Source organism: Streptomyces vulcanius (genome assembly GCF_042653945.1).
Lineage (GTDB): Bacteria > Actinomycetota > Actinomycetes > Streptomycetales > Streptomycetaceae > Streptomyces > Streptomyces mangrovi.
The window spans coordinates 111,959-219,089 of the sequence record NZ_JBHSFK010000002.1; the positions used below are offsets into that span (position 1 = coordinate 111,959).

Annotated in this window: 145 protein-coding genes (1 of these 145 only partly in view); 99 read left to right on the forward strand and 46 right to left on the reverse strand. The window is 66.4% G+C overall.

The genetic code is table 11. The annotated features are described in order from the left end of the window. Positions 1-5 precede the first annotated feature (5 nt). Positions 6-224, forward strand: coding sequence for a hypothetical protein (locus ACFPIH_RS02745; RefSeq protein WP_381168511.1), 219 nt, complete (start codon positions 6-8; stop codon positions 222-224). A gap of 76 nt (positions 225-300) precedes the next feature. Here ACFPIH_RS02745 and ACFPIH_RS02750 read toward each other — a convergent pair whose 3' ends face one another. The 33 genes from ACFPIH_RS02750 to ACFPIH_RS02910 form a co-directional block, all read right to left on the reverse strand. Next, on the reverse strand, positions 301-993 hold the full coding sequence (locus ACFPIH_RS02750; RefSeq protein ID WP_381167748.1) for a hypothetical protein: 693 nt from the start codon (positions 991-993) through the stop codon (positions 301-303). Beyond that, positions 993-1,418 (reverse strand): hypothetical protein, encoded by a 426-nt coding sequence (locus tag ACFPIH_RS02755; RefSeq protein WP_381167751.1) that lies wholly within the window; start codon positions 1,416-1,418, stop codon positions 993-995. Before ACFPIH_RS02755 ends, ACFPIH_RS02750 begins: the two co-directional genes overlap by 1 nt. A gap of 409 nt (positions 1,419-1,827) precedes the next feature. Beyond that, complete coding sequence (locus ACFPIH_RS02760; protein ID WP_381167753.1) at positions 1,828-2,733, reverse strand: histone-like nucleoid-structuring protein Lsr2; 906 nt, start codon at positions 2,731-2,733, stop codon at positions 1,828-1,830. Positions 2,734-2,841: 108 nt separating this feature from the next. Beyond that, positions 2,842-3,540, reverse strand: a complete 699-nt coding sequence (locus ACFPIH_RS02765; RefSeq protein ID WP_381167756.1) for a histone-like nucleoid-structuring protein Lsr2 — start codon at positions 3,538-3,540, stop codon at positions 2,842-2,844. 292 nt (positions 3,541-3,832) lie between these two features. Then, positions 3,833-4,141 carry a hypothetical protein gene (locus ACFPIH_RS02770; protein WP_381167759.1) on the reverse strand — a complete coding sequence of 103 codons (309 nt, stop codon included), beginning with the start codon at positions 4,139-4,141 and terminating at the stop codon, positions 3,833-3,835. Next, positions 4,141-4,470 (reverse strand): hypothetical protein, encoded by a 330-nt coding sequence (locus ACFPIH_RS02775; protein WP_381167762.1) that lies wholly within the window; start codon positions 4,468-4,470, stop codon positions 4,141-4,143. Before ACFPIH_RS02775 ends, ACFPIH_RS02770 begins: the two co-directional genes overlap by 1 nt. A 162-nt stretch (positions 4,471-4,632) precedes the next feature. Further along, entirely contained in the window at positions 4,633-5,427 is a 795-nt protein-coding gene (locus ACFPIH_RS02780) for a DUF6881 domain-containing protein (RefSeq protein ID WP_381167765.1), read from the reverse strand. A gap of 100 nt (positions 5,428-5,527) precedes the next feature. Next, positions 5,528-6,175 (reverse strand): hypothetical protein, encoded by a 648-nt coding sequence (locus ACFPIH_RS02785; RefSeq protein ID WP_381167768.1) that lies wholly within the window; start codon positions 6,173-6,175, stop codon positions 5,528-5,530. Continuing rightward, on the reverse strand, positions 6,172-6,642 hold the full coding sequence (locus ACFPIH_RS02790) for a hypothetical protein (RefSeq protein WP_381167771.1): 471 nt from the start codon (positions 6,640-6,642) through the stop codon (positions 6,172-6,174). The genes ACFPIH_RS02785 and ACFPIH_RS02790 overlap by 4 nt, the downstream gene beginning before the upstream one ends. Positions 6,643-6,720: 78 nt before the next feature. Further along, positions 6,721-7,170, reverse strand: coding sequence for a hypothetical protein (locus ACFPIH_RS02795; protein WP_381167774.1), 450 nt, complete (start codon positions 7,168-7,170; stop codon positions 6,721-6,723). A 113-nt stretch (positions 7,171-7,283) separates the two neighbouring features. Beyond that, positions 7,284-8,588, reverse strand: a complete 1,305-nt coding sequence (locus ACFPIH_RS02800; protein ID WP_381167777.1) for a DNA cytosine methyltransferase — start codon at positions 8,586-8,588, stop codon at positions 7,284-7,286. A gap of 75 nt (positions 8,589-8,663) precedes the next feature. Next, complete coding sequence (locus tag ACFPIH_RS02805; RefSeq protein WP_381167780.1) at positions 8,664-9,032, reverse strand: hypothetical protein; 369 nt, start codon at positions 9,030-9,032, stop codon at positions 8,664-8,666. Next, positions 9,029-9,376, reverse strand: a complete 348-nt coding sequence (locus ACFPIH_RS02810) for a hypothetical protein (protein ID WP_381167783.1) — start codon at positions 9,374-9,376, stop codon at positions 9,029-9,031. Before ACFPIH_RS02810 ends, ACFPIH_RS02805 begins: the two co-directional genes overlap by 4 nt. A 1-nt stretch (position 9,377) precedes the next feature. Next, on the reverse strand, positions 9,378-9,830 hold the full coding sequence (locus ACFPIH_RS02815; RefSeq protein WP_381167786.1) for a hypothetical protein: 453 nt from the start codon (positions 9,828-9,830) through the stop codon (positions 9,378-9,380). Next, on the reverse strand, positions 9,823-10,110 hold the full coding sequence (locus tag ACFPIH_RS02820; protein ID WP_381167789.1) for a hypothetical protein: 288 nt from the start codon (positions 10,108-10,110) through the stop codon (positions 9,823-9,825). The genes ACFPIH_RS02815 and ACFPIH_RS02820 overlap by 8 nt, the downstream gene beginning before the upstream one ends. Beyond that, complete coding sequence (locus tag ACFPIH_RS02825; RefSeq protein WP_381167792.1) at positions 10,107-10,931, reverse strand: hypothetical protein; 825 nt, start codon at positions 10,929-10,931, stop codon at positions 10,107-10,109. The genes ACFPIH_RS02820 and ACFPIH_RS02825 overlap by 4 nt, the downstream gene beginning before the upstream one ends. Before the next feature lie 8 nt (positions 10,932-10,939). Beyond that, positions 10,940-11,818, reverse strand: coding sequence for a hypothetical protein (locus ACFPIH_RS02830; protein ID WP_381167795.1), 879 nt, complete (start codon positions 11,816-11,818; stop codon positions 10,940-10,942). Positions 11,819-11,825: 7 nt separating this feature from the next. After that, positions 11,826-12,080 (reverse strand): hypothetical protein, encoded by a 255-nt coding sequence (locus ACFPIH_RS02835; RefSeq protein ID WP_381167798.1) that lies wholly within the window; start codon positions 12,078-12,080, stop codon positions 11,826-11,828. After that, positions 12,077-12,697, reverse strand: a complete 621-nt coding sequence (locus ACFPIH_RS02840; RefSeq protein ID WP_381167800.1) for a hypothetical protein — start codon at positions 12,695-12,697, stop codon at positions 12,077-12,079. The genes ACFPIH_RS02835 and ACFPIH_RS02840 overlap by 4 nt, the downstream gene beginning before the upstream one ends. Next, positions 12,694-13,122 carry a hypothetical protein gene (locus tag ACFPIH_RS02845; RefSeq protein WP_381167803.1) on the reverse strand — a complete coding sequence of 143 codons (429 nt, stop codon included), beginning with the start codon at positions 13,120-13,122 and terminating at the stop codon, positions 12,694-12,696. Before ACFPIH_RS02845 ends, ACFPIH_RS02840 begins: the two co-directional genes overlap by 4 nt. Further along, the gene (locus ACFPIH_RS02850) at positions 13,119-13,607 is read right to left on the reverse strand and encodes a hypothetical protein (protein WP_381167806.1); all 489 of its coding nucleotides are present in this window, start codon (positions 13,605-13,607) and stop codon (positions 13,119-13,121) included. The genes ACFPIH_RS02845 and ACFPIH_RS02850 overlap by 4 nt, the downstream gene beginning before the upstream one ends. After that, entirely contained in the window at positions 13,588-14,376 is a 789-nt protein-coding gene (locus ACFPIH_RS02855) for a hypothetical protein (protein WP_381167809.1), read from the reverse strand. Before ACFPIH_RS02855 ends, ACFPIH_RS02850 begins: the two co-directional genes overlap by 20 nt. 115 nt (positions 14,377-14,491) lie before the next feature. After that, the gene (locus ACFPIH_RS02860) at positions 14,492-15,094 is read right to left on the reverse strand and encodes a hypothetical protein (RefSeq protein WP_381167812.1); all 603 of its coding nucleotides are present in this window, start codon (positions 15,092-15,094) and stop codon (positions 14,492-14,494) included. Further along, the gene (locus tag ACFPIH_RS02865; protein WP_381167815.1) at positions 15,094-15,675 is read right to left on the reverse strand and encodes a hypothetical protein; all 582 of its coding nucleotides are present in this window, start codon (positions 15,673-15,675) and stop codon (positions 15,094-15,096) included. The genes ACFPIH_RS02860 and ACFPIH_RS02865 overlap by 1 nt, the downstream gene beginning before the upstream one ends. Further along, entirely contained in the window at positions 15,676-15,924 is a 249-nt protein-coding gene (locus ACFPIH_RS02870; protein ID WP_381167818.1) for a hypothetical protein, read from the reverse strand. It lies immediately after the preceding gene. Positions 15,925-16,019: 95 nt separating this feature from the next. Continuing rightward, complete coding sequence (locus tag ACFPIH_RS02875; RefSeq protein WP_381167820.1) at positions 16,020-16,469, reverse strand: hypothetical protein; 450 nt, start codon at positions 16,467-16,469, stop codon at positions 16,020-16,022. Between the two features lie 138 nt (positions 16,470-16,607). Beyond that, positions 16,608-17,111, reverse strand: a complete 504-nt coding sequence (locus tag ACFPIH_RS02880) for a hypothetical protein (protein ID WP_381167823.1) — start codon at positions 17,109-17,111, stop codon at positions 16,608-16,610. Between the two features lie 94 nt (positions 17,112-17,205). Further along, positions 17,206-17,652 (reverse strand): hypothetical protein, encoded by a 447-nt coding sequence (locus tag ACFPIH_RS02885; RefSeq protein WP_381167826.1) that lies wholly within the window; start codon positions 17,650-17,652, stop codon positions 17,206-17,208. Between the two features lie 131 nt (positions 17,653-17,783). After that, positions 17,784-18,149 carry a hypothetical protein gene (locus ACFPIH_RS02890; RefSeq protein ID WP_381167829.1) on the reverse strand — a complete coding sequence of 122 codons (366 nt, stop codon included), beginning with the start codon at positions 18,147-18,149 and terminating at the stop codon, positions 17,784-17,786. Continuing rightward, positions 18,146-18,352: a hypothetical protein gene (locus ACFPIH_RS02895; RefSeq protein WP_381167832.1), complete on the reverse strand. Its 207-nt coding sequence runs from the start codon at positions 18,350-18,352 to the stop codon at positions 18,146-18,148. Before ACFPIH_RS02895 ends, ACFPIH_RS02890 begins: the two co-directional genes overlap by 4 nt. Before the next feature lie 15 nt (positions 18,353-18,367). After that, positions 18,368-18,670 (reverse strand): hypothetical protein, encoded by a 303-nt coding sequence (locus ACFPIH_RS02900; RefSeq protein ID WP_381167835.1) that lies wholly within the window; start codon positions 18,668-18,670, stop codon positions 18,368-18,370. Between the two features lie 175 nt (positions 18,671-18,845). Continuing rightward, on the reverse strand, positions 18,846-19,316 hold the full coding sequence (locus ACFPIH_RS02905) for a hypothetical protein (RefSeq protein WP_381167838.1): 471 nt from the start codon (positions 19,314-19,316) through the stop codon (positions 18,846-18,848). Between the two features lie 2 nt (positions 19,317-19,318). Further along, positions 19,319-19,963 (reverse strand): hypothetical protein, encoded by a 645-nt coding sequence (locus tag ACFPIH_RS02910; protein WP_381167841.1) that lies wholly within the window; start codon positions 19,961-19,963, stop codon positions 19,319-19,321. A gap of 2,047 nt (positions 19,964-22,010) precedes the next feature. Between ACFPIH_RS02910 and ACFPIH_RS02915 the strand changes: the two genes are divergently transcribed. Continuing rightward, positions 22,011-22,268 carry a hypothetical protein gene (locus ACFPIH_RS02915; protein WP_381167844.1) on the forward strand — a complete coding sequence of 86 codons (258 nt, stop codon included), beginning with the start codon at positions 22,011-22,013 and terminating at the stop codon, positions 22,266-22,268. A 56-nt stretch (positions 22,269-22,324) separates the two neighbouring features. Continuing rightward, complete coding sequence (locus ACFPIH_RS02920; protein WP_381167846.1) at positions 22,325-22,489, forward strand: hypothetical protein; 165 nt, start codon at positions 22,325-22,327, stop codon at positions 22,487-22,489. Here the strand turns inward: ACFPIH_RS02920 and ACFPIH_RS02925 are convergent. The 3 genes from ACFPIH_RS02925 to ACFPIH_RS02935 all read right to left on the reverse strand — a co-directional run bounded on the left by ACFPIH_RS02925 (position 22,486) and on the right by ACFPIH_RS02935 (position 24,509). Further along, positions 22,486-22,830 carry a hypothetical protein gene (locus ACFPIH_RS02925; RefSeq protein ID WP_381167849.1) on the reverse strand — a complete coding sequence of 115 codons (345 nt, stop codon included), beginning with the start codon at positions 22,828-22,830 and terminating at the stop codon, positions 22,486-22,488. The genes ACFPIH_RS02920 and ACFPIH_RS02925 overlap by 4 nt on opposite strands. A gap of 29 nt (positions 22,831-22,859) precedes the next feature. Further along, on the reverse strand, positions 22,860-23,225 hold the full coding sequence (locus tag ACFPIH_RS02930; protein WP_381167852.1) for a hypothetical protein: 366 nt from the start codon (positions 23,223-23,225) through the stop codon (positions 22,860-22,862). Positions 23,226-23,771: 546 nt separating this feature from the next. Next, on the reverse strand, positions 23,772-24,509 hold the full coding sequence (locus ACFPIH_RS02935) for a DUF7873 family protein (RefSeq protein WP_381167855.1): 738 nt from the start codon (positions 24,507-24,509) through the stop codon (positions 23,772-23,774). A 523-nt stretch (positions 24,510-25,032) separates the two neighbouring features. Between ACFPIH_RS02935 and ACFPIH_RS02940 the strand changes: the two genes are divergently transcribed. The 5 genes from ACFPIH_RS02940 to ACFPIH_RS02960 all read left to right on the forward strand — a co-directional run bounded on the left by ACFPIH_RS02940 (position 25,033) and on the right by ACFPIH_RS02960 (position 27,935). Continuing rightward, positions 25,033-25,347 carry a hypothetical protein gene (locus tag ACFPIH_RS02940; protein WP_381167858.1) on the forward strand — a complete coding sequence of 105 codons (315 nt, stop codon included), beginning with the start codon at positions 25,033-25,035 and terminating at the stop codon, positions 25,345-25,347. A 130-nt stretch (positions 25,348-25,477) separates the two neighbouring features. Beyond that, a complete protein-coding gene (locus ACFPIH_RS02945) occupies positions 25,478-26,404 on the forward strand; it encodes a fibronectin type III domain-containing protein (protein ID WP_381167861.1) in 927 nt (308 codons plus the stop codon). A 520-nt stretch (positions 26,405-26,924) separates the two neighbouring features. Then, positions 26,925-27,320: a peptide ligase PGM1-related protein gene (locus ACFPIH_RS02950; protein WP_361942203.1), complete on the forward strand. Its 396-nt coding sequence runs from the start codon at positions 26,925-26,927 to the stop codon at positions 27,318-27,320. Beyond that, positions 27,317-27,583, forward strand: a complete 267-nt coding sequence (locus tag ACFPIH_RS02955; protein ID WP_361942200.1) for a hypothetical protein — start codon at positions 27,317-27,319, stop codon at positions 27,581-27,583. The genes ACFPIH_RS02950 and ACFPIH_RS02955 overlap by 4 nt, the downstream gene beginning before the upstream one ends. Positions 27,584-27,602: 19 nt before the next feature. Continuing rightward, complete coding sequence (locus ACFPIH_RS02960) at positions 27,603-27,935, forward strand: hypothetical protein (RefSeq protein ID WP_381167867.1); 333 nt, start codon at positions 27,603-27,605, stop codon at positions 27,933-27,935. A gap of 283 nt (positions 27,936-28,218) precedes the next feature. On the opposite strand, the gene ACFPIH_RS02965 is transcribed toward ACFPIH_RS02960, so the two are convergent. Next, positions 28,219-28,506, reverse strand: coding sequence for a hypothetical protein (locus ACFPIH_RS02965; RefSeq protein ID WP_381167869.1), 288 nt, complete (start codon positions 28,504-28,506; stop codon positions 28,219-28,221). 96 nt (positions 28,507-28,602) lie between these two features. Here ACFPIH_RS02965 and ACFPIH_RS02970 point away from each other — a divergent pair, with 96 nt between their 5' ends. The 7 genes from ACFPIH_RS02970 to ACFPIH_RS03000 all read left to right on the forward strand — a co-directional run bounded on the left by ACFPIH_RS02970 (position 28,603) and on the right by ACFPIH_RS03000 (position 31,253). Further along, positions 28,603-29,085, forward strand: coding sequence for a hypothetical protein (locus tag ACFPIH_RS02970; protein WP_381167871.1), 483 nt, complete (start codon positions 28,603-28,605; stop codon positions 29,083-29,085). Between the two features lie 174 nt (positions 29,086-29,259). Further along, positions 29,260-29,508, forward strand: coding sequence for a hypothetical protein (locus ACFPIH_RS02975; RefSeq protein WP_381167873.1), 249 nt, complete (start codon positions 29,260-29,262; stop codon positions 29,506-29,508). Then, positions 29,501-29,923, forward strand: a complete 423-nt coding sequence (locus ACFPIH_RS02980; protein ID WP_381167875.1) for a hypothetical protein — start codon at positions 29,501-29,503, stop codon at positions 29,921-29,923. Before ACFPIH_RS02975 ends, ACFPIH_RS02980 begins: the two co-directional genes overlap by 8 nt. Continuing rightward, the gene (locus ACFPIH_RS02985) at positions 29,923-30,285 is read left to right on the forward strand and encodes a hypothetical protein (RefSeq protein WP_381167877.1); all 363 of its coding nucleotides are present in this window, start codon (positions 29,923-29,925) and stop codon (positions 30,283-30,285) included. Before ACFPIH_RS02980 ends, ACFPIH_RS02985 begins: the two co-directional genes overlap by 1 nt. A gap of 41 nt (positions 30,286-30,326) precedes the next feature. Continuing rightward, the gene (locus tag ACFPIH_RS02990; protein ID WP_381167879.1) at positions 30,327-30,497 is read left to right on the forward strand and encodes a hypothetical protein; all 171 of its coding nucleotides are present in this window, start codon (positions 30,327-30,329) and stop codon (positions 30,495-30,497) included. Further along, positions 30,487-30,816 carry a hypothetical protein gene (locus ACFPIH_RS02995; RefSeq protein WP_381167881.1) on the forward strand — a complete coding sequence of 110 codons (330 nt, stop codon included), beginning with the start codon at positions 30,487-30,489 and terminating at the stop codon, positions 30,814-30,816. Before ACFPIH_RS02990 ends, ACFPIH_RS02995 begins: the two co-directional genes overlap by 11 nt. Positions 30,817-30,950: 134 nt before the next feature. Beyond that, the gene (locus ACFPIH_RS03000) at positions 30,951-31,253 is read left to right on the forward strand and encodes a hypothetical protein (protein ID WP_381167883.1); all 303 of its coding nucleotides are present in this window, start codon (positions 30,951-30,953) and stop codon (positions 31,251-31,253) included. A 162-nt stretch (positions 31,254-31,415) separates the two neighbouring features. On the opposite strand, the gene ACFPIH_RS03005 is transcribed toward ACFPIH_RS03000, so the two are convergent. Beyond that, a complete protein-coding gene (locus ACFPIH_RS03005; RefSeq protein WP_381167885.1) occupies positions 31,416-31,655 on the reverse strand; it encodes a DUF397 domain-containing protein in 240 nt (79 codons plus the stop codon). Beyond that, positions 31,652-32,689: a helix-turn-helix domain-containing protein gene (locus ACFPIH_RS03010; RefSeq protein WP_381167887.1), complete on the reverse strand. Its 1,038-nt coding sequence runs from the start codon at positions 32,687-32,689 to the stop codon at positions 31,652-31,654. The genes ACFPIH_RS03005 and ACFPIH_RS03010 overlap by 4 nt, the downstream gene beginning before the upstream one ends. Here ACFPIH_RS03010 and ACFPIH_RS03015 point away from each other — a divergent pair. The 7 genes from ACFPIH_RS03015 (at position 32,682) to ACFPIH_RS03045 (ending at position 40,437) form a co-directional block, all read left to right on the forward strand. Next, on the forward strand, positions 32,682-33,122 hold the full coding sequence (locus tag ACFPIH_RS03015; protein ID WP_381167889.1) for an ATP-binding protein: 441 nt from the start codon (positions 32,682-32,684) through the stop codon (positions 33,120-33,122). The two genes, ACFPIH_RS03010 and ACFPIH_RS03015, sit on opposite strands and share 8 nt — an antisense overlap. A gap of 158 nt (positions 33,123-33,280) precedes the next feature. Then, the gene (locus tag ACFPIH_RS03020) at positions 33,281-33,529 is read left to right on the forward strand and encodes a hypothetical protein (protein ID WP_381167891.1); all 249 of its coding nucleotides are present in this window, start codon (positions 33,281-33,283) and stop codon (positions 33,527-33,529) included. 343 nt (positions 33,530-33,872) lie between these two features. Beyond that, a complete protein-coding gene (locus ACFPIH_RS03025) occupies positions 33,873-34,058 on the forward strand; it encodes an FxLD family lanthipeptide (RefSeq protein WP_381167893.1) in 186 nt (61 codons plus the stop codon). Positions 34,059-34,133: 75 nt separating this feature from the next. Continuing rightward, positions 34,134-36,170 carry a lantibiotic dehydratase family protein gene (locus tag ACFPIH_RS03030; RefSeq protein WP_381167895.1) on the forward strand — a complete coding sequence of 679 codons (2,037 nt, stop codon included), beginning with the start codon at positions 34,134-34,136 and terminating at the stop codon, positions 36,168-36,170. Continuing rightward, entirely contained in the window at positions 36,167-37,237 is a 1,071-nt protein-coding gene (locus tag ACFPIH_RS03035; protein ID WP_381167897.1) for a lanthionine synthetase C family protein, read from the forward strand. Before ACFPIH_RS03030 ends, ACFPIH_RS03035 begins: the two co-directional genes overlap by 4 nt. A gap of 49 nt (positions 37,238-37,286) precedes the next feature. After that, complete coding sequence (gene fxlM / locus ACFPIH_RS03040) at positions 37,287-39,335, forward strand: methyltransferase, FxLD system (RefSeq protein ID WP_381167898.1); 2,049 nt, start codon at positions 37,287-37,289, stop codon at positions 39,333-39,335. A gap of 4 nt (positions 39,336-39,339) precedes the next feature. Next, on the forward strand, positions 39,340-40,437 hold the full coding sequence (locus ACFPIH_RS03045) for a hypothetical protein (RefSeq protein ID WP_381167900.1): 1,098 nt from the start codon (positions 39,340-39,342) through the stop codon (positions 40,435-40,437). A gap of 19 nt (positions 40,438-40,456) precedes the next feature. Here ACFPIH_RS03045 and ACFPIH_RS03050 read toward each other — a convergent pair whose 3' ends face one another. From ACFPIH_RS03050 to ACFPIH_RS03065, 4 genes are all read right to left on the reverse strand, one after another. After that, positions 40,457-40,678 (reverse strand): hypothetical protein, encoded by a 222-nt coding sequence (locus ACFPIH_RS03050; protein ID WP_381167902.1) that lies wholly within the window; start codon positions 40,676-40,678, stop codon positions 40,457-40,459. Next, on the reverse strand, positions 40,645-40,947 hold the full coding sequence (locus ACFPIH_RS03055) for a hypothetical protein (protein WP_381167904.1): 303 nt from the start codon (positions 40,945-40,947) through the stop codon (positions 40,645-40,647). The genes ACFPIH_RS03050 and ACFPIH_RS03055 overlap by 34 nt, the downstream gene beginning before the upstream one ends. Further along, positions 40,947-41,474 carry a KTSC domain-containing protein gene (locus ACFPIH_RS03060; protein WP_381167906.1) on the reverse strand — a complete coding sequence of 176 codons (528 nt, stop codon included), beginning with the start codon at positions 41,472-41,474 and terminating at the stop codon, positions 40,947-40,949. The genes ACFPIH_RS03055 and ACFPIH_RS03060 overlap by 1 nt, the downstream gene beginning before the upstream one ends. 73 nt (positions 41,475-41,547) lie before the next feature. Next, the gene (locus tag ACFPIH_RS03065; RefSeq protein ID WP_381167907.1) at positions 41,548-42,576 is read right to left on the reverse strand and encodes a tyrosine-type recombinase/integrase; all 1,029 of its coding nucleotides are present in this window, start codon (positions 42,574-42,576) and stop codon (positions 41,548-41,550) included. A gap of 116 nt (positions 42,577-42,692) precedes the next feature. Between ACFPIH_RS03065 and ACFPIH_RS03070 the strand changes: the two genes are divergently transcribed. The 76 genes from ACFPIH_RS03070 (at position 42,693) to ACFPIH_RS03445 (ending at position 104,048) form a co-directional block, all read left to right on the forward strand. Next, the gene (locus tag ACFPIH_RS03070; RefSeq protein ID WP_381167909.1) at positions 42,693-44,246 is read left to right on the forward strand and encodes a phage terminase large subunit family protein; all 1,554 of its coding nucleotides are present in this window, start codon (positions 42,693-42,695) and stop codon (positions 44,244-44,246) included. A gap of 69 nt (positions 44,247-44,315) precedes the next feature. After that, positions 44,316-44,711, forward strand: coding sequence for a hypothetical protein (locus tag ACFPIH_RS03075; protein ID WP_366501315.1), 396 nt, complete (start codon positions 44,316-44,318; stop codon positions 44,709-44,711). Between the two features lie 3 nt (positions 44,712-44,714). Then, positions 44,715-45,422: a hypothetical protein gene (locus tag ACFPIH_RS03080; protein WP_381167912.1), complete on the forward strand. Its 708-nt coding sequence runs from the start codon at positions 44,715-44,717 to the stop codon at positions 45,420-45,422. 286 nt (positions 45,423-45,708) lie between these two features. Then, positions 45,709-47,211 carry a phage portal protein gene (locus ACFPIH_RS03085; RefSeq protein WP_465270362.1) on the forward strand — a complete coding sequence of 501 codons (1,503 nt, stop codon included), beginning with the start codon at positions 45,709-45,711 and terminating at the stop codon, positions 47,209-47,211. A gap of 59 nt (positions 47,212-47,270) precedes the next feature. Next, positions 47,271-48,098, forward strand: a complete 828-nt coding sequence (locus ACFPIH_RS03090; RefSeq protein ID WP_381167914.1) for a hypothetical protein — start codon at positions 47,271-47,273, stop codon at positions 48,096-48,098. Positions 48,099-48,179: 81 nt separating this feature from the next. After that, complete coding sequence (locus ACFPIH_RS03095; protein ID WP_381167916.1) at positions 48,180-49,322, forward strand: N4-gp56 family major capsid protein; 1,143 nt, start codon at positions 48,180-48,182, stop codon at positions 49,320-49,322. A 78-nt stretch (positions 49,323-49,400) separates the two neighbouring features. After that, positions 49,401-49,787, forward strand: coding sequence for a hypothetical protein (locus tag ACFPIH_RS03100; protein WP_381167918.1), 387 nt, complete (start codon positions 49,401-49,403; stop codon positions 49,785-49,787). 112 nt (positions 49,788-49,899) lie between these two features. After that, the gene (locus ACFPIH_RS03105) at positions 49,900-50,190 is read left to right on the forward strand and encodes a hypothetical protein (RefSeq protein ID WP_361942115.1); all 291 of its coding nucleotides are present in this window, start codon (positions 49,900-49,902) and stop codon (positions 50,188-50,190) included. Beyond that, positions 50,190-50,681 (forward strand): phage tail fiber protein, encoded by a 492-nt coding sequence (locus ACFPIH_RS03110; protein ID WP_361942112.1) that lies wholly within the window; start codon positions 50,190-50,192, stop codon positions 50,679-50,681. The genes ACFPIH_RS03105 and ACFPIH_RS03110 overlap by 1 nt, the downstream gene beginning before the upstream one ends. Before the next feature lie 2 nt (positions 50,682-50,683). Then, positions 50,684-51,526 (forward strand): hypothetical protein, encoded by an 843-nt coding sequence (locus tag ACFPIH_RS03115; protein ID WP_366501310.1) that lies wholly within the window; start codon positions 50,684-50,686, stop codon positions 51,524-51,526. Between the two features lie 6 nt (positions 51,527-51,532). Continuing rightward, a complete protein-coding gene (locus ACFPIH_RS03120; protein WP_381167921.1) occupies positions 51,533-52,132 on the forward strand; it encodes a hypothetical protein in 600 nt (199 codons plus the stop codon). Further along, positions 52,116-52,799: a hypothetical protein gene (locus ACFPIH_RS03125; RefSeq protein ID WP_381167923.1), complete on the forward strand. Its 684-nt coding sequence runs from the start codon at positions 52,116-52,118 to the stop codon at positions 52,797-52,799. Before ACFPIH_RS03120 ends, ACFPIH_RS03125 begins: the two co-directional genes overlap by 17 nt. Before the next feature lie 10 nt (positions 52,800-52,809). Beyond that, on the forward strand, positions 52,810-53,922 hold the full coding sequence (locus ACFPIH_RS03130) for a hypothetical protein (protein WP_381167925.1): 1,113 nt from the start codon (positions 52,810-52,812) through the stop codon (positions 53,920-53,922). After that, positions 53,922-54,131, forward strand: coding sequence for a hypothetical protein (locus ACFPIH_RS03135; protein ID WP_361942096.1), 210 nt, complete (start codon positions 53,922-53,924; stop codon positions 54,129-54,131). The genes ACFPIH_RS03130 and ACFPIH_RS03135 overlap by 1 nt, the downstream gene beginning before the upstream one ends. A gap of 9 nt (positions 54,132-54,140) precedes the next feature. Beyond that, positions 54,141-55,427 (forward strand): hypothetical protein, encoded by a 1,287-nt coding sequence (locus tag ACFPIH_RS03140; RefSeq protein WP_381167927.1) that lies wholly within the window; start codon positions 54,141-54,143, stop codon positions 55,425-55,427. Between the two features lie 86 nt (positions 55,428-55,513). Beyond that, positions 55,514-55,759, forward strand: a complete 246-nt coding sequence (locus ACFPIH_RS03145) for a hypothetical protein (protein ID WP_381167929.1) — start codon at positions 55,514-55,516, stop codon at positions 55,757-55,759. A 482-nt stretch (positions 55,760-56,241) separates the two neighbouring features. Next, positions 56,242-56,943 (forward strand): Ig domain-containing protein, encoded by a 702-nt coding sequence (locus ACFPIH_RS03150; protein ID WP_381167931.1) that lies wholly within the window; start codon positions 56,242-56,244, stop codon positions 56,941-56,943. A 5-nt stretch (positions 56,944-56,948) separates the two neighbouring features. Further along, complete coding sequence (locus ACFPIH_RS03155) at positions 56,949-58,943, forward strand: phage tail sheath subtilisin-like domain-containing protein (RefSeq protein ID WP_381167933.1); 1,995 nt, start codon at positions 56,949-56,951, stop codon at positions 58,941-58,943. 78 nt (positions 58,944-59,021) lie between these two features. Continuing rightward, positions 59,022-59,606 (forward strand): phage tail protein, encoded by a 585-nt coding sequence (locus ACFPIH_RS03160; protein WP_361942078.1) that lies wholly within the window; start codon positions 59,022-59,024, stop codon positions 59,604-59,606. Between the two features lie 30 nt (positions 59,607-59,636). Then, positions 59,637-60,494: a T4 family baseplate hub assembly chaperone gene (locus ACFPIH_RS03165; RefSeq protein WP_381167936.1), complete on the forward strand. Its 858-nt coding sequence runs from the start codon at positions 59,637-59,639 to the stop codon at positions 60,492-60,494. Between the two features lie 142 nt (positions 60,495-60,636). Then, complete coding sequence (locus ACFPIH_RS03170) at positions 60,637-63,603, forward strand: C40 family peptidase (RefSeq protein WP_381167938.1); 2,967 nt, start codon at positions 60,637-60,639, stop codon at positions 63,601-63,603. After that, on the forward strand, positions 63,603-64,310 hold the full coding sequence (locus ACFPIH_RS03175) for a hypothetical protein (protein WP_366501301.1): 708 nt from the start codon (positions 63,603-63,605) through the stop codon (positions 64,308-64,310). Before ACFPIH_RS03170 ends, ACFPIH_RS03175 begins: the two co-directional genes overlap by 1 nt. A 10-nt stretch (positions 64,311-64,320) precedes the next feature. Next, on the forward strand, positions 64,321-64,605 hold the full coding sequence (locus ACFPIH_RS03180) for a hypothetical protein (RefSeq protein WP_381167940.1): 285 nt from the start codon (positions 64,321-64,323) through the stop codon (positions 64,603-64,605). Continuing rightward, positions 64,592-65,788, forward strand: coding sequence for a contractile injection system protein, VgrG/Pvc8 family (locus tag ACFPIH_RS03185; protein ID WP_381167942.1), 1,197 nt, complete (start codon positions 64,592-64,594; stop codon positions 65,786-65,788). The genes ACFPIH_RS03180 and ACFPIH_RS03185 overlap by 14 nt, the downstream gene beginning before the upstream one ends. Beyond that, positions 65,788-66,762, forward strand: coding sequence for a phage baseplate assembly protein V (locus tag ACFPIH_RS03190; protein WP_381167944.1), 975 nt, complete (start codon positions 65,788-65,790; stop codon positions 66,760-66,762). Before ACFPIH_RS03185 ends, ACFPIH_RS03190 begins: the two co-directional genes overlap by 1 nt. A 10-nt stretch (positions 66,763-66,772) precedes the next feature. Continuing rightward, entirely contained in the window at positions 66,773-67,867 is a 1,095-nt protein-coding gene (locus ACFPIH_RS03195; RefSeq protein ID WP_381167946.1) for a poly-gamma-glutamate hydrolase family protein, read from the forward strand. Positions 67,868-67,966: 99 nt separating this feature from the next. Continuing rightward, a complete protein-coding gene (locus ACFPIH_RS03200) occupies positions 67,967-69,490 on the forward strand; it encodes a baseplate J/gp47 family protein (protein ID WP_361942054.1) in 1,524 nt (507 codons plus the stop codon). A 29-nt stretch (positions 69,491-69,519) separates the two neighbouring features. Beyond that, a complete protein-coding gene (locus ACFPIH_RS03205) occupies positions 69,520-70,278 on the forward strand; it encodes a hypothetical protein (protein ID WP_366501295.1) in 759 nt (252 codons plus the stop codon). Between the two features lie 9 nt (positions 70,279-70,287). Further along, complete coding sequence (locus ACFPIH_RS03210) at positions 70,288-73,209, forward strand: hypothetical protein (RefSeq protein WP_381167948.1); 2,922 nt, start codon at positions 70,288-70,290, stop codon at positions 73,207-73,209. Continuing rightward, positions 73,206-75,284, forward strand: a complete 2,079-nt coding sequence (locus ACFPIH_RS03215; RefSeq protein WP_381167950.1) for a hypothetical protein — start codon at positions 73,206-73,208, stop codon at positions 75,282-75,284. Before ACFPIH_RS03210 ends, ACFPIH_RS03215 begins: the two co-directional genes overlap by 4 nt. 13 nt (positions 75,285-75,297) lie before the next feature. Further along, positions 75,298-75,606: a hypothetical protein gene (locus ACFPIH_RS03220; protein WP_361942042.1), complete on the forward strand. Its 309-nt coding sequence runs from the start codon at positions 75,298-75,300 to the stop codon at positions 75,604-75,606. 145 nt (positions 75,607-75,751) lie between these two features. Next, entirely contained in the window at positions 75,752-76,630 is an 879-nt protein-coding gene (locus ACFPIH_RS03225) for a hypothetical protein (protein ID WP_381167952.1), read from the forward strand. 98 nt (positions 76,631-76,728) lie between these two features. After that, positions 76,729-77,172: a hypothetical protein gene (locus ACFPIH_RS03230; protein ID WP_361942036.1), complete on the forward strand. Its 444-nt coding sequence runs from the start codon at positions 76,729-76,731 to the stop codon at positions 77,170-77,172. Between the two features lie 172 nt (positions 77,173-77,344). Further along, entirely contained in the window at positions 77,345-77,878 is a 534-nt protein-coding gene (locus ACFPIH_RS03235) for a hypothetical protein (RefSeq protein WP_361942033.1), read from the forward strand. Further along, complete coding sequence (locus ACFPIH_RS03240; protein ID WP_361942031.1) at positions 77,878-78,540, forward strand: ATP-binding protein; 663 nt, start codon at positions 77,878-77,880, stop codon at positions 78,538-78,540. The genes ACFPIH_RS03235 and ACFPIH_RS03240 overlap by 1 nt, the downstream gene beginning before the upstream one ends. After that, a complete protein-coding gene (locus ACFPIH_RS03245; protein WP_381167954.1) occupies positions 78,537-78,989 on the forward strand; it encodes a hypothetical protein in 453 nt (150 codons plus the stop codon). The genes ACFPIH_RS03240 and ACFPIH_RS03245 overlap by 4 nt, the downstream gene beginning before the upstream one ends. Further along, positions 78,990-79,823, forward strand: coding sequence for a phage antirepressor (locus tag ACFPIH_RS03250; RefSeq protein ID WP_361942025.1), 834 nt, complete (start codon positions 78,990-78,992; stop codon positions 79,821-79,823). Then, complete coding sequence (locus ACFPIH_RS03255) at positions 79,823-80,098, forward strand: hypothetical protein (RefSeq protein WP_381167956.1); 276 nt, start codon at positions 79,823-79,825, stop codon at positions 80,096-80,098. The genes ACFPIH_RS03250 and ACFPIH_RS03255 overlap by 1 nt, the downstream gene beginning before the upstream one ends. Further along, positions 80,095-81,333 (forward strand): DnaB-like helicase C-terminal domain-containing protein, encoded by a 1,239-nt coding sequence (locus tag ACFPIH_RS03260; RefSeq protein WP_366501290.1) that lies wholly within the window; start codon positions 80,095-80,097, stop codon positions 81,331-81,333. The genes ACFPIH_RS03255 and ACFPIH_RS03260 overlap by 4 nt, the downstream gene beginning before the upstream one ends. Then, positions 81,311-82,285, forward strand: a complete 975-nt coding sequence (locus ACFPIH_RS03265; RefSeq protein ID WP_381167958.1) for a CHC2 zinc finger domain-containing protein — start codon at positions 81,311-81,313, stop codon at positions 82,283-82,285. The genes ACFPIH_RS03260 and ACFPIH_RS03265 overlap by 23 nt, the downstream gene beginning before the upstream one ends. Further along, entirely contained in the window at positions 82,285-83,871 is a 1,587-nt protein-coding gene (locus ACFPIH_RS03270; protein ID WP_381167960.1) for a DEAD/DEAH box helicase, read from the forward strand. The genes ACFPIH_RS03265 and ACFPIH_RS03270 overlap by 1 nt, the downstream gene beginning before the upstream one ends. Positions 83,872-83,975: 104 nt before the next feature. Then, the gene (locus ACFPIH_RS03275) at positions 83,976-84,455 is read left to right on the forward strand and encodes a hypothetical protein (protein WP_361942010.1); all 480 of its coding nucleotides are present in this window, start codon (positions 83,976-83,978) and stop codon (positions 84,453-84,455) included. Further along, positions 84,452-84,907 carry a MerR family transcriptional regulator gene (locus ACFPIH_RS03280; protein ID WP_361942007.1) on the forward strand — a complete coding sequence of 152 codons (456 nt, stop codon included), beginning with the start codon at positions 84,452-84,454 and terminating at the stop codon, positions 84,905-84,907. Before ACFPIH_RS03275 ends, ACFPIH_RS03280 begins: the two co-directional genes overlap by 4 nt. A 3-nt stretch (positions 84,908-84,910) precedes the next feature. Further along, positions 84,911-85,639 carry a hypothetical protein gene (locus ACFPIH_RS03285; protein ID WP_381167963.1) on the forward strand — a complete coding sequence of 243 codons (729 nt, stop codon included), beginning with the start codon at positions 84,911-84,913 and terminating at the stop codon, positions 85,637-85,639. 81 nt (positions 85,640-85,720) lie between these two features. Continuing rightward, a complete protein-coding gene (locus ACFPIH_RS03290; protein WP_381167965.1) occupies positions 85,721-87,604 on the forward strand; it encodes a DNA polymerase in 1,884 nt (627 codons plus the stop codon). 22 nt (positions 87,605-87,626) lie between these two features. Beyond that, a complete protein-coding gene (locus ACFPIH_RS03295; RefSeq protein ID WP_361941998.1) occupies positions 87,627-87,995 on the forward strand; it encodes a hypothetical protein in 369 nt (122 codons plus the stop codon). After that, complete coding sequence (locus ACFPIH_RS03300; RefSeq protein ID WP_381167967.1) at positions 87,992-88,408, forward strand: hypothetical protein; 417 nt, start codon at positions 87,992-87,994, stop codon at positions 88,406-88,408. The genes ACFPIH_RS03295 and ACFPIH_RS03300 overlap by 4 nt, the downstream gene beginning before the upstream one ends. A 36-nt stretch (positions 88,409-88,444) precedes the next feature. Further along, positions 88,445-88,648 (forward strand): hypothetical protein, encoded by a 204-nt coding sequence (locus tag ACFPIH_RS03305; RefSeq protein ID WP_361941991.1) that lies wholly within the window; start codon positions 88,445-88,447, stop codon positions 88,646-88,648. Positions 88,649-88,705: 57 nt separating this feature from the next. Further along, the gene (locus ACFPIH_RS03310; RefSeq protein ID WP_381167969.1) at positions 88,706-89,749 is read left to right on the forward strand and encodes a P-loop NTPase family protein; all 1,044 of its coding nucleotides are present in this window, start codon (positions 88,706-88,708) and stop codon (positions 89,747-89,749) included. Beyond that, positions 89,749-90,063 (forward strand): hypothetical protein, encoded by a 315-nt coding sequence (locus tag ACFPIH_RS03315; RefSeq protein WP_381167971.1) that lies wholly within the window; start codon positions 89,749-89,751, stop codon positions 90,061-90,063. The genes ACFPIH_RS03310 and ACFPIH_RS03315 overlap by 1 nt, the downstream gene beginning before the upstream one ends. Beyond that, entirely contained in the window at positions 90,063-90,428 is a 366-nt protein-coding gene (locus ACFPIH_RS03320; RefSeq protein WP_381167973.1) for a WhiB family transcriptional regulator, read from the forward strand. The genes ACFPIH_RS03315 and ACFPIH_RS03320 overlap by 1 nt, the downstream gene beginning before the upstream one ends. After that, the gene (locus ACFPIH_RS03325) at positions 90,410-91,318 is read left to right on the forward strand and encodes a hypothetical protein (RefSeq protein WP_381167975.1); all 909 of its coding nucleotides are present in this window, start codon (positions 90,410-90,412) and stop codon (positions 91,316-91,318) included. Before ACFPIH_RS03320 ends, ACFPIH_RS03325 begins: the two co-directional genes overlap by 19 nt. Next, the gene (locus ACFPIH_RS03330) at positions 91,315-91,788 is read left to right on the forward strand and encodes a hypothetical protein (RefSeq protein ID WP_381167977.1); all 474 of its coding nucleotides are present in this window, start codon (positions 91,315-91,317) and stop codon (positions 91,786-91,788) included. Before ACFPIH_RS03325 ends, ACFPIH_RS03330 begins: the two co-directional genes overlap by 4 nt. Then, entirely contained in the window at positions 91,788-92,354 is a 567-nt protein-coding gene (locus tag ACFPIH_RS03335) for a crossover junction endodeoxyribonuclease RuvC (RefSeq protein WP_381167979.1), read from the forward strand. The genes ACFPIH_RS03330 and ACFPIH_RS03335 overlap by 1 nt, the downstream gene beginning before the upstream one ends. A gap of 62 nt (positions 92,355-92,416) precedes the next feature. Further along, positions 92,417-92,704 carry a stage V sporulation protein S gene (locus ACFPIH_RS03340; protein WP_381167981.1) on the forward strand — a complete coding sequence of 96 codons (288 nt, stop codon included), beginning with the start codon at positions 92,417-92,419 and terminating at the stop codon, positions 92,702-92,704. Between the two features lie 115 nt (positions 92,705-92,819). Next, positions 92,820-93,194 carry a hypothetical protein gene (locus tag ACFPIH_RS03345; protein WP_381167983.1) on the forward strand — a complete coding sequence of 125 codons (375 nt, stop codon included), beginning with the start codon at positions 92,820-92,822 and terminating at the stop codon, positions 93,192-93,194. A gap of 3 nt (positions 93,195-93,197) precedes the next feature. Then, a complete protein-coding gene (locus ACFPIH_RS03350) occupies positions 93,198-93,470 on the forward strand; it encodes a hypothetical protein (protein WP_381167985.1) in 273 nt (90 codons plus the stop codon). After that, complete coding sequence (locus tag ACFPIH_RS03355) at positions 93,467-93,673, forward strand: hypothetical protein (RefSeq protein ID WP_381167987.1); 207 nt, start codon at positions 93,467-93,469, stop codon at positions 93,671-93,673. The genes ACFPIH_RS03350 and ACFPIH_RS03355 overlap by 4 nt, the downstream gene beginning before the upstream one ends. A 297-nt stretch (positions 93,674-93,970) precedes the next feature. After that, positions 93,971-94,294, forward strand: a complete 324-nt coding sequence (locus ACFPIH_RS03360; RefSeq protein ID WP_381167989.1) for a hypothetical protein — start codon at positions 93,971-93,973, stop codon at positions 94,292-94,294. Next, positions 94,291-94,860, forward strand: a complete 570-nt coding sequence (locus tag ACFPIH_RS03365; protein ID WP_381167991.1) for a hypothetical protein — start codon at positions 94,291-94,293, stop codon at positions 94,858-94,860. The genes ACFPIH_RS03360 and ACFPIH_RS03365 overlap by 4 nt, the downstream gene beginning before the upstream one ends. A gap of 5 nt (positions 94,861-94,865) precedes the next feature. Further along, positions 94,866-95,159 (forward strand): hypothetical protein, encoded by a 294-nt coding sequence (locus ACFPIH_RS03370; RefSeq protein WP_381167993.1) that lies wholly within the window; start codon positions 94,866-94,868, stop codon positions 95,157-95,159. A gap of 1 nt (position 95,160) precedes the next feature. Further along, on the forward strand, positions 95,161-95,409 hold the full coding sequence (locus ACFPIH_RS03375) for a hypothetical protein (RefSeq protein ID WP_361941949.1): 249 nt from the start codon (positions 95,161-95,163) through the stop codon (positions 95,407-95,409). 112 nt (positions 95,410-95,521) lie between these two features. Continuing rightward, positions 95,522-95,770, forward strand: a complete 249-nt coding sequence (locus tag ACFPIH_RS03380) for a hypothetical protein (protein WP_381167995.1) — start codon at positions 95,522-95,524, stop codon at positions 95,768-95,770. 31 nt (positions 95,771-95,801) lie between these two features. Next, a complete protein-coding gene (locus ACFPIH_RS03385; RefSeq protein ID WP_381167997.1) occupies positions 95,802-96,173 on the forward strand; it encodes a hypothetical protein in 372 nt (123 codons plus the stop codon). A 165-nt stretch (positions 96,174-96,338) separates the two neighbouring features. Further along, positions 96,339-98,144, forward strand: a complete 1,806-nt coding sequence (locus ACFPIH_RS03390) for a fibronectin type III domain-containing protein (protein ID WP_381167999.1) — start codon at positions 96,339-96,341, stop codon at positions 98,142-98,144. Between the two features lie 14 nt (positions 98,145-98,158). Then, positions 98,159-98,464: a hypothetical protein gene (locus tag ACFPIH_RS03395; RefSeq protein ID WP_361941936.1), complete on the forward strand. Its 306-nt coding sequence runs from the start codon at positions 98,159-98,161 to the stop codon at positions 98,462-98,464. Continuing rightward, positions 98,464-99,210 (forward strand): peptidoglycan recognition protein family protein, encoded by a 747-nt coding sequence (locus ACFPIH_RS03400; RefSeq protein ID WP_381168001.1) that lies wholly within the window; start codon positions 98,464-98,466, stop codon positions 99,208-99,210. The genes ACFPIH_RS03395 and ACFPIH_RS03400 overlap by 1 nt, the downstream gene beginning before the upstream one ends. Before the next feature lie 2 nt (positions 99,211-99,212). Then, entirely contained in the window at positions 99,213-99,497 is a 285-nt protein-coding gene (locus ACFPIH_RS03405; protein ID WP_381168003.1) for a hypothetical protein, read from the forward strand. Between the two features lie 94 nt (positions 99,498-99,591). Further along, a complete protein-coding gene (locus ACFPIH_RS03410; RefSeq protein ID WP_381168005.1) occupies positions 99,592-100,317 on the forward strand; it encodes an aggregation-promoting factor C-terminal-like domain-containing protein in 726 nt (241 codons plus the stop codon). A gap of 9 nt (positions 100,318-100,326) precedes the next feature. Further along, complete coding sequence (locus ACFPIH_RS03415) at positions 100,327-100,842, forward strand: hypothetical protein (protein ID WP_361941924.1); 516 nt, start codon at positions 100,327-100,329, stop codon at positions 100,840-100,842. Next, positions 100,839-101,324, forward strand: a complete 486-nt coding sequence (locus ACFPIH_RS03420) for an HNH endonuclease signature motif containing protein (RefSeq protein WP_381168007.1) — start codon at positions 100,839-100,841, stop codon at positions 101,322-101,324. Before ACFPIH_RS03415 ends, ACFPIH_RS03420 begins: the two co-directional genes overlap by 4 nt. 8 nt (positions 101,325-101,332) lie before the next feature. After that, positions 101,333-101,629: a hypothetical protein gene (locus ACFPIH_RS03425; RefSeq protein WP_381168009.1), complete on the forward strand. Its 297-nt coding sequence runs from the start codon at positions 101,333-101,335 to the stop codon at positions 101,627-101,629. A gap of 7 nt (positions 101,630-101,636) precedes the next feature. Further along, positions 101,637-102,098 (forward strand): hypothetical protein, encoded by a 462-nt coding sequence (locus tag ACFPIH_RS03430; protein ID WP_381168010.1) that lies wholly within the window; start codon positions 101,637-101,639, stop codon positions 102,096-102,098. Next, the gene (locus ACFPIH_RS03435) at positions 102,095-102,367 is read left to right on the forward strand and encodes a hypothetical protein (protein ID WP_381168012.1); all 273 of its coding nucleotides are present in this window, start codon (positions 102,095-102,097) and stop codon (positions 102,365-102,367) included. Before ACFPIH_RS03430 ends, ACFPIH_RS03435 begins: the two co-directional genes overlap by 4 nt. Further along, complete coding sequence (locus ACFPIH_RS03440; protein WP_381168014.1) at positions 102,364-102,552, forward strand: hypothetical protein; 189 nt, start codon at positions 102,364-102,366, stop codon at positions 102,550-102,552. Before ACFPIH_RS03435 ends, ACFPIH_RS03440 begins: the two co-directional genes overlap by 4 nt. After that, complete coding sequence (locus ACFPIH_RS03445; protein WP_381168016.1) at positions 102,549-104,048, forward strand: hypothetical protein; 1,500 nt, start codon at positions 102,549-102,551, stop codon at positions 104,046-104,048. The genes ACFPIH_RS03440 and ACFPIH_RS03445 overlap by 4 nt, the downstream gene beginning before the upstream one ends. Before the next feature lie 26 nt (positions 104,049-104,074). Here ACFPIH_RS03445 and ACFPIH_RS03450 read toward each other — a convergent pair whose 3' ends face one another. The 3 genes from ACFPIH_RS03450 to ACFPIH_RS03460 all read right to left on the reverse strand — a co-directional run bounded on the left by ACFPIH_RS03450 (position 104,075) and on the right by ACFPIH_RS03460 (position 106,105). Beyond that, complete coding sequence (locus ACFPIH_RS03450) at positions 104,075-104,803, reverse strand: hypothetical protein (RefSeq protein WP_381168018.1); 729 nt, start codon at positions 104,801-104,803, stop codon at positions 104,075-104,077. A gap of 244 nt (positions 104,804-105,047) precedes the next feature. Continuing rightward, on the reverse strand, positions 105,048-105,440 hold the full coding sequence (locus tag ACFPIH_RS03455; protein ID WP_381168020.1) for a hypothetical protein: 393 nt from the start codon (positions 105,438-105,440) through the stop codon (positions 105,048-105,050). A 488-nt stretch (positions 105,441-105,928) separates the two neighbouring features. Continuing rightward, a complete protein-coding gene (locus ACFPIH_RS03460; protein WP_381168022.1) occupies positions 105,929-106,105 on the reverse strand; it encodes a hypothetical protein in 177 nt (58 codons plus the stop codon). Between the two features lie 41 nt (positions 106,106-106,146). Here ACFPIH_RS03460 and ACFPIH_RS03465 point away from each other — a divergent pair, with 41 nt between their 5' ends. Then, positions 106,147-107,131 carry the 5' portion of a cytochrome P450 family protein gene (locus ACFPIH_RS03465; protein ID WP_381168024.1) on the forward strand. Its footprint extends 269 nt past the window's final position, so only the first 985 of its 1,254 coding nucleotides appear in the window; the start codon lies at positions 106,147-106,149; the stop codon falls past the right edge of the window.

A 107,131-nucleotide genomic window follows, 5' to 3' on the forward strand; every position in this document is an offset into this window, starting at 1 on the left:
GTCTGATGGACACCGTGGACGCGATCCGCGTCCTGTCGCTGGCGGCGTGGTACGGCGGGGCACCCGGTGCCCTGCCTCCCGCCCTGATCGACGAGATGCTCTCCCGGCCGGAGCGCGTCGCCGTGATGCGGCTGCACCTGGCGGCCGGCAAGCCGGTACGGGAGGAGCCGCACATCGAGAGGAGGCTGGGCGCCCCCGTGATCCTCAGTCGGCCGACCCACTGACGCACACGGAAGCCCCCGGCGGCAGGGACGGAGACTGGGCCTGGCCGGGGGCTTTCACAGTAAGAGGGGGGACGGATTATGCGGCGGACTGGCGGCGTGTTGCTGCTGCGTCCTTGGCTTCCTGGCTGGCCGGGGGCCACGACTTCGACTTGTTGATGTGCGCGGACAGGGCATCCTGGCCGATGAAGCCGTACCCGCCGGCCTCGGCGCACACCGCGTGCTCGGTGCAGAAGTGCGTGTACGTCTGGCCGTCCTGGAGGACGAAGGCGATGTCCGGCCCTTCATAGGTGCTGCCGTCGCCCTTCTTGTGGCTCTTGGCGTGGCCGGTCCGGTTGCGCAGGTCGACCCAGTACTTGCGAGGGCTGCCAGCGCGGTGGGGAAGGGGGCAGCGGACCTGAATGACGTCCTCTTTCCAGACGCCCCTCTTCCCCTGCTTGCGTTTGCCGCTGGCCGCTTTCGGCGGAGTCTCGGGGACAGCTTCCGCGGGCGGGTCCGTCTCCTCCGCCGCCAACGCGAGCTGGGCGGGCACGCGACGTGCCGGGGCGTCACGTCGTGCCGAGCGGTTGAACGCGTCCAGAACCTCGGCCTGGAGCATGGGGAGGATCTCCGAGCGCCGGGCGTAGAACACGTCGAAGAACCAGGTGCACGGGTCGCACAGGTCGACTTTGCCGCCTTCGAGGAATCGTTCGTGCTGCCCTGCGACGGTGGGTTTCTCGGGGAGTGCGGCGTGCCAGTCGCAAGTGGTTACGTTAACAAGCGCGTTAGCCATCAGGCGGCCCCTCGGGCGGCCTTGGCTCGCTTTCCGGCGTGCAGGGGAATGGGTGCCTCGGTGATCTCCTCCCACAGCTTGCCGATGCCCAGTTCGCGGCGCACGCTGATGCCGGTCTTGGAGACGCCTCGGGGGCTGACGAGTGAAGGGTTGCGGTTGGAGTAGGTCCACTCCGTGCGGTCGATGGGCCCGCGCCGGCCGATCGTCAAGGTGGTGTGGCGCAGCATGTCGCAACGGTCGCAGCGCTGGGTCTGGTTGATAGAGACGGCGTTGTTGGGGTTGCGGACAGGACGGCCGTTGGCGTTGAAGCCGTGCCAGTCGTAGGCAACCCAGGTGTGCCGGTCGGCGAGGCAGTCTACGAGGTCTGGCGGGATGGACTCGACGTGGGCGTAGACCTCCGCGTCGCTGACGAGCTTGTCTTCCACCGGTCACTCCTTGTGGCTGTCCAATTTCGTTCTGGACAAGTTAGCCGGGAAAGTCTGCTGTCTGGAACGCACTTGAAAGAAATGTTTTGGTGCCACTCGAACGGGTGAATCTATCTGGGATGCGGAGATGGCCCGCAGCCGTCCGACTACGGGCTTCACCACTCGTACACATTTCATCCGTGATGCATGCACAGTCACGCGCTCTGCGAGCTACGCACCACGAATGCGTAGCGGCCGAACTCAGTGCCGGTCCAGCCGAGTTCGCGCGACCTGACCTCCTCAATGAACTCGAAGTTCTCCAACTGGGCTGCCGCCGTGGACAGATGGCAGAGCGCCTTGCCACGATTCGCCTCTCCAATGTCCGCACGCTGTCGCAGGATGGTGCCGTTCTTGTCACGCGTTCCGCGAGCTACTCGCCCATGCTGTGCAGCTCGTGGGCGTACCGGCCGAAGTCGGTGATGGCCCAGCCGAACTCGGACTCGGGGTCCTGGACGATGACTTCGAGGTTCTCCAGCCGCTCCACGGAGGACTTCAGGTAGCTGATCTTGCCGGGCCCGTCGGCGGCGATGAGGCCGGCGAGCTTGGCCAACAGGGTGACGTTCCTCGGGTTGAGGATCTGGATACGTTCGACCAGCGTCATCTTCTCGACCTTGTCGGTGCGGTCCAGGCCGCCTGCGGTACGCCGCTCCCAGTACCCCTTGGCAGAGGCGCGGTCGCTGAGCAGGCCGGCCTCCTTCAGGTCCGTGTAGTGCTCGCGGGCGCTGGCCTCATCCGAGTCCTCGGTGGGCGGGCTGACGGCGTCGCTCTCCTCCACCGCGGCGGGCCCCGGAAGGCTCAGCCGGCGGCGCGGACGCGGCTCTGTCGGCGCCGTGTCGAGGAAGGCGGTGGACGCAACGATGGCGGCGTAGCGCGGGTCGTTCTTCAGTTCATTCAGTTTGGCGGGGTTACCGAACTTGTAGCTCGTGTACGCCTCTTTGACTTCCTTGGGCACTCGCCCGCGCTCGGGCATTTTCAGGCCCTGCTGTTTTGCCCAGGCACGGACGGCGGCCGGGTCCACGCCGCCCTGGTGCCGGCTGTAGGTGGCGCCGTCGCCAGCGGGTGTAGCCGTCGACTGCGAAGCGCGCTTACCGGAGGTCTTGACGACACGGCCGGCCTGCTTGAACTCCTTGAGCCTGGAGCGCAGGACGTGCGCGTTCTCGCTGGTGAGGTCGATTTCGTAGGTGACGCCGTCGAGGCCGAAGGTCACGGTCTCGTCGGCCTCGGTCTCACCGCTGGGGTCGAGGTCGTCGACGAGGGTGATGATGGTCTTCTGCATGGCGGGCTCCTGTTTCTGGGCATGACGAAGACCCCACCGGATGGCAGGGTCAGAGCGGCTTCCGTTGTGGGGTTGTGGAGCCCGCAGAGGGGGTGCGGGCTCCCGAAGTCAGGCGGTCAGTGCAGGTTCATGGAGTCGCACCCAGGTGCGTCCTACCTCCGTGATGCTGTAGGTGTCCTCGGCCTCTCGTTGCATGCAGCCACGCCTTACGAGTGCTTCGTAGCTGCTGCGGTCGGCGGCGTCCTTCGCTGTGGCTGTGCCGCTTCCCTCGCTGGCTGCACGCAGGCGCGTCTCCTGCGGGTCCGACAGCTTGCCGACGGTACGCGCCAGGCGTTCCAGGTGGTCTTCAACCGACACTCGGCCCTTTATTGGGACGACCTTGTCGGGCTCAGGCTTGTCCCCTGGCAGGCTGGGGTCGATGCCGGCCTTGGTCAGGAGCTGGTCGAGCAGGCTGCGGTCACCGTGGCGGGTCTCCTGCTCCCAGGCTTTGCGCGTCATTGCCGGGATGCGGCCGAGTTTGTTGACCGGTAGGTGGTGCTTCTCGCACCAGGCGCGGATGGCGCCGCCCTCTTCGCGTTGCTGGGCTTGCGTCAGCACCGGCGCCGGGGCGCCCTTCGTTGCGATGTTGTCGGCCTTGGCTGGGCGGCTTGCCTCCATATAGGGCTGCATGAGCTGCCGGAATTTCGCGGCGTTCTCGTGAGACAGTTCGATTTCCCGGGGTTTGCCGTCGAAGGTGAAGCTCACCTTCTCCTGCGCTTCGCTGCCATCGAGATCATCCACGAGGCGTACCCGGACTGTCTGCGCCATGTCTCTTCCTCCAAGGCGAAACGACAATTAGTGCCTGGGGCCGCACTGTAGCGGGCAGCCCCCAGGAGGCTGTTGGCTTGTTGCAATTTTAAGGAGTAGTTACTACCTGGCGGGTAAACGGGGGCACGGGGGCACTGAACCGCATATGCCACGCCCCCCGCGTACGCCATCCCCCGCAGTCTGGCCTATTCCTTGCGTCACCCTTCAACAGGCGCGATGCCATTGGATGCTCCTGTCACCCATTCGGATGACGACCCCACCATTCCTCAACTGCTCAGAGTCATGTAAGGGGTTACGGTACTGCGCCCTCCTTTGGAGGAATGTAAAGGGGGAGACCGGACTGCTTGTAGGAATCATGGAAGGCCAGTATGGGGTCGGCGGGCTGCCCGTCGGGCCCCGTGGGGTTGTTGACCTCGTCGACCGCGTCCTCCGCAGCCATGTACGACTCGAACACCAGACCGCCGAGGTTTAGAACTCGCCCCAGATCAGCCTCAGTTGTGATGCTGACCTGCTCGACTTGGTGCTGGAACGTGGCGTCCTGCTTGACCACGTACGCCGAGTGCTGCACCAGCGTCCAGCGCTGCTGCGTGAGCCTACCCATCAATCCCCCTCACTCTGGCCGGCGGCCTGGTGCCGCTCGCGCCACTTCCTCAGTACGTTCTTGCCGATGTCATTCAGGTGGAGAATGCGCCAGCCCCCCTCGTGCGCTGTGTCTCCGGCTTCCAGCCACTCGACATCCCACAGGCCACGCTCTTCCAGCGTCCGGACCTCATGGCTGTCCCACAGCTCTCCGGTTGCCGCTTTGATCTCGAATCGGCCGCAGGGCGCGTGCTCGGCGATATACGCAAGCCGGTCGACGGAGCGCTGCCTGATCGCCTGCTCCCTCATGTCACGATCGACATACTTCATGCGGTAGCCCGAAGCGGCCACGTGTCCTCCCAGGGGTTCAGTGCTGCCGATGACCAGGCCCTATGTTCGGGGATACTTTCGGCTGCGATCCACTCCAGCCCACCCCTTCGTGCGTACAAGGGATGGGCTGGCGAAGAAGGCAGCAGAACCGCGCTGGCTGGCGCGTTGCTGCTGTGTCCGGGCTCAGGTGGCCGGGAAGAGGCGCGGGAACATCCTGCGTGCCATCTCGTAGTGCTCGACGCAGAAGGCCGACCCGGCGTCGTTCCGGGGCTGGGTGCAGTAGACCGACTCAGTCTCGTCGATCGTGGACCACTCCTTCGTCCCCTTGAGTTCCTCGACCCAGCCGCAGAGGTCTGCCCTGGCCCGCTCCCACAGCCGCTGGAACATCTCCTCCTCGACGAACTCCGCCTCCCACCCGGGCCGCGCGTTGTGGGCCTCCAGGCCGCGGAAGGTGGCGTAGTCCCAGTCGATCTCGCCAGTGCCGTCGTAGTTGCCCTCCACCCACAGCAGCCGGCCGTCGGGGTAGACCTCGACGCGCTGCTGCTCTTCGCCGTCCTTCCTGTGGACGTACTGGTAGATGTCGCACGGCTGGTCCAGGCGGTGCAGGCTGGTCCGGCGGAGGTGCACGAACAGCGGGCGCGGCCGGTTGTGCTCCCTGTAGTACCGCAGCTCGGCGATCTTCTCGTCGAACTCCGCGCGGTCCATCTCACCGGCGTTGATCTTCAGCCCGATGTGGCCCTCCAGCTCCTCGCGGGACACCTTACGCTCGGTGCCGTCGATGGTGAGCAGGCCGTAGAGGCTGTAGAAGACGTCGAGCCGGTAGAGCCACTCGTCGATGTTCTCCTCGGTGATCTGGCGCAGTTCGACGGTCATCGTCGAGAAGCCGAGGAACTTCGTCAGCTCGTGCATCTCACCGTTGCCCTGCTTCGGCCAGCGCTCGAAGTAGTCGGGGATTGCGGAGGGGTCGATGTGCAGCACGTGAAGCATCCTTCCAACGGGGCCTGGCAGCGGGAAACGGAAAAGGTCCGGCTCCTGGCTCATGGGGAAGTCAGGGGCCGGACCGGACTGGGACGGGGCGCTACTTGCCTGGCGCCACCGCGGCGGGCTGATGCATGCGCGGGTCGCTCGTGGAGACCATGTCGGCCCTGGCCGGGTCGAAGTTGAGGAACCACTCCACGCCCTCCCGGCTGGCCGCGAGTCCGCCCACGTAACCGCTGGAGCCGGTGTGCTCGCTCGGCGCAAGCATGCTCATGGCCTCACTGAAACTGGCCGCCTTCACCGTGCCCGTGATCCGCGCGGTGAAGGCCACGGTGTACTCGTGCAGCTCGGTGTCCTCGGCAGCCTCGTCCCGCCGCGCAGCCTGGAGCGGCTGCACCATTGGTCGCGTGCGGTGCGCCTTGAGAGCGGTCTGCCACTCCACCAGGGCCGTGGCATACGCACGCGTCCGGGCCTGCTGATCGGCGTTGGCGATCAGGCCGACGGTGATCCACTCGTCCGGCCTGCTCTTGTCGTCCGAGCGGGTCTTGTACACCGCGTCGGGCGGGGCGCCCTCGGCCTCGGCCTGCTGGCACACACTCTCGATGTAGTCGGTGCTGAGGCTGCCCCCGATGGCGTGGAATGCCCACACGTACGGGTGAGCGTGCCACTTCGCGGGGCTGTCAGGCTGGGACATGGAGCCGCCCTCGGGCGTTGTGAGCCCAGGCGGTTCGGTGCTGGTCGTGGTCATCCCGAGAACTCCTCGTCGTGGTGGATGGGGTGGGTGTCGCAGACCGGGACGTCGTACATCTCGCGCATCAGGGCCTCGTAGATCTCGGCCAGGCCGTCCTCCCACTCACCGCGTCGGCGGTCCCAGATCTCCTGGTCGGTGATCTCGCCGTCCTCGTCGCCCTGACGCAGGCTGAGGTCGATGTCCTTCCAAACCTGCTGGTAGGCAAGCGCGCGGGCGTAGGCCGGGCGCGGTGTCTTGTCGAGCTGGCGGAGGAACGCGCAGTCGAAGATCTTGAAGCGCTCGGTGCCGCGGAGACGGGGCTGGAAGATCTCGGCGTGGTCGCCGTCGACCTGGACCAGGAGCCCGGCGTAGCCGTAGGTCCCGCGTATCACCTGGAAGTAGTGACCGGCGTACTCGGACAGTTCCTTGGGTCGGACACCCCGCATGATCTCGATGCGGTTCTCGGGCTGAGCCTGGGTGGGCATGCGTTTCTCCTTGACGTACGGGGCAGGCCGGGCAGAGACCGCGAGCGCCCCCGAGGGGGCGCCACGGAAGCGGCCGGGTCAGCGCAGAGCGTTGAAGTGGTCGCCGTCGTTGATCAGAGTCGGGGCGCCCATGAAGAAGGCGTTCACCCGAAGGAACGGCTCGCAGTCGTTCAGGCCGAACCACCAGTCGCGCTCGATGTCCTCGGCGTAGAGCTGCTCGACGCTGGCCCCGAAGTGGGTCTGGAGGATGTCGGAGGCCCGCTCGATGGCCTCCTCGTAGGTGGTCGCCTCCACCGTGATCACGACCGGCCGCAGGTCAACACAGGTGGTCTCACCGTCGTCGCCCACGGCGTTCTCCCAGTCGGCGACGATCGTGCGGAAACTCTGCTCGTCGGGACTGGGCATTCCGTAGCTGACGACGCACTCGCCGCAGTACCGAGAGGCGTAGCCGTTCTCGTCACCGGTCTCGCCCTCGTCGGGCTCGATGCAGCGCTCGTTGCAATTTCCGCACTTCAGCAGTCCGTTCACCACATGCTCCTTCTCGAAGAAACGAAGGGCCCCCTCGCCTTGGTCAACGAGCGGGCCCGGAATTGGCAAGGTCACCCATTCGAGTGACGGCATAACAGTTCTTTGAAATGGACTTATGCCGCGTCGGCGTAAGCATCCTGGCCGTGGATCTGCGGGTACCGCTCGGCCAGGTAACGGAGCAGGTATGGAAGCCAGTTGATGCCCAGCAGGGTGCCCCACACGGCCGCCAATACCAGCGGGGAGAAAATGTCGCCGAGCTGCTGGCACTGTGAAGAGCGCGACCCGACTACCGGGTGATCGGCAGGCAATGCGACCAGCAGGCACACCTCGGCGATCGTGAAGCGGTGATCCGGATCGTCCGCGTCGTACCAGCCCCGGATTTTCGACGTGACACCCGGCATGGTCCGGCCCAGCTTGAACTCGTTCCCGCCGGACGTCTTGCGGACTCCGCGGGTATTGATCCAGGTCTCCGGGTCCCAGCCGATCGCGTCCGATGCCCAGGTGGTGATGCCGGGTGCTGTGATGGCCGTCAGAGGGTGCTCGCGCGACGCCGCCATGATGGCCCGTCGTCGGGTCGACGGGGAGCCGAACTCGCCTGCGTCCAGGATGTCCCAGAGGACTCCGTTCCACCCGGCGACGATGTACTCAATCCCGATGGCCGCCTTCACGGCCTCGGGAAGAGTCCACGCCTGCTCGATGATCACCGACTCCAGCGGCGCTCCGGCTGCAAGCAGCCCCATGCCGACCAGGACCGGCGCGAGCATGAGGCCGGCCGTCCTCTTCTCCCGTGTGAGTTCACCGACCCACGACCACATCTCCGCCACGGTGACGTCGTCGTAGGGCTTGCCGAACTCGGCCGTCGAGACGTCCCCGTGGTGACCACCGGCCCGCCAGACGTTGCCGTACGCCTCGGCCACGTCAGCTATCGCGTCGACCAGGATCTCGATGTTCTCCGGCTGGAGACCGAGCCGCTTGCCCGCCACGCTCCAGTCCGGGCACGGCATGGTGAAGACCGCGCGCCGGGTTCCGCGGAGTGCGGGATGCCGGGGGTCGAGGTCGCGTACGTCCATCCGGATCGCGTTGCACCCGGCGGCCTGGGCCGTAGCGGTGGCGTCCTTGGAGCTGTCGATGCAGATCAGGTCCAGCTCGATTCCCAGCACCAGCCGCAACCCCACGCAGCCTCCACCGCAGCCGCCGCATACGTTGATGCCGCGCTCCGGCTCACCTTCGCGCCACGGGTACAACCACCGGACCGGCCACGGCCCGGCGATCTCCCGTCGCTGCTCCTCGGTGAGGGTGTCGAGGTAGGCCACCAGGGCTTCCCCCTCCAACTCCAGTCCCTCCGGCGGGTGTTCAACGCTCTCGGGCGACCAGCATTCGCACGAGCCGCAGCACTCCTCGCACCACTCCTTGTCCATGCCGGCCGCCTCCTTTTGGGCATGAAAAAAGCGGCCCCGAATTTCGGGCCGCGCTGTTTCTGTGGTGTCCCTGGTCTAGAACTGGTTCCAGGGGTAGTGGATGGTGTCGGTCGACGGAATGCCCCACGGTTCGAGCTGGAGCTTCTTCACGTGCTCCTGGAAATACGCGTCGTCGATGCAGCCGGTGATCCGCTCGATGGACATCAGGCTGTACTCCGTGAGGGCCGGTACAACGCGCGCCCACCGGGGGAGCTTTTCGATCGCGGGCAGCAGGTATACCGCGTCCTCTGGCATCTGGCGGGCCTGCTGCGCGCACACGCTCATGCGGGTCTCGAACGCCGGGATGGTGTGCATGGTCCAGCCCTCCGGCGGGACGAACGGGTCGACCGACAGCGGATGCTGGATGGCTTCGCTCGGGTCGACGACCAGCGGCTGCGGGGTCATTCTGACGAGTCCTCCTCGACGTGGATGCTCGCGGCTCCGCCCAGACCGCAGTACATGCAGCGGTCCCAGGAGTCCCACCACAGGTAGGAGTCGAAGCCGTGGGGGATCTGCTGCCACAGCGTCAGCGGTTGGCCCGGCTCGGGGGCGTGGTCTTCGTTCGGCATGCCGAGGAACACGGTGGGCAGCTTCTCGACGTCCGCGGCCACGGCCCACTTACTGCCGCCGCCCTCCAGGAGGATCAGGCGCTTGTCCGGGTTGTGGGGGTAGCGGGACCAGTCGCGGTCGACGATGCCTCGACGGCCGTCGAGCATGACGATGTCCTCGAAGTGGATGCGGTCCGCCACGTCACGCCTCCGACTTCACCAGCGCGGAGACGTTGAAGACGTACACGTAGCCGTCGTCGCCCTCCTCGCTGGACGCCCAGCGCTCATGCGGCTTCAGCGTGTGGCGGGCGGCGAACCCGTCCGGGTGGCCGATCTCCTCGAAGGGGAAGTCCGGCCACTGCTGCTCGACATACGCCTTCGCCCGCTCCTTCAGCCCCTTCCCCGAGTTGTCGTCGTGTCCGCGCAGAACGGTGGTGAGGAACTCGGGCCCGAACTCCACGGCCAGGCCGCCGGCCACCGTGATGGCCGCGTACAACCTGTCGTCGTCCTTGTCGGCCTCGTCCTCGTAGAGGCTGGCCACCACACCGGCCAGATAACCGCCCTGCTCCGCCGAGTCGATCTCGCAAAACGACAGCTCAGCGGCGCGTTCGAGGGCCTCGCGCCAATCGGCCTTCGTGTACGTCAGCTCAGTCATTCGGTTCCTCCTCAGTCGCGGTGCGGGGTGTGAGCGACTCGGCGCTCTGGTGGGACTCGTTGTCGTTGTTCCAGCGGACGTGCAGGGGCCAGGGGCAGGCGCTCGCGGGACGCGGGTAGCCGCACTGTGCGTGGCCGCACTCGCGACCCGGGCCGCCTTCGCCAACCTGCTGCTGCCACGTGTGCCGCTTGCACAGGCACACCACCACCAGCCCGAACCACGTGCCGAAGTCGGGGTCTTCGAGCGCTACCGGGGTGCCGGGCAGGAGCGCTGCGTTCACTGCTCGGCCTTGAGCGTGACGTCGTATGTGGTGGAGTCGGTCTTGAACTCGGTGTGGCCGTCCACGAGCGCCTCCACGGCCTGGTCGACCGCTTCACGCGCCGCCTCGACGGTCTCGCCGCGGAAGGTGATGGTGCCGTTCACCCACGGGTCGATGTCCACGTAATGGTTGAAGCCCTCGGTGAGCTTGCCGTAGCGCTTGGTGCCGGTGTGGAGCTTGAAGCACGCCCACATCCCGGTCTCCGGCGAGTCCGCCGAGCCGACCGAGCGGTGGCCCATGCGCACGTCGTAGCGGCCGTCGGCGCGCTTCTGGAGGTAGCCGATTCCGCTGCCCGCTCCGTGCGTATTGCAGTCCACCAGGAAGTCGCCGTCGGGCATCGGCAGGAGGGAGATGAGCACGCCGGGCGTGGGGATGAGCGAGGGCTGGACCTCGTACGTCTGCTTCGTGGCGAAGCGCTGCGAGACGCGGTTGTAGCCCTCGCAGTCGCAGTCGTTGTTGATGCAGCAGCCGCACACGGACAGGTCGATCTTGAGTTCGTCGACCACCCCGAGGCTCTGACCGGCGGGCCGGCTGCCGAAGGACTGGGCCGGCGGGGTGAACCAGTACAGGGCGGACGCCGCGTACTCCTTGGTCGCGAAGCCCGGCATGGCGATCGGGTTGCTGCTGCGTCCCGTCCAGTCAGCGACCCAGTTCCGGTCGGCCGTCTCGTAGACGATGCCCTGGTACAGGAAGCCGTCGTCGTCGCCGGGGGCATCCGTGTGGACCTTGAAGCGGGTCTCTTCCTCGTTGACGGCGTGGTAGCGGAAAGTCGGCTCGGTCATGGTCAGTCCTATTCGTAGATGCGGGTCTGGAGCTTGACGCGGCTGATGGGGCCGAACGCGTCGGAGATCGCTTCGGTCGTCTCGGCCCACCCCCGCAGGCCCGGGACGCGGAGAACTTCGGTGATCCGGCCCTCGGGGGTGTAGAGGATGATCAGCTCGCGGTCGGTGACGTTCGCATGGCCGGGCGTCCAGGTGGCGAAGGGTTCGGACCCGGAGTCCGTCATCCGGCCGTGGAAGTTGAAGACGACCTGGTTGTAGGGGTCGAGTTCGGGGTTGATGATCTCCGGCTCGGGTCGGCCACGGTTGGGCAACTTCACGGCTCCGAACCGGAAGTCGAGCAGGTTGTACTTCACGGCGTACTCGCGGTCGCGGAAGGTGAAGTAGGCGCTGTACTCCGCGTGATCGGTGACCAGCCGCCAGTCCTCGACGTGCGTGTGGAGGTAGTCGACGGCGTAGTCCCACCACAGCTTCGCGGAAATCGCGGGCCTCTCGAAGCCCTCGATGGCCTCGCGCGAGTAGCGCAGCACGGTGATGGACTCCGGGCGCCCCGGGCAGCCGTTGGTCTGGAACCGGAACCACGTCGGGCTGCCGGTGGTGCCGCAGTCGAAACACCGGGCCTCGTGGTCGGGGTCCTTGACCAGCCGGTGCCCTTCGATGGTCTCGATGAACATGTTGTCCGTCATGTGCACGTGCAGCGGCACGAGTCGTGCCTTGAGCGCGGGACGCCGGACGAAGGACTCGCCGCAGGGCCTGCACACGGGGTCCTTGAACGGCTCCCTCGTGTCGGTCTCCCCGTCGCGAATCGAGCCCAGCAGCATGTGGGTGGCCTCACCGGCACACGGGTCGTCCGCGGGGACAACGGTGGACTGAAGAGTGGAACAGCGCATGACGCTCCTATGAGGGAAAGGCCGTGGGCACGGCGGGAGTTGCGGCTGCATCCTCGGCGGGCACCGCGCTGTCGTGTGCTTCCGCGCACAGCTCGCAGATGTACCCACCGGGCACCCGGTACTTCCGGGTGTTGGGGACGGGGCCGTGACCATTGCCGAACGCGCTGGGGCATTCGTCGTTGGCGCAGTAGAAATGGCTCTGCGCTTCGGGCTCCGGCTCTCCGTCCGGCCACTCAGGGCCGACGTAGACGCTGCGGGTCATGACTCGTCGGCCGCGAGCCAGTAGGTGTTGTAGCCGTACTCGAAGCGGAGCGCGCCGGTCGCCTCCCGGACCAGCTCGACGGCCTGGTGCCGGTCGATGGTCACGCCCCGCGTCAAGTGCGCCTTCGCGCCCAGCTCGGTGCTCCGCAGGAAGTGCAGGAGCTTGTACTTCGCCTCGTGGAACGGCAGCAGGATCGTGTGGCCGCGCGCCGGGTTGCGGTGGCCGGCATCGCTCTCCTGCCAGCCGGCCGCGAGCTTGGGGGCGCCGGGGACCTCGGGCCCGGCCCAGTGCTGGTCGATCACCTCGCCGACACGCTGCTCGAAGATGCGGTCCCACACGAAGGTGCTGTAGGCCATCTCGACGTACGCCTTCAGAGCGCGGTCCGCGTTGTCGGTGCCCTTGTCGGTGGCGAAGCGCTTGGAGTAGGCCCACTCGCCCTCGCGGAAGCCGTCGTCGATCGTCTTGCCGTCGAAGAGGCGGCCGACCATCCACTCGGCGTGGCCCGTGGGACCCGTACGGGTGCCGAGGAACTGCCCGTAATAGCGGTCGTCGTAGTGCCGCTGGCGGGCCACGTCGACCACGGTCCAGCCCTCTGCTCCTACCGTCCGTCTCGTCATTCGCCATTCTCCTTACTGTCCGACTGATCAGTTTGTGCAGCCGCGGCGTTACCCGGAACGAGCATCACGACCGGCTCCTCACCGATCAGATATGCCGTCACCTGAAGCTCCTTGCGCTGCCGGATACGGCGAACGCACGGCATGCAGACGGGTGCGTAGAAGTACTCGCGGATCTGGGTTTCCCAGTCCTTGATCGAGTAGAAGAGCGTGTGTGTGGCCACGCCCCGGCATGCCTCCACGGGCGGCTTGTCGAGGTCGGGTACGACCATCACGCACCGAGGAGCGTCCGGGCCGGGCTTCTCCAGGCAGCACATGAAGTCGCACACCGGGTAGCCCATGGCCTCGAACTCTCCGGCGCTGGTGGAGTCGTAGCCGTCGTGCCGGAGCATGTACCGGTCCCACGAGTCGGAGAGGTCGTAACTCATGCGCTCAGCTCCTGGACCCGTTGCGTCGCGTCCTCGGGGGACACGCGTATCGGGGCCCCTCCGCCCGCGGGCCGGCAGACCAGGAAGCCGGTCGCGTAGCCGGTGCTGTCCATGTCGTACGGCTCGCACTCCAAGCCGAGCACGGCGTGGACCTGACCGCGGTAGAGGAAAAGACTTCCCGGGCGAATCCCGAGGTTGTACATCCACATGTCGGTCGCGTAGAACCGCAGGAACTCATCGGCGATCTGTCGAGGGTCACCGTAGATGTTGTCGTTGCCAGGGTTGCCGAAGTAGTTGCCGCAGGAGTCGAGGAATTCCCAGGCTTCCGGCGTCTCCCAGTTCTCGTCGGTGCGCGGCTCGATGATCGCGAGGTCGTACACCACGATGTCACCGGCGCGGATTGCTGCTGCGTCCTCGTCCTCGTAGTCCTTGAGGTCGACGTCCGACTGCGGACGAATCCAGATTTCAGGCAGCGAGAGTCGCACTCTGCTTCTCCTTCCATTGCGCGTGCAGCTCGGCGGCCTTGGCCGGGACGAGGTACGGGAACAGGTCGGCCCACTCGCGGAGTTGGTGGGCGTCCCAGTCCGAGCCGGTGATCTCCTCGGGGTTCTGGATCAGCGACTCGATGGTGTCCCGGCTGGTACGCGCGCTGAACATCGGCTGGTGGCCGAGCTGGGCCCACTGCTCCTCGTCGTTGTGGGCGTCGCACAACTGCGTCTTCTCGCCGGTCGCCTTGTGGACCACCTTCACCTGGGCGGGGCTCGGATACGGGCGTGGGCAGCCCATGCACCACAGGACTCCGAGGTCTCCGAAGGCCCCCTTGTGGACTTCGTCGTAGTCCCGGATGAACTCGAAGTCGTCGATGACCGGCGTGACTTCGGCGAGGGGAACCGTCCGGCCGTTGTGGTGGATCAGCTCGATGTACGCGGAGTGGGGCTTGACCGGCGTGCCGCGGTAGCTGCCGCCGTTGGCCTTCCGGAACTGCGCGATCGTGCCGTAGTGGTGCTCGGTCTGCCCGTCGACCTCCAGGACCACGCGCACCATGTCACCGACGCCGAACTTCCGGCGGTGCTCCGTGACAGCCTTCCGCCAGTGCTCCTCGCTTTCCGCTCCGTACCCGTTTCCGGGTCCGCGGTCATAGAAAGCGTCGCGCATGATTCCGGCGATGTTGTACGCGTTGGGGTTGCGTCCCTCCTTTTCCAGGGTCGCAATGACCAACTCGCGCACGGCACGCCTGCTTCCGTATCCGCTCACGGGTTACCTCCTGACGGTCGAAATGGATTTCTGTCGTGCCCGGTGCGGGAATCGAACCCGCCGAATTCCGAATAGGGGAGGACGGAACTCGCTACTCGTCCGCCGGGCCCGTCTTTCACACGGCAGCAGAAGACGTGTGCTTCTCCAGCGGCTGGTTGCAGTGCATGCACTCCGCCCCGTCGTAGTCCGGGGCGTGGATCGGCTCGACCTCCGTGCTGTCGCCGTCCTTGAACCGGTAGCTGATCCAGGCGTGCGGGAACAGTGCGGCAGCCTCACGGACGTTGTCCTCCGTGATGAACTCCGGATGCGACAGCCCCCACTCGCGCAGCTTCCCGGCGATGTCCCGCGCGAGGGCCTGCGGCAACTCGTAGTTGTCGCGTACCCACCGGGTCAGGCCCGCCTCGGACGGCGACTTCTCGCCCAGCTTCATCCACTTGCTGCACCGGGCGCACCGCTCGTCGGAGATCTGGCCCCACTCGCCGTTCGGCAGCTCGGTCAGCTCGGTGCTCGCCTGCTGGCTGGTGATGGCCTTGGGGAAATCACCGGAGTCGTAGGAGCCCTCGTCGCTGAAGTCGACCCCGACCCGCTCGGCCGCTCGCCGGATGGCTTCCTCGTGGTCACTGCCGCGGGCGACCTTGATTTCGTTGGCCCGCATCCGCCCGATCGTGCAGGACGGGCAGAGATTGTCGACGCCGTACGTGTAGCCGACCACGCTCATCAGTTCGCTCCCACCTTCAGGATTTTGTTCGTGCACTTCGGGCACAGCAGGTCGCCGTCCTCGTCCTGGTCCAGGCCGTAGAGCCGGAATTTCGGCCCCCGCGGGCCGACACCCTCGACGTAGAACTGCCAGCGCTCGGTGTCCTCGGTCTCGAATGCGTGGCCGCCCTCGCACTCCATCCACGCGTTCGTGAAGTTCAGGAAGTCGTCCGGCTCAGCGCAGGTGAGCCGGTAGAAGTTCGGGTCCTTCACGTGGTTCGGCGGCGCGACTGCGACGAAGTACTGCTCTCCGAGCTTGAAAATCGTGAAGTGGAGCGCCTCGTCGATCCACGAGATGAAGTTGGACGTGTGCTGGGTCTTCAGCTCGCCGCTCCAGTGCGGGCCGGCGACCTTGACCCCGCGCTTCTCCAGCCACTTCAGGAACTCGATGGCGCCGTACGGGTAGTCCGTGGTCGTCGCGTAGTTCTCGGACCACTTCTCGTACAGGACGTCGAGCCGGTCGAATTCCTCGGCCTTGTCCTCCAGCCAGTCGGACCACTGGCCGATTACGCCGTCGCCCTCCAAGCGCAGGTCAATCCCCATTTAGACCTCCGCCCTTTCCGCGGTGTAGGTGTACGGCTTGTTCGTGGTCGAGTCGGTGTAGATACCGGCCTCGCCCCACGTGATGGGGATGGAGTACGGCTCGCCGTCCTTGAGGAGCTGGGCCCCGTGCTCGCGGACTTCGACCTCCATGACCCTGTCGGCGACCTGCAAGTGCACGCACACCTCGGACCACGGCATGGTCAAGAAAATGCGGTCCCCGATTTCCAGGTCGATTCGCTGCTGCTCCACTATTCCTCCCTAATAGCTGCTGACAGTCGAAAGCCCGGGGCGCGGCGTTGCTGCTGCGCCCTGGACTTCCGTTAGCTCAGTCGCTCAGAAATTCGTCAGACGTTTTGCCCGGAAGGCTCGCGGGTGATCACGCAGACCATGTCGTAACAGAGGGGGTCGCGGCTTCCGTCCTCGAATTCGAGGGCGAATCCCGTGACCGGGCTGTTCGGCACAACTGCTTTCAGCCGCTTGAATGCGGACCGGTACATGTGCGCGGGCTGCACGATGTCCCAGGCCGGGGTGTCTTGGCGGCGCCAGTAGGCCCGGCAGACCAGCTTCCCAACGAGTTCTCGACTGCGGACGTAGGCGTCGTACGACGTGTTGATGTACTCGTACGTCCAGCCTTCCGCGGTCCCCTTGGCCTCCAACTCCGCGTACTGCGCGCGGACTCGTGCGTAATGCTGGGTGTCGTAGCAGTGGGCGCAGATTTCTTTACCCGTCTTCTGACACTTCTCCGGGCCACGCCAGTTAGCGGCATGCCCGCACGTCAGCGGCTGATCCGCCACAGTCCCCTCCGTAGGCTGTTTGGATGGCGCACATACAGTTCATTGGGCAGCGAAAAAGGAGCCGACCGGCATCACACGCCCGTGCCGGGGCTCCCTTTTCACTCGCCTGATTCAGTTGTCGTACCGGCCCGGTCGCGGCTACTTCGTCCGCCACTCCTGCCGGAGCTTGTGCCGCATGTCGGCCTCGTACTCGTCCGCCTTGCGACCGTGGACCTTCTCGTACGCGTCCAGGTCGACCACGGGGGATACGGAGCGGCTGAACTCGGGCACCGACCTGTCCATCAGCCGCATGTACAAGCACGCGGCGGCGGACGTCATGGGCGCGACCAGGCTCGTCTTGGACAGGACGGTGATCATCTCCGCATCCGTGCCCGGCCTGGTGTCCTGGCCCTTGGCTACGCGCTCCAGCAGCTCGTGGCAGTGCGCACGGAAGAGCGGCTCACGGAGCAGCTCTTCGTTGTGGGCGGCCTTGAGCAGGATGAAGCTGTTCCAGATCGGCCCCGTCCCCTTCTTGCCCTGCGGCGGCTTCGGCTCGCCGTGCCGGGCCATCGCCTTGTCGATCTCGGATTCGGCCCACTCCATCGAGTCGAACAGCGACTCCATGTAGCCCAGCTCCGGGAGAATCGACGCGATTTCGTCCATCACACTCATGGAATAACCCCACCCCTCGATATTTTTAGGCATGCCAAAGGGCCCCTGCACAGGAATACGCAGGGGCCCTTTTCTTGTGGCTGTTTTAGCTGGCCGGAGTTTCACCGGGCGAGTAGACGTACTCGTACATGCGCAGCACGCGGCCGGTGCTGAAGCCGTTCATGAAGCCGATCCACATCGGGTTGCCGTCGAGGTCTTCGACCTGCCACTCCGTCAGGTAGAAGCCGTTCTCGCGGTCCTCCCGCATGGCCTTGTTGCACTGCTCGCGGGTCAGCGCCCGAGGCCCCCAGCCGAAGCCGCGAGGCAGGTACTGGAAGACCCACTCCGTGCGTTCGAACTCGGTCAGCTCGTACCACTCGCCCTTACCGGCACGGGCCGCGTAGTCCCAGCCCATGTAGCGAAGCGAGCCGTCCTCGGTGGCCTCGACTTTCAGGTCCGGGTACGACTTCCACACCCACCGGGACAGCTCGTCATTCCAGACCCAGCCACGACCAGGCGGCCGACTGAAGCGGTCACCGTGGCGCTGATTCATACGCACCTCCATTTCTGCTGCATCCCTGCCGACCCTCGGCTGGCGAACCCGCTGCCCGACCATGCACAGGAGTGCGCACAGCCACGGCCGGCCTCGATGCGGACGCCCGCGCCGAGACCGGCCGAAGCCATCTACGCGATCACGCTGTCCACGGACTCCTGGACGATCGTCATGTGGTGGGCCAGCCTGCGCATGGACCGGTCGACCGCACCTTCACCCCGGTCCCCGGCCAACTCCTCGGGCAGCCGCTCGATGTCGCGGAGCGCCTCGCGCAGCTCCGCCGCGCGGGCCAGGATCATGCCGTGCTGCCGCAGCCGGTCGAGGCCGATCTGCATGTTGTGGATCGCGCTGTCCAGCAGCTCACCGGATTCGGCCCATTCCTGGGCCAGGTACTCCAGGTCGTCGGACACGGCGCTGATTTCTCGGCCCACGGCTTCGTCGAGCCGGTCGGCCATTCTGTGTTCGGCCCGGAATTCCGTGCGGACGACGTTGTTCATGCTGCTCCGATCTCGTTGGCGAAATATCCGGGGCGGGTCAGGGGCACCGATGCGTTCCTGCCGTCGCCGAAGAACGTGGGGGAGAGAAGGTTCGGATGCGTCGTCGTGTGCGTCAGTACGCCGTTTCCGTTCTCATGACGGATCACCACGTGCGTGCGCTGGTACGACGAGCACTCGGGCCACTTCGGCTTTCCGTTGTTCATGCCGATTTCCTCCGCTCAGTTGTCGTAGAAGCGACCGCAGTGCATCGGCTCCCACAGGTACCGAGACGAATTGCGGTTGTTCGGGTCACCGGCGTTGTACCGGTCTCGGTTGCGCTGGACGCGGTCGCGGTAAGGACGCTTCGGCTTCCAATCGCGGAGGTTTCCCATCCGGTCACCGACCGACTGCCGAGTGGCACGCCGACTCTCGTGCCCGGCGCGTACGGCGAACGCGAACGCCGAATCCGTCATGCCGTACCGGCGCGCGGACAGTTCCGCCCGGTACGACTTCATCTGCGTGCCGTTCGCCTTCAGCACCATGCGGCACAGGTCGACTCGGAGGGACTTACGCGCCGCAGCGCGACGAATTACGGAATGGCCCATATGAAAACCTCCGGGCGGTTGCGGCTGCATCCCTGAATACGGGACGGAATTTGGGCATGCAAAAGGCGCCACCCGGACGACGTATCGCCCGAGTGACGCCCTGCTGTGCGGATCAGACGGCGGCGGTGGAGTACCGGACCGACGCGCCGTGCTTGCGGACGTAGACGCTCACGCGCCCGTCCTCGCGGTTCATGACGCCGACCAGGCGCCAGCCGCCGGACGTGTCCGCCTGCACGATCCGCTTGGCTGCGGCCTTCATCTCCTTGTCCAGCTCGGCCGCCTTGATCGGCGTGTGGACGCGTTCCGCCGGAGCGGTCGACGTCGCCGGACGCGTCACCCTGCGGCGCTCCGGTCGCTCGGCCTTGAACGTGACCGGCACGTCCGCGCGGCGCACGGGCCCACCGACGATGCCGGGGTTGGTGCGGCGCAGCTCGGCCGCGACGCGCGCCTTGTGCTGCCGCGCGGCCCGCCCGCGCTTGGCTCCCAGGTTGCGCCGTTCCAGAGCGGCGAGTCCGGCACGCATGCGCCCGGAGTTGGCGACGTCGATAGCGGCAATGGTGCTGTAGGTGAGCGGCGGCGTCATGATCAAACTCCCTTGAATTGGGCGGCCTTACGGAACTTGCGGATATCGTCGCGAGCGGCCTTTGCCGCGTCGTCGTCGTTGCGCGCGAGTGCGTCACGCTCGCGGCCAATGGCCGCGCGCAGGTTTTCGCGTGCGTCCTCACGCGCCACGCGTGCGCTTTCCTGCCGCGCGTTGTCGCGCGACTGAAGATTTACGAGCGTCTGAACAGCCGTCAGGGTTTCCACGCGTGCGCGAATTTCGGGCGTCATGCGCCTACCGGCGGTCATGCCGACGCGCGAGTTATAGAGGACCTTTTCCGCGCCCTTGTCACGCGACTTTGCAGCCGCGCGAGTCTTCCGGCGTCCATCCTTGGCTTTCGGGCGCAGCCGCTCACCAGCGCTTTTACGCAGACCCGTGGGCACGCTGGGGGTACCGGTCGACGGGCGCACTTCACCCCGGGAACGGGTCGTGATCAGCTTGACGTCCGCTTTCGGGGGGTCGTACGACGACCGGCCCGGAATCGGGCGACGCTCCGGAGGAGTGGCGGGAGTCTGCAAATGCGCGCGTGCGCTTTCGGTGTACTGCTCACGCGCGAAATGGTCGGCGTAAATCTGTGCGGACGTAGGGTCATCAATGGAGAGACCGGCGAACAACGGCTTAGCGGCCATGGGAAACCCCTTAATGGTGCGAGGCTGACAGGGAAAATTGGCGCCTACGGCAGATCTGACGGAATGCTGACAGACGGGGGGAGTAATCCCGGGGGACCGCTCCCCCCGTCCGTAGGCAAAAGACACCGTTCCCGCTAAGCGGTACTAGGCGGATGGGTGTGCACGCTTGCTAGGCGCACGTCACCCCTTGTGCTTTTTCGCCAAAGCCAATCCGTCGCCAGACTTTCTGTCGTGCAAGTCAGGATCATTCGGTATCGGGCAAGAGATAAAGGACCCCGGGAATTCACCCTTTGCAGTCCACCACCTAGCGATATACCCGCACCCCAACCATGGGTAAGGACATATATGTTCGGTGTCCGCTTTCCCGCTTGACGTCACTCACGTAACGCGCACGGATTAGCTGTCAATATTCGCCAGACAGGCAACCGGCCCTCACGGGTACGGCGCATTGCCAGGCGCACACGTGTTTCGCAGCACGTGCACCACTCGCACCCGCCGGGACATGCGGGGGGAGCCGCCGAAAAGCGCGCAGCTCTACCTAGGTCCATGCACTCGCCCGGCGTGCCCGGGGGTGCTATCGCGTGGTCGTCGTTGCCCGCGTGTGTCCCCGCCGCCCCCTCCGGCCGCTCCCCCCTTGCGGGGTTCGCGTCCCTCGGTGGCGACATGGAAGACATTAGGTGTCTTCCCCCGTGGGGGGAACACCTTTCCTGTAATCACTCATGAGCATGGCGTGATAGATGCAGGTCAGGCAGGGTTTTTGGGTGCTAAAGAATCTTGAAAAGAGGGGGGAAATCTCAGAATATGGACGATCAAGCTGTCCAAAATGCCCGGGAAAAAGGGCACATGACATGCCATGCCGCTTAGTTCCTTACGAATGCGGCTCTAGTGGTGCATGTCATGGCAGAAATGACGGGGCGTCAGCAACCGCCGGGCATGGTCGGTGCCCTCAGAATCTCCGGGTATGCCCCAGAAAATCCCCACGATTGGCTAGGCGCCTGCCTGCGGCGTCCGGCACCCCCGGGGGCCCGTCACTCCGGCCGCCCCCCACGGGGCCCGTACGCGTCCGGCCACGCCCCCGCACGGTGCCAGCATGCCGGGGCCGCTCCCCCGGGAACGGGGCCGCGCGGGACCGTGCGCGCCCGCGTGAGAGCCTGTCACGGCACGCGCGCCCGACGGTCCCCCGGGGCCGGTCGGCACGGCAGAACGGCGCACGGCGGCCCGCCCCCACAAAGAAGGCATGACGGACACGCCCCAGAAAATGCCAGGGTGCGAAAATTCGGGGGTTCTAAGGCATCTGCCCTTGACGCCACATAGAGCACACATGAGAGGTAGGAGAGGATGCGCACCCTTGCCCCGCTGCGCGGCTTGCGCGTGGCTCATGCCTATGTGCGGCTCATGCGGTGCTCTGAGGTGGTAACTCCCTCTTGCGCCAGATATGGCTAATGCCAGGGGTGCCGGGTAAGTGCCGATAAAGCACAATTAGGCAGTACCTCATGCTTGCACCACTATGGGCGCGCATACCACATTCCCGAGCAATACGCATTATGCCCGTATTTGCTGAGCAAAGCGGAATGGTTGCTCCGGTAATGTCACGGTCCGCGTGCGACCGGTCACGCTCCGCCTAGAATTACTGCCCGTAAGGTATCTTACGCGCAGTTACTTCGGACATTCACGCACGTCTCGGACTTTGCGGACCCATGGGGCATTATTGGGCAGACCCGGGGGTATCGTATATTAACGACTAACACCACAGACCTCGCGTACACCTCATTCGCCGCGTAGGGGTCGAATCCCCTTAAATAGGGACCCCCCACCATTAAACGGGCGAAGCGGACAATTGGGTGCCTGGGCCGTCTCGCGAGTATCGACCTTAGACCAAGAGCCAGTGTCCTCGCCGCCGGCAGTGGCCGGAAGCCGATATTCCATTTAAATGCCGCCGACCGTGGGCCCGGGGCTGCGGGCAGAGCGCACTTCAACCTGCTGGCATGCACCTGATGTGCGAGACATAGTCTGTGCGCACTGTCCAGTCGTCAGGCGGAGGCCCCACGTGCGGTACCGGATCAACTGGAAGAAGGAGCGGCCGGCGTCGTTGTGGAAGCACGAAATGGTCGGCTCCCTCGTCTTCGCCTCAATCGCTGCCCTGCTCTGGTGGCTTCTCAACATCCCGTGGTGGGTCCCTGTGTGGTTCGGCGCCAACGCGCTGGCCTCGTTCCTCCGTCTCTTCGAACGCAGGCCGGCCGAGGCGCAGTTGACGGTGACCGAGGTGCAGGCGACGACCGTGCGGGTGCGGCAGTTCAGGCTCTAGGACGACGGGATTTGGCTCAGAAAATGGCCGGGGCGACTCAAGCGTAATGTCCCGGTATGAACGCTGAAGCCGGCCCGAGCTGCTGCCCGGAGGAGCACGTGGACGAGTGCCTCGTGTGGGACACCTGTGGCGCGGACAACTGCTGGGGGCTGTGCCTCCTGCGGCACTGCCCCTGCTCGTGCCACGTCGGCCACACCTGCGGCTGCGGACAGCAGCTCTAGTTCTCGGCACTCGCGGGGGGCTGCTCGCGCACCTTCGCGACGACCAGCTCGTGCGCAGCCTCGGCCTCAATGAGCGTGCAGGGGTGGTGGCCGGCCCAGGCATCGGACCAGCGGCCAGCTCGGCGGACGCCGGTGTGGAACATGTCGCCGGCGCCGACCACCCCGGCGTCGATCCCTTCCCACATCGTGCGCACGAGGACGTCGTCGAATTCGGTCTCCGCCACGAGGCGGTACGCATGGTCCTCGTAAAGGGCGGCCCACTCCAGCAACTCCAGGGGCTGGCCTTCCTTGTCCCGGTGGCTGATTCGGCCGGTGGCCTGCTCGCGGGGTTTGTCTGGCATGAGGCCATGCTACGTACGGCCGCTGTGAGTTACGCAGACGTTCGGACCACCCGGCCCTTACGGAGGCGGCGCCGGTGCCTGCGTGCTTCGCGGGCGTCCGCCTTCCTGGAGCGGAAGGTGCGGTGGTAGTGCCACGGCTGGCGGACGTTCTCACACTGGCTGGAGCGGTAGTAGTACGGCTCGTCGGGGCTGATGCGGGGTCGTTCGTTGTGGCAGAGGCAGCAGATGACGACCTTGCGGGTGTCGAGGTCGGCGTGAACCTTGGCGTAGAAGCGGGCGTTGTAGTCCCGCCAGTACGCCTCCTCTTCCTCGGGGGACCGCTGGGGAAGGGAAGCGCGGTACAGCTCGCCCATCCTCGTCAGCAACTCGTCGATGTTCAGAGTCGGTTGAGTCATGGCGGCAGCGTAGCGGTGCGATCGCACTTGCGATCGCAGGATGCTTCAGGTGCTGGCCCCGGATTTTTGCGTCGCGTCGCCTGCGGGGGCAGGCTCCGCCGGCCTGGCTGAGAAATGCTGGCGGGGGGCCGGGACGTAGCCAGTCCCGACCCCCCTGGGGAGGTTACTCGTTCCTAAAACGAGCCCTAAGAAGGGTTGTCCACCCATCAGCTCACGCCGGCACATTTAAGGCTCCGAGTCGTGTTGAGATCGCCGCGCCCTGCCATTGGACCACCCCGGCATGAAGCGCCAGGAGAGGGACTCGAACCCTCATCTCGATGATTTTGCTCGGGCCGGTCGATCCGGCGCTTGGTGGCGTGTTGAAACTGGAGCGAGAAATTGAGTTTTCGGGGCTGGCTTGCCTCTACCTCTGGGCTACCCCGGCGTGTGGTGCCGGGAGAAGGATTCGAACCTCCGCTGTGGCCTGCCCGTGTTCCAAATTTCAGGCGTTAGTTTCAGTTTGCGCTCCTGCGCGCCCACCGCACGCCGGCGGCGGGGGTCTGTGGGTTACGCCGCGAACAGGTAGTTCAGCAGCGTGGCGCCAGGCCGTTGGTTCGTGGCCTCGGCTGAATTGGCCTCTTCTCGGGCGTACTTGACCGCGTCGCGGACGACCTGGAGGCGGCCGAGGAGTTCCTGCCGGCGGGTTGCCGGGAGGGCTCCGGAGAACTTGACCGTGGTCCAGGTGCCGACCGGCACGTCCTCGAAGTACACGTCGACCTGGGCCGGGTGCTTGTCGGTGGCCGGGGCCTTGACGTGGTTGCGGGGCACCTTCTTGGAGCGGACGGTTTCGTAGGCTGCGGTGCGCCAGACGCCGGCCTGCTCGTCCCACTGCCACTGTTCGGAGGGGTCGAGGACGGGGAGCTTGTCGACGAAGGTGTGCAGTGACTGGAGCTGCTTTTCCAGGAAAAGTAGGTAGGTCACGGGGACTTGAGCGAGGAGCACCTGGTCGCCGATCCGGATGTCTGCGCGGGCTGAGCAATTCGCCCAGTCCTTGGTAGCAGTCACGTCGTAGAACGGCATGAGGCCAGCGAGGGCCCGGTTGATTGCGTCGTCGGCCCGGAGCTGAACTCGCGTGGCTTCAGCGGGGAGTTGTTCGCCCTCTTCGTCTCGGGGGCGGTAGGTGCGTGAAATGCCGGTCAGCAACGGGGATTTCTGGACCTCGTGGTGCGCGGCGGTCAGTGCGCCGTACGCCTCAGTTTTTCGGGTCTTCTCCACCGCGACGACCTGGCTTAGTCGCGTCGTCATGGGTGGAACGTTATGCATCCGTGGACGACTGAGGCAATTCACGTGTGGGCTGTTTGGGTGAGTGGTCGACAGTTTCTCTTTCTTGGCGCTGGTGGGGACGTTGAAGACCCTCTGGCGCATTACTCCAGGAGGGCTTCGCCGTCGTCTGGGGCCGCGGGCGGCAGTCAGGGGCGCGCCGCAAGCCGGAGGCATGACGCTTCGTCGTTGGCATATGCCATTCCGATGATGTGCGATCGCAGGTGCGCTCGCAGCGCGTACCTTCGTGGCAGCGGCCAGTCACTCGGATACGTGCGGGCCGTGGCGATCGGCAGGAGGCGCCGGATGAGTGCGGTGGACCAGCTCCAGAAGCTGCTCGGCGAGGTCAATCGCCTTGAGGGGTACGACCCTTCGGCGCCGAAGCTGCCGATCGTGGTGCCGTACTGCAAGCGACACCGTCGGCACTTCGAGCAGGGAATGCTTCAGCTCCTGCTGTGCCCTGGGTGCATGCGAGAGATCGACTGGGACCGGATCAAGGGGGCAACCGATGAGCGAGAGAGCGGCGCGGGAGACGATGTCCTGGGAGGACGCGCGCCGGTTGCTGAAGGAGAAGCCGGGCGCCGTGGTGTCGAGCCTCTCGTGGGAGCAGGCGGGGAAGTGTGTCTTCCGGGCCAGGGCGTACGTGCCGGTGCCGGAGGCCGCGAGGCCGACCGATCTTCTGGAGGGCGAGCAGGAGAGCATCCCTGCGCTCTGGTTCCGTGACCTTGAGGGACGGGTAGGCCCGTACCTCGGGTCGGCGTTCGGCGACGAGCGTGACGACTGGGTCGAGGGCCTCTCCACCGGAAAGCCGGACGCGGCTTAGGCTGCTTCCGGCCCGAAAGCTGGCCCCGCAGGAGTGCTGCATCCCCCGTCAGCGCATCTGTGGGGCCTTTTCGTGCTCATTTTCGCGATGCGACGATTGTGGAAGTGCGTCCCGCGAAGGAGATACCGATATGGCCGCGAAGCGTTCCGCCACAACCACGACTTTGGCGGCTACGGAAAGCGTGAGTTCGCTCGCGGTGGAAGTGCCGGCGGATGTGTCGACCGAAGTCCTTTCGGATACGAGCGTTCGCGTGTCCTGGTCGAGCGCTCAAGATCCGCTGGCTTTCGTCGTGGCGTGGTCGGTCACGGGCAGTGGTTCATGGCCAGAGACGTCCGTGGCGGGGGATGCGCGCAGTCTGGTCGTGGCCGGCCTGCGGCCGGGGACGCAGTACACCTTCCGGGTTCAGGCAGAGTCGGAATGGAGCGCGGAGGCCAGTGCGGAGACGACGGGTTCGGCGCTGGAGGCGCCGACGCTGACGGTCGCCGGCATCTTGGACCGCAACGCCACCGTCTACGTCCTCACCCCGGCCTTGGCCGGCCAGCCGCGTCTCGTCGAGGCGCAGGTGAAGGACACACGGACGGATAGCCCCTGGTACTCCATCTCGGACGTGCCATGGAATCTGTCGGAGATGGGGCCGTACGACGGCTCGTTCGGGCTGAAGGGTCTGTCGACCGGGGCACCGTTCGCGGTCCGGGCCCGGGTGACCGCGGGTGAGGTGACGTCGGAGTGGTCTGCGGAGACGCGGTTCACCACGACGGGCACGAAGGGCTCGAAGCCTTCCGTGAGCGTGGTGACGGACTCCGCGACGTACAGCTCGGTGAAGCTGGCGTGGGGAACCTCGGTGAAGGCCACGGTGCGGATCTACCGGTGGATCAGGTCGACGTCGCCGGGGTCGCCGTTCCTGGCCCAGCAGGTGGCGTACTCCACGGATCTGTCAGGCACGTTCGAGGACACCGGCCTGTCGTCTGGTACGGACTACTGGTACACGGTCGAGTGGGCGCGAGATTCGCGGACGATTAGCGTCTCGAACCCGGCCGCGGTGCGCACGCGGGGGTAGGGGAATCTCCATCTGCTTAGGCGATCCTTGGTGACAATTGACACCGGCGGAACACTTCCTGGCGCCCCGCCGAATGGGTGACGAAGGGCCTCGGGAGACCTGCACCAGATGCTGGAGTGATGTTACCCAGCGTGGCCATATGTGCTGATGGCCCGGCGTTCCAGATGGACATTGCGGGCATCTTGGACATCCCCACCGGCGGGCATATGCGCAGCGTGTAACCGGGCGGACCACAAGACCGCCGTCACCCATTAGAGTGACAGGCCCACAATTTTTCTTTTCCCCCGTGACTCCTGGGTCGGTCTGTGGGTTGAATGTTTCGCGGTGCACACGACGGGCCCCCGGGCCTCTTCCATTGCTCTCGGGGGTTCGTCGTCCACCCAAGTCCGGTCCGGTACAGAGGCCGCGCAGCAAACCCCCCCTTGCCTGCGCCCGCCTCTGTACCGGGCCTTCCGCTTTGGAGGGAGAATTCGAAGTGTCAGTCACCGAGTTGGCCTCCGTCGCACTGGGACCTTCAGGGGTGCCTTTCTCATACGGCCCGGACGGCAGTCCCGTTTCGTCATCCGAGGCGGCGCACCTCATCGCCGACGTCGAGCGGCGAACACTGCTCAAGTCCGACCTCCGCCTCGCCACCGGTGAATGGGTCACCGTGCGCACCCTGGGCCTCGTCTTCGACCCGGACGCTCGGGCCGGCGTGGTGGTGTCCCTGAATTACCGGCCCCGGGTATGGGGCACGGCCCTGTACACGCCGGCCCCCGAGAACGCGCTCCTGGAGGTGCTCGTCACCTACGACGATCCGGACCAGGCCGTCCAGGAGCACAAGCAGGCCATGGCCATGGTGGTGGTCGGCACCAACGAGCCGACCAATGAACCGAGTTGGGCGGCCGAACTCTCCTGGACGGGACCGGGACAGTGACGCTTCCGATGCTGTTCGTCCCATCAGTGCCGGCCGGCGACCAGGGCCTGGTCCTGCATATCAACGGCGTCACGCCGGAACCGCAGGGAAGCCGCTGGTACGTCCTGACGATGGAGGGCAACGCCTACGGCCTGCCGCGGACGCTCTGGCCCTGGGCCATGGAGCTGGACGCCCAGACCAGACGACGTGAGCTGCGGATGCCGGCAGCCTTCGCCTTCCGCCGCGTCGGCGAGACGGTCGCCGTGGAGAAGATCTCCGCCTGATCCTGGGAGGGAAGACAGGGTGCAGACGCCCTTCAACGGCGTGAACCTGACGCGGCAGCTCAACGAGGTGCGGACCCTCCGGGAGTTCCGCATCGACGAGGGCTACACACGCCGAAGAACCGAGCTGAAGGCCGTGTACGCGGACACCGACAGCGGCTTGGCGTGGATCGAGACCAGGAACGGCACCTGGCGCCTGCCCCGCGAGTTCCTCCCCTGGGCCCTGGACATCGACGAGCGCGCCCAGGCCGTCCTCGGCCACAACGAAGTGTTCCCCTGCAACGCCCTCTTCGAGCGGATGCCGGACGGCTCGTGGGAAGTGGAGATATTCCCCGATGTACTCGAAAGGACGTGACGCGAGAATGCCGCACCCCGGGAACCTGGAGTGCGGCATTCTCATGCGTGGACTTCCTCAATCCGCGGATCAGTCTGGCACGCGCCGACAATTCCTCCATCCGCCGTTCGAGGGAGCGCCGTGTCGATGTCGGCCGGCTGGTTGCTCCAGCGCCACCGGGCTCCATCCCACACGACGAGCTGCACGTGGGAAGGGCAGACGCAGCAGCGTCCGGGCCGGGTCGCGGGGTCCACGGCGAGGACGGCCAGGGCCTCGACGATGCAGGGGCACGCGGTCGGCCCGCTCATGCCGGCGGCTTCTCGTCGCAGGTGGCCTTCACCCAGTGCCAGTAACCGCAAGGGCACAGCCGCATCCCGTGCAGCTCGTTGCCGAGCTGGTAGACACACGGCACGCTCTCGCCAGCCGTCCACGGTGCCGGGTGGTACACGGCCCAGGCCCGCAGCGCGGCGCCGCAGCAGCGCATCCACCCCCCGCCCATGATCTGCGGCGGTGTGAACGCATCCGGCGCCGCGTTGAAATCCGCCTGCGCGGCGTAGAAGTCGCGGCACTCCCCGCAGTACCCATACGCCATTTGGGTGGAACCAATTTCGTTGTTGCACTCGGGACACACGGTCCGGAGTTCGCGCCTTGAATTCATATGGGGACAGTAATGGCTACGATGCGCAACATGCCGGAAGCAACAAGTGTCGGGAACGACTGGCGCCTGCTTGGCTGCGCCTACGTTCAGTCCTTCATCACAAACGACAAGGCGAACCAGCGCCTCATGGAAGCCCATCCCATAGAGCTTTCCGCGAGCATCGGTCGGCTGGCGTTCACCGTGACCGAAGAAGTCTTCTTCCCGATGGTTTTCGGGGTCGAGACCCACTGTTCCTACCGGGCGGTCGAGTACCTCCGTCGGCGCGACCCGGAGTTCGGTGCCGCGTGGGTTCGCCGCGTGCGCTATCGACGCCAGGGCCTGGGCCTGACCATGCGCCCTATCAGCAGGTCACGGCACGTCGCAGCCGACATCGCCCGCATGCTCTGCCGGTCCTGGGCCCACCAGCACAACGCCGACGAGCCCGGGGTGCGCGTGTGCGACATCGTCCCCGTAATGCTCGAAGACCTGCGCTCAACGCTCTGCCATCAGAGTGAGCACCCAACAGATCCGTAACCAAAAATGGGGGCGTCCCGTTTATGTCTCTGTACGGTATCTGCTCGGGTAGTCGGCCTTACCTCGTCGGTCGGTTTCCTATCAGACATCTGTGCACGGGAGCCCCTTGCTGCCTGATCCCGGCAGGGGGCTCTCTGCTTATGCACACCCCACAGCACGAGCGAATGAGGTGTCATGACCGAGAAAATGCAGGCGTTGCACGCACTTTCCGTACACGGGGAGTGCACCGTCCTCCAGCTCGTGGACGCCACGGGCATCCAGTCCGGTCGCGCCTTCGCTGCGCTTCAGGCCCTCGTCCGCGAAGAGTCCGCCGTCAGCGTCAAGCGGGACGGCCACGCTCGATACACCATCACCAACGCCGGCCGTCAGACAGTCGAGTCCTGGGAACTCGCCTCCACGCAGGAGGAGATGGACTGTGTCTGACGGCACCGACCTCGACATGCCTCTCCATCAGGCCGCCAAGTTGCTCCACGGCCTGATGGAGGTGCTCTACCTTTCCTCCGCCTGCGCCCTCGGGCACCACACCATGTGCCGGGGCGTGGACGAATTCCGCTCCCTGGTGTGCTGCTGCGTCGAGTGCGAGCACGCCGAGGTGCGGACCGCCGGCCCGACCTCTGCTGGTGTTCCTCTGCTGCACCTGGCGAACGCGGAAGCCGACCGGCTCGACAGCCACGTCTACAGCGACGGTGAAGCGTTGGGCGTCCGGGCCGACCTCGTACGGGCCCTGGAGAAGACCCTCGAAGAGACCGGCCGCAGGACGAGCGAGGCCAAGCGCCGGCGGATGGCCGTGCAGCTCGGCATCGCCGCCTGCCTCACCTTCGCCCCGAGGAGCCTGTGATGTTCGGGATGCTCCCCTTCCCCTGCGGCTTCGAGCCCGAGGACCACGGCTGGACCGTCGTCGAGCCGATCGCGCCCAACCAGCGGCTCCAGGCCGCCATGCAGGAGCTGCACCGGTTCGGCTTCGTCTCCACCCACTGGCAGCGCTGGGAGGTCCCGTACCGCTCGCCAGCCGGTCTCGCTCGCGTCGGCTACGACAAGAACCGCGACTGCTTCTACGGCCTGTACATGCCGCCATTCGAGCGAGACAGAAACAGTTTCACGCTCGCCGAGATTCACCGGGAAATCCGCTTCGGCGTAGGGGGCGGGAGCATTTCACTCGGTCAGCCGTCCGTGTCGCTGACAACAGTTCCCATCACGTAGTGAGTATGGGCGTCAACCCAGATCAGAAAGGGGCCACCCTGATGACTGAATTGACGCCCGTACACACGGTCGGCCCGACCCGCACCGTCGTGGCCGGCCTCCTCCTCGGCAATACCCGGAACGTCGAAATGGTCCTGCGTATGGGGTGGGAAACCCTGCGCGACGGCCAAGTGCTCCCCGTGCCCCTGATGGCGGTGCGCCGTGCACAGTGAGCTGGAGTCCGGGCTAACGCTCTACCGCGAACGCGCTTACCTCCTGGGCGGCTACGTCGGAATGTTCGGCGGGGTGTTCTCCCACACCGACCTCCAGGCCCCGGAGTACCCCGTGCTGTACATCGAGACGCCCAAGGGCCAGACGTCGTGGCACATCCACCCCGACGACAAGGACTGCTTCGACGGCCTCAAAGTGCCGACCGTCCAGGAGTACCCGTGGGACGGTCACTCCACGGAGGAGAAGTACATGCGCATCCAAGCGCTGAATCTCCTGATCCCGAAAATGACCTACGCGAAGCCGGAATACGGAAACCCCTGACCGGCCCACGAACAGAGGCCCGCGACCTGAATTCCCCGAGCCAGGACGCGGGCCTCACCCCTGTCCACGATTACCACGAACAATTTTCCGCCGGCCACCGTGGAATACGCCCCATCCGAGAAGAGGTGACCGTCATGCCCCTCGTCCGGCGGCCGAACCCAAGCTGGCAGGCATACCAGGAAGTGCTCCCCGGCACTCCTACAGGCGGCCCTCGCAGCTCCCTCGCGGCCGGCTGGCCCACCGAGCTGCCCGACCCCCGCCCCGGCGCTACGCCGGCGCTCCAGGCCGCGACCCTGCCGCGCCTGACTGCACAGCCAGGCACCGCACCCACCCGCGGTCGCCCCACTCGCCCCCAGCTCGGCCTCGGCGCCGCCCCCACGGGCGCCCCGTCGACCACCAACGGCCGCAGCAGCATCTTCTCCATGCCCACGTACTGACCCGGAGGTCTCCATGTCCAGCAGCCTCGACCTGTTCCTCTCCCTCACCGTCCAGCTCGGCGTCTTCCTCGGCCTGTAGGCCGGTATGGCGAAGGCCCGCTCCCCTGACCTGAACAGAGGGAGCGGGCCTTCGCCGGTTGTGAGGGTCCGGAAGTAGTTGGGTTACGGCACCAGGCCCGGCTCGTTCGCCTTGACCCCGTTGCAGTGGGCCAAGTACTCGGCGTCGGTCAGCGGGATCATGTGACTGGTGAGAATGGAGTGCCGCAGCACCCATCCGAGCCCCGCGACCCGAGTAACTTCCAGGCAGTCCTGACCGGTACTGCCCGAAAATGAAGACTTGGTCCACTCGGCGCCCGTGAGGTCGGTCGCCAGCAGGGCCTTGAGAGTCTCTTCCTTAGTCAACGCGACAGCTCTTTCCTAATTGATCTCAACAGTTCCAACGAAGCCAGCGGTGAACGAGCCAGCTCCCGCAACGACTCAATGTAGGAGCGCAGCTCTCGGATCTCCCGGGCTGACTTCCTGAAGGTCATCCCCGTCATCGCGTCGAAAGCTACGATCGGCTTTTCACCCGCCCCACCGAATTCCAGCAGGGTAAACATGTGGGTCAGGGTTGCGCTAGCCGTGAAGGGAATGATTCTGAATGAAACCCTTCCCGCTTCCGCGTCCTCGATGAGGGAGTCGAGCTGGCTGACCATGACGGTCTTGCCGCCGACCTCCTGCCGCAGGGCTCCTTCACCGATGATCGCTTCGACGGTTGGCGGGTGGCTCTTGTCGAAGATCCCTCGGCGCTGTCCACGCAGATGTGCCGAGCGGTCCATTTGGTGCGGCGAGAGGACCGCCTTGTCCAGCGAGAGCGTCAGTGCTTCCGCGTACGGGCGGCGTTGCAGGATGCCCGGCAGGACGTTGCCGGCGCATGTGGTGATCTTCGTGGCAGCGTCCTCGTAGGCCACGAATTCCAGGAGCGACTCGTCGAACTCCTCCTCGAACTCGCGCCACCAGGCACCCTCGATGTCTCGGGCGGCTCGCAGCAGCGTCTCCAGCCGTACCTTCGCCTCCGGGTCCATGTGCAGGGCCTTGACGATGGCTTGCCACTCCGCGTCGTCGGGCAGCGCCGCCCCTCGCTCGAAGCGTGAGTAGCGGTCGACGGTGCTACGTCCGAGGACTCGGGAGATCTCGATCTGCTTGATCTTGTGGTCCGATTCGGTGCGAAACGCCTTCAGTGCGTCACCGAAAGTCCGCCGCGCGACGATCCCCGCCGTGTTCACCGACATGTGCAGCCCTCCCTTCGCGGCTCGCTCGACATCCGCAGGGTAGCGCGCAGCCCAGCGCAGCGGCACTTCTGAGGGCATTTCAGCCGAGGGACTTGCGATCGCACCTGCGATCGCACCACACTCGGGCTTACGCACCGAGCGGGGCTCGTAGCGGTGCGTGCTCATCTACGCGGCTGCCCACGGCCGCGTGCTGGAGGCTGCCATGCGCACAGGAGAGCACCGGATGGAGCGAAGCTCTGTGGCGAGATCCTTCGCCAGAGAGACCAACTCCGTTCCGCAGGCCCGACATTGGGCGACGAAAGTCTACGCCGATGCTGGCGTGGACGAGGACCTGGTCGAACTCTGCGGGCTCTTAGTGAGCGAGGCCGTCACCAATGCTGTGACGCATAGCGCAGGCACGGAATTCACAGTGGTCGTCCTCCCTGACCTCTGGATTGAAGTCTGGGACGACTCACCGGTGTTGCCCCGCCGGCGGGTAGCCGATCTGGATTCGGAGGGCGGCCGGGGCCTGCAACTGATGGAGATGTGCGCACCTGGTTACCAGGTGCTGGAGACTACGGACGGCAAGGCTGTCCGATTCCTGCCGAAGGGATGGTGAACCGCCCGATGCGCTCCGCAGAGGCCGGTTTCCGTCTATCGGTGGTCGAGGAGGACGCGTTAGCTGAGGACCCGTATCCGGACTTGCCGGTGCGGCTCCGCTTGCGTGGCCAATTCGCCGAGCCAGTCGACGGTGTTGAGGTCGCAGACATTCAAGTCTTGCTCGACGGCGCGGCGTTGGCCGACCTGATCGCCCAGGGACGCGCCCTCCAACTCACGCTCGGACAACGGGCACGGCGAGCTGCTCTTCGTGCCGAGGCCACCCGCGTTGCGTACAGCGCCACCCCGGTCGCCGCCGACCCCCGCGAGCAATTGGACCTGCTCGACACCGTCCGTCGTGGCCTGGAGGCGTACGAGACCGACGGTCCTGGGACAGAAAACTCCTCGACGGGCTGGGGTGGGCCCTAGTCCGCCGAGGGCTGCGGACGCGGGACCCGAGGGGGGTGACGTTCGCGGCGTGTACGGCTCGGGCTCGTCCAAACGCCCCTGGGAGCGAGCCGTGCACCTCACCCCCGCCGAGCAACCGGCCCGGCGGGGGTGACCGAAAACTGCGGCGGCAGGGGTGAGACGCAACAGGAGCGTTCCACATCGACTTTTCGGGATGTGCGCTCCGGGAAAGTCCCCTTCCGCCGCTCTGACGGGCCCGATCGGTGTTCTGCGCCGTGCCGGCCGGGCCCGTCAGCCCAAAGCTCCGGGGCTCGACCGAGTTCCGGAATCCTGCACCATTCGCTACGACTCAGCGGAGGCATGCATGACCACCGTCCATCTGGAGCGACCGGTTGCTCCCACGCAGCCGGCCATCGACCAGGACGACCCGTTCCAGCTCGACATCACCATCATCGAGAACACGCCGGAGACCGAGACGGTCCTGATGTGCGGCACGGGCGACAACTGCGGCACGTCCTGCCCGAGCGCCTGCTCCGGCTCCACGGTGTAACCAGTCCAGTCCGGCGGTGCGGGCTGGGCGGATCTGTCCCTCCAGCCCGCACCCCTCTGCCCAGAACGGAGGGTCATGACGCGCTCCCGACTCAGCCTGTACCAGGGCGCCGGCGAAGGGATGCTGCGCGCCGCGGTAAACCGCACCGGGCCGGACATGCCGCCCTGGCCGGGCCCCACCGCACATCTTGAACACTGGCGTTCGTGGCTCGCTGCGGTGTGGGCCGATGACACGTTCCGGCAGGCCGCCTCCATCGCCAGCCCGGATCTGTCCCGCCAGGTCCAGTCGATTCTCGACGGGCGGTCGCCGAAGGTGCGCCGGGTACGACGGGCGGCACTGGCCACGGCTCGGTACGCAATCAGGTACACGCGCCGCTCCGCCCCGTTCGGGCTGTTCGCGGGTGTCGCCCTCTTCGAGTTCGGCGAGACGGCCGAGGTGCGGGTCGGCGTCCGTCACCAGGTTGTTGCCCGGCCGGACCCGGTGGCGCTCGACGCGGCGATCAGCGGCTGGGAGGCGGACGGCGCGCGGATGTCCGAGGTGGAGGTCTGCGTCAACAACCTGCTCAGGCAGGAGGGCGGGCGCGTCTATGTCCCGTCCGAGGGCGCTTCGGAGGTCTCGCTCGCACTGGCACCTGCGGTCGCACTGGTGCTTGACGCAGCCCGTTCACCTATCCGGTACTCGGCGCTGGCGGACAAGCTCGCCGCCGAGTTCCCGAACACGACCGAACCCCAACGAGTAGGGCTGCTCGGACAGCTCCTGCGGGTGCGCCTGCTGCGGTCCTCGCTGCGTGCGCCCGCCACAGTCGTCGATCCCACCGCCGCCCTGCCGCCTGCTCTGCGTGAGGACGCCCGGAACCACCCCACGGCGCCGGATCTGAGGCTGGACGCCACGGTGCGGCTGCCGGAGTCGGTCCTGACGGAGGCGGAGACTGCGGCGACGGTTTTGACCCGGCTCTCCATGCATCCGACGGGGACCCCGGCGTGGCACCGCTACACCGAGCAGTTCGCCGACCGCTACGGCGAGGGCGTCGAGGTGGCGCTGGAACTGGTGACAGATCCCAAGCAGGGCCTGGGTTTGCCCGAGGGATTCGGCCAGGCGTCCGAGCTTCCCCGCCCGATGACCCGACGAGATCGGCTGCTGCTGGAGCTGGCCGGTATCGCGGCCGTCGAGGGCCGCCGGGAGGTGACGCTGTCCGGCGCGATGATCGAGGAGCTGGAAGCTGCCGCGGGTAAGTCCGTGCTCGCCCCGCCCCACCTCGAACTGTGCGGGCAGGTTCAGTCCGGCTCGATGCGGGCCTTGGAGCGCGGCGACTTCCGTCTTCAGGTGTCCACCGCATCGCGGGCGGCCGGCTCGTTCACGGGCCGGTTCTGGCACCTGTTCCCGAAGGCCGGCGCGACGTCTCCCGGTCTGCCCACGGTCGAACCCGGCGCGGAGCTGGCCCAGTTGTCCTTCCACGCCGGCCGTGTCCGTGCCGATCTGCTCACTCGGGCCCCGCAGGTGCTGCCCCGGCTGGTCAGCGTCGGGGAGTTCCGGCACCGCGGGAAGGGGGTGCTGTTCCCATCCGATCTGGCCGTGGGTTTCCGTGACGGCCGCCTCTACCTCACCGAGGCCGCCACCCACAAACGTCTTGAGTTGCTTGCGCCGACGGCGATCAACTTCGTGTGGAACAACCACACCCCTCGTGTGGCCCGGTTCCTGGCCGAGATCAGCCGGGCCGGTGCGCCCCAGGTGACGTGGTTCGACTGGGGCGCGGCCTGGACGTTGCCGTTCACGCCGGCGCTGCGCTACCGGCGGTCGATCCTGGCGGCTGCGCGGTGGAGGCTGCGCGCTCGGGATCTGCCCGGCCGCGCCGCGTCGCTGGACGAGTGGGCCGAGCAACTTCACGCCTGGAGACGCCGGTTCGGCGTCCCGGACTGTGTGCTTGTGGGCGACGACGACCAGCACCTGCCGCTCGATCTTCGCCAGGACATGCCGCTAGACCTCCTGCGCGCCCAGCTCGACGCCAGCCGGACCGGGGTCGTAACCCTGTTCGACGCGCCGCCACCGGACGCCGACGGATGGTTCGGTGGGCGTGCCCACAGCATCGTCGTTCCCCTGAAGGCACGTTCATGACGGCCGGGAGCCTGCCCAAAACGCAGGATCTCTCCGAAGGCGCACTCGGGATGGCGCTGCTGTACATCGAGCGCGGTGACCTGGCCGCAGCGCGAAACTCACTGGTAGAGGCGACAGCGGCCGGGGTCAGCGGCGGAGGCAACGCGTCGTTATTCCACGGCGCCCCAGCACTGGAGTTCGTGCTCAGCCGCGCCGGACGCTCCGACCGCGCCGTCCGCGACGCCGTCGACCGCATCGTGGCCACCCGACTGGCCGCAGCGCACCGCCGGCAGGCGGCTGGGACGCTGCCGCACCTGGCGGAGTTCGACCTCATTCAGGGCTTGACCGGCCTGGGCGCACTCCTTCTGACACGCGATGCGGTCTCACCGCTGCTGGAGGAGGTTCTCGCCTATCTGGTCTCCCTGTCACGACCAGTCCGCATCGGCGGCCGGGAGCTGCCGGGATGGTGGTCAGCGGATGGCCCCGGCCACGAGGAGATGGACGGCGGACACGGCAACAACGGTGTCGCGCACGGCATCGCCGGCGTGCTGGCAGCGGTATCCCTCGCCGCACTGCGCGGCGTCCAGGTGCCAGGGCAGCACGAGGCCATCGAGGTGTTCGCGCGCTGGCTGGACACATACGGCTGCTGCTACTGGACCACCCACGAGCAACTGTCAGCCTCTGAGCCGCCCGAGCCAGCCCGTGCGCGCCCGTCCTGGTGTTACGGGCAGCTCGGCATCGCGCGCACCCAGCAGCTCGCCGCGCTCGCCCTAGGCGACCCGGCCCGCCAGCTCGCGGCAGAGGACACCGTCGTACACGCGCTGACTGACCCGAGCGGCCTCGACCTGATCACCGACGCGTCGCTGTGCCACGGCTGGGCCGGTCTGCTGACCGTCACCCGCGCCGTAGCCGACGACAGCCCCACTCCAGACCGGTTCAAGCCATTGATCGACGACCTCGCCGAGCGCCTGGCCGCCGACCTGAACCGCCCGTCCAAGCCCGGATTCCTGGAGGGACGTGCTGGTGCACAACTGGCCCTGGACGGCACGAACAACACGGACTGGACCCGTGCCCTGCTGATCACCTGACCGCCCGGCACTGGGTCCGAACCCCACCGAAAAGGAGTGCTCAACGACCATGGACGACGAGAACCTTCCGATCAGAGCCGAGACGGACTGGTGGCACGCACGCGTGTCGTTCCCCGGCGATGCCGGGGTGAGCCCGGAGGCCGCTCAGGCGTTGTCGTCCGCGCTGGGCGGGCAGCGGTTCCACTTCCTGCGCAAGGAGGGTGGGCTGCGCCTGCGGACCGAGCACGCTGTGGCCGACCTCCTGGACGGCCTGGTCGCCGGACAGCAGGTCAGCCGCTGGGTCATCGGCATCTACGAGCCGGAGCCCGTAGCGTTCGGCGGCCCCGACGGGATGGACGTCGCACACGACGTGTTCTGCGTGGACAGCCGGTCCGCTCTGGCCGAGACCGGCAGCCAGGGTGCCCGAGAGCGCTGTGTTCTGCTGCTGTCCACCATGATCCGGTCGGCCGGCCTGGACCCCTTCGAGGCCGGCGACGTCTGGGCGAAGGTCGGCGCCATGCGGCCACCCGTCACGCCGCCCACCGGCCCCGCGCTCGACGGCGCAGTCACGGCCATGCGGCGCCTGATGAACGCGGATGCGGCCCGGCGGACGAACGCCGAGCCTGGCTGGGTCGAGCGGGTCGCCGCCTTCGAGGACACCGGGCGCCGACTCAAGCAGCTAGCCTCCGACGGGCGGCTGACTCGGGGCCTTCGCGCGGTGCTCGCCCATCACGCGATCTTCGCTTTCAACCGCGCCGGAGTGTCTGCCGACGAGCAGGCCGCTACCGCATGGCTGGGCTGTCAAGTCGCCTTCCCCGAAAGGGGTGCAGCCGACGTGTCTACCGGCAAGTCCACCTCACCGGAATCTAACCTCGCACCAATGGAGACCACCCTGAATTCCGTCACTGACCCCGTCGAACTGCGCGAAGCGCTCGTGAACCGCCTCACCGAGGGCGGCCACCTGCACACCCCCGAAGTCGTCGCCGCCTTCCGGTCCACCGAGCGTCACCTGTTCCTCCCCGGCGTCAATCTTCAGACCGCGTACGTCAACGACGCCGTGCCCATCAAGCACGACGAAGCCGGCGAGATGATCTCCTGCATCTCCGCACCCAACATCGTCGCCATCCAACTGGAGCAGATGGGCGCCCAGCCCGGACACAGGGTCCTGGAAGCCGGGGCGGCCACCGGCTACAACGCGGCCCTGCTGGGGGCTCTCGTGGCTCCTGAAGGCCACGTGTGGACCATCGACGTCGACGAAGACCTCATCGACGGCGCCCAGAAGAATCTCGCGCAAGCCGGGGCCACGAACGTGACGGCCCTGCTGGGCGACGGCGCGGCCGGCCTTCCCGAGCACGCTCCCTTCGACCGCATTCAGTTCACGGTCGGAGCCGGCGACGTTCCGGTGAGAATCCTCGACCAGCTCGCCCCCGGCGGACGCCTGGTCCTCCCGATGCGAATCCGGGGCAGCGTTTCCCGGTCCTTCGCCTTCGAGCGGGACGGTGACGCCTGGAAGACGGTCTCCTGCGAGATGGCCACCTTCGTTCCCCTGCGCAAGGGGGTCTGTGACGACGTCTACACCCTCGTGCCTCATGACGGTGAGGGCACCGTCCGCCTGGAGACCTTCAGCGAGCAGGAGGTGGACCGCGAGGCGATGCGCACCGTTCTGGACCAGCGCCAGGCCACGGTCTACACCGACGTGAAGTTCCGCAAGGGCGCCCCCTGGGAGTGGCTGTACCTGTACCTGGCGTCGGTGCTGCCCAACGGTCTGTCCCGCATGCCCGGTGCACGCCCCGGCTTCAACCCGCACTTCGGCTGGGGCTCCATGGCCGCCCTCGACGGCGACACCCTGGCCTACCTGACCGTGCGCGAGGGCGAGGACGAGCAGGGCAAGTTCTGGCAGATCGGCGTCATCGGCCACGGCTCGCGCGCCACCGAACTCACCGACGAGGTCGCGACGGAGATCGGCGAGTGGCACGACGGCTGGGGCAACGACGCGCCGGAGCCCGGATTCCGCATGGCCGTCGGCGACGCCCGCGCCCAACTGACTGCCGCTGAACCGCGCTTCGTCATCGACAAGGCGTACAGCCGTCTCGTCGTCGACTGGCCGCGCAAGGGCTGAGCCGATGATCCCCTCGATAGCCAGTCGCATCCCGCTGGTCCGCCGGGCCAAGAAGCCGGCGCTTCCATTGGAAGAACGCATCACCCTCCTTGAGCGGCTGGCTGTCGAGGCCGCGGGTGCGAGCCACCGTGATCTGGTGGCCCGCGCCTGCGGGGTCCTCAACTACGCCGCTCTGATCGCCTCCGACGTCGGGATGCCCGACCTCGCAGCCGACCTGTCCTGGAGGCAGCACCGGGTATTCGCCGAGGCCGGGAACCTCTCGGGGGACATCGCCGTGATGTCGCTGATGCCCCTGGTCAACATCTCCCGGCTGTTGACCCGCGAAGGTGATGGTGAAGCCGCGTACGACGTACTCATGCGGCTGTACCGCGCCGCCCAGAAACGCGGCACCGCCGAGATCCGCGGCAACACCGTCGATCTGTCGGTGCTGATCGACACCGATGCAGACCACCGGAAGGTCTGCCAGGAGCTGTGGTTCACCGTGCTCGTGGACGGTGCCAGGGCCCTGGCACGGATCGGCCGCTGGACGGAGGCCGCGGAAGCCATGGCCGCGCACCGTGGCGTCGGTAACCGCCTCCTCGACGGACGCCAGATCCAGATCATGTCGTTGATGGAACGCGGACTCGACCAGGAGGCTCGCGACACGATCGAGTCGACCGCGCCCAAGGAGCCGTGGGAGAGCACCGTCGCGGCCCTCCTGCGCATCCACTGCTGGCCCGCGGCCGACCCCATGCCGGAGCCGGAGCTGGATGTTGCCCTACAGGGGGCACTCGCGCTGACCACCTCGCCCGACCCCGAGGTCACGGCGTTCCAGGCCCGAGTGGGACTGACCGCGCTCGAACTGGTCCCCGACCACGCCGGCCCCCTGGTCGGCCGGGTACGGGACGCCCTCGCGGATGTGGCCGGCCTCGACGCCTACGCGGCCCGCGACGTCATGAGCCACCACATGACGGGCCCCCACCTGACCAGCGAGCAGAGACAGAAACTCGACGTCCTGCTCACTGCGTCGGGGCTCGGCGCAGGGAGCCTCCCGCAGGCCCACATGCACGCGATGACCGAGGCCGTGGACAAGGCCGAAGTCACGCTCCGGGGACTTCTGTGACTCTGTCGGCGCTCCGCTGCTAGGCAGCGTCGGCGATCCTTTCCCGGACGGCTTGGAGGACGGCCAGGGCGACATCCCACTCGCCCAGGTCGTCCTCTTTGTATTGGCCGGGGTTCTCCGCCACCCGCATGCCATAGGCCCACACCGTGATGCTGTACTCCCGGGCTGCGTCGGGGGTCATCTTGGCGATCCGCCGGCGGGCGTCGTTCAGGAGCTGGTCTTCGGTGCGTCGGCTGAACACGGCTGGTTCTCCTGGGAGTTGCGGCGGTAGTTGGGCAGGAGCTGCCCGTCGGAGCCCAGGAGGGCGGCTGGGCGGGCCCCCAGGGCGTCAGTGAGGGCCTGGTGCTCGTCCTGGGCGCGGGAGGTCCAGCGGCCGATGACGAGGCCGTGCGTGCCGAGACGGTAGACCGTGGCGGGGTCGGAGCGGCGGTAGGGCGGCTCGGTCTCCTGGTAGTAGGTGCGGTACCGGTGGGGCCAGTCGCGCCGACAGCGGGTCGTGGTGATCAGCATTACCAGCTCGCGGGGGTGTAGGGCTTTCCGTTCAGGGTGGAATTGATGTAGCGGCCCGGCGACCAGTTGTCGCGGAATTTGGCCCACTCCTGCGGGGTGACGTTGTAGTACTCGTAGCCGACTCCGTCCGCGTATTCGTCGGGTCCGGTCCGCCGGCCGCGGAAGCGCACGAAGAGGGTCTGGCTCTCGTCGTCATAACCGGCGGCCAGCGTGCGCGGCCGGGGCGGGTAGGACGTGTTCGTGGGCCGGGTGGTCAGGAGCTGCTCGTCGTCCCACAGCCACTGGGCCCGGCGGAGAGCCTCGCGCTTCTCGGGGCTGAGGTTCTGGGACGCCTCGTCGATCGCGTTGTTGATGTCTGCACGCGAGTAGCCGGGGCTGGAGTTGACGTTGGGAGTGCGGGGCTGCTGGCCGGCGCCGTAGAACTCCTGCTCTTGGATTGTCCTGTACGGGGTTGCACCCGAATTCGGCGCCCGGTTCTTCGCGGCGCGGGGGTTCCGGGGTCCGATTCGCCTTCTCCTCGGCGGCATGAGAAAACCCTCCTTGCTCTCCGGTACGACGACCGTAGGCAGGGAGGGTTTCTCGGTGATATTCGCCAGGAGGTCAGGCTGCGAGGGCCCAGAAGCCGAGGCCCTGCATAGGGTTGATGATTTCGCGGACGAATACCTGGTTGGCGAATGCGTTGTAGCGGCGGTGGTCCTTGTCCGAGACGTGGCCGTAGAACTTCTTGATCCGGTCCTTGCTCAGGTCCCGCAGGGTGCAGGCGAAGGTGATCGAGGTGTGCCGCAGCAGGTGGCAGTGGAGGTCGTCCGGCCGCACTCCGCTGTACTCGCGGATCTGCTCGAAGACGTAGGTCAGGCCACGCACGGAGAGGTGCTCCGGCTCCAGGAGGCCGGTCTCCGCGTTGCGGATCATCTTCGTTTTGGCGGCGGTCACGATGGGGCCGTGGGTGCGTCCGTCCAAGCTCGTCATGATGACGTCGTAGACGGGGGCCGGCACGATCTCGGTCTGCCAGTAGCGGCCCTTGACCCGCCAGAACCGCAGGGTGGGTCCCTTCTCATTGCGGCCGAGGTTTTCCGCGCGGGCCCGGACGACCTCTTCGCGCCGCATGCCCATACCGCCTGCCAGGCCGACGGCGATGCCGTCACGCCAGCGGTGGGCCCGGGTCGCGTTCCAGACGGTGAGGTTCTCGTCCTCGGTGAGGATGTCGACGGCGGTCTGCTCGGCCAGCTCGACGTGGAGCTGCTTGGCCGGGTTGTAGTTCGGCCGTGAGGGGACGGCGGAGACGTACTCGTAGAAGGCGGAGATGACGTCCCGTCGGCGGGCTACGGACGTGGGTGCGTAGGGCAGCTCGCGGCACTCGCGTACGCACGGGCCGGGATGGTCGGCCTGGTGCTCCATGAGGAGGTAGGCCAGGTACCGGTCGACCTGCTGCCGGGAGGGTTCCTCGGGGTTCCCGCCGAAGCGCCGCAGGGTGTCGAAGAAGAAGTCCAGCTCGCGCCTGTAGCGCTTCCCGGTCTCCTGGTTCTTGCGCCCCTTCTCGTCGCAGAAGCGGTCGGCGAGCTGGTCGATGGTGCTGCTGTCGATGGCGTCCCTGGAGATGGCGCCGAAGTCGAAGAATCCCGAGGTCATAGGGACAGCCAACCGGGTTACTACCCACTTTGTATGTCACTTCCGGGCAGCAGTGACGCAGATCACAGATAGCTTGTGATTATCTGCCCATATTTGCCCGACTTTAGCTTCGGCGCATGGGGACCCCACTCGACGCCACGGAACACGAGCTGACCCTTGGCCTGCCCGAGGAAGCCGAGTCCGGTCCCGAGACCGCCGGCATCGACCACGCCCTGGTCTCCGACATCATCGACAAGATCATCGTCGTCATCGACGAGCTGTCCGGGCATCCGCTGCGGCCGTACCAACTCCCCTTCGCGCGGCGCATCTTGGAGTCCCTGATCATCGAGGACTCCGCCAAGCTCACAGCTCTATGGAGCCGGCAGTCCGGCAAGTCAGAGACCGTGGCCGACGTCGTCGCCGGCGCGGCCATCATGCTGCCGCGGTTGGCGAAGGTCTTTCCGAGTCTGCTTGGCAAGTTCAAAGAAGGCTTGTGGATCGGCGTATTCGCTCCCACCGACGAAATGAGCGAAACGCTTTTCTCACGCATCGTCGGCCGGCTGACTTCCGACCGCGCCCAGGACATCCTCGCGGACCCCGAGATCGACGAAAAGCTGGTCGCCCGGGGAAAGGTACTGCTCCTCAAGCGCTGCGGCAGCCTCATCCGAAAGCAAACCGCGCACCCCAAGGCGATGATCGAGGGCCAGACCTACCACCTTGTCGTCATCGACGAGGCCCAGGCTGCCGACGACAAGGTGCTCAACAAGAGCATCGGCCCGATGCTGGCCTCGACCGCGGGCCTCATGGTGATGACGGGCACCCCGACCTACACCAAATCCGGCTTCTACGAGCAGATCCAGAAGAACCGCCGGAACGCCAACCGGAAGGGCCGCCAGCAGGATCACTTCCAGGTCGACTGGAAGACCGTCTCCAAGCACGTTCCGAGGTACAAGAAGTTCGTCCAGAGCGAGATGGACCGGCTCGGTGAGGACTCAGACGAATTCAAGCTGTCGTACCGCCTGATCTGGCTTCTCGACAAGGGCATGCTGGTCACCAGCGACCGGTTCGACGCCCTCGGCGACACGTCCATGCGGGTCGTGCAGGAGTGGCACCGCTCCCCGGTGGTCGTCGGAATCGACCCGGCCCGGAAGACGGACTCGACCGTCGTAACAGTTTGCTGGGTAAATTGGGATTACCCGGATGAATACGGAAATTTCGAGCACCGTGTACTGAACTGGCTCGACCTCCAGGGCCTGGACTGGGAAAGCCAGTACTACAGGATCGTCGAATTCCTTAACCACTACTCGGTGTTCGCGATAGGCATCGACGCCGGCGGCCTGGGCGACGTCGTGGCCAGTCGGCTACGGGTTCTCATGCCATACGCGCAGATCGTCGATCTCAAGAGCGACCGGACCAACCAGACGAAGCGTTGGGCGCACATGATGGACCTCATGTCTAAGGGCCTGGTCGTGTGGCCGGCGCACGCCAAGACTCGGTCCACCAAAAACTGGCGCAATTTCCGCCAGCAGATGGAGGACGCAGAGCTGAACTATCAGGGCCCGCACATCATCGTCGCCGCTCCCGAGGTGGACGCGGCCCACGACGACTACGTGGACTCGCTCTCCAACGCGCTCTATCTGACGGCGGACCTCACGATGCCCGAGGTCGAAATGCACAACACCCCTTGGTAGCAATTATCGGGGCAGAAAACAGCGCCTTTAGCGTCCTGGTGAGACGTCTCAATCGCCGGGAGGCACACCATGGCGAACAGCCCGCTTGCCCCGGACCCCGAATTCCAGGAGTCCGCAGACCGCTTCTACGAGACGAAGCACGCCCAGAACACGAGCCGCCGCGGCCCGCTGCGCTTTCAGGAAGGTGTCGCCACCGACACCGACATCCCGAACGAGTTCGGCAAGGGCATCATGCAGGGCTACCAGACGCCGGCCGGCCGAATGAACCACAACATGAACGTGTTCGAAAAGCCGCCGGAGGAGACGATGCGCGAGCGCGCACACGTCGGCTCCGCGAGCTGGCCGGAGGCCCCGACCTTCATTCAGGAAATGGCGCAGGGCGCCTCCGAGCCCGAGCAGTCCTACTCCTGCGTCGACCGGGGAGAGGGCCGCAACCAGCGCCGGAACTACGCCCGGGTGGACTGAGTAGTGACCAACCCCGGACAGCTCACTCCGTGGGGAAAGATCCCGATCCCCACCGAGGGGAAGATCCCGGACGTTCCCGTGGACCTGGCGGCCGTGGCCGATCCCATCGACACGCTCTTGAAGAATGTGATCGGTGGGGCGGTCGCGCCGAGCGGCCCGCTCAGCCCCACCCTCATTGAGGCATCGGCCTCCATCGGCAGCCTCAACGCGACGCAGTCCTCGCAGCAGAGCGCCATCACCACCATGCAGGGGCAGATCACGGCCCTCAGCGCTGCGCCTTGGGCCGTGGCCACTTCGCGCACCTCGCTGTTCTCCCTGGCCGGCAACGTGAAGACGCCGACGCTCGTGCACAGCTACCAGGTGCCCACCTTCACCCAGCGGCGCCTTCTGATCGCGTGGGCCGGCATCTCCGTCGGCTGGACGGACACCACCACGGCCGCGGTCCGTGCCCGGCTCCAGCTCCGCGCCGACGGAGCCACCACGTACGTCGACCGCAACCAGCACATCTCCACGGGCACCGACCAGTCCCACACGCTCTTCTTCATCGAGACCGTCGAGGCCGGCAAGTCCGTGCGCGTGGGTCTGTCCGTCGACATCTACGGCGCGGCCACTTCCGCCAAGGCAATCCAGACGCAGGAAGTCGACCCCCGCATGTACCTCATCGCGCTGCCCTGGAGCGGAGCCACCGTGCCCTACCTGCCGACCATCTGATCCCGCTCACTCATCAGCCCAGCACTCATCTCACACTCGACTCCGCTGGCGGAATCGAAAGGAGGTGATGCCTGATGTCCATCGCCTTTGCCTCACCGTCCATGCGCGCAGCCGCCAGTGACCTGACCATTTCCGTCAGCCCACTGGGACTGGTCGAGCTGGCGGACGAGTTACCGAGGAATTCGAAGTCCACGGTCCCCGCCTAACGCGCTATTCGAATCACTGGGCCTGGTACCTGGGCTACCACTGGGCGTACAAACGTGAGGCCGGCGAACCCAACGTCACGATCAACTACACGGGCGCACTGAGCCGGTACATCACCAACTTCACCTTCGGCCGGGGTGTCCACTTCCAGTCGGAGAAGAAGTTCGAGCACATTGTTCCAGCGCTTCTGGAGCGGGTCTGGACCGTCGACAACGACAAGAAGTCGACCCTCTGGCAGATGGGCGAGAACGGGTCCGTTGCAGGGGACTGTTTCGTGAAGGTGGCGTACGAGCCGGCGTGGATGGACTCCGCCGGTAACACCCACCCAGGCCGGGTTCGAGTTCTCCCGCTGAACGCGGCCCAGTGTTTCCCGGAGTACCACCCACACGATCGGGACCGCCTACTCCGCTTCAAGATGAAATACAAGTTCTGGGGCACCTCCCTGGAAGGGACACGCACCGTATACACGTACACCGAGATCATCACCGATGAATACATTGAGGAGTACGTCAACGACGAGTTGCTCGACGCCCGGGAGAACCCCCTCGGTCAGATTCCCATCGTGCACATCCGGAACATCGCGATATCCGGATCGCCCTGGGGTCTGTCCGACATCGTCGACCTCATTCCGCTGAACCGTGAGTACAACGAGAAGTGCACGGAAATCAGCGACATCGTCAACTACCACGCGGCCCCGGTCACCATCATCACCGGCGCCAAGGCGAGCCACCTGGAGAAGGGCGCTCGCAAGATCTGGGGTGGCCTCCCGAAAGACGCCAATGTTTTCAACCTCGAAAACGGTGTCGATCTCAACGGCCCACTTGCCTACTTGGACCTGATCAAACGCGCCATGCACGAACTGACCGGGGTCCCGGAGACAGCGCTCGGGCAGGCCCAAGCGATTTCGAACACCTCGGGCGTCGCGCTCAGCATTCAGTTCTTCCCCTTGATGCAGCGGTACGGACTGAAGCAGGCGAACTACACCCAGGGTCTGCGGCGCATCAACGAACTCGTGCTGCGGACGCTATTTCTCTACGAGCCCGAGTGCCGGATCTACGATCCCAGCACGCAGGGAATCCGCGTATCCGACGAACAGCCTCTCGTCATCGACCCTCGCGACCCCGAGGTGTACGACACGACTGTGGATTGGCCGCCGCCGCTGCCGGTGGACGTCCTGGTCAAGTTGAACGAGGTCCAGGCGAAGTTGGCCTTGGGGCTGGAATCCAAGCGTGGGGCTCTGCGGGACCTCGGGGAGATCTTCCCCGGGGAGAAGATGCAGGAGATTTTCGACGAGCGCCTGACCGAGGCGAAAGAAGACGGAGCGCTCGAATATATCAAGGCGCAAATCGCAGCAGCTATCTTGCGCTCAACGGGATTGCCGCCGGAAGGCGTGGAAAGCCCGCCCCCAGCACCTGCCGCATCGGGCTCTTCGGGGTCCGGAAACACAGGGGCGACAAGCGCCGGCCCGCTTCCCGGAGTACCGGGAGTGGGTCAAGGCAAGGACACCGAATCGGTCTTGAGCGAACTCGTGACGCTGTCGAAGGGCACCAAATTGGCCCAGCGACGGAACCCGGAAAACGACTGAACTGCCCGCCATTCATTCCTACTCGTTCAGGCGGCTTCACCAGCCTGGAGTGAACCACCGTGGCACCAAACCCCGCACCCAACGGTCCGCAGGAGACGACCCCCGGCACGCCGGGCGGCCCCGCGACGGGCACCACCGTCACCCCCGAGGGGACGGTAACCGTCCAGGAGCCGGCCAAGCCGCAACCCGCCGGCCAAGAAGCCCGCTTCACCGCGGCCGACCTGGAACGCGCCCGCCAGGAGGAGAAGGACAAGCTGTACTCCCGCCTGAACAAGGTCGACGAGCGCAGCGAGGCCCTGGAGGCGGAGCTGAAGCGGCTCCGCGAGGAGCGCGAGGCACGCGAGGCCGAAGAGGCTGAGCGGCTGAAGGCCGAACAGGACGCGGCCAAGGCGAAGTCGGAATCCGAGATGAGCGCGAAGAAGCTCCTGGAGGAGCGTTCCTCCGAGTGGGAGAAGCGCTTCGCACAGATCGAGAAGGAGCGGGAGCAGGAGCGGGCAGCGCTCGCGAAGGAGTCGGAGTACAACAAGCTCCGGGCCTACATTCAGGAGCGGGCCGGCGCCGAGCGCGCCAACATCGCCCCGGAACTCGTAGATCTCATTTCCGGGAACACCCCGGAGGAAGTCGACGCGTCCATTCAGATGCTCAAGGACAAGACGTCGCAGATCTTCGAGTCCGTTCAGTCGGCTCAGGAAACTACTCGTTCGCAGATGCGCGGCGTGGCTGCGACCGGTTACACCGGGAACGGCCCCACGGACGGCGAGGGCGGTTCTCGGCAGCTCTCGGCAGAGGACATCAAGAACATGCCGATGGCGGAGTTCGCGAAGTACCGCTCGCAGCTTCTCGGTGCCGCCGCCAAGCAGTCAAACAACCGCGGCCTCTTCGACTGACCGCGTCAACCAGAAAATTAGCCAGACCGCCTCTCATTCCCATTCATCTCGGCGGGTCCGTCACGGGATGAGAGGTACAACGTGGCAAGCGGAATCACCGGTACTCCGGTTCTGTCCCCCACTCCGACCGCCTACCAGGCGGCGAACTCCAGCATGCTCACTCCGGCCATCCAGCACATCTGGTCGAAGGAGATCCTTTTCCAGGCCATGCCGGTGCTGCGTTTCGAGCAGTTCATGGTCAAGAAGACCGAGCTGGGAACCGCTCCGGGCCTGAGCGTGTCGTTCATGCGTTACCGCTCTCTGGACGGTGCGCAGCAGCTCGTCGAGGGCGTCCGGATGGAAACTCACGCCCTTTCTGCCGAGCAGATCACCATCACCGTCGCGGAGCACGGATTCGCGATTGCGGTGACCGAACTTCTGCTCAATGCGAGCTTCGACGACGTGATGGCCTCCGGCGCTCGTCTCCTGGGCCGGAACATGGCCACGTACCTCGACTCGATGTGCCGGGACACCCTCCTCGGCGCACCCTCGGTTCTGTATGGGTACGACAAGATGGCCTCCTGGTCCGCCGGCGCCACGCGGACCCCTCTGAGCCCCTACGACCGGGGCATGTTCGCGGACTCCGAGGCGACCCTGTCGGCGAACGGCGGCTTCTACTTCACGGCCGCCCTCGTGAAGGACGCCGTGGAGACTCTGAGCAGCAAGAACGTCCCCCGGCTAGGGGAGACGTACGTCGCCTTCGTACACCCCCACCAGTCCCGCCGACTGCGCGATGACCCCGAGTTCATCGAGGTCACCAAGTACGCGGCTCCGGGGAACTTCATGCTCGGGGAGATCGGCCGGCTCTCGGACGTGGTTTTTGTGGAAACCACACAGGTCTTCCAGGGCAACACGACCCCGCCGCCCACCCCGCAGCTCGGGACCAACATCCCGCAGGGCGACGCGCAGAAGTGGGGCGGGCAGCCGGCCCGAACCGCCTCCGGCTCGACCCCCGCAATCCCTGCGGTCAATGCCCAGCCGTCGAACCCGAATGCCCCGTCGAACCCGATCTACCGCGCTCTGGTAATCGGTGACAACGCGGCGGGTCACGCCATCTCTCTGCCCGTCGAGCTGCGCGATGGGGGCGTCATGGACTACGGCCGTGAACACGCACTTGCGTGGTATTCGATCTGGGGCCTCGGGCTCATCACGGATTACGCCGTGGTGCAGTGCGCCACCAACTGAACCACCCGCACGAAAGGGCGGCGGTATCAGTTCCATCGCCGTCCCGAATTCCTCACACGATTCGGTAGGAGAACGACCATGCCCGCAAATCCGCGCACCAAGCGGAACCCGAAGGATCACACCGGAAACCAGAAGGCAATTCTCGCTGAGCAGCACGCCGAAGCACTGGCGAAGCGCAAGGACGAGATCGCCATGCACCAGGCGCAGCAGAAGGCCGGACTGGACGAACCGATCGCCCTCGACGAAAAGGGCCGGACGCTCCAGAACGTGTCCGAGGAGGCCGTAGCGGAAGGTCCGGTGGACATCCCGCCGGAGTCCGTGAACATCCGCATTGCCTGCGACCTGGAGAAGGTGACGATCGGGCAGGGCACTGAATTCGATTTCAAGGAGGGACAGGTGTACACAGTGCCGCTCCACGTGGCGCAGCACCTGGACCGCCTCGGTTACGTGTGGCAGTGGCTCTGACGGAAGGGAAGTGCCTCTGATGGCGGCGCCCAGCAGTCTCAAGGACTCCGGCACTGCCCCTGAGAAGGGGAAGTGGTATTCCCTGCTTTCCGACCACGGTGACGGCGTCGGAATGCTCACGAAGACCTACCACTACACCAGCCCGACCGGCGAAGAGCACCCCGACAACCCTCGTCAGCTCTACGTCCTGGAGGTCGTCGAGCCCGCGACGTACGGCGTTGGCTACAGCTTCGAGGATTCGGTGCTGTGCATGTGGCTGGACAGCCCCTCGCCGGGGCGGGTCGCGGTCCACCACATCTCCTTCCCCGTCTCCCAGTTCGCCGAGCTGGTCGCCGCGGGCGAGGAGCCCCCGGAGTTCGAGGACTTCAAGGCGCAGCAGTCGAGCCAGGGCGGTTCCGTCTGATGGCCGCCAACGGATTCATCGCCGTCCAGGGCGCCGTCTCCGCGCTGGACCACCTCACCGGCCGCTCGACGGCGCTGGAGGCGGAGTGGCTGGCCAAGACGCAGGCCGGCGACCCGCTGCCGAGGGCGACGTACCTGATGCTGCTCACCCAGGTCGTGACCGACGCCCAGACGGACATGACCACGCTGCTCGGCATCGAGGCGGCCGGCACCGGCTACGCCCGCCAGCCCATCCCGTGGGCGGCTGCCGCGACCGGCACCAGGACGTCCTCCACAAGCGACCTGGTCCAGTTCGGTCCGTTCAGTGATGCGACAGGTCTTGCGGCCCCGGTGACCGGCGCGGCCCTGGTGACCCGCATGACCAGTTCGGCCGGTCAGCCCACCGGCCTGTGCCTCATGGCATGGAACCTGGCCACTGCCATCACCACGAGTCAGAACCAGGCCCTCCAACTCGCCGTCGGCAGCCTCCAGATGACGTTGGCGGTGAGCTGACCATGGCCGACACGGCGGGGATCATCCGGCGCATCCGCAACGAGATCGGCGACATGCAGTCGCCGTTCCTCGACACCTACCTGGGCGCGGACGAGCTGGCCTCCTACGACCTCTCCGAGACAGGCGTCACCGAGGTCACGGCCAAGGTCACCACCGTGGACCCGCCGGCCACTGTCGACCTGGTCGCCGACACCGACTACGTCCTCGACTCGGCCGAAGGCCGCATCGTCCTGATCAACCCGGACTTCTCCCCCCTGCACCACGGCCAGACCCTGATCGTCCGGGGCGTCGCGCAGGGCCTGTTCACCGACGCCGATCTGGAGACCTACATCGGCGACGCGGTGCAGCAGCACGCCTACGGCCGCAGCAAGGTCACGCGGTACCGGGACGCGCACGGCTTCATCCGCTACGACCGCGAGCCGTTCACCTTGGAGAACCTGCCGGCCGTCGAGGAGCCGCTGGTCGCCTACCTCGCGGCGATCAACTGCCTGTGGACCTTGGCCACCGACGCTGCCACGGACATCGACATCTCCACGGCCGAGGGGACCTTCGTCCCAAGGACGCAGCGGTACCGGCAGCTCATGCAGCACATCGGGGACGCCACCACCGGGCTCCAGGGCCGCTACAACACCTTGGCCCAGCAGCTCAACGTGGGTCTCGGCCGGATCGAGATGTTCACTCTGCGCCGCGTCAGCCGGACCACCAACCGCCTGGTGCCCGTCTTCGAGTCGCGCGAGTACGACGACTCCTCGCGGCCCCAGCGGCTCCTCCCGCCGATCGACGGCCAGGAGTACGAGGACGAGTCGAACGTGCCCTCGCCCACCTACCCGGGCCTGTGGGGGTGAGCGTCGATGCGCGGGCGGCTGGACTGGAAACGCGGCCGGTGGAACATCAACACCGAGACCACGCTGATTCACCGGGGACTGCGCGGGTGGCAGCGCTCCACCGGCGACTCGTTCACGTACTTCCGGTGGCAGTACGACGACTCGGAAATGCACCCGGTCTACGACGAGGCGACCGGGGTCGGCAAGCAGTTCTACGGCCGCTGGCAGCTTCCCGCGCTGCACGTGAACCACTCGGAGACGGCCAATACGGAGCCGCGTGACAGTGGCCTGTACATCGTCGACTCCCTCCATGTGACGTGCGAATTCGACCAGCTCGCCAAGACCGGGCTGACGGACATCAACATCAAGCACGGCGCCTATCAGCGGGACCGTATCGCCTACGACAACATCCTCTTCGCGGTGAAGCAGGTCGATATCCGGGGCCAGATCCGCCGCAGGGACATCATCGTCACCCTCGACGCTCAGCAGATCCGTGACGACGAACTGGTCAACGACCCGATGTTCGCCCCTTATCTGCGCGATTTCAGCCGCAATCCCGATCCGCCGCAGCCGCCTCTCGCTGCGGAATTCCCAGAGGAGGGCGGCGACGATGACCCCTACGCCTGACGCGCCCGTGTACGCGCTGCCGGCCGGCGTCCCCTCGGTGCATCTGACGGGACGGTTCATCGCCCCCGACGGCACTCCGCTGACCGGCACACTCACCTTCGCCCCGCCGTCGGTCCTGACGATGCCGGCCGCGGACACCATCGCCAACACCGTGGCGACCGTGGAGATCACGAAGGAGGACCAGGGCCGCTTCGAGGTCGACCTGATAGCCACCGACGGCCCCGGCATGTCCCCGAGGGACTGGACCTACCTGGTCACGGAGAAGCTCAAGGGCGCGCAGATCAGGCAGTACCACATCATGCTGCCCGAGCGGCCCGGCGGAGATCCGGTCGACCTCGCAGACCTGGCCCCCGTCTCCCCCTACACCGGCCGCTATCTGCCCGTCGTCGGCCCCACCGGTGCCACCGGTGCTCAAGGTGCCCCGGGGGAGGTCTCGCAAGCCGAGCTGGACGCCTTGGAAGACCGCGTCGCTCCCCGAGCAGTGACGTGGACCCAGACGGCCGCGAGCGCCCAGTGGACCATCCCGCACTCCTTCCCGTACCCGCCGAGCGTGCGCACCTACGACACCAGCGGACGAGAAATCGGCGGGCTCGTCGAGAACCTCAGCCCCACCACCGTGACCGTCCAATTCGCTTTCGCGGAGACCGGATCGGCGATTTTGAGCTAGGAGTCCCCCGATGGCAGTTACCGACTTCCGCGAATCCCTCAAGCTGAACAAGCTCCCCGTGCGCGGCCTCGTTCCCGAGACGTCGTCCTCGGCACCGGCAACGCCGGTGGAAGGACAGCTCTGGACGGACTCCGTCAATCACGTCGTAAAGTTCTGGAACCTGACGGCCTGGAAGAATCCGCTCGACCGCGCGGACCACACCGGTACGCAGACGGCGAGCACCATCTCTGATCTGGCCGCGACCGTGAAGGGATACCGGCTCGACGAATTCGCGGCACCGAATACGGCCGTCTCCCTGAACGGCCAGCGGGCGACCAACGGTGCCGACCCCACAGCCCCGACCGACCTGGTGACCAAGCAGTACGCCGACAACCTGCGGGCCGGCATCGCCGGGGTCAAGGACCCGGTCCGGGCAGTGGCCACGGCCAACGTCGACCTGTCCTCACTGCCGGCCTCCGTCGGCGGTGTCACCCTGGGCAGCGGCGACAGCTTCCTGGCCACCGCGCAGACGACCGGCACGCAGAACGGCATCTACACCTACAGCACCAGCGGCGGGGCGGCCACCCGCCGGTCGGACGCGGACGCCGCGGGAGAGATCCTCGACGGCACGATGGTGGCAGTGGCCGAAGGCACGGACGCGGGCTCTCAGTACATTCAGACCGCCTCCCCCTCTGGCGCTCCCGGGTCCTGGACCCAGACCTGGACCAAGTTCTCCACCGGCGGCCAGACCTACACAGCCGACGGCCAGGGCCTGGAGCTGTCCAGCACGACGTTCTCTCTGGAGCTGGCCGACGCCAGCCTCTCCAAGAGCGCGTCCGGCCTCACCGTCGGCCTGGTCCCGGTCACCAAGGGCGGCACCGGTGCGACCACGGCGGCCGGGGCCCGTACCGCTCTCGGCGCCACCGGCAAGTTCGCGGCGAACGTCGGCGCAGTCACCGGCGGCACCCCGCTCAACATCACGCACAACCTGAACACGCTCGACATCCTCGAACCGTCGCTGCGCGAGGTCTCCACGGGCGAGCTGGTCGGCGGGAAGTTCATCGTGGTCGACGCCAACACCGTCTCCCTCACCCTCGCCGCGAGCTACGCCGCCAACACCTTCAGCGTGACGGTGGTGGGCTGATGCCCGCCCGGCAGCTCGCGTCCCAGACCGTGCCCGCCACCGGCGGCAACGTGGTCTCCACGGACAAGGTCGGCGCCGCGAACGGAGTGGCCGGCCTGGACGCCACGGCCAAAGTCCCCCAGGCCCAGCTCCCCACACCCAAGATCACCGTCGGTATCACCGCGCCCGCGAGCCCGACTGCGGGCGACGTGTGGATCGACACGAACTGAGGTTGCGCCGTGGCGACTCGATTCTGGCTCACCAGCTCGGCCGCGCCCTACACACCGGCCACGAAGCGGGGCGCGTGGACGGACGCCACCTCCACCGTTGCCGGACTGCTCGGGCGGCAGCCGGCCGGCGCCTCGACAACGTCGGCCAAGGCCGAAACCTCGGCCTCGCAGACCAGTGTCCTGCTGGGACGGTGGGTCAGCCCTCCCGCCCGGAAGGCCGGCACGCTCTCGGGCACGACTGACTTCTGCGTCGGACGAGTCGAGTCGGCGACGGCCGCTCTCCTCGTCACGCGAGTGCACATGTACGTCACCACCGGGGACAGCGACACAGTCCGCGGCACTCTGCTCGACAACTGGCAGGGCTCGTCGAACTGGCCGACGACGGCCGCTGGCGGTGCCGCTACCGGACAGGCCATCGGGTCCGTCGCCCTACAGACCGGCGACCGGATCGTGGTCGAGTTCGGCTACCAGGCCACCAACACGTCCGCGACGTCCTACACCGGCACCCTGTACTACGGGGCGACAGGCACAACGGACCTCGCGAACACCGCCACGGCCGTCACCACCAACCCCGGCTGGGTCGACTTCTCCGGTGCGGACGGCCTGTTCAACGCGCCCACAGCCGAGATCGTGGACAAGTTCACTACCGGCATCGGCAGCCGCTTCGTGTACTGGGGCGGCACCTTCTGGAACACCACCTGGAAGCGCGCCGCCATCGCCGCGAATGATCAGTACCCGGGCTTGATGGCTACCGACGTCGGCTACGAAATGGCGAACTCGACCCACTACTTCGAGGTCGTCAACCTGCCAACTGGCGGCACCGGCACCAACTTCTCCGCGATCGTCCTCGGCCCGGTCGACGACGGTACCTTCATCCGCACGAAGTACACCGTCGCCACGGGAAATCTGACTTTCGAAAACTGTGTCGGCTACTTCGACGCGACACCCACAACGCTCGCGTTCAATCCCGTCACTCACCGATGGTGGCGGTTCCGAGAAGCCGCCGGCACGTTCTACTGGGAGACATCTCCCGACGCGGCGACATGGACCGTCCGCCGCAGCATGACGACGCCGCAGTGGCTCAAATTCGGGACTCTGCGCACCAACTTCGAGGGGTACTCCGACACGGGAAGTACCACCACTCCGGCTGAAGTCAACAACGTCAACGCCATCCCCACCACTATCCCCAAGGTGTGGACAGGAAGCGCCTGGGTCCAGAAACCGGTGAAGGTGTGGTCCGGCAGTGCCTGGGTCACCAAGCCGGTCAAGTCGTGGTCCGGGACTGCCTGGTTCTGACGCGCATTATTCCCCTCCCTAAATGGCGTGCGACGCTCGAATCCGATCTTTCGTGATCGCTGTTCCTATTTCTGGAGGAGACTTCCATGCGCTATGTCGCGGTCAGCACGGACGAGAACGACAAGACCATCAAGGACGGCCCGTTCGAGCTGGACGACCCGTCGCAGCGGACGGTCCAGGAGGGCCAGCGACTCATGCCCGAGGACGCGGCCCTGGCCGCGGGCTACCACTACGCATCCGACGGTGCGTTCGCTCCGGACCAGCCGGCCGCCGACGACGGCGACGGCGACGACGGCGACCAGGGCGACCAGGGCGACCAGGACCAGCAGTAGGACCGCGAGGGCCTGCGGCCCGGCCGGCGGCAGGCCCCGGCCATCGAGAAGGGGAAACGTCATGACTGTCGCGCAGATCGTCGGCGTAGTGCTGGTCGTTCTTCTCGTCATCGTCGTCCTGAAGATCCTGGGCGTCTTCTGACCTGCACTCCGAGCAGTGGGAATTAACCACTCGCAAATAGCCGGAAGCATTCTGGTGGGGCGATCCACATCTGCCCATACCGGAGAGTTCCGTGCCCTTTCTTCTGAACGAAGACAAGGCCCTGAAGCACAAGTTCCAGGGTCTGGTGGTGCATGACTCGACCTCCGGTGTGGGCCGCAAGGTAACCGTCCGGTACAGGAGTCCCGAGTACGAATTGGCGGACGCCACCTACCCACTTGCTCTGATATCTCACACGCGGATCTCACGGGACCCCGAACGTGAGAGCCGGGGCGTCGTGAATCTTCATTACGCGCCCGAGGGCTATGAACCGTGGGCCGACATGACGGACCCCACGCAGAGCCCGTACATGGCTCAGATGCCGATTCCGCTCAACATCGACTATCAGGTGGATGTGTACGCCCGGAAAGAGCTGCACATCATCGAGCTGACCGGCAGCCTGATGCAGTTCGACTTCCTTCCCCCTCGCTTCGGATACCTGCCGATCGGCGAGGACGGCACCGTACGGCGGCTGGACCTGCTCGGCGGGCCGGACTACACCGAGGCCAAGGACGAACAGGGAAAGCGTCTCTTCTGCGCGACCTGGGCTGTGCGTGTGTCCAGCGAGATTTTCGCGGACGAGATCTGGGACCTCAACCCAGCCCAGCGCATTCTCATCGACTTCCTCGACAAGCAGGCGTGGGAAGAGGGCAGCCTACGGCCCTGGGTTCCCACCCACGCGGTCACCAAGGCCCTGCTGTCGATCAGCACCACGACCCTGCCGGCCGCGACCGCTGGCCACCCCTACCGCCAGGCCCTGGGCAGCACCGGGGGCCACGGCGAGGTGCACTGGTCGCTCCCCGAGGGCTCCCACCTCCCCGCCGGCTTGGCCCTGTCCCACGGCGGCGTCCTCTTCGGCACGCCCCAGGCCCCCACCAGTTCGCCGGCGCAGTTCCTGGTCTCCGCCCGCGACTCCGATCTCGCCCCGCAGGTCGCCTCGGCCGCCCTGACGCTCACCGTCTCGCCCGCACCCCCTGGGAGCTGATGCTGATGACCACGCCCACGACATTCCCCTACAAGCGGCCGGGTGTGTATATCACCGAGTCGCTGAACCCTCTTCCGCAGCCCATTTCTCCGCCGGGGCTCGCGGTTGCGACGTTCGTCGGCACTCACGACGCGGGGCCCTCGAACCCGGTGAAGGTGACGTCGTGGGAGCAGTTCATGTCGCTCTACGGCGGGTTCGGGAGCGGTCTCAACTACCTCCCTTTCCAGGTGTACGAGTACTTCGCGAACGGCGGCCAGCAGGCGTGGATTCTGCGGGCCACGCCGACCGATTCCGTGGCCGCGCGCCTGGTGGTGAAGAACACGCCGCTCGCGCCGCCGGAGAACATCGTCGCCACCCCCGACGGCACGGCCCCCAGCGGCGCCGGGACGAAGCCCACCCCGAAGGTCACCAACGTGACCCTGACGGCGCCGGTCGCTCCCGTCGTCTCCAACCCCGAGCAGACGGCCTTCGCCATCGAATGGGACGCCATCACCCCTTTGTCCGCCGTGGACGCCTACCAGGTGGTCGTCACGCGACCTGACGAAGGGTCCTTCTCCAAGACGGTGTGGGTCGCGCAGCCGACCGAGGGAAAGCCCGCTGCCGCGTTCACCGACCTGGCACCGGACACGACCTACTCCGTGCAGATCACTCCGTACAAGGGGGCCACGGCCGGCGACCCGATGACGGCTCCGGCCACCTTCGACACGGCGCCCGGCTACACGGCGGTCGATGCGCTTCAGGTCACCGCCCGGGGGCGCGGCTCCTACGGCAACAAGGTCTACATCACCACGGCGCCCTCCTGGACGTCGGGCCGCTTCCACGTGTTCGTGAAGTACGGCTCCACCGCCCAGGCGAGCCTCGTCGAGACCTGGCAGGACGTCTCCCTCAATCCCGGTGACCCCCGCTACATCGTCGGTCTGATCAACTCCAGCAAGGGCGGCTCGACGTACATCACCGTCCAGAACATGCTCCCGCCGACCTCGGCGACACCCGGTACCGGCGCCACCCCGGACGCCTCCTGGCAGCCCGAGTACGTCGCGGATGCACCTCTGGAAAGCGGCGCCGACGGCGTCCTGGCGGTCAACCTCGCCGAGCAGCTCGCCGCACAGTTCGGCTCCATCTCGGACGTGCTCCTGCTCAACCTCTGCGGCAACACGTCCATGACGGACCACATCCCGCCCCAGACCCAGGTCAACTCCGTCCTCTCCTGGGTCGAACAGCGCCGCGGTGCATTCCTCGTGCTCGACGCTCCCCGCCAGCCGCCTCCCATCGCCCCCGATGTCGCCGCGAACAAGTACACGGAAACGGTGGGCGGTTACTCCCCGCAGTCCTCGTACGCAGCGTTTTACGGCCCGTGGATTCAGGTAGCGGACCCAGCCGGTGCCTCGGTCTCCTCCACGCGCATGCTGCCGCCCGGCGGGGCTGTCATGGGGCAGTTCGCGCAGGCGGACGCGGCTGTGGGCCCCAACCGCTCTCCCGCGGGCACCGCCTACAGCCTGATCGGCGCCGTCGGTGTCGAGAACAACTTCACGCTCGACCAGCTCGACTCGCTCAACCAGGTCGGCTGCAACGTCATCCGGCCGGTGCCGCAGAGCGGCTTCTGCATCATGGGCGCCCGCACCCTCCGCCAGGGAATGCCGGACCGGTACATCTCCGTCCGGCGCATGCTCACCTACCTGGAGAACCTCCTGGAAGACGTCACCAGGTTCGCGGTGTTCGAGCCCAACGGTCCCGAGTTGTGGCAGACGCTCAACGCCCTGGTGACGCAGCAGCTCCTCACGCTCACCCAGGCCGACCAGCTCCAGTCCAGCGTCCCGGATCAGGCTTTCTTCGTGGTCTGCGATGAGACCAACAACACGAGCCAGACCGTCGCAAACGGCGAAATCCACATTCAGGTCGGCGTCGCTCTCGCCAGCCCGGCGGAATTCATCGTGATCGAAATTTCGCAGTACCAGGGCGGCATTTCCACGACCACCACGTCCGTCGAGTCCACCACCTGACCGACGCCACACCAGACACACCGCCTCTCATTTCGACTCGTCTACGGCGGCCCTCCGACAGGGAATGAGAGGTGACCCGTGGGAGCCACTACCACCACACAGAAGCCGTCGCTCGCGCAGCTCCAGACCGACCCCCTTCGCAATTTCAAGTTCCAGGTGATGATCCACCTGGCGGGGTCAACGCTGGATTCCAGCAAGCGCTCGAATCAGCTCGGGTTCATGTCCGTCAGCGGACTTTCCATCACTACGGATGTGGTGGTCTACCGCCAGGGCGGAATGAACACGACGACGCAGAAGATGCCGGGGCAGAGCGACTTCGCTCCGATCACCCTTTCGCGCGGACTCATCTGCGGCGACTCGGACATCTACGCGTGGCTGAAGCAACTGTTCATGGTCATGCAGGGCACGGGCGGAAACAACGGTTCGTACAACTTTCGCGCGACGATGGACATTTTCTTGCTGGACCACCCGGTGACGACTTCCAGCGTCACCTACAAGGCGGGCTGGCGTGTCTACAACTGCTGGCCCACAAGCATCGCGTTCGGCGACCTCGATTCCGGCGCAAACGGTGTGGAGCTTCAGCAGATCACTCTCGCCCACGAGGGCTGGGATTTCAAGATCGCCAGCAAGTACGGCCCCGGCAGCGGCATTTCTCTGCCGTAATCCGGCCCCCACTCAAAGGACGAAACGATCATGCCCGAATCCGTTGTGCTCCCCGACTTCGACTCCTTCGGCGCCCAGGCCATCAAGGGCCTGGAGGACCCGGAGGCAGCCACCGCGGCGACCCAGGCACTCCTCAAGGAGGACCGGAACTCCGGTGAACCCGTCATCAGTGCACCCGACGAGAACCACGTCACTCTCGAACGGGGAGTCTGCCGCGAGGGAACCTGGTACCGCGAAGCAGAGGTCAAGGAACTCACCGGGGCCGACGAAGAAGCCATAGCCGCCGCGGGCAGCAACTCGTACAAGGTCTTCGAAACCCTGCTGCTGCGCGGTGTCAGGACTGTCGGCAACGAGCCCATGAGCCGCAAACTCGCCGCCGAACTCCTTATTGGTGACCGCGAGTTGCTCGTCATGTCCGTACGGCGTGCGACGTTCGGTGAAGCCATCGAATTCACGGAACTTCCCTGCCCGTACTGCAAGGAACTCACCGACCTCACCGTTCCGCTTGGCGCCATCCCGTTCACGCATCTCGCCGACCCGGAGCAGACGGAATTCGAAGTTCCCCTCCGTCACAGGGCAGTGGCATTCGTCCGGCTACCGACGGGCGAGGACCAGGCCGCTGTCTTCGCCATCAAGGACGGCAATGGCGCCAAGCAGGACTCGGAAATCCTCAACCGCTGTGTCCTGCGTGTCCGGCAGGGCGACGGAACGGTAATCAAGCGCCCGCCCGCCACCCATCTGTGGATGGGTGACCGGAAGGCCATCCTGAAATTCCTCACGGACACCCAGCCGGGGCCCCGGTACAACGCTTTCGCCTTCACGCACGAGACGTGCGGGGAGGAGGTAGAGCTGCCGATCGACCTGGCCATGCTGTTTCGCGGAGTGTGACTACCGCCGTGCTTTCAGCGAAATCGAAGTCCTTTCCCAAGTCCACCCGAACTGGGGTCTGTCCGAGCTGAAGAGCCTCGCCATCCGTGAACGGCGCCACTGGATTCGCCGCGCCGCCTGGGAAATTGAAAGGAGGGCGTAAGTGGCCACACCACCCCCGCCGCCCAGTCCGCCCCCCAACCCCGCGGGCGGCCGGCTTTTCGGCGCGAACAATCTCGGCAGCCAAATCGACGCCCTCACCCGGGCGTTCACGACCTTCACCAACAGGTTCGCCAGTCAGGCCGGCCTCGGCACGATGGGCATGGGGGCCTACGGCCCCATGGGCGGGCAGACACGCCAGGATCACCAGCTCGGGAATCTCCAGCAGCAGTACCTCCAGGCCAACCAGGCGCACATCGTCGCCCGCCAGCGGATGCAGGACGACGTCCAGCAGCAGCAGATCCGCTGGGCGCAGTACCGGCGCACCCAGATGGGCATCATCAACAACCCGCGCTCGACGCTCGCCCAGGAGAACGAAGCCCGTCAGCGTCTGCGGGAGGGCTCGCAGCTCTACCGGGCGCGCACCGACAGCATCGACCGGGAGTGGGACCTCCGGGAGAACAACTTCTCCGGGTCGATGGCGCGCATGAACGCGGACATGCAGCGCCTGCGCCAGCAGTCGGCGACACAGACCACGATGAACCGCATCGCGTTCGCCGGCCAGGTGACCGGGGCCGTGGTCGGGGCCGCGCGGTCGTACTACAGCGGCGGCTTCGAAGAGCAGCTCGGGCAGTACGAGCGCCGGATGAACCTGGCGGCTCCCGACTGGAACGGGAGCGCTGGCACGCGGGCGCGGTCCATGGGGCGCAATCTGAAGTCCGCGGGCGCGGTCATGTGGGCCACCTCCAACGAGGATCTCTACGGCGGCGCGACCGACATCACGCTCCAGAGCGCGTCATCCCAGGTCCAACGGCAGCTCAGCCGCGCCTCGTCCGCCGCGTACATCACCCCCGGGCTCGGGATGCAGGGTGGCGCCCAGCTCCAGAACGAACTCGGCACGGGCCAGGCGTTTTACGCGGCTCAAATGTTCGGCCTCGCCCCGACGCGGCTCGCGAACGGTCGGCAGAACTCCTCCGCGGCGATAGCCCTGAGTCTGGCGCAGCGGGTGAACGGCGGGGACTTCAGCAGCCTCTCCTCGAAGCAGCTCCACGACCAGCTCATGCAGGGCGGCTCGCTCTCGATGTCCCTGGCGAACTACGGCCGGGCGGCGGGGCTTTCGGGCCAGTCCCTGGAAGCCATGCGCAACCAGACCGAACTCCTCCGGAATCTCGTGAACCCGGAGAAGCAGGGGCTGAAGGGGCTCTCCTCGGAAAAGGCTCTCCAGCTCATCGAGGACGCGGGCAAGCGCGGTGACGCGGGCGACAAGGCACGAGAGAAGATCAAGGACTACGCCCCGAGCGTCGGCGGCAGCTACCAGGATTCGCAGCGCTACCTCCAGGGCCTCACGCGTGAGGGCCATCTGCCCGCGAGCGCGTCCTTCCTCGACGCGGCCCGCGCGAGTGCCGACACCCTCGCGGACATCAAGACCCTCCTCCAGAAGGCACTCGGCCCGTTCGCCGACTGGTTCGGCGGCCTCACCGGCGCCTACAAGGCCGGCGGGCCCGTCGGAGGCACCGTCTCGCGCCTCAAGGACGCCGGAAAGGGCGCGAAGTCCGGAGCCCAGGCGGGCTGGAACTCCGGCCCGAACTTCTTCTTCGGCGACTGGGGAGAAGGAACGGACCAGGACTCGTACGCGAAGAAGGCGTGGCGAGGGATATCGGGCTTCTTCGGCGGTGACTCCGGTACCCCGGAATCCAAGCAGGGCGGGTCCGGGTCCAAGCAGTCAGACAAGGCCGGTGTGACCGGCGGGGGCATCGCCAGCGCTCTCAGCTTTGCCCGCGCGCAGGTAGGCGACCGCTACGTCCTGGGCGCCGAGGGACCGAACGCCTGGGACTGCTCCAGCCTCGTGCAGGCCGCCTACAAGAAGGCCGGCGTGAGCCTGCCCCGCGTCACCTACGACCAGATCAAAAAGGGCGTCGAAGTCCCGATCGACGATGTGCGGCCCGGGGACCTCGTGTTCTACAAGGACCTTTCGCACGTGGGCCTTTACGCCGGAAACGGCCGGGTCATCGAGGCCGCCAATCCCGGTAAGGGCGTGGTCGAGGGCCCGATGTACTCCAAATTCACGCGGGCCCGTCGCGTCATGTCCGGCGGGATGGCGGCCACGGCGACTCTCTCCGGCGATCAGACCGACCCCACGGCAAGCCAGAGCGGCAGCGGGGGCGGGCTCAGCGTCTCCGGAGCGTACGGGTCGGTCGAGGAGGTCGACGCCCTGGCCGCCGCGCTCTCCGGCGGCGGCGTAGGCAGTGCCCAGAGCGTCAGCCGTACCCCCAGCGCGTCCCAGAACGAGGAGGCCGACGCCGGCACCAGTTCCGGTGGCAACGCGGGGCAGGACGCCCCCCATAACGTCCAGGCGAACGTGAAGCTGGGCAAGAAAATGGCCGCCGAATACGGGTGGACGGGCGGCCAGTGGGATTCCCTGTACAAGCTGTGGATGGGTGAGTCCGGCTGGCGTCACTGGGCCGACAACCCGAACTCCGACGCCTACGGAATTCCGCAGGCCATGTCGAATATCCACAAGGAGACCGCCACCTCGGCGTGGCGCAACTCGCCGTCCAAGCAGATCGCTTGGGGTCTGAAGTACATCAAGGGCCGGTACGGCACGCCCAGCAAGGCGTGGTCTTTCTGGAACTCCAAGAATCCCCACTGGTACAAGGACGGCGCCTGGGAGGTTCCCGGCCAGCGCGGTGAGGGCGTGGACGCCAAACTCCACGGCGGGGAAATGGTGTTGGAGGCCAACGCCGCGCACACCGTCCGCCAGGCCCTGCTCAACCAGGGCCTCAACCCCAGCCCCGGCCAGGGCTCGAACTCTGCCGGGGGCACGGGCGCGGTGACTCTCTCCTTCGGCGCCGGCTCCGTCGTGGTGCAGATGCCGTCCGCCACTGCCGAGGGAGCCAAGTCCGCCGCGACGTCCTTCGTGAGCTACGTGGCCGCCGACGACCGGATCAAGTCCCTGATGGGAGGCTGGTAATGGCGGACAAGAAGTCCGAAGGGGCTGTCCCCGGCAAGGGAATCTACGACAACACCTTCGATTCCCGCATCCAGAACATCCCTACGTATCTGCCCGGTGAGCAGAACGACTTGGGCATCATGCGCGGCTACATGGTGACCGCGTTTCCCAAGAGCAGCACGAAGACCAACCGGTTCTACATGCTGAATTTTCTCTACAACCCGTCCACAGTCAGCGTGAACCACAGCACCGACGCGGCAAATCAAGTCATGCCCCCATACACACGCTCCGACCTGGACACCGGGGTTCCTCTGGTCGCGGCGGGCGGCACGCTTTCCTTCGCGCTGCTCTTCGATCGCACCTATGAGATGTCCGACCCGACGAAGTTCAACACGATCGAGGGTACGTACGGCGTGATGGCCGATATCCACGTCCTGTACAACCTCGTCGGAATCAATACGTCGCAAGAGGCTCAGGCCACAGACGGCGAGGACGCGGCCACCTCGGGAAATGTCCTCGGCATCATGCAGATGAGTCCGGTGTGGTGCCGCTTCGGACAGGCTCGTCACGCCTTCAAGGACAAGCTGCCGAGCCTTTCCCGCATGGAGTACTTCGGCTACATCAACAACATCGGGATTACCTACACGCATTTCTCGCGGCGTATGACGCCAGTGCGGTGCGCCGTCGATATCAGCATGACGCTCATGTCGTCGTACGGGTGGGTGTGAGGAGAGAGCAGTGGCCATTTCCCGGACCTCGCGTTACCAGCGCAACGAGACTGCGCTCGTGCCCGACCGCAACGGTCAGCTCCAGCTCACGGTCATGCAGCGCCTGCCCGTCGACCAGTCCCTGCGCGTGTCCGATTACCGGTGGCGCGCGGCCGAACGGGTCGATGCGGTCGCGGCGCAGTACTACGGCAGCGAGACGTCCTGGTGGATGTACGCCGAGGCCAACCCGCGGGTCCTCGACTGGACGCAGCCGCCCGCCGGCCTTCAGATCATGGTGCCCCGTGGCGTGGCGTAACACCTACCGCCCGCACCTGACGGCAACAGAGCCGGCCCTGGAGCGCGGGGCCTGGGTGTCGAGCTTCGACCTGTACCAGGCCGAGAACGCGCACCAGGTGGCGGAGCTGACGGTGATGCACACCTACAACCCGGCCATGCCCTCACAGCAGTGGCGCACGCCGGCCGGGTCCGTGTGGGGAGAGAACACCCCTGTCCATCTGCGGTTCGGCTGGTGGTCCGACGACTCGGCCGACTGGTACGGCTACGTCGCCTCCTCCCGTGTCCTGGCGAGCGAGACGGACCCCCGCTTCGGGCACGCTGTGCAGATTCCGGTGGTCTACACCCTCACCGGTACATCCATGCTGACGCAGACTCGGCGCAACCGGACCTGGCGCGACACCAGCGCGAGCGCTATCGCCCGGACAGTGGCCACCGAGTACAACCTCCAGCCCCGTGTGGACGGCTCGGCCGTCATCTTCGCCCAGCAGATGCAGTCGATGAGCGACTGGCAGTTCCTGTGCGACGTGGCAGACCAGATCGGCTACCGGGTCTACGTGGACGGCACCGTGATGTGGTTCGTCGACCGCGAGACGGTCATGCCCGCCTCCGACCGGAGCGTGCCGCTGTTCCGCATGACCAAGGCCCCGGGAGTCATCGATACCCTGCGCGAGTTCTCCGCAGTTCTCGGCGACACCGATCCCGCGGGCGGCGTACGCGCCCGGTACCAGGCAGTGGCCTACAACCGGACCTCCAGCGTCCTCACGCCCGCCTCCTACTCCCAGACCCGGACCACGCTGCACGGCAAGCAGGTGGCCGCCGTCCTGGACCGGCAGTACGCCGACCGGCCGGCCGCGTCGTATAACCAGGCGAGCCGCCTGCTGGCTGCGGAGTCGGACTGGCTCTGGGTCGAGGCACGCGCCGTCACCAACGGCGACCCACGCCTGCGTCCCGGCTCCGTGGTCGACGTCCAGGGCGACGCGGTCGGGGAGACCAACCTCGGCCTGTGGATGGTCCGCTCCGCCGTGCACAAGATCAACGTGAACCTGCTCTACCCGCAGAAGACGACGTACACCTCCACGCTCGTGCTGGGCCGCAACGACGCCCGGAAGCTGGACCTGAAGGTGCAGCAGCCCCCTGTCAACCCCGCCCCCACCGTGCTCGTCAACGGGCGCTGGCGGGCCGCGTACACCGGAGGGCTGTGATGACCCCCCTGTACGGCACCTACAGCGGTCTCGTGGTCACGGCGCAGGACCCGCAGAACCGCGGCCGGGTGCGCCTGCGCATCCCTCAGATCATGGGTACCGCCGTGAGCGGCTGGGCGGAGCCGGCCAGCATCGGCACAGCGCTCCCCGGCGATCAGGTCTACGTCGCCTTCGACGGCGGGGACCGCAGCCACCCCATCTACTGGCCGCGTCTTCGGACAGCGGTACCCGGCCTTTGGACACCGCTGGCTCTGGAGCCGGGGTGGACCGCCTCCTCCGCCGGGTCGCCGGTGTACCGCGTCACGCAGGACGGCATGGTCGAGCTGTCCGGGTCCGTGGAGACCTCAACCGCGATCGGCCTCGGCGTGACCGTGAAATTCGCCAGCCTGCCCCAAGGAGCGTGGCCCATCGAGGCGCACCGCGCGACCACCGCCACGGTCTACCGCAGCGCCTACAACTCCAAGACCGTCCTGGGTGAGTACCGGGCCACGACCACCACGACCAGCCTCACCTACGTCACCGACCCCAACGGCCCCAGCTTCACCTTCGTCGCCCCGGCCTCCGGGCAGGTGATCATCACGTGGGGTGCACTCATGCAGAACTCCACGGCCGCCAGCCGCTGCCTGATGAGCTGCCGCGTCTCTCTCGGCGGCACCACCATCGCGGTCGAGGAGGACAACCGCTCCGCCGAGACACAGTCCACCAACAACGCCAGCACCTCCAACGCCCGCAGCGTCACCGGCCTCACTCCCGGCACCACGTACACCGTCACCGCGTACTACCGCACCACCGACGCCAGCACGACCGCCACGTTCGACAACAAGTGGATGGTGGTGATCCCGGTCGGGCAGCACGACACCCCGGCCGCCCGGATCACGCTGACGACGAGCGGCGATGTCCAGGCACTGTTCCCCGCCGGAGCCGCGTCCCCCTACGACATGTCCCTGACCGGAGTCCGCGCCCGAATTATCTGAGGAGAAGGCAGTGGCCTACCCGAATTTCCGCTACCTGGCTGCCGACAAGATCCTCGGCATCGACTACGACATCAAGAACCGCTACGGCAACGGCACGTACCTGCTGCACGCAGCCATTCATGGTGGCGGCATCGACCCGCCCACCTCGCAGCTCGCGGCATACGCGGCCGGGGACTCCGGCGCCTGGTACTCCTTCGAAGCGCTGAACGACCTCACAGCCGAGAGCCTCGCCCTGCCGGCGACCGCGTTCGACGAGCCCTTCTGTGTCGTGAACACGGGCAACTCCAGCCGGACCGTGGTCTGGCACGGCACGGCCGACCAGCAGGAAGCGGAGAAGGTCACCTACATCAGCGGGGCCGACACCGTCCTGGCCTCGCTGATCGTGCAGGAACTCAACGCCGCGGGCTTCGAGACCGACCGCGCCCCGGTGAGCTTCGCGGGCGACGACCCCCAGAACATCTGCAACCGCAACAGGCCGAGGGCCGGTGTCCAGCTCGACCTCTCCCTGACCCTGCGCAAGTCGTTCTACGCCAGCGGGGACCTGTCGGCCACGGCCATCGCCCTGCCAGAGAACCGCTTGCCGGACTTCTTCGCCTACGGCGACGCCATCCGTCGGGCGTGCGCCCTGGTCCCGCTCGACAGCGACACCGACGACGTCCCGCCGGTCATCACCCAGCCCCGCACCCCCGACGACCAGGCCGTCTCCATTGCCATGAGGACCCCGTTCGCCATCGACCACTCCGGCGGCGTCTCGGCCACCACCGACGAGCGCGAGCAGCTCCTGGACCGAGTGCACGCCCTGGTGGGCACGCTGCCGGGCGAGAGGGTGATGCGCAGCACGTACGGCGTACCGACGAGCGCTGCCCTGTTCGCGGTCAACGCCGAGGTGGCCAACGACCAGCTCCAGCGCGCGGTCATCGACGCCGTCGCCCAGTTCGAGCCGTCCGCCGTCGTCTCCGCCATCGTGGCCGACGTGAACGAGGCCCTGGGCGCCGTCAACGTCAACGTCCAGGTGAGCCGAGCGGACGTCCCCGGGGCCGAGCGCGACAACACCCGCACAGTCGGCGTCCTGGTCGGCGGGACGGTGATTTCCACGCCGGAGTAATTAACGGGCGTCCTGCCCGGCTCCGTAGAATCCCCGTATTAGGCCAGCACTCATTTCTCATTCGGTTCCGCTGGAGGTACCGGAAGGGAAGTGTATGCCGTGGCAGTGGACAGCGGGGCCGTAACGCAGATCGACTACACCTCGCGTGATTTCACCGGCTACCGGGACTCACTGCTCCAGTACGCGACGCAGATCCTTCCGGAATGGACATCGCGGTCGCCTGCTGATTTCGGCGTGGTGATGGTCGAGCTTTTCTCGTATATGGGCGACATCGTTTCCTTCTACCAGGATCGAATCGCCGACGAGTCGTTCCTGGCCACCGCGACCCAGCGCTCCAGCGTGGTCGCCATCGCCCAGCAGCTCGGCTACCAGCCGCACCCCGCGATCCCGGCCACCGGCCAGGTCGCGTTCTCCCCGGCGCCCGGCCTGGTCTCTCCCATGACGCTGGACATCGGCACGCAGGTGATCACCGAGTACATCCCGAGCCTGGACCGCCCCGTCACCTACGAACTGGCCGCCCCCGTCACGGTGCCGGCCTACACCACCCCCGTGCCCCAGATCGTCGGCCTGGTCGTCGAGGGCGTCACCCAGGGCGACCGCAGTCTGGTGCTGTACCCCTCGACATCGGGGGACCCGGGCTCGACCGTCCGCGTCGAGGACATCGGCACCAGCGACGGCACCAAGAGCCAGGTCTTCGCTCTCGCCCAGACGCCGGTTCTGCTCGACACAGTGAGGATCTTCCTCGACGACGGCGTGGGCGGCACGGAGTGGACCCGCGTACGGGACTTCCTCCTCGTCCGCGACAGCGACCTCGTCTTCACCGCCGAGACCGACGACCAGGGCGTCACCCGCGTGACCTTCGGCGACGGGACCAACGGTGCGCTGCCGGCCACCGGTATCAAGCTCGCCGCCGCGTACCGCACAGGAGGCGGCTCCTACGGCAACATCCCCCAGGGCTCCATCGTCGACCTGGCCGACGCCCTGCCCGGCGTGGTCGTCGCCGGCTCGGCGCCCATGGCTGGCGGAGCGGACGTGGAGCCAACCGACCAGATCCGCGAGAACGCACCGCGCCTCTTCCGCACCCAGGGCCGCGCGGTCTCCTCCCAGGACTACGCCGACCTTGCCCTGGCGGTCGCCGGTGTCGCCGACGCCCGCGCCGTGGTCCGCTCGGCGAGCGCCGTGACGATCTACGTCATCGGCCCGAACAACATCTTGCCTTCCGAGGGTCAGCGCGACGCGGTCGCGCAGTACGTGCAGGAGCGGGCCCTGTCCGGCGTCGTCGTCAACGTCGTCAACGGCTCCTTGATCCCGGTGAACATCGGCTCCACCACGCTCCCGGTGCTGCTGTCCGTGCTGCCGCGCTACCGCCGCGACACCGTGAAGCTCGCCGTGCAGCAGGCGATTCAGGAAGTCTTCACGCCGCCCGAGACGACGTTCTCCTCCCGCATTTCCATCTCCCACCTGTACCGGGCCATTCAGGACGTCGCCGGCGTGGACTGGGTCGTCATTCAGCTCATGGCCCGCTCCGATCTCCCGCAAAGCGGTACCGCTGACGTCATCTGCCGAGAGAACGAGATTCCCATCATCGGGAACATGGTCATTACCGCCAGCGGCGGAGTATAGGAGCGAACGCTATGCCTGCCGTATACCCCATGTCGGTCAAGTCGTGGACTCCGAAAGTCGACCAGGTCGACACGATCTGGGCCGCGCATGTAAACGATATCCAGAACGAGTTGGCTGCCATTGAGAAGACCGTCGGCACCAACCCGCATATCTGGGGAGGCTGGTCACCCAGCGGAACGACCTGGCCGCCGAAGGCTGGCGCCATGACGCTGAAGACGCCGGCGCCCGTCTCCAACTTCGGCCAGAGCAAGACCTTCGCAAGCGTCACCGATCGACTCAAGGCCCTCCAGCAGCAGGCAACTTGGCTAACGCTGATGACCCAGCTCCTGGTCGGGCAGTCCGGCACCAAGCCGAGCAAGCCCGCCGCTGCTGTCATCCGCGCACCGGGCATGAAAGTCCCGGCCGGCGAAGGGAAATGGGTGCCCTTCAAATGGGGTGCAGCCGACTTCGACCCGAACAAGATGTACCAGGGCGGATCGAACGTAGTCGCACCCATGACGGGATTCTGGGACGTCAGCATTCAGGTGTGGGCCGACTCCACCGTCCGCCGCCCCAACGACCTGCACTTCGTGCACGTCCGGCTCATGCGCGGGAACGACGAGATCGCCGGCCAGGACTCACTCATCGAGACCCAGACATGGATCAGGCACCGAATCAACCTGTCGTGGCAGGGCCGATGGAACGCCGGAATTCCCATGCAGGTGCAAGTCAGCCAGCACGGGGCCTCCGACAACACCGTGGACGCCAACGCCACGATCAGCGTCTCCTTCGTCCGCGACCTGACGTGAGGTAACGCCATGGGTGTCTACCAGCTCGACATTTACGCCAAGACCCTCTACGGCGCACCTCTTTTCGTCGCGTTCAACTCCAACGTCACTGTGGAGCAGCGCAGTTACGGAGCCCTGGAGGTGACGTGGGACACGCCGATTCAGGCTGCCGCCTCGCAGATTCTCGCAGGGGTGAAGGCTTGGACGAAGCTCCGCCTGGTGCGTAACAGCTATGGAATCCCGGAGACCGAGGACGACGGCTGGAACATTCTGGAGACACCGGCCGGCACGGAGACCAACACGTTCCTCGACGACACGGTGGTACCCGGACAGGTCTACTACTACGGCATTTTCGTTTCGACGGCCCCGGACACCTGGGACTCGACGGTCACCTACTACCCGGGCGACCTGGTCACCTACAACTCCAGCGTCTACATCGCCATTCAGGCCGGACCCAGCGGCGCCCCCGATCTGAATCCGACCTACTGGAGCCTCTCCTCCATCAGCGAGCAGTGGATGCGCTGCGGCGGCGGAGTCGGACTCGCGGTCAGGGACTTCGGAAACAGCCTCCTCCTGTACGACAACATCCCGCGCCCGTACAAGGTCGAGACAGTCGAATCAACAGCATCGAGCATTCCCGTCAACGAACAACTCGCCCGCTTCTGCATGCTGTTCGGGTACTTCTTCGATGTCATGAAGTGCGAGAACGACCAGCTCTTGCGCCTCAACAACGTCCTGCGATGCACTGACCGGCAAATCACCCTACTGGCACAGCAGATGGGAATTGCCGACCGCCTGCCCACGCTTCCGGAGCTTCGCCGAACCTACGTCCGCGATGCTGCCCTGATTCAGCGCGACCGAGGCAGTGTCTCCTCAACAGCCGCTCTGGTGAAGGCGATTACCGGGTGGGACTCGGACGTGTCGATCGGCTACAACGAACTGCACGACCTCGACGAATCCGCCTTCACCAGCCCCACGTATCCGACCTGGCAGCGCGACACCGTCTACTCGACCACGGCCGGCTCCCAGCTCTACTCCGACATCGTCCAGTACAACGGCGAGCTGTACGCCGCGGTCGGCACTCCCCGGCGCGAGTCCGCGTACCTGTCCTATGTCGCCGGAACGAATCCGACCCGGACCGGCACCGGGACGATCGTGCGTGACCCCGACCGTGTGGCCGACCCGTACCCCGGCTACATCCACCTCGACAACGCGGCCGTCGGCGACATCCTGACGTTCACCTTCAGCGCGGCGAGCGGCGGGGCAGGGTTCTACAACGTGCTCCTGGTGGCGGTAGCCGACCCCGGCGGCGGCATCATCACCGCCAAGGTCAACGGGGTCGCCGCCACCATGCCGGCGCTCGACCTCTACAGCCCCTCCCGGCAGCTCATCCCGATTCAGCTCGTCGGAAACTTCAACCTGACCGCGACCGGCAACACCCTGGCCCTCACGGTGACGGGGAAGAACGCCCTCTCGACGGGCTACGGCATCACCGCGTGCTACTGGATGATCCAGGGCGGCGGCATCAACATCAACGTGCGGCCGACCGGCGACGCTCTGTCCGCCACGTACTGGCAGGCCCTGACGCCCAATACGCTCCAGGACACTCTCACCGAGCAGAACATGCTCACGGGCGGCTACGGGAGCTGGAACCTCTCCTTGCCCAGCGGGACCATCAACCCGGACGTCTCCTCCGGCGTGAGCCCCGACTGGTGGATCTCACCCCAGGGAGCCCGCTCAGGTACCAGCAGTCCAGGTACGGGCAACTCCCTGAACTACACCGCCAAGACGACCGCGGGCACCCGTGAAGTGTTCCTGTCCGGGCTCGTCCGGGCCTCCACCTGGGACTCGACGAACACCTACTTCCCGGGCCAGGCGGTCATCTGGAATCCACTGGGATGGGGCAAGGCTCCGGTGTACGTGGCCCGTGCGCAGTCCGTCGGCCGGCAGCCGGACCTCAGCCCGGAGAAGTGGACGTTCACGCCCTACACCGCGAACACGTCCCCTGAGCCCAGCCGCATCGTGTCCGACTCCGTCTATACGCCGAAGGTGATTTCGTGGTCGGCCACGAAGGCGTACCAGAAGGGGGACCGCATTGCCTGGCGCGGCCACCTCTACGAAGCCGCGCTCCCTTCCCTGGGGATTTTCCCGTCGGGCTACAACACGGACAACCAGTGGTGGCGCTGGTGCGGGCTGAACTCGCAGCGCTACACGTACACGCTCTACCACAACCGCACGGCCACGGCGACGGGCGAAGACGTCCGTCTGTTCATCAACTTCTACAACTCCTACGGCACTTTCGGTGGCACTGGCTTCCTGGGATCTGATGCCCAACTGCTGTACGACCGCTTTGAGTTGCAGAACTACGCCTACCCGCAGTCCACCGGCAGCGCACCCGCGGGCTACGTGAAGCCTGCCGCTGGCCAGATGGGTGTCCCGATTCCCTGGAACGTCTCGTACGGCACCTGGGAGAACGCGCGGGGCGTCGTCCGGCCCACCGCCTGGAATGCCGGCGCCGGAACGAACGAGAAGAAGGCAGGCCGTGTCCTGTGGTTCAACCGGGTGTGGGTCTATGACCCGGTTCCCGCCGGGCACCAGGGCGAGCAGGCGTACGTCACCTTCATGTCCGCCCCGGACAACAGCGCCGGAACGATGGAGCACGGCGTCGTCTTCCGTTACAGCTCAACGGCGTACTGGCTCGCCTCCCGGGACCGGCTCACCTACACCACCGTCACCCTGTCCGGCTCGACGGTAACGGCCGTCACGGTAGAGCAAGTTGCCACCTGGACACCGGTGCAGTCCGGTGAGCGGTTCCGCGTCCGCAACCGTGCCGCAGACATTCTCGTGGAGTCCCGAATTCCCGGCCAGAGCTGGCGCACCCTCGCGACCGTCAACGACACACGCAACAACACCTCCTACGGCTGGGGGCTGCTGGAAAGGGTGCGCTCATGACCGTCCCCATCCCCGTCGAATTCGCCGGGACGAGCGTCGGAAACGGCGTATTCGACCCAGCCCTCCGGCTCATCACCCAGATATCGCTCGCCGGCACCAGCGTGGGCAACGGCTCATGCGTCCTGACCCAGTCCGACGTCCCGGGTGCCTTCGCCGATATCGCCGTGGTGCCCTACGGCCCCTCCGTCTACCCGGACCCCGCCTTCACTCACGTCACCTCCGGCGTGTATCGGCCCGGGGGAACCGGCGACACCGTCGGACAGTGGAAGCGTCTCTCCCTGTCCCTCACCGTTCCCAACTCCGAGTACGTACCCGGTCCCATGGGCCGCATCTACGGCATCTTCGACCAGGCCCGTCTCGGCGTCACCTCGTCGAACATGGCGGTGAACGAGACGCAGCAACTGGCCTACGTTCAGTTCGAGAAGACCCCGCCGGGCAGCGATCTGGACACCAACCAGTTCGGCTCCAACCTCTTCACGCTGGAGCAGGCGTCCTACGAGGGCCGAATGCTGTACGAGCCCGTCGGCGGGGCTGGCGAGACCAGCTACATGACGTTCAGCCGGACGACCGAGCGAGCCTCCTGCGGCGCCTTCTCCGGGAAATTCGTCTACCAGTCGCCTCCGCCGACGAACTCCTACACCGCCGTGCAGAACTTCGGGACCTACCCGAACCTCCTCGCCCGACGGCAGACGTACGCCGACGTGAAATACAGGGCCTTCACCACCGACGACGCGCTGCCGGGCACGACTCCGAGCACTGACGTCGGCGGCACTCCGGTGGCGGCGCCAGCCACGCTCACGCTGCGCCCGCTCCAGGCAGCCTTCGTCCGGGTCGAGCCCGGCGTGACCTACCAGGCCCAGATCTCCGCCGCCGCGGAAGTGGCCGGCCAGCAGTTCCAGTGCGCCATCCTGCGCTACGACGCCAGCTTCAACCTCATCGGCACCTACGCCGCCGGCTCCGCCGTGACCACGGCCGGGGGGTTCAAGTGGCAGCAGGCCAGCGCCCAGCTCCTCATGGAGGACACGGCGGTGTGGGCCGCCGTCGTCCCGCGCGTCACCAGCGGTGGCGCAAGCCGGTTCGTCTTCTTCACCGACGAGCACCGCATCTGGATTCCGTCCACCTTGGCGACGAAGAAGAACAGCGCCAGCCCGGCCCGCTCCTGGCAGCCGCCGCGCCAGCTCGTGCTCAAGCTCCGCGCGACCCGCCTGAACTTGGTGAAGAACCCGTCGTTCCAGAACAGCGTGTGGGGATGGAACCAGGTCAAGGACCCCAGCCTGACCGCCGCGCTCACCCTGGTCTCCGGCGGCGGCATCGTGGGAAACGCCGCGTCCTTCAGCATCACCACAGCGCCCACCGCCACGTTGATCAACGGCCTGTCCCCGCGCACCGGCGTGACGACCGTGACCGGCCAGAGCGCTCTCATCACCCGCCTGAAGCCCTCCACGGTCTACACCGCGTCGCTGTACGTGAAGCCGGTCGCCTCCTCCGTGCCCATCACCATCTGGGCCCACAACGGCGATCAGCTCGTACGCGGCACGAGCAGCCCGATTTTCGACCCCACCGGGAACACGACCTGGTACCGGCTCGCGGTCACCTTCAAGACCAGCCCCACCTTCGGCGGCGACGGCGCGATCAGCCTCGGGTACGCAGCCGACGACGTCGCCTCGGTGTACAGCGCGATCCAGCCCGGCACGAACGACGCCGTGTGGGCGCAGGTCGACCAGGCCCCGGTCGCCGAGCCGAACTGGTCGCAGAGCATCCCGTACACCGCGAGCGCGCGAGTGCAATACAACGGGCTGCTGTGGGAGTCGGTCGTAGCGAATGGCCCGTACGCGAACATCGGACCGATCACTTTCTACTACGACCACTTCCTGCTCGAAGAAGCAGACAAGGTCGCCCCGTATTTCGACGGCAATAATCCGAGCGGCGACTACATGTGGGAGGGCACCCCCGGAGACTCCCGCTCCCACTATTACCGAGGAAAAAGAGTCAATCAGTACCGTCTCGATCAGATCATCCAGCGCCAACTCGGCGTGGGCGCCTCGTACCGGATTGTGTACGCGAGCGCCCCCTGATGCAGGGGCCCTCATGACATATCTGATCGTGCTCGCACTGGCCACCTTCTTCGCCTGGGAATGCGTCCTGCTCCCCCTGGTCCGCCCGGTGTGTGACCTGCTGCGTCTGCCTGAGATCGCCGCCGGATACCTGAAGTCCCTGACCGCCCTGGGCGCCGCACTGGCTCTCGACCATTGGGTGGACAGGGACTTCCTTCTGCCTATCGCGGCAGCTTCACTCGCCGGAACTCTCACCATGCTCCGCCGTTCGAGTGAGACACAAAACATTTCGGCGATCGTCCGCGGCAGGGCCAGACGAGGTATGCCAATGCCGGGTCCTTAGAGGTCAGCGGGGGTGTCTCACTCTCCCGGGCTTATTTGCGCCGCCAGAGTGGATTCGACAGAAACGGTCACGACACCCCTATTTTCCGGCAGGCAGGGAAGGCAACATCGCTCCCGCCAAGCACATCAACCCATGTGAGGAAAATATGGCTACTGGGAAGCGCCCGGTAACACTCGGAATCTTCGGGGGCGGCGACGTATCCCCGGAACTGGTCTGCGACTCCCTCAACGATCAGTTCGCCTTCGGGCCGGAAGACGGCGAGGGGTACTTCGCCCCCTCGGAGGAGTACGACCTGGCGGTGTTCCTGCCGGCCGGAGGCTCCGTCACCTCCGAGGGTGTCCACCGCGTGTGGGAGTGGGCCATCCGCTGCGAGCTGCCCTACAAGGTCATCTGGGACGAGACAGGCAACGGCCACACGGTCGACGTGCTGGGCAACGTCGAGTCCGCCGAGGACGACATCACGATCGTCGACAACATCGGCACCGCTCTCATCGAGCAGCTCAGCAAGGGCGAGAACCCCATGCTGCTCGTGATCAGCGAGAACGAGACGTTCGACGACGCCACTGCCGAGGTCGCCGCCGCCGCGCTACGCGCCGAGATCCCGGTGCACGACCTCTCCCGCGCGCTGCTGGAAATCACCTGGCGTCATCTGCCGGACCACACGCCGCCGGAGACGCCGGCCGTCGAGACCGAGGCCGACGGACAGATGGCGCTCGCGGTCGTCTCCGACGCCCCCGACGTGACGCTCAGCGCCCAGGAGGCCGCCACCGTCACCGCGGCCTTCACCCGGGCCGAGGAACTGCTGCACACGATCGGCACCGGCCTGCTGGACCGGATCGCCGAGACGCGGGAGTCCCTGATCCACGGCCGCTCCCTTCTCGCCCCCAAGCCGGAGAAGTCCGTCGAGGACGGCCACCCGAAGAAGACCCGGGTGGAGATCTTCGACGAGAAGAAGAACGAGTGGGTCCCCGCAGGGCGGGGCCGTCCCCAGAAGGGCGTCCAGAAGCGCCGCGTTCCGGCATGACACACAGAAAGGCCCCGGCGGACCTTGACCGGATTCCGCCGGGGCCTGGCTCCTGATGGCCGCCACGCCATATCAACTGCATTCTCCGGGAGAATAGCATGAGTGATCACATTCTCGAAGACTCGGAAAACGGCAGCGAATTGCCGATTTCCGTGGAGGACATCCTCTGCCGGGTTCCCGCCCGTGCGCGGCTGGCCTACACGTTCCTGGTGACCAACGCCAAGTCCCGCTACGACGCGGACACCGGCTGGTCCTGCGCCTACATCACCCAGCAGGCTCTTGCTGACGAAATGTACGTCTGCCTGCGCACTGCCACCCGCGCCATCCGGGACCTGCGAACTCACGGGCTGGTACGGGTTCTTGCGTGGCCTGGCGCCCACACCGAAACCCAGGTCCGTATCGCCTCGGTCGACATCTCCTCGCCTTTCGGCCCGATCCAGGCCGCGCTCGCGCGTGCTCCGAAGCCGCAACTCGTCGACAAGGCCATTGCACAACTCGTCGCCCAGAACCGCGAATTGGAGGCTCTCGCGGCGGGCGTGTGACGGAGTAACTCCGGTGACGCAGCAACTGACGCATCGAGCGCGCGTATACGTGCTCAAGCGCAAGCCCTAGCTCAAGCAAATAGCTAGGCAAATAGAAACCTACGGTTTCTATTAGCTGCCCACGAACATTCGTTCGGGGCAGTTCTGGCCCGCCACACAGCCAGGAGAAGAAATGGCTCGCAAAAGCATTCACGACCCCGACGCCGAACTCGACGCCACGGCCATCGTCCAGAGGATGCTCCGGGGCGACCAGGAGACTCCCGCAGCGCCCCAGACCTCCTGGACTCCACCTGAGCATGGCCAGCGTCGCTCACGGCGCTCCAGGGGCCGCCAGTACGGGCCGGACAGCATCCCGGGCCTGGCCGACTACTTCACCGCCGCCTGCCCGCCCCTGAGCTGGTCCGGCGGCCTGGAGATCGGCAACCGCCAGGCCCTCGTCGCGGTCTTCTCCGAGCTGCGGCGCGAGGCCCGCCTGAGCCCCGACGACTGCCGCGCCCTGGTCGACCTCTACGTCAGCCACCTCGCCGGCCGCAGCCCCAACAAACCGTACGTCTGGGACTTCAAGTGGCGCCGCTACCAACTCCTTCGGGATCTGCGAGGCACCGGCCTCACCGTCACCGACGAGGAGTACCGCACCTGGGAGCAGCCCGCCCAGAACGACCCGGCCGCGGACAACGCCTTCACCTCCTCCTGGGAGAGCGCCTGATGATCACCACGCGCATGGACCCCGAGAAGGCCCGGTGGGTCGGGACCGGAATCCCGCCGCGCTTGAGGGGCCTGACCTTCAACGACGTCGAGGAAATGGGCGGCCAGGCGGAAGCCGTCAAAAAGGCCCGGCACTTCGTCAACGGCTACCGCGCGCAGCAGTCCAAGAACTGGCGCGGCCTGCCGACCAGCCCCAACGTCTACGGGCTGGGCCTGCTGTTCGCCGGCCAGCCCGGGACCGGAAAGACAACCCTGGCCGCCGCGGTCCTGTGCGAGCTGCGCAGGCGGTACGGCCTCACCGTGTACTGCGCCCGCTACAGCGACCACATCGAGCGCGAGCGAAAACTTGTTCGTGCGGATCAAAACGTAGATCCAGAGCAGATCTCCCGCTGGCAGTACGCCGTCGAACGCGTGCAGTGGGCCGACGTGGTCCTGCTCGACGACGTCGGCCACGAGCACAGCACGGACTCGAAGTTCGCCGAGGACACCCTGGAGCGCCTGCTGCGGCAGCGATACGACGAGGGCCGGCCGACACTCATCACCACGAACCTCTCCGGCGACGACTGGGCCGCCCGGTACTCCAAGCCCTTGCGCTCCTTCATGGACCAGTGCACCCGCCGGCAGATCTTCACCGGCGAGTCCTACCGTCGAGGTGACCAGTGATCGGCGGGGACCTCGACGACGCGCCGCTGCCGGCCGAGGTCTACGTGGTCTGGGAAGGACTGCTCGGCGTCCCCACCACCCGGTACAGCGTGAAGCGCTTCCACAGCCGGCTGCGCTGGCACCGGCCGCGGGCGGCCCTGGCCCTCTACGAGACCAACCGGGCAGCCGTCCAGGCCCTGTGGGACCTGTGGGAGGCGGACCAGCGCGTCGCGGTCGTCACCTACCTGCCCGTCGCGGCCGTCGGCGCACTCGCGGAACGCCTGGACCGGGAGCACGTGCCCCACACCCGGCTGGTCGTCTCACAGCCCCGGGACATGAGCCGGCTCATCGCCCTGCTCGACGACGTCGCGCGGATCTTCCACGGCTTCCCGGAACACAACCTGCTGTACGGCCCCAAGGGATTCCTGGTCCCCCCGCAAGCACCCGAACTCATGCGAGAGGTCCTGTAAATGGGCATCGACGCCATCCCCCTCGTTTTTCCCGAGACCAACAAGCGCGTGAGGGTGCTCATGGTCGACGGCGCCCCCTGGTGGGTCGCCCGCGACGTGTGCAACGTCCTCGAAATGGAGCGGCCCGACGCCGCTCTGCGCGGCCTCGACGACGACGAAAAGGGTGCTCAGACTGTGAGCACCCCCGGCGGTGACCAGCGCATGTCGGTCATCAACGAGTCCGGCCTGTACTCGATGGTGCTCCGCAGCCGGAAGGCTGAGGCCAGGGCATTCAAGAAATGGATCACTGGCGAAGTCCTGCCGGAGATCCGGCGCACCGGCGGCTACGGCGCCGACCGGCCGGCGTTCGACACCCCCAAGACCTTCGGCGACGCGCTGCTCCTGGCCGCGCAGCAGTGGGAGGAACTCGAAGCGGCCAAGAAAGAACTCGAAGCCGCCGCGCCGAAGGTCGAAGCCGCCGACACCTATTTCGCGAGCGACAAGTTCCTCCTGGTCCGTGAGGCCGCGAAACTGCTCGGGATCAAGGAAAAGGGCCTGCGTCTCCTGCTCGTGGAGAAGGGGTGGATCTTCCGGCACCGCAACGCCTACCGGGATTCGTACTACGACGTCACCGCGAAAATCGCGGATGCCGGGCTGCTGGCCACTCGCGTCTACACGCGGATGGGCGAGGACGGCGGGGCCAGGACCACGTACACGGTCTACGTCACCCCCAAGGGCATGGAGGCCATCCGCAAGATCCTCCGCGACCTCGCCGATAGAGGAAACGTTCCTTCAATCCGGCACGGGCTCTCCACCCGGACAGCCCGCCCTCTCCCGCAGGGCGGTTCCTCCTGATGACGGACTACCTCCCGCCGGGCGCCTTCCGCCGCGAAACCGTTCAGCTCATCCCGGACAAGGTCGGCAAGACGGCACGCTTCGAGTCCGAGATCGGGGTGCGCGGCTACGACTGCCTCCCGCTCGTGGGCTGGGCCGTGGTCGTCACGTTCCAGGACGACGAACTGCCGCGCATCACCGTCGAGCCCGTTGTGGACGACGACTGCATGGGCCCCGTCGCGCTCGGTGACCTCGAAGAGGAAGTGGGTCCTCTCACGCTGCTGGAGATCGTGTGACCAGCATCGAGGAGGAGGTCATCTCCTACGTCGCCCTGACCGGGGACCTGGACACGGTCGTCGGTCAGGCCGGCGGGATCACCACCGATCACTTCCTGGACCCCGAGACCCGCAAGGTCTTCTCGTCCATCCTCGCCTTCAAGGCGGACTTCGGAGAGCCGCCCACCCCGGAGGTGATCCACCGCGATCACCCCAACTTCCCTTTCAGCGAGGACAGTTCGGGACCGATCGAATACCTGCTGCGGGAACTGCACGAACAGCGCCGCCGCACCATCATCGACCTCGGCATGGGCGCCGTCGGCGAGGCCCTCGACAGGGGCGGCTCAGAGGCCGCCCTGCCTCTGCTGCGGATGATGCTCGCGCAGGCGACCACCGCGGCCGTCGGCTCCCGCGAGGTCGACTACGCGGCCACCGGCGCCCAGCGTCTGGACGTCTACCGCCAGGCCCGCGACAACCCCGGCGAGTTGTTGGGCATCCCCACGGGTTTCAAGTTCCTCGACGCAGCCACCCTCGGCATCCAGCCCCAGCAGATGATCGTCCTCACCGGCCTGGCCAAGTCCTGCAAGACCACGGTCATGCTCGGGATGACGCGGTCGGCGTACGACTACGGCGCCAAGCCGCTCCTCGTCAGCTTCGAGATGCCCTACCAGGAGATCGCCAGGAGGCTGGACGGGTTCCTCGCCAGGGTCAACCCCAAGAAGCTCCAGACCGGCCAGATCTCCGCGAAGGAGTGGCGCCAGCTCGAAGCCGCCCTCACCGATCCCCTCGGCGAGCAGCCGTACATCGTCACCGAGGACCGGGCCGGCGCCATGACCATCGCCGGGCTCCAGACGAAGATCGACCAGCTTTCGCCGAGCGTGATTTTCGTGGACGGCGCGTATTTCCTGTTCGACGAAATCAGCCGCGAATCACAGACGCCGATCGCCCTCACGAATATCTCCCGGGGGCTCAAACGGCTCGCACTGAACAACGACATTCCCGTGGTCGTCACCACGCAGAGCCTCTCGCACAAGGTCGGCGCCAAGGGCCTGACCGTGAACAGCCTCGGCTACACGTCCGCGTGGGGCCAGGACGCGGACCTTGTCGTCGGCATGGAAGCGACGGACGAGGACTTCATTTACCGCATGAAAGTCCTGGCGAGCCGGAATGCCCCGCCCCAGGAGCACCTGATCTCCATCTCCTGGGAGCCCCCGCAGTTCGAGGAGGCCGAAGTTGAAGCCGACCTCCCCTACTGACTTCTGGGACAGCCTGGCAGCCTTCGCCAACCCGGTCCCGCACGACATTCCCAGCGCCCTGAGCGCCCTGGGAATCGACGTACTACGGGAGTTGAGCAAGCCCGACTCAACGGAGTATCTCGCCCGGTGCCCCGCGCACCTGGCCCTCACCGGGAAGCAGGACCGTCGGCCGAGCTTCTCCGTCAACGGTACGACCGGCCTGTTCCACTGCTTCTCCTGCGGGTACGCCGGGCCCTTCATCGAACTCGTGGAGGACGGCCTCGGCTACAACCGCATCGAGGCGTTCCAGTGGATCGCCCGCCATGGTGTGTACCGCACCGTCGAGGACAACGGTCCGGCCCCCGAAGCCGCGGAGACTGCCCGCGTCAACGAGGCATCCCTGGCGTTGTTCGTCCCACCGCCGACCAGGGCGTGCGAGCGGCGCGGTGTCACCCCCGAGGCATGCCGGGACTTCGGCGTCCTGTGGGACCCCGAGACGCGGCGCTGGATTCTCCCCATCCGCGACCCGTTCACCAGGGAACTGTGGGGCTGGCAGGAGAAAGGCAAGCGGTTCTTCCGCAACTACCCCGCGGGCATCCACAAGTCGCTCACGCTCTTCGGCGACCTGACCTGGCGCGGCGAAACCGCTCTGCTCCTGGAATCCCCGCTTGACACCGTCCGGGCTCACGCGCTCGGGATACCCGGCGCCTTCTCCAGCTTCGGCGCGTACGTCTCCGAAGCACAGATGCGGCTCCTGAAAGCCCGCTGCCGAAATCTCATTCTCGGCCTCGACAACGACGTGGCCGGCCGCACATCTCGGGACAAAATCCACGGCCGCTGGAGGCCGCGTGGACTCCCCATGAAATTCCTCGACTACAGCCACACCCCAGCGAAAGACCTCGGGGACATGAGCGACGCCGACGCGCTTTCCGCGTACGAGAACGCCCACCACCCCTGGCGCAGGAGGCGTTGATGTTCACCGGAGAACTGTTCCCGTACCAGTACGAGGCCGTCGACCGCGTCCTGTCCGACCGACGCATCCTCGTCGCGTACTCCATGGGCACCGGCAAGACCGTGCTCACCATCGCAGCCCTCGAAGAACTCTTCGGCCGGGGAGACATCCGCCAGTGCGTGATCATGGTGCCCTCCAGCCTGAAGTGGCAGTGGGCACAGGCCCTGGCGAGATTCACCGACACCCCCACCCGCACCATCACGCTGCGCGGCATGGACCTGGTCGTACCGACCGAGGACGTGTGCGCCGTCATCAACGGCACCCCCAAGCAGCGCCGACGGCAGTGGCAGACCGCGCACCACGCGGACTACGTGATCGTGTCCTACGGCTCCGTCCTGCACGACTGGAAGGAGCTGTGCGCCCTGCCGGCCGACGCGCTCGTGCTCGACGAGGCCAGCGCGATCAAGAACTTCTCGGCCCAGACCACCAAACGTGTCAAGAAACTCCGGCCTCCGATCCGAATTGCTCTGACCGGCACGCCGGTTGAGAACAGGCCCGAGGAAGTCTTCAGCATCATGGAATGGGTCAACACCCAAATCCTGGGCCGCTGGGACCTGTTCGAGAAGTCCTACATCAACCGCAACTTCTTCGGCGGGGTCTCCTCCTACAAGAACCTCGGGCTGCTCCACAAGAACCTGAGCCGCGCGATGATCCGGAAATCCAGGCTGGACCCCGAGGTCGCGAAGTACCTGCCCGCCGTCACCGAGACCACCCGGCACGTGCAGCTCGACAAGACCACGAGGTCCATCTACAAGGCCATCCTCGCCGACCTCCAGGCCGCGATGGACGAGCTGGCCGAGGCCGGCGGCGACTTCGACCTGGCGGCCTACTACGCCGGCATCAAACCGGATGGGGCCTTCGGCGCCCAGGGCAAGCTCATGGCCCGCCTCCAGGCGGCCCGGCTCCTGCTGGACCACCCGCAGCTCCTGATGGACTCCGCGGTGGCGTTCCACGAGGGCACAGGCGGTTCGCAGTACGCCGCCGAGTTCGCCGCGGGCCGCTACGACCTGCCGGACCTCCACGCGGCGCCGAAGCTCGCCGTACTGGACGACCTGGTGGGCACCATGCTCGCCGAGCCCGGCACCAAGGCCGCGATTTTCACCGACTACCGGAAGATGCTGCCCTACCTGTCGGAGCGGCTGGACAAGCACGGCGGGATGGTCCTGTTCCACGGGCAGCTCAACTCCGACGAGAAGGCCGCCGTCCTGGCCCGCTTCAAGACCGACCCGGAATGCCGACTGTTCATCTCCACAAATGCGGGCGGTTACGGGCTCGACCTCCCCGAGGCCCAGTACCTGGTGAACTACGACCTGCCCTACTCGAACGGCGTCCTCTCTCAGCGAAACACCCGGCATGTCCGGGCCTCGTCGAAATTCGACCGCGTCCACGTCACCAATCTCGTGGTCGAGGAGACCATTGAGGAACGCGTGCAGGCCACGCTCGCATTGCGTCAGAAACTGTCTCAGGCCGTGGTCGACGGAACCGGCGCCGGCGCCCTGGACATGGACATCGAGTCGCTCGCCGAGCACATCGAAAATGTTGGCTGAGGCACTCGTTTGGCCGATTGGCCGCGATTTTTCAGACTCGTAGGGTTTTCGGACCGGAGCATTCCGAGTAGCTCCTTCCCCCGAGCACCGCCCTGGGAGCAAACGTGCCCGAAGAGAACATCGACAGCACGGCCTCACCGGAACCCGAATCGAAGCCCGTCCCGTTCGACCCGGTCATTCCGACCTTCCGGGAATGGGCCGTACTCAAGGCACAGCAGACAGAACTCACCTCGCGAATGAACAAACTCCGCGACAAGGTGGTGGCCGCGGTCCAGTCGCGCGGCTACGCAGACCACAAGGGATCGCAGTACATCGATCTCCCTTTCCCCATTCCGGTCGGCGACAGCGAGTACATCCGCATCAAGCGGGAGCGTCGCGTGTCCATCGTGGCCGACCTGGAGGCGGCCGAGCGGATCACCAAGGGACGCGGGGACCAGGTCTACCGTCGCGCCTTCCCCCCGGTCCCCACGCTGGACGCGGACGAGTTGTACGTCCTCCTCCAGGAGGGCGAGCTGTCCGAGGAGGACATGGACCAGATCATGGTCCAGAAGGAAACGTTCGCCTTCCGGGGACTGACGACGTGAACGGCATCGTCCCCCCTCGCCAGCCTCTGGACGTCTACCCGGGCACCAGCCGCCCCATCGGTGCCGCCCACCCCACGCAGGGCTATCCGGGCGGAGACGCCCGCTGGGACGAGGACCCCGTCTACAAGAAGATCTCCGGCTTCCACCGGGAATTCTTCGCCATCTCCCACCTTGCGAATGCACTCGGCCGAGCCCCGAAGACGATCTACAAGTGGGAAGCCAACGGCCTTTTCCCTGGGGCGACTTGGATCTACAACTCGGATTCCAGGAACGGCCGACGGCGCCTCTACACCAGGCGCCAGATCGAGGGCGTCGTCCTCATCGCCTTCGAAGAGGGCGTCCTCTCCCAGACGCAGCGCTTCATCTCGCAGACGAATTTCCCTGAGCGCTGCCGCGAACTGTTCATCCAGACGCGTGCGGCACTCCCCGAACCCATTCAGGACTGGAGCTAGACCATGCCCGAATCCCGCACGTACGGCCGTCGTCGCCGCCAGCTTCCCGCCACTGCGTCCAAGACCGAGCAGGCCGGGTTCGAGGTCGGCAAGCGCGAGGCCATCTCTGGCCGCGTCGTAGCCACCGGCGCCGGCGGCCCGACCCAGATGGCGGGCTGGGACGCCATGGACAAGACGGCGTCCGCCTCCGGCAGCGACATGTACCTCAAGGTCACGGAGGAGGCCACCGTCATCAAGATTCTCGGGGACGGCCCCTTCGACGTGTACAACTCCCACTGGATCGAGGAGATCGAGGACGGCTCGAAGTCGGTGCGCTGCTGGGGCACACCCGACTGCCCGCTCTGCGTGGTCGGGGACAAGGCCAAGCGGTTCAGCGCCTGCTTCGACGTCATCAGCCTGGAGGACCCCGACACTCCCGTCATGAAGATCTGGGAGGCCGGAATCAAGATCGCCCGGCAGCTCAAGGACATCGCGACGGACGGCAAGCGCGGTCCGCTGAACCGGGGCGACCTGTACTTCACGATCAAGAAGGAACAGAAGAAGAAGTCGGTCGAGTACACCCTGGAGCGCGTCAAGGAGCGCGACCTGTACGAGGAGTACGACGTCGAGCCCCTCACCGACGAGGCCCTGGAGACGTTCCTGGCCGAGGCCCATCAGTGGGGCGACGTCGTGAAGGAGAAGCTCGACGAGGACGCCATGCAGGAGGTCGTGGACCTCGTCATGGAGGGCTGAGCCCAACCCCCGCCGACCGCCCGCCCCGGGTGAGGACCCACACCCCGGGGCGGGCTGCTTCTCCGATCCAGGGGACGTTCCGTGCACCAGCTCGTCACCACGACCGACCAACTCCACGACGTCATCGAGTACTTCGAGACACGCGAGGGATTCGCATTCGACGTCGAGACCGTCGGACCGCACCGCGGCGTGCCGGCCGTCAACGAAGTCACCTGGCTTTCCCTGTCCACTGATGGCGCCTGCTCGGTCATCCCGCTCGGCCACCCCAACGGCTACAACCTTCTGCGGAAAGCCACCCGCAGGAAGAACAAGCAGACCGGCGAGTGGGAGCACCTTCCGGCGCTGTTCGACGAGCCCCCGAAACAGCTCCGGCCCTCACAGGTATTCGGCGCGCTGGAGAACCTCTTCTTCTCCGACCGCGTCAAGGTCGCCCATAACGCCCCGTTCGACCTCTTGAGTGTCGCGAAGTACTTCCCTGGCCGCGGCTTTCCGCCCCCGCCCTACGGGGACACCATCGTCGCCGCCTGGCTGCTCGACGAGAACCGGCTCCTGGGCCTCAAGCCACTGGACCGCGAGCGCTACGGGCTCGACTACGACCACGACAACACCGGCAAGTGCGTCGAGAAACACCCTTTCGGCCAGGTCCAGGAGTACGCCTGGCTCGACGGCCGGACCACCTGGCTCCACTGGAAAGACATGCGGCCGAAGATCACGGCCGAGGGCCTGGACGACATGTGGGCCCTGGAGATGGACGTCCTGCACTGCCTGCTCCACATGGGCCGCGGCGTCCCCATCGACATCCACGCGCTCAGGGAACTCCGCACCCGGCTGCGCGCCGAGATGGAGCATGCCGAAGCCGAGGTCTACCGGGCCGCCGGCAAGGTCTTCAACATCAACTCGACCCCGCAGAAACAGAAGATCCTCTACGAGGAGCAGGGTCTCAAGCCCCGGAAGCTGACCAAGAAGGGCGCTCCGTCCACGGACGCCGAAGCCCTTGAGCCCTACAAAGGCCGCAACAACTTCGTCAACGCCCTCCTCGGCTACCAGGACGTCAGCAAAATCCTGTCCACGTATGTCGAGGGGTACCTGGGCGACGGCGAGGAAAAACCGACCCAGATCTTCAACGGGCGCATCTACCCGATGCTCAAGCAATACGGCACGGTGACCGGGAGGTTCAGCGCCTCCACCCCCAATATCCAGAACTGGCCGCGCGCCGACACTGAGTGGGGGAAGGCCATCCGCGACCTGGTCGACCCGCTTCCCGGGTTCGTCCTCCTGGTCGCGGACTACGCTCAAATCGAGCAGCGCATCCTCGCGCATTTCGCGGGCAAGGGCGCACTCTGGCAAGGGTTTTGGGACGGAGTGGACGCCCACACCGCGACGGCCGCAGCCGTATTCGGCGTCGCACCCGAAGACGTCACCAAGCAAATGCGGCAAGTAGCCAAGGCCATCGCATTCGCCATCAATTATGGCGCGGGGCCGCAGAAGGTCGCGGACATGTCGCACACAACCCTGCGCCGGGCCAAGCAGATCCTCGCGACGCACGAGAAGCAGTTCCCCGAGGTCTACGCCTACAAGCGCAAGCTCCTGCGCACCGTCAGGTCCCGCCGGCCGGAGCCCTACCTGCGCACCCTGCTCGGCCGGAAGCGGCGTCTGCCGGACCTCTTGTCGTACGACAGAGGCCACCGTGCCAAGGCAGAGCGCCAGGTCGTGAATTCCCACATTCAGGGATCGAACGCGGACATCACGAAGCTCGCCCTGGTGCGTCTGCACAAGAGCCTGCTGCCGGACATGCAGATCCTGCTCACCGTGCATGACGAGATCGCTGCCATGTGCCCGGCCGATATCGCCGAGGAAGGCGCCAAGGTGTTGCACGAGGCAATGGCCGGAGAGGGAATGCAGCTCCTCTCCGTGCCTGTCACCACGGACGTAAAAATCTGCCACCGCTGGTCTGAAGCGAAATAATTCCACGACCTAGGCTGGAACCATGCCAGACATCGAGACCTCAGCACCCGCAGTATTCCGTGGAATGCTCCGCGACATTGTCGCGTGCCGCGACTTCGACGAGGTGTGCCTAATGCTCGGGCTGGTTCCGGCCGGCCCGGACGTGGACGAGGTTGAACACATCCAGTCCCACCAGCGGATCGAACAATTCATGCCGGTGGCATACGAGGCGCTTTCGCACGCCGATGTCGCAGCGAATGTCCTCTGCCGACTGACCCATCTGAGCGGCGACGGAAGGGACATCGACGAACGCTCGATGGCGATGTTCAACTTCGTCAGCCGTACCGCCTGCACCGCGGTTATCTCTCACCTTCTGGAAAACGGAACGCTGAAAATCGGAGAGGACTCATGAGCAGTGACTTCTGGCTGAACAAGTTCCGCGAGGCCCAGGGTGGCCAGCCCCAGCCTCGCCAGCAGGCCGGCCTCACCCCGGCCGGGACGCCGTGGTGGGCCCACCCCACGTACGTCCGGCACGAGACTCCGCCGGCCGCACCCCGGAACGATCCCCAGCAGGTGCAGCGCGAGTACCAGACCGAGCGCGCCCAGTCCGCCAAGCAGTCGGAGCGGTGCCCGTCCTGCCAGGGCGAGCACTACTGGCGGGCGACGCCCAACTCCATGGCCCAGTGCTTCGACTGCGGGTGGCCCGTCCAGAACTCCACCCAGGGCGTCGCCATCGCCAACAACAGCTCGGCTCCCCAGAAGGTCTCGCTGCACCAGGCCAAGGGCAGCGGCTACAACCCGCAGACCATCATCGGCCGGCTCTGAGTTCTTCCCAGGCACCAACTCGTCCAAGGAGATCCTATGCGTGCCGCACTTCTTGTCGCTGGCGTCAGCCTCATCGCCGTCGGCCTGTACATGATTTTCTTCGGGGAAAGCGCAAGCGACGCCCCGGCGGAAACGCCCCGCATTCCGGCGGCCAGCATCGGCCCGGACGGCGCCGAGCCCGCTTGGACGCACGTCTGCCTCGGCACCGACGATGAGCCAGCCGGGTGTAAGGACATCTAAAAATAGGCCACCCATTTGGCCCTGTGCGGTATTTTTTCCGTTTCATACGGTTTGGGAATGCCGCTCAGTGATGAGACCCGCGCTCTCATGGCGCGGATCAACAAGAAGTACGGCGCCGGCTCGGTAGTTCTCGCGTCCAAGATGCCTGCCGTTCCCCGATTCCCTTCCGGGTCACTCTCCCTCGACGTAATGCTCGGGGGAGGGTGGCCAGGTAACCAGTGGAACGAAATCCTGGGCAGCGAAAGCTCCGGGAAGACAACGATCGTCCACAAAACCATCGCCGCGAATCAACAGCAGAATCCCGAGTTCACGACGTTCTGGGTCGCCGCAGAAGGCTACGACCACGAATGGGCCACGACTCTCGGAGTCGATGTGGACCGCGTCATCGTCTTCGAGACGAACGCGATGGAAGACGCGTACGCCGAAATGATCAAGGCGGCTGAGTCGCGGGCCGTGGACGCTGTCGTGCTCGACTCCTACCCGGCCCTGGTCGCACTCGACGAGGACGCCAAGGACATGGACGAGGCGACCATGGCGTCCGGGGCCCGGGTGACCGGCAAATTCTTCCGGAAGGTCGGGCAGGCGACCCGCCGCAGCCTCGTCGAGCAGGAACGACCGCTGCTGGCCCTGATCGTCAACCAGTTCAGGGACCAGATCGGCGCCTGGGCACCGGCGGGCAGCACCCCGAAAACCTCTCCCGGCGGAAAAGCCAAGAACTACGCGTACTACACGCGCTTGGAAGTCTCCCGCACGGAATGGATCGACGAGAAGCGCCCCGCCGGCGGATCGATACGCGTCGGCCAGGTCATCAAAGCCAAGACCCTCAAGTCAAAGGCAGCCGCCCCGCAGCAAGTAGCCACACTCCGCTTCTACTTCGCCAACAGCTCGACGGGAATCTACGCGGGCGAATACGACCTCGCATCGCAGCTCATCACCCAGGGCATCTACCACGGCCTCATCCGCCTCGACGGCAGTTGGTACAAGTACGCCGAATACCAGTGGCACGGCGACAAGAAAATGGCCGCCGCCATGCGGGAAGACCTCGACCTCCAGCAGCAGCTCAGCGCCGACGTGATGGCCGCGATCCGGAGCGAGGACTGATGGACCGCCGAATCAAATCCTCCCGCACGCAGGAGAAGAAGCTCGCCAAGGACATCGGCGGGACCACCGTCGCCGGAAGTGGAAACGGCTGGGCGGTCAAGAACGACGTCCGCAATCAGCAGTGGTCCATCGAATGCAAGACCACGGCCGCGGCCAGCTTCTCCCTCACCCACCGCGACCTGATCAACGCCGAGAAGAACGCCCTCCTCGACCTTCGCGACATGGCCTTCGCCATCGAAATGCGGGGTCGCACCTGGGTCGTCCTCTCCAGAGAAACGTTCCTGCGCCTCATCGAACGCGAGGAGGGCACGTGATGGGAATTCGCGCCGTCGTCAACGCACCCAACTGGAGCGAATCACATCACCGGGGAGAGGCAAAGTGCCGCGACACATCCCTCACCCCGACGCGCAATCGCGACGTGTTCTTCGAGGACGAAGCCCTCGCGCTCGACATCTGTAACGGCACCTACGACGGCAGGGTCTGCCCCCGCCGCACGGAATGCCTCCGCGTCGCCATGTTCAACAAGGAGAACTTCGGCATCTGGGGCGGCATGAACGCCAAGGACCGCCTGGATATGCGCATGCGGTACCCCGGAATGCCCGAGCGCTGGATCTGGCACGCCCCCGGAGAAACAGAATCACCGAGCAACGAGGAGACCCAGTGGCCAGCCGCGTCGTAAAGGGCGGACACGCGCTCACCGAATACCTCAACGCGGCCAAGAGCATGGAGCCCCTCTACGGGGACGTCCAAAAACACGTCCTGGAAAAGGCCCTCAAGCCCTCCGGCCGGCGCCAGGACGTCCTCCACCCGAGCGAGATGGTCAAGCCGGACTGGTGCCACCTCGCCGCGTTCCACCGCCTCCGCCTGGAAGCCGAGCCAGCCGACCGCAGGAAGACGAGCTTCACCCGCGAGAACATCTTCCAGGAGGGGCACGAGACCCACACGAAGTGGCAGCGGTGGCTCACCGAGATGGGCCGCCTGGCAGGCGACTGGCACTGCCGGGCCTGCGACCAGGTGTTCTGGGACGACGAGACGCCAACCTGCTGCCAGCTCTGCTCCGCATCCCGCCGGTGCGTCGAGTACGCCGAAGTCCCCCTCAACGCTCACCCTCTGCGCATCGGGGGCAAGGCGGACGGCTACTCCCCGCACGACAACGCGCTCATCGAAATCAAGACCCTCGGGCTCGGATCATTGCGCTACGAGCGCCCTGAATTCCTTGAGCGCTACACCGTCGAGACCGACGAGTACGGCAAGCTGCCCGACCTCACCCGACTTTGGCGCGACTTCCGCCGGCCGCTGCCCTCCGCCGTACGCCAGACCCAGCTCTACATGTACCTCGGCGTGCATTTCGAGGATCTCGAAGTCGACCGCACCATTTTTTTCTACGACTTCAAGAACACCCAGGAGACGAAGTCATTCACCGTCACATATGACGAGAGCTACTCCGAGCCGCTCATCGAAGCCGCCGCCGCAATCGTCGACTGCGTCGCCGCTGACGTCGCACCTCACTGCAACATCAACGGCCGTATCGGCTGCGCCTCGTGCCTGGAATTCAAGGAGCAGAAGTGACCACCGCTGCTGAACGTCTCTGGGACGAACTCGAATCAATGGGCTTCGAAAAGGAAGAGCGTCCGGACGGCTACCTCCCCGCTCTGCCGCTCGACATCACCGAGCTGACCGACCAGGAGCTGATGGTCCTCTACGGCCGGTACGTCTCCTGGACCGCGTACGCAGCCGCGCGCCTGGCCGAGGCCCGCGCGAACGAGAAGGCCGCCAAGCAGAACCTCAACCACTCCTTGGCCACCGCTTCCCTGAACGCGTCCATGGAGAAGACGGTCGCGGGCAGGAAGGCCGCTGCCGCGGCTGACTCCCGGGTCCAGGCCGACGAAGAGAAGCATGTCGCGGCCCTCAGCCTGTGTGAGGCCCTCGACATGGTCCACAGGAATGCCGAAGCCCGCGGCAGCTTCTGTTCCCGAGACCTCAGCCGTCGGCAGAACAGCCGTGACACCGAGACCCGCGCCCACCGGTGGGGGGTCTGATGCCCCGCATCTACGTCGGCATCGACCAGTCCTACTCCGGCTGCGCGGTCGTCTCCTTCTGCCCCTCCACCAACATCGCCACCGAGCACGTCTACGACTTCTCTCCGGCCAAGGCCGGCACCGGCCCGCAGCGCCTGGGCTACGTCCACAACATCCTGCGCGAGCACTTCATGTACCTGCGCCAGGAGGGCACAGTCGGCCAGGTGTGCTTCGAGGGCTACTCCTACGGCTCGAAGTTCCGCCGCGAGGAGCTGGGCGAGCTGGGCGGCGTCATGCGCCTGGCCCTCGTGCAGACCTTTCCCCCGCATCTGCTGCGCCCTGTCGCCCCGACCACGGTGAAGAAGTTCGTCACCGGCAGCGGCCGGGCCGACAAGGACAAGATGATGCTCGCCGTGTACATGCGCTGGAAGCACGAGTCCTCCAGCCACGATGCGGCCGACGCCTACGCCCTGGCCCGCATCGCGGCCGGCCTGGAGTCCGAGCAGCCCTTGGAGCTGAAGTTCCAGCAGGAAGTCATCGACTCCCTCCTCAACCCGAAGCCCAGCCGCTCGAAAAAGGCTGCATAACCGAACGTAATTCCCGCCGCTTACGCTCCCTGCATCAGACCAAAATGCAGGGAGCAATCATCGTGCAGACTCAGCCCGATGCGGTCTCCGAAAAGGAGTTCCGCGTCAAGTCGACGACTCCTCCACCCGAACTCGGCTCCGCCATCGCGCACGCCATCAAGGCGGATTACCAGGTTGTCCTCAAGGCAGTCGGCGCCGGAGCCATCAATCAGGCGGTGAAGTCGATTCCCATCGCCCAGAGCTTCGTCTCGTCCTTCGGAACCAACCTCACCGAAGAGATCACGTTCTTTCGCAGCAAGTCTCCCGAGGGAGAACTTCTCGGCATCGCGATCCGTGTCATGGGCTCGTGAAATATTCGCCGAAAACTACGGAGACCTAAGCTCCAGAGCAGGCCCGCTCACCGCCAATTCGTACAGCACTCATGTTCAGCATCTCCAGGGCCCCGACCGCCGCGCGGAGGAGAACATGAGCCAGCACTGGACCCCGCCCAACCGAGGCAAGACGAACGTCGTCAGCAGCCTGAACACCGGCGAGTTCCCGACGATGGGCAGCGAATCGCACCGCGTCACCTGGGCCCGCCCCACCAACGGCACCTCCCGGTCTCGCTCCGGCCTTTCCAAGGGCGCCGACCCCACGGTGAAGAACAAGTCCAACCGCAGCCAGCGCACCACCTCAGCCTCCGAGACCTACGGTCCGGCCGGCATCGTCACCGTCGCCCGCTCGTACCACGGCCCCGGCTGCCCCTGCTGCGCCACCACCAGCAGCCGCCAGGTGCGCTCTGCATTCGGTGAGCAGGAGAACTTCCGTAGCGGAGGTTCGACCGGCTACAAGGCGGGCTGACCCATGCTGCCGCTCATCGCCGGCCTGCTCGGCAGGGCCGCCGCGACCGAGGCCGTCGGCGCCGTCACCGGTACCGCTGCCCGCTCCGCCGTGACCTCCGCCGCCAACTCGGGCGCCATCAGCGCCGGTACCAGCGCGGCCGGCAACGGCGGGCGGGTGCTGTCGGCGATGCAGTTCGGCTCGTCAGCGGCACGCGCCATGTCTCACGGAGGCGCCCCGGCCGCAGCTCCCGCGCCCGCGGCTCAGTCCGACGACCTGGGGTGGGCGCGCTCATGAGCACTGGCGTTACCTCCCCCAGCAGCCCTCGCACCGCCTCACTGCCGCTGACCGGCTCGGCGACCAACGGCTCCCTCGCCGTGGCCCCCAGCCGCCCGGACATGGACCAGCAGGCCGACTCCTCGTTCGCGGTCAACGCAGGGCTCGACCGCGGCCCGGCCCTCTCCGAGTTCGCGCACGGGGCCAACTCAACCTGGAGGTGAACCATGGGCACTGCCAACTTCAACGGCCGGCAATTCCGCACTGCGCAGCACGCACTTCCCGGCATGAGCAACCCGGCCATGGCGAGCCAGCGCGTCACCCCGCCCGCTCAGCCGCCCGCGCCGCCTGCCACACCGGCCGCGGCCTCGTCCGGACCGGGCTGGACCCAGCCGCAGTTGCCTCTTGGCCCGACCCCCAGTTCACCCCAATCGCCTTCCGCCGCAGGCCCCACTCCGACCCGGTGGCCCAGTCCCGCTCCCGCGTCCGCACCTTCTGCGTCGTCGCCGGTGCGGCCCCCGGTGGTCATCAACCGCGCTGCGTACCAGGCCGTCGGTCAGCGCTTCGGAGCGCCTGTCGGACCGGTCCCCGCCGCGGCCCGTCCCGCACCCGCCAGCCCGGCGCCCACCCCGCCTCAGCCCAACCACCCGCCCGCGCCTGCTGCTCCGCCCAGCACCGCGGCCCGGCCCCAGGCGCCGGCCTGGGTCGGACGCACGGCGCGCTACGGCGGGCTGGCCGTCGGCCTCGGCGCCCGCGCCTTCCAGTCCGTCAACAAGGTCGCCACCGACCCGGCTCGCTCCGGCAACCCCCTCTACAAGCCGACCCAGGGCTGGAGCAAGTCATGAGCTACCCCGGTCGCGCAGGCGCGAACTCCAACCTGAGCTACAACCCGCCCTACCAGGCCGGTACGGGCGGCGGAATGACGTACACCGGCGGGTCCGGCGGCTATCTGATGACCGGCGCCCGCGACATTCTCGACGCCCGGCGGCTGATGGAGACGGGCCACGTTCCGAGCGCCGAATACCCCGACGGCTATCTCGGCACGATCGGCAGTAACACGCGGCGGCAGGACCGGCTCCTCAATCAGATCGGCAACCGCGCCACTCAGCGCTCCTACCAAAGGGGCGTGCACAAGGGGGAGCGGATCGACCCGGCCGACTACTACTGGACCGACGACGTCAACCCCACGGCCGCACTCCAAGCGCAGGCACGCGGAGAGAAGTGGACGCAGCGCGGCAGCTTCATCGGCTCCCCGCTCGTGAACGACGGCAAGTCGGAAACGCTCGTCGCCACTCAGGCTCGATTCGCCACGGCACAGCGCGTCTACACCCAGGAAGTCACCCCGCCCTTCACGGCCGTCAACGAGGCACGTCGCGCGCAGCTCATGCGATTCAAGCCGGCCTGGAGGTGATGACGATGCTCTCCCAAGACTCCATTTACGCGCGTCGACCGTGGTCGTCGCTCCAGGAGCAGCAGGTCACGAATTACCTGCGCGAGTGGACCGATATGCCGCCGGATGCAGTGCGTCGGATCAAGCCGCCCATTCCGAATATCGGCCGCACGCCGCCTCGCTTCGGGTACCGGCAGCACGTTCCCGGAATCGACGACATCGCGCGGCTCGACGACGTGTACCCCGGCAGCCGCGTCGATTACAGCCAGCGTCAGTCCGGGTATTCCGCGACCTCGTACCCCGCTCTGGGAGTGATGTGACATGCCCAAGGCCACCCGTTCCACCGATCGCCGCCGAACCGGCCGGGGCGACAACATCACCGGTGTCACCCACGGCAAGGCGAATCTCCAGGACCAGCGCACCAAGGGCGCGTACGCCCCGAAGGCGCCGTCCACCAATTCGGAGTTCTCTGCCGGAGTTTCTGTCGGCAGGACCATGGGCGCCGGCGTCTCGGCGGGCTCGTCGAAGAAACGTGCCGCCCCTGCTGTCCGGAAGCTCGGTGAGAAGTAATGCGTCTGCCTCGAATCCTCAACTGGCTGCGCCGCAACAAGGAAAAGGCGAAGGCAGCGAAGAAGACCGCCGCGAAGAAGGCGGCACCGAAGAAGAAGGCAGGTGGGACGAAGTGAGCTACGCAAACCAGCGCTCCCTCACCGGAGAGGTCAACGAGGGGCTCACCGACGGCACTTACAAGAAGGTCGTTCGCGATCGGGGCGGAGAGGTCGAGGCGACCACGTACGACGCCCGCCGTGACCTGGACGACGTCTGGTACGGCATCCACGAGGCCCAGACGAAGGCGACGCCCGACGGCCGTGCGGTCAGCACCCCCAACTACGTGCCCACTCCGGCACCCCACCTCTACCTCGGGATGTGACGTGAGGCAGCACGGATTCATCTACCCGCCGATGATCACGAAGAAGATCCTCGGGGCGGGACTGAGCCTGTACGTTGCCGCGACGGCTCTGCGGCAGGCCCAGGGCACAACGACGCCGTTCTCCGTGGTCAAGGCGCAGGAATTCACCGCCACTTACTGGATCGCATTCGTCTACGTTTCGATCGGCGTGGTACTCGGATTCGTCTCGCTGGTGTACTCGCTGAAGTCCTCCAGCCTCCGCCTGATGGGCGTTATCTCTGCCTACCTGCTCGCCTTCAGTGCCGTTTCGCTGATGAATTCCCCAGCGACCCTGGGCATGCAGATCGCCAATGCCCTGGCCATCTTCGGGGTTTGCGTTGTCGCCTTCTCCGCCTGGCTGCGCCACCTGCGGGAGCGGCCATGAACTTTAACGACGTCGCGGCCCAGGTCGTCTCGATTTTCATCAGCGCCATGGGACTCGCGCTCATCCGACTCATCGCGAAGTTCGTTCCGGAAGACCCCCCGCCCGTTCCCCGCGACCCTGACACACCCACGCCTCCGAAGGCTCACCCGGAAAGCGATGACGTAAATGGCTAACGAAAAGTGGAACCTGGCGACGAACAGTGCTCTGACGAGCGAGCCCGGCAGTCCGGTCGCTCTCGTCAACCCTCCGCTCACCGCCGAGCAGCGGGTCGCCGCGCGGCCGGCCGACTACGGCGACAGCGTCGTACCCCCGAAGCCCACCTGGTACAAGACTTCCGACGGGGAGGACACCGGAGCGGGCCGGGTCCAGCCGCGTGAGATCCAGCTCTACTGGCGCTCCAACATCGGTGAGATCGCGGCGCACTCCAAGATGCCGCCCCTGCCGCCGCTGCCCGACCAGGGCGGTTACAACCTCGGCTCCCGGGGCCTGGACCACATCTACATCGCCGGCCACCGCGTCACGGTCGTCGGCGAGGGCGACGTCATCGTGCCCGGCGGAGACACCGACGCGCTGGTCACCGGGTACTGGGACCGCACCGACCCCGTACACCCGCAGTGGACACGCATCGAGCCGGAGACCGAGTACACCGTCACGGTCGAGGCGTACAACCACGACCACGTCTACGGTCCGGCCTCGGACGAACTGACCGTCACCACCCCGGCGGTCGGCTACGACCAGCAGCACACCACCCTGCCGCCCGGCCCCGTCAACGATGTCCAGTTCGGCGGCCCGCTCCCGGTCATCACCTCCAGCGGTGGCGGGGCCATCACCCTGCGCTGGCAGAAGCAGCTCAACGTCACCAAGTACGAGGTCTTCGACAACAGCTCCCGGGAGACCGACGTCCCCATGGACCTCGCGCGGCCCGGCCTGAACGAGGGCGACGTCAAGCTCGGCGAGGTCAACCAGCCCTCCGGCGCCACGCAGACCGTCACCTTCACCACCCCGAACTACACCACCCCCGACCAGCGCCTGGCCCTCAAGGTTCGCGCCGTGCGTACCGACTCCAACGGGACCGCCACGGGCCCGTTCTCCCCGGTTCTGCGCAGCCAGATCCCCCCGGCCACCGCTTCCCCGGGCAAGGCAGGCACTCCGACGCTCACCGAGTCCCCGATCGTCGGCGGCCAGGTCAAGCTCACCCTCGTCCCGCCGTCCATCGGCTCTGCCAACGGCGCCCCGACCTACTACGCGGTCTACGACGGCACCCGCAAGGTCGCCACCGTTCAGGCCCCGCTCGGCGCGGCCCCGCACGTCACGCTGTCCTACAAGGCCGCCCAGGCGTACTCGTTCACCGTGGTCGCGGGCAACAGCCTCGGCACCGGCACGCCGTCCAACGCGCTCACCGGCACCGTCCCCACCCCGGCCGCCCCGGCAGCGCCCACCGGTCTGGCGCTCAACGGCTCACCGACCACCACCAGCGTCCCCGTCCAGTGGAACGCGATCACGATGGACCCGCCGGTCACGAAGTACACGCTCTACCAGGGCACCACGAACAAGGGCGACGTCGCTGTCCCCAACACCTCCGGCACGGTCACCGGCTACACGGCCGGCCAGAACTACTCGATCTCGGTCACCGCCACCAACTCCGTCGGCGAGTCCGCGAAGTCGACCGCGATCACCGGCAAGACGAACGCCGTCCCCGGCGCCCCCACGGCCGTCGCGGTGAACAACGTGACCACGACCGGCATGGACGTCTCCTGGACCGCGCCCGCCGGCGCCCAGCCTGCCGTGACCAACTACAAGGTCTACGACGGCACGACCCTCAAGGCCACCGTCCCGGCCGGCTCCACCTCCACCACCCTCACCGGCTACACGCCGTCCACGGACTACTCCATCACCGTGGCCGCCGTGAACACGGTCGGCGAGGGCGCCAAGTCGAGCCCGGCTGTCACGGGCACCACCCCCGCCTCGTAAGGAAGTTGAGCACAGTGGCCTCACCCACCATCGGCCGGACCGTCCACTACCGCGTCACCCAGTACGACGCAGAGCGGATCAACAAGCGTCGCAAGGACGCCTACAAGTCCGGCGCCTACGCCGAGGAAAACGGCACCATCGCGCACGTCGGCAACGATGTCGCCGAAGGGCAGATCTTCCCCGCGGTCGTCGTCCGCGTCTGGTCCGGCGACCTGGTCAACCTGCAAGTCCTCATGGACGGCAACGACACCTACTGGGCCACCTCCCGCTCCGAAGGCGAGGACCCGGGCCAGTGGGCCTGGCCGAAGGTGGTGAGCTGATGGCCAGCCCCCTCACCGCCACCGCCTTCCTCAACGCCTTGCGGGCCGAGGGCGTCACCGTCGTCGAGGTCGGTTCCTGGCGCACCCACAACCGCAACAGTGTGGGTGCCTGGGGTCCCGTCAACGGCATCGTGGTCCACCACACTGTCACCAAGGGAACCCAGAACACCGTCGCCATCTGCCGTGACGGCTACACCGGGCTGCCCGGCCCGCTCTGCCACGGCGTCATCGGCAAGGACGGTGTGGTCTATCTGGTGGGCATGGGCCGCGCCAACCATGCCGGGGGCGGCGACCCCGACGTGCTCAACGCAGTGATCGCCGAGTCCTACGCCACCAAGCCGCCCGCCACCCACTTCGGCCAGGGAGACCCCGGCGCGGTCGACGGCAACAGCCGTCTGTACGGCTTCGAGTGCGAAAACCTGGGCGACGGTAAGGACCCGTGGCCGACCAAGCAGGTCGAGACCATCGTCCGCGCCACGGCCGCCGTCTGCCGCGCCCACGGCTGGGGCTCCAAATCCGTCATCGGTCACCTGGAGTGGTCCAACCAGAAGTCGGACCCCGTGGGCTTCACGATGCCCGCCATCCGCACGCGCGTCGCCGAGCGCCTCGCGCATGCGTCGAACTGGAGCCCCTCCACGCCTCCGACCACCCCTACGCCGACCCTCGAATCCCGGGTGGCAGCCCTTGAAAAGCTCGTCGCGGCGCAAGGCGTACGCATCGCCGCTCTGGAAAAGAAAGCGGCCTAGGTATGACTCTCTACGACCTGCTCTGCTCGTGGTGGCGAACCGCCGTCCCCGTCATCGTCGGCTGGCTCGGCACGCTCCTGGCCGGCATCTACGTCGACATTGACGAACAGGCCCTCGCCGGCGGACTCACCGCCGCGTTCGCCGTCGTCTACTACGGCCTCTTCCGCCTGCTGGAGACCAAGGCCAGCCCGCGGTTCGGGTGGTTCCTCGGCCTGGCCCGCCCGCCGGCCTACCCCACCCCGCCCGCCAAGCCCCACAACCCGATCTACGGACCGCCGCCCGTTTAGCGGCTACCAGGATCATTTTTCGGCCCTTTAGGGTGACGGACGCCGGAACGCCTGCGGGATGGCCGGGGTTCTGTCCCCGTGGAAAGGCCACCCCGTGTCCCGCCCGAAACTCCCCGACATCCCCTGGCGCACATTCCGCATCGCCTCAGCCGTCGCGCTCGCCACACTCCTGACGACCGCATTGGTGGTCGCGCCGGCCGACGCCAAGCCCGACGGCCCCACCCCGCAGCCCGTGCTCATGCCGTCGATGACGAACCTCGACGCCCTGCCCGACGACCACCTCAAGGTCATCGAGGCCCTCCAGCTCCAGGCCGCCGCCCAAGCCGCCGCGCACCGCGAAGCCGCCGCAGAGGCCGCCGCCAAGCGCCGAGCACAAGAGGCCAAGGCCGCCGCAGAGCAGCGAGCACAAGAGGCCAAGGTCGCCGCCGAACGCCGCGCAGCAGCGAAGACCGCCGCAGAGGCCAAGCGCCCCGCCGCCCCGCCGCGCGCCAACCGCTCCCGGAGCCGCGGGCTTCCCGCGCACACGGCCACCGTGTCGGGCGCCCAGTCCCTCGCCCGTTCACGGCTCTCCTCCGCCCAGTACTCCTGTCTGAGCGCAGTGGTCGAGCACGAAAGCGGCTGGAACCACCGGGCCGTCAATCCGAGTTCAGGTGCCTACGGCCTCTTCCAGGCACTGCCCGGGTCCAAGATGGCATCGGCCGGCTCCGACTGGCGCACCAGCCCCCTCACGCAAATGCGGTGGGGGCTTTCCTATATGAAGGCCCGCTACGGAAGCCCGTGCGGAGCCTGGAATTTCTGGCAGAAAAATGGGTGGTATTAGCGTCAACGCATGACGCAGATCCGCCTCCTCCTTTGCAAGGATTGCCACTCCACCGAAGTGCTCCCGCACTACGAGGGTGACCCGCGCGGAGACACGGTCCTCGAATACGCCGTAGCCAAGCACCAGTACCCCAATGGTGAAAGGCATTTCGGCCGGCTCTACCCGGTCCAGGGCGTGGACGAGGACCGCTGGCATTCCGACAGCTCCGCCCGCGAGGAAATCCTCAAGCGTGTCTGGCAAGAAGAGGGAGCCACCGGAATGGAGCCCTGGGTCTACCAGGCGGTGGACACCCTCAAGGACGACGCCATGAAGTGCTGGCGCGGCCGGGGCCGGCCGGAGACCTGCTCCGATTTCCACTCCGACAAGAAGCTCCTCACGCCGCCCACTGCCGGCGACCGCAAGGCCGAGGGCTTGCCCAAGTGGGACAAGTCCAACCCTGCCGGCCAGCGCTACCTCTGCGACTACTGCCCGATCCGGAGCGTGAACGAGCAGAAGGTACGGCACAGGCTGGGGCTGTACGAATGACCCCGCCGCGACGGCCCCGCGCCGGTGGTTGGGAGCGCCGATACTTCGACAAGGTCGACAAGGGCACCGAATTCGACGACTGCCACATATGGCTCGGCGCCAAGGACGACTACGGCTACGGGAAATTCAGACTGCCCAACGGTCAGGTCAAAGGCACCCACATCATCGCCTGGGAACTGGCCAACCAGAAAACGGTGCCGCCCGGCTGGCATGTCGACCACCGATGCCGCATTCGCGCCTGCTGCAACCCGGACCACCTGGAGCCCGTACCCGCTACCGAGAACGTAGCGCGCGGTGAATCCTTCTCGGCTCGCAACGCACGGAAAACCCACTGCCCCAAGGGCCATGAATACAGCGAAGAAAATACCCGCTGGCATTCCGGCCGCCGCGAGTGCATCACATGCATCCGCGCCCGCGACAAAGAACGCCGCCAAGCCCGCCGGCAGGAAAAAGAAGAAATCTACGCACACGAAATCGACTAGGAGCCACCGTGCCCATGGAAACCCCCACCCCGAACGGCCCCGACGGCACCCTCCAGGCCCGCACCGCCTTCCTGGTCGTGCAGCACAAGAACGGCGAGTGGGAAGCCATCACGGACTTCTTCAAGCCCGTCACCGTCGAACACACCGCCAGCGTCATCGAGATGAAGTTCGGCGCCTCCGAAGTCGTCTCCGACATCGAGGCCAGCAAGCAGGCCGCGATCACCGCGCACCAGCTCATGGCCATGACGGCGCAGATGCAGCAGGCCGCCGCCAACAAGTCCCTCGCCGACCAGCTCAAGCTCTGAGGCCCTCGTGCTCGCCGCGGTGATGGTCGTCGAGGGCGTCTTGCGCGTCCCCGACAGCGAGGGCCACTACGACACCGGCTGGGGCCTCTACCAGGCCCTGAACAAGAACTGCCGACTTCACCTGCTCTCACACACCTGGACCGAGCAGGACATCGCCCTGTGGCTCACCAAGCGGCACATCACCGGCCACCAGTCCTACCTCCACGCCCCCGAGCCCGGACCTGCCGGCCGCCTCGAAGCTCTCCAGCGGGTCCGCGCCTGGCGGATCGGCGCCCTCGTCATCGAATCCGACCCCGCTTGCGCCGCCGCCGAACTGGCCGCGGGCTGGAACACCGCCCTGGTCACCTCCGCCTTCCAAGGCCCCCGCCAGCCCGGCCCACAGTCCATCCGCCCCTGGGACGACCTCTCCGACGCCGTCGAGCGCCAGCACGAGATCCGCCTCACCCCCCACAGCCCGGAGCACTCATGAGTACCAAGCACGCGACCCGCTTCGTCCGCAGCGACACGGAACTCGTGCGCTTCCACCTCGACCGCCACGAAGACATCACCGGCATCAGCGGCGAGGGCACAGTCGCCAGCGGCGTCATCTTTCCCGACGGCACCGTGGCCATGCGCTGGAACACCGGTACCAAGTCGACCGCCATCTACGACTCCATCGACGACGTCGTAGCAATCCACGGCCACAACGGCGCCACCGTCGTCACTTTGATCGACATTCGCGAAACCGCCGCCCCGTGAGCATGTCCCGCAAGCACTACCGGGCGTTCGCCGCGATCCTCCGCCAGGCCCGCGAGTACTACCCCGAGGGCGAAGACGCCATCACCTTCATCACCCGCAACTTCGCCGGCATCTGCGCCGAGGACAACCGCAGCTTTCGCCGCCAGCAGTTCTACGACGCAGCGGAACCGGAGACACCCTCATGATCTTCTACTTCGCCGGCGCAGAAATCCCCTCCCACCGCGGCCTCCTGGCCGCCGAGGGCGTCCCCCACGTCGGCATGAGCTACATGGGCCTGCGCCGACGGGTGAAGTTCTCCAAGCCCTGGTCTATCGCGGAGCACTACACCCCCGAGCAGTCCGTCTTCCTGGACAGTGGCTGCCACACGTTGAACAGAGCTGGCGTCGAAGTCACCCCCGAGGAAATCCAGGACATCGCCACCCACTACGACGAGTTCGTAGAGCAGAACGTGGATCGCGTCCAGGTGTACGTCGAGTTCGACGCACTCCCCATGGGCCGCGACTGGATCGAAGCCCGCCGGCAGCACCTCGACCCGGAGAAGTCGATCGTCGTCTGGCACGAGGAGTGGGGGCTGGACGTCCTCAAGCGCATGGCCGACCAGTTCCCCTACATCGCCGTCGGTCAAGGGACATGCGGGGACCGGGACATCATCCCCACGCTGCGCTCCCTCAGCCGCCAGATCAAGCTCCACGGCATGGGCTTCTCCAGCCCGCCGCTCATGCTTGCCGCCGACTGGTACAGCGTCTCGTCCACCACCTGGTTGTCGGCGGCGCAGCATGGCGAGACCTTCGTGTGGACCGGCAACGAGATGAAGCGGTACCCGGCCCGCTACAAGGGACAGGCCCGTAAGCGTCACCGCACCCTGATCACGGGCGCCGGCCTCGACGTCGACCTCATTGACGCCGACGACGCCACGGAGAACCTCCGCCTCAGCCTGTGGTCGTGGCAGCACCAGATCGCCCACATTTCGCAGCGCCACGGCAAGGGAGTAACTGCCACCGTCCTAACCCCCGGTTCCGGAAACGCGGAAAGCAGTGCCACCACAGTTACGGCGACCTCTTCAGAAGAGGAGCACGAGGGGGTAACTGAACCGCCCGCCACACGAGTGAAGAAGCTCCTCCCCGGCATCGCCACCGAGGAGTTCACCCACCGCTACACCGACCCCGACACCGGGGAGCGCAGGACCCGCACCGAGCACCGCATCAACGCCGTCGATCCCGGCGTCCGCGTCTGCGATGGATGCTTCCTGGCCCAAAAATGCCCCGAGTACCAGCCCGGGGAATCCTGTGCGTACGAGATGCCTGTACGCGTCCGCACGAAGGAGCAGTACATCGCGCTGCTCGACTCCATGATCAGCATGCAGGCCATGCGCGTCTTCTCTATGCGCATGTCAGAGGAGGTAGAGGGCGGGTACGCCGATCCGAATCTCTCCCAAGAGATGGATCGCCTCGCCAAATTCGTCAAACTCAAGAGCGACATCGAGGAGTCGGGATTCACCTTCTCGATGAAGATGCAGTCCAAGGACAACGCAGAGGTCGGGCTGATCTCGCGACTCTTCGGCCCCAAGTCGGACGGGCCCCCCGCCTTGTCACCTGCCGGGACAGTGTCAGCCGAACAAGCCTTCAGCCAGATGGGCATCATGGACGCCGAGATCGTCGAGGAGCCCGTACCAAGGGAGTAGCTCCCTCACCGGGCCCCTCAACCAGATCACGTCGTCTGCTGCTTCAGCACCGCTTCCACCCGCGCCCTGGACTCGTCGTCCAGCGAATCCCGCAGGATCTTCTCCAGGACGTCGAACCGCTCGTCACCGACCTCGATGGTCACCCGCGCCCGAACACCCGTCTCCGGACGCTCACTCGCGTGGAAGCGGACGCCACGCGCTGAGCGCCTCGGCACGTACAACTGCTCGTGGTACCACGTCAGCATTCCGGCCAGCAGTGGATAGTGCTGTGCGAACAGCTTCCGCTCAGCCTCATCTTCGGCCGCGTACTGGGCCGCTTGTGCAGCATCAGCACGTTGCTTCACCGCCGCCCGCTCCACCGCTTCCATCAAGACCTGGGTCACGAGCAGCTTCAAGCGCTCCGGCGTGAACACGAACCGCACCCTGGCCATGGCAGGCCCGACCTCACGGTGCTCCGTGATCCGGAAGGTCCCCTTCTTGGGCTCACCGTTCACCCACACGTCCGGCGGGTTCTCCGTGCCCTCCGGCCACGGCACCAGCAGCTTGCGACCAGCATGCTCCAGCTCGACGAGCCATCCCGCCGCGATGGTCTCCCGCAGGTAGCGCAGAGCCGTGGTCTCGGTCACCTCCAGCGCAGCCGCCAGACGTCGACTCGTCGCGCCTACGGCCAGGAGCGCTCTGCCCTTCGCCGCCGACTCCATCTCTCGGACCGCTGCGACAACGGCCGCGTGCCGGCCGCTCATCTCCTCTGCCATAGCCGCCTGTCTACCACCCGGGTCGGACGGCGGGGGAATTTTCACTGCCCTCGACCTTTCTTCGGTGCCTTGTCCCTCGAAGCCCACATCGTGATCCCCAGGCACACGCCCGCCGTGATCACGGCCGTTAGGACCGTCGACACATCGCTCTGAAACAGGAAACGCAATACCGGCATGACGCTCCTCCAGACATGACGAAGCCCCCGCGCAGAGAGGCGGGGGAGATACCGATTGATGCCAGCGACTACCGGTCCAGGTTCTTCGGACAGCCCTCGTGCTCCCAGAAGCACGCGTGGAACGCGAAGAACGTGACCCCCTCGCCGGGCTGGTTCAAGGCCAGAACCGCGTACGCGGTGGCCAGAGCACTCAGCACCCCACTGGGCTTCCAGCCCCGCTTTCGCTGGTCTGCCTGGTACTGGAAGACATCACCCTTCTCCGTGATCGTCTTCGCGGCCTCCTGCGCAAGGGCCTGCAACTCCGCCTCGCCTTTGCCACTCAGCTCAGACAGCTTCATGGGCACCAGGCCAGCCAGGGCATGGCCCATGTTCTGCACGAAGTCGTTGTCGTCCCACCGCGGGTCCGGCAGACACGTGGCGTACCCCATCCGCCCGTGCGGCTTCCTCTCCATGTCGGCCATGCCGACCTCCCCTCATGTTTTCGGGCATGAAAAAGGGCCCCTGCTCCACTCCGGAGCGGGGCCCTGCGAAACGGCTGCGAACTCAGCCGTGCCGGATGCGATTCACCACCAACGGTCCCGGCTGCTCAACAGCACCTTGCCGTCTGGCTCGTGGTTGTCCTGGAGGACGTTCAGGCCGGGGGCCAACACCGCGCCCGTACACACGCAGCAGTCGCACTCGTGCGGAAGGCACGGGCACAACGTGTCGTCGCAGTACAAGCCCGGCCCGTGAAAGTCATGCGCCGGATCAGGATCGGGACAACCCCACCCCGCGCACGAGCGATCCTTGCCCCACGTCGGGTACACGATGTGCTCCCGCTTGAAGCCGTGCGGCAGCGGTACCCGCGGGCACTTGAACTTCGCCCGGCCGGCGCTCTCCTTGGACACAAAAGCGGCCCGACAGCCGGTGCACTGATACCGGCCCTCGGGCCGCAGCCGAACGGTGTGCCTCACTGCGGTGCGGATTCTTCACCGGCCAGGTGCACCGGCAATCCCAGCTCCACTTCCGCCTCGATCACCTCGGCCGGCACTCGCCCTTCCCGATGCACCACCACGGCCTCGACCTCACCGCGCTCCAGCGCTTTCGCAAGCGTCTGCCTGACCGCGCTCACCGGTTCCTCGCTCATCCGCCCTCCAGTTCCTTTCTTATTCGCCGGGTACCGTCAGGGTGGTGAACACCCCGGACACCGCACCCGAACTCTTCACCTGGGAGTTCGCCACCGACCCGTACCCGGCCTACGCCTGGCTGCGTGAGCACGCGCCCGTGCACTGGACGAAGTTGCCCAGTGGGGTCGAAGCGTGGCTCGTGACTCGTTACGCCGATGCCCGTCAGGCTCTCGCGGACGGACGCCTTTCGAAGAACCCCGATCATCACGCCGAGGATGCTCAAGGAAAGAGTAGGACCGGTATCCCGGGTGAGCGCAGCGCCAACCTCATGACGCATCTGCTCAATATCGACCCGCCGGACCACACCCGGTTGCGGCGGCTGGTCTCGAAGGCGTTTACTCCACGACGCGTCGCGTTGTTCGCGCCTCGGGTCCAAGAGCTGGCGGACGGCCTTATCGACGGCTTCGCAGGGCGCGGCGAGGCCGACCTCATCCACGAGTTCGCCTTCCCGCTGCCGATTTTCGCGATCTGCGATCTGCTGGGGGTGCCAGCCGAGGACCAGGACGATTTTCGGGACTGGGCGGGGATGATGATCCGGCACGGTGGCGGCCCGCGGGGCGGGGTGGCGCGGTCGGTCAAGAAGATCCGGGCCTACCTCGCCGAGCTGATTCACAAAAAGCGCGCGAACCTCAGCAACGACCTGATCTCGGACTTGATCCGTGCTTCCGACCACGGCGAGCACCTCACCGAGAACGAGGCCGCGGCCATGGCCTTCGTGATTCTCTTTGCGGGTTTCGAAACGACCATTAACTTGATCGGCAACAGCGCCCATGCGTTCTTCCGGAACTCCGCTCAGCGGGCCGTATTCCAGGACGCAGTCGACCGACGCGATGACGCCCTTCTCGACAGTGCAGTGGAGGAGCTGTTGCGCTTCGACGGCCCGGTGGAGTTGGCCACCTGGCGGTACGCCACCGAGGCGCTCGAAATCGGGGGAGAGTCGATTGGAAAGGGTGACCCGGTCCTGGTGGTGCTCGCGGCGGCGGACC

Bases quoted from the DNA above. Each gene is read 5' to 3' on its own strand.
- ACFPIH_RS03445 (WP_381168016.1), top strand. From the start codon at position 102,549: ATGATCTTCTACTTCGCCGGCGCAGAAATCCCCTCCCACCGCGGCCTC.
- ACFPIH_RS03235 (WP_361942033.1), top strand. From the start codon at position 77,345: ATGGCTCGCAAAAGCATTCACGACCCCGACGCCGAACTCGACGCCACG.
- ACFPIH_RS02790 (WP_381167771.1), bottom strand. From the start codon at position 6,642: ATGCCCACCCAGGCTCAGCCCGAGAACCGCATCGAGATCATGCGGGGT.
- ACFPIH_RS02985 (WP_381167877.1), top strand. From the start codon at position 29,923: ATGTTCGGGATGCTCCCCTTCCCCTGCGGCTTCGAGCCCGAGGACCAC.
- ACFPIH_RS03130 (WP_381167925.1), top strand. From the start codon at position 52,810: ATGGCAGTTACCGACTTCCGCGAATCCCTCAAGCTGAACAAGCTCCCC.
- ACFPIH_RS03070 (WP_381167909.1), top strand. From the start codon at position 42,693: ATGGGGACCCCACTCGACGCCACGGAACACGAGCTGACCCTTGGCCTG.
- ACFPIH_RS03305 (WP_361941991.1), top strand. From the start codon at position 88,445: ATGCGTGCCGCACTTCTTGTCGCTGGCGTCAGCCTCATCGCCGTCGGC.
- ACFPIH_RS03165 (WP_381167936.1), top strand. From the start codon at position 59,637: ATGCCCGAATCCGTTGTGCTCCCCGACTTCGACTCCTTCGGCGCCCAG.
- ACFPIH_RS02895 (WP_381167832.1), bottom strand. From the start codon at position 18,352: ATGAACAACGGAAAGCCGAAGTGGCCCGAGTGCTCGTCGTACCAGCGC.
- ACFPIH_RS02900 (WP_381167835.1), bottom strand. From the start codon at position 18,670: ATGGTGCTGAAGGCGAACGGCACGCAGATGAAGTCGTACCGGGCGGAA.
- ACFPIH_RS02925 (WP_381167849.1), bottom strand. From the start codon at position 22,830: ATGCCAGACAAACCCCGCGAGCAGGCCACCGGCCGAATCAGCCACCGG.
- ACFPIH_RS02830 (WP_381167795.1), bottom strand. From the start codon at position 11,818: ATGCGCTGTTCCACTCTTCAGTCCACCGTTGTCCCCGCGGACGACCCG.
- ACFPIH_RS03210 (WP_381167948.1), top strand. From the start codon at position 70,288: ATGGGTGTCTACCAGCTCGACATTTACGCCAAGACCCTCTACGGCGCA.
- ACFPIH_RS03240 (WP_361942031.1), top strand. From the start codon at position 77,878: ATGATCACCACGCGCATGGACCCCGAGAAGGCCCGGTGGGTCGGGACC.
- ACFPIH_RS03030 (WP_381167895.1), top strand. From the start codon at position 34,134: ATGACGCGCTCCCGACTCAGCCTGTACCAGGGCGCCGGCGAAGGGATG.
- ACFPIH_RS03385 (WP_381167997.1), top strand. From the start codon at position 95,802: ATGATCACGAAGAAGATCCTCGGGGCGGGACTGAGCCTGTACGTTGCC.
- ACFPIH_RS02905 (WP_381167838.1), bottom strand. From the start codon at position 19,316: ATGACGCCGCCGCTCACCTACAGCACCATTGCCGCTATCGACGTCGCC.
- ACFPIH_RS03220 (WP_361942042.1), top strand. From the start codon at position 75,298: ATGACATATCTGATCGTGCTCGCACTGGCCACCTTCTTCGCCTGGGAA.
- ACFPIH_RS02935 (WP_381167855.1), bottom strand. From the start codon at position 24,509: ATGACGACGCGACTAAGCCAGGTCGTCGCGGTGGAGAAGACCCGAAAA.
- ACFPIH_RS03010 (WP_381167887.1), bottom strand. From the start codon at position 32,689: ATGAGCACGCACCGCTACGAGCCCCGCTCGGTGCGTAAGCCCGAGTGT.
- ACFPIH_RS02885 (WP_381167826.1), bottom strand. From the start codon at position 17,652: ATGAATCAGCGCCACGGTGACCGCTTCAGTCGGCCGCCTGGTCGTGGC.
- ACFPIH_RS03285 (WP_381167963.1), top strand. From the start codon at position 84,911: ATGCCCGAATCCCGCACGTACGGCCGTCGTCGCCGCCAGCTTCCCGCC.
- ACFPIH_RS03000 (WP_381167883.1), top strand. From the start codon at position 30,951: ATGCCCCTCGTCCGGCGGCCGAACCCAAGCTGGCAGGCATACCAGGAA.
- ACFPIH_RS03135 (WP_361942096.1), top strand. From the start codon at position 53,922: ATGCCCGCCCGGCAGCTCGCGTCCCAGACCGTGCCCGCCACCGGCGGC.
- ACFPIH_RS03375 (WP_361941949.1), top strand. From the start codon at position 95,161: ATGCCCAAGGCCACCCGTTCCACCGATCGCCGCCGAACCGGCCGGGGC.
- ACFPIH_RS03355 (WP_381167987.1), top strand. From the start codon at position 93,467: ATGAGCACTGGCGTTACCTCCCCCAGCAGCCCTCGCACCGCCTCACTG.
- ACFPIH_RS02805 (WP_381167780.1), bottom strand. From the start codon at position 9,032: ATGACCCCGCAGCCGCTGGTCGTCGACCCGAGCGAAGCCATCCAGCAT.
- ACFPIH_RS03365 (WP_381167991.1), top strand. From the start codon at position 94,291: ATGAGCTACCCCGGTCGCGCAGGCGCGAACTCCAACCTGAGCTACAAC.
- ACFPIH_RS02840 (WP_381167800.1), bottom strand. From the start codon at position 12,697: ATGACGAGACGGACGGTAGGAGCAGAGGGCTGGACCGTGGTCGACGTG.
- ACFPIH_RS02920 (WP_381167846.1), top strand. From the start codon at position 22,325: ATGAACGCTGAAGCCGGCCCGAGCTGCTGCCCGGAGGAGCACGTGGAC.
- ACFPIH_RS02785 (WP_381167768.1), bottom strand. From the start codon at position 6,175: ATGACCACGACCAGCACCGAACCGCCTGGGCTCACAACGCCCGAGGGC.
- ACFPIH_RS03315 (WP_381167971.1), top strand. From the start codon at position 89,749: ATGGACCGCCGAATCAAATCCTCCCGCACGCAGGAGAAGAAGCTCGCC.
- ACFPIH_RS03145 (WP_381167929.1), top strand. From the start codon at position 55,514: ATGCGCTATGTCGCGGTCAGCACGGACGAGAACGACAAGACCATCAAG.
- ACFPIH_RS03230 (WP_361942036.1), top strand. From the start codon at position 76,729: ATGAGTGATCACATTCTCGAAGACTCGGAAAACGGCAGCGAATTGCCG.
- ACFPIH_RS02880 (WP_381167823.1), bottom strand. From the start codon at position 17,111: ATGGACGAAATCGCGTCGATTCTCCCGGAGCTGGGCTACATGGAGTCG.
- ACFPIH_RS03120 (WP_381167921.1), top strand. From the start codon at position 51,533: ATGCGCGGGCGGCTGGACTGGAAACGCGGCCGGTGGAACATCAACACC.
- ACFPIH_RS03310 (WP_381167969.1), top strand. From the start codon at position 88,706: ATGCCGCTCAGTGATGAGACCCGCGCTCTCATGGCGCGGATCAACAAG.
- ACFPIH_RS03270 (WP_381167960.1), top strand. From the start codon at position 82,285: ATGTTCACCGGAGAACTGTTCCCGTACCAGTACGAGGCCGTCGACCGC.
- ACFPIH_RS03100 (WP_381167918.1), top strand. From the start codon at position 49,401: ATGCCCGCAAATCCGCGCACCAAGCGGAACCCGAAGGATCACACCGGA.
- ACFPIH_RS03045 (WP_381167900.1), top strand. From the start codon at position 39,340: ATGATCCCCTCGATAGCCAGTCGCATCCCGCTGGTCCGCCGGGCCAAG.
- ACFPIH_RS02940 (WP_381167858.1), top strand. From the start codon at position 25,033: ATGAGCGAGAGAGCGGCGCGGGAGACGATGTCCTGGGAGGACGCGCGC.
- ACFPIH_RS03105 (WP_361942115.1), top strand. From the start codon at position 49,900: ATGCTCACGAAGACCTACCACTACACCAGCCCGACCGGCGAAGAGCAC.
- ACFPIH_RS03175 (WP_366501301.1), top strand. From the start codon at position 63,603: ATGGCGGACAAGAAGTCCGAAGGGGCTGTCCCCGGCAAGGGAATCTAC.
- ACFPIH_RS03390 (WP_381167999.1), top strand. From the start codon at position 96,339: ATGGCTAACGAAAAGTGGAACCTGGCGACGAACAGTGCTCTGACGAGC.
- ACFPIH_RS03350 (WP_381167985.1), top strand. From the start codon at position 93,198: ATGCTGCCGCTCATCGCCGGCCTGCTCGGCAGGGCCGCCGCGACCGAG.
- ACFPIH_RS03405 (WP_381168003.1), top strand. From the start codon at position 99,213: ATGACTCTCTACGACCTGCTCTGCTCGTGGTGGCGAACCGCCGTCCCC.
- ACFPIH_RS03055 (WP_381167904.1), bottom strand. From the start codon at position 40,947: ATGCTGATCACCACGACCCGCTGTCGGCGCGACTGGCCCCACCGGTAC.
- ACFPIH_RS02825 (WP_381167792.1), bottom strand. From the start codon at position 10,931: ATGACCGAGCCGACTTTCCGCTACCACGCCGTCAACGAGGAAGAGACC.
- ACFPIH_RS03065 (WP_381167907.1), bottom strand. From the start codon at position 42,576: ATGACCTCGGGATTCTTCGACTTCGGCGCCATCTCCAGGGACGCCATC.
- ACFPIH_RS03320 (WP_381167973.1), top strand. From the start codon at position 90,063: ATGGGAATTCGCGCCGTCGTCAACGCACCCAACTGGAGCGAATCACAT.
- ACFPIH_RS03225 (WP_381167952.1), top strand. From the start codon at position 75,752: ATGGCTACTGGGAAGCGCCCGGTAACACTCGGAATCTTCGGGGGCGGC.
- ACFPIH_RS02835 (WP_381167798.1), bottom strand. From the start codon at position 12,080: ATGACCCGCAGCGTCTACGTCGGCCCTGAGTGGCCGGACGGAGAGCCG.
- ACFPIH_RS03075 (WP_366501315.1), top strand. From the start codon at position 44,316: ATGGCGAACAGCCCGCTTGCCCCGGACCCCGAATTCCAGGAGTCCGCA.
- ACFPIH_RS02815 (WP_381167786.1), bottom strand. From the start codon at position 9,830: ATGACTGAGCTGACGTACACGAAGGCCGATTGGCGCGAGGCCCTCGAA.
- ACFPIH_RS03400 (WP_381168001.1), top strand. From the start codon at position 98,464: ATGGCCAGCCCCCTCACCGCCACCGCCTTCCTCAACGCCTTGCGGGCC.
- ACFPIH_RS03370 (WP_381167993.1), top strand. From the start codon at position 94,866: ATGCTCTCCCAAGACTCCATTTACGCGCGTCGACCGTGGTCGTCGCTC.
- ACFPIH_RS02800 (WP_381167777.1), bottom strand. From the start codon at position 8,588: ATGGACAAGGAGTGGTGCGAGGAGTGCTGCGGCTCGTGCGAATGCTGG.
- ACFPIH_RS02970 (WP_381167871.1), top strand. From the start codon at position 28,603: ATGCCGGAAGCAACAAGTGTCGGGAACGACTGGCGCCTGCTTGGCTGC.
- ACFPIH_RS02860 (WP_381167812.1), bottom strand. From the start codon at position 15,094: ATGAGCGTGGTCGGCTACACGTACGGCGTCGACAATCTCTGCCCGTCC.
- ACFPIH_RS03420 (WP_381168007.1), top strand. From the start codon at position 100,839: ATGACCCCGCCGCGACGGCCCCGCGCCGGTGGTTGGGAGCGCCGATAC.
- ACFPIH_RS02890 (WP_381167829.1), bottom strand. From the start codon at position 18,149: ATGAACAACGTCGTCCGCACGGAATTCCGGGCCGAACACAGAATGGCC.
- ACFPIH_RS03115 (WP_366501310.1), top strand. From the start codon at position 50,684: ATGGCCGACACGGCGGGGATCATCCGGCGCATCCGCAACGAGATCGGC.
- ACFPIH_RS03255 (WP_381167956.1), top strand. From the start codon at position 79,823: ATGACGGACTACCTCCCGCCGGGCGCCTTCCGCCGCGAAACCGTTCAG.
- ACFPIH_RS03250 (WP_361942025.1), top strand. From the start codon at position 78,990: ATGGGCATCGACGCCATCCCCCTCGTTTTTCCCGAGACCAACAAGCGC.
- ACFPIH_RS02770 (WP_381167759.1), bottom strand. From the start codon at position 4,141: ATGGGTAGGCTCACGCAGCAGCGCTGGACGCTGGTGCAGCACTCGGCG.
- ACFPIH_RS02765 (WP_381167756.1), bottom strand. From the start codon at position 3,540: ATGGCGCAGACAGTCCGGGTACGCCTCGTGGATGATCTCGATGGCAGC.
- ACFPIH_RS02845 (WP_381167803.1), bottom strand. From the start codon at position 13,122: ATGAGTTACGACCTCTCCGACTCGTGGGACCGGTACATGCTCCGGCAC.
- ACFPIH_RS03125 (WP_381167923.1), top strand. From the start codon at position 52,116: ATGACCCCTACGCCTGACGCGCCCGTGTACGCGCTGCCGGCCGGCGTC.
- ACFPIH_RS03060 (WP_381167906.1), bottom strand. From the start codon at position 41,474: ATGCCGCCGAGGAGAAGGCGAATCGGACCCCGGAACCCCCGCGCCGCG.
- ACFPIH_RS03295 (WP_361941998.1), top strand. From the start codon at position 87,627: ATGCCAGACATCGAGACCTCAGCACCCGCAGTATTCCGTGGAATGCTC.
- ACFPIH_RS03415 (WP_361941924.1), top strand. From the start codon at position 100,327: ATGACGCAGATCCGCCTCCTCCTTTGCAAGGATTGCCACTCCACCGAA.
- ACFPIH_RS02760 (WP_381167753.1), bottom strand. From the start codon at position 2,733: ATGCAGAAGACCATCATCACCCTCGTCGACGACCTCGACCCCAGCGGT.
- fxlM (WP_381167898.1), top strand. From the start codon at position 37,287: ATGGACGACGAGAACCTTCCGATCAGAGCCGAGACGGACTGGTGGCAC.
- ACFPIH_RS02930 (WP_381167852.1), bottom strand. From the start codon at position 23,225: ATGACTCAACCGACTCTGAACATCGACGAGTTGCTGACGAGGATGGGC.
- ACFPIH_RS02965 (WP_381167869.1), bottom strand. From the start codon at position 28,506: ATGGCGTATGGGTACTGCGGGGAGTGCCGCGACTTCTACGCCGCGCAG.
- ACFPIH_RS02750 (WP_381167748.1), bottom strand. From the start codon at position 993: ATGGCTAACGCGCTTGTTAACGTAACCACTTGCGACTGGCACGCCGCA.
- ACFPIH_RS03025 (WP_381167893.1), top strand. From the start codon at position 33,873: ATGACCACCGTCCATCTGGAGCGACCGGTTGCTCCCACGCAGCCGGCC.
- ACFPIH_RS02975 (WP_381167873.1), top strand. From the start codon at position 29,260: ATGACCGAGAAAATGCAGGCGTTGCACGCACTTTCCGTACACGGGGAG.
- ACFPIH_RS03190 (WP_381167944.1), top strand. From the start codon at position 65,788: ATGACCCCCCTGTACGGCACCTACAGCGGTCTCGTGGTCACGGCGCAG.
- ACFPIH_RS03345 (WP_381167983.1), top strand. From the start codon at position 92,820: ATGAGCCAGCACTGGACCCCGCCCAACCGAGGCAAGACGAACGTCGTC.
- ACFPIH_RS03150 (WP_381167931.1), top strand. From the start codon at position 56,242: ATGACGGACCCCACGCAGAGCCCGTACATGGCTCAGATGCCGATTCCG.
- ACFPIH_RS03110 (WP_361942112.1), top strand. From the start codon at position 50,190: ATGGCCGCCAACGGATTCATCGCCGTCCAGGGCGCCGTCTCCGCGCTG.
- ACFPIH_RS03035 (WP_381167897.1), top strand. From the start codon at position 36,167: ATGACGGCCGGGAGCCTGCCCAAAACGCAGGATCTCTCCGAAGGCGCA.
- ACFPIH_RS02910 (WP_381167841.1), bottom strand. From the start codon at position 19,963: ATGGCCGCTAAGCCGTTGTTCGCCGGTCTCTCCATTGATGACCCTACG.
- ACFPIH_RS03155 (WP_381167933.1), top strand. From the start codon at position 56,949: ATGACCACGCCCACGACATTCCCCTACAAGCGGCCGGGTGTGTATATC.
- ACFPIH_RS03300 (WP_381167967.1), top strand. From the start codon at position 87,992: ATGAGCAGTGACTTCTGGCTGAACAAGTTCCGCGAGGCCCAGGGTGGC.
- ACFPIH_RS02865 (WP_381167815.1), bottom strand. From the start codon at position 15,675: ATGGGGATTGACCTGCGCTTGGAGGGCGACGGCGTAATCGGCCAGTGG.
- ACFPIH_RS02745 (WP_381168511.1), top strand. From the start codon at position 6: ATGGACACCGTGGACGCGATCCGCGTCCTGTCGCTGGCGGCGTGGTAC.
- ACFPIH_RS03450 (WP_381168018.1), bottom strand. From the start codon at position 104,803: ATGGCAGAGGAGATGAGCGGCCGGCACGCGGCCGTTGTCGCAGCGGTC.
- ACFPIH_RS03435 (WP_381168012.1), top strand. From the start codon at position 102,095: ATGAGTACCAAGCACGCGACCCGCTTCGTCCGCAGCGACACGGAACTC.
- ACFPIH_RS03455 (WP_381168020.1), bottom strand. From the start codon at position 105,440: ATGGCCGACATGGAGAGGAAGCCGCACGGGCGGATGGGGTACGCCACG.
- ACFPIH_RS02990 (WP_381167879.1), top strand. From the start codon at position 30,327: ATGACTGAATTGACGCCCGTACACACGGTCGGCCCGACCCGCACCGTC.
- ACFPIH_RS03335 (WP_381167979.1), top strand. From the start codon at position 91,788: ATGCCCCGCATCTACGTCGGCATCGACCAGTCCTACTCCGGCTGCGCG.
- ACFPIH_RS03205 (WP_366501295.1), top strand. From the start codon at position 69,520: ATGTCGGTCAAGTCGTGGACTCCGAAAGTCGACCAGGTCGACACGATC.
- ACFPIH_RS03460 (WP_381168022.1), bottom strand. From the start codon at position 106,105: ATGAGCGAGGAACCGGTGAGCGCGGTCAGGCAGACGCTTGCGAAAGCG.
- ACFPIH_RS02945 (WP_381167861.1), top strand. From the start codon at position 25,478: ATGGCCGCGAAGCGTTCCGCCACAACCACGACTTTGGCGGCTACGGAA.
- ACFPIH_RS03215 (WP_381167950.1), top strand. From the start codon at position 73,206: ATGACCGTCCCCATCCCCGTCGAATTCGCCGGGACGAGCGTCGGAAAC.